At 72.6% G+C, this 113403-nt stretch carries 107 protein-coding genes and 1 pseudogene (2 of these 108 only partly in view); 64 read left to right on the top strand and 44 right to left on the bottom strand.

Going from position 1 to position 113403, the window contains the following annotated elements:
• Both radA and disA read left to right on the top strand, forming a co-directional pair.
• Positions 1 to 1115, top strand: partial view of a DNA repair protein RadA gene (gene radA / locus RZ50_RS17490; RefSeq protein WP_196946990.1) — the 3' portion only. 397 nt of this gene lie to the left of the window's left edge; 1115 of the gene's 1512 nt are visible here — the last part of the coding sequence; the start codon falls outside the window, past its left edge; its stop codon occupies positions 1113 to 1115.
• 201 nt (positions 1116 to 1316) lie between these two features.
• Entirely contained in the window at positions 1317 to 2375 is a 1059-nt protein-coding gene (gene disA / locus RZ50_RS17485; protein ID WP_196946991.1) for a DNA integrity scanning diadenylate cyclase DisA, read from the top strand.
• Between the two features lie 141 nt (positions 2376 to 2516).
• On the opposite strand, the gene RZ50_RS17480 is transcribed toward disA, so the two are convergent.
• Positions 2517 to 3326 (bottom strand): hypothetical protein, encoded by an 810-nt coding sequence (locus RZ50_RS17480; RefSeq protein WP_217680593.1) that lies wholly within the window; start codon positions 3324 to 3326, stop codon positions 2517 to 2519.
• A 191-nt stretch (positions 3327 to 3517) separates the two neighbouring features.
• Between RZ50_RS17480 and RZ50_RS17475 the strand changes: the two genes are divergently transcribed.
• Positions 3518 to 4435, top strand: a complete 918-nt coding sequence (locus RZ50_RS17475; protein WP_196946987.1) for an A/G-specific adenine glycosylase — start codon at positions 3518 to 3520, stop codon at positions 4433 to 4435.
• Between the two features lie 93 nt (positions 4436 to 4528).
• On the opposite strand, the gene RZ50_RS17470 is transcribed toward RZ50_RS17475, so the two are convergent.
• Complete coding sequence (locus tag RZ50_RS17470; protein ID WP_196946986.1) at positions 4529 to 6124, bottom strand: MDR family MFS transporter; 1596 nt, start codon at positions 6122 to 6124, stop codon at positions 4529 to 4531.
• A gap of 274 nt (positions 6125 to 6398) precedes the next feature.
• On the opposite strand from RZ50_RS17470, the gene RZ50_RS17465 reads away from it, so the two are divergent.
• Positions 6399 to 6986, top strand: a complete 588-nt coding sequence (locus tag RZ50_RS17465; protein ID WP_217680591.1) for a TetR/AcrR family transcriptional regulator — start codon at positions 6399 to 6401, stop codon at positions 6984 to 6986.
• Positions 6987 to 7029: 43 nt separating this feature from the next.
• On the opposite strand, the gene RZ50_RS17460 is transcribed toward RZ50_RS17465, so the two are convergent.
• The 9 genes from RZ50_RS17460 to RZ50_RS17420 all read right to left on the bottom strand — a co-directional run bounded on the left by RZ50_RS17460 (position 7030) and on the right by RZ50_RS17420 (position 20398).
• The gene (locus RZ50_RS17460) at positions 7030 to 7971 is read right to left on the bottom strand and encodes a M23 family metallopeptidase (RefSeq protein ID WP_196946984.1); all 942 of its coding nucleotides are present in this window, start codon (positions 7969 to 7971) and stop codon (positions 7030 to 7032) included.
• Between the two features lie 412 nt (positions 7972 to 8383).
• Positions 8384 to 10735 carry an immune inhibitor A domain-containing protein gene (locus RZ50_RS17455; RefSeq protein ID WP_196946983.1) on the bottom strand — a complete coding sequence of 784 codons (2352 nt, stop codon included), beginning with the start codon at positions 10733 to 10735 and terminating at the stop codon, positions 8384 to 8386.
• 343 nt (positions 10736 to 11078) lie between these two features.
• A complete protein-coding gene (locus RZ50_RS17450) occupies positions 11079 to 13598 on the bottom strand; it encodes an ATP-dependent Clp protease ATP-binding subunit (protein ID WP_196946982.1) in 2520 nt (839 codons plus the stop codon).
• A 651-nt stretch (positions 13599 to 14249) separates the two neighbouring features.
• Positions 14250 to 14600, bottom strand: coding sequence for an Lsr2 family protein (locus RZ50_RS17445; protein ID WP_196946981.1), 351 nt, complete (start codon positions 14598 to 14600; stop codon positions 14250 to 14252).
• Positions 14601 to 14691: 91 nt separating this feature from the next.
• Positions 14692 to 15228 carry an amino-acid N-acetyltransferase gene (locus RZ50_RS17440; protein WP_196946980.1) on the bottom strand — a complete coding sequence of 179 codons (537 nt, stop codon included), beginning with the start codon at positions 15226 to 15228 and terminating at the stop codon, positions 14692 to 14694.
• A gap of 10 nt (positions 15229 to 15238) precedes the next feature.
• Positions 15239 to 15676, bottom strand: coding sequence for a BlaI/MecI/CopY family transcriptional regulator (locus RZ50_RS17435; protein WP_196946979.1), 438 nt, complete (start codon positions 15674 to 15676; stop codon positions 15239 to 15241).
• 296 nt (positions 15677 to 15972) lie between these two features.
• Positions 15973 to 17529 (bottom strand): bifunctional lysylphosphatidylglycerol synthetase/lysine--tRNA ligase LysX, encoded by a 1557-nt coding sequence (gene lysX / locus RZ50_RS17430; protein WP_196946978.1) that lies wholly within the window; start codon positions 17527 to 17529, stop codon positions 15973 to 15975.
• Positions 17530 to 17615: 86 nt separating this feature from the next.
• On the bottom strand, positions 17616 to 19418 hold the full coding sequence (locus tag RZ50_RS17425; RefSeq protein WP_196946977.1) for a hypothetical protein: 1803 nt from the start codon (positions 19416 to 19418) through the stop codon (positions 17616 to 17618).
• A 239-nt stretch (positions 19419 to 19657) separates the two neighbouring features.
• Complete coding sequence (locus RZ50_RS17420; protein ID WP_196946976.1) at positions 19658 to 20398, bottom strand: hypothetical protein; 741 nt, start codon at positions 20396 to 20398, stop codon at positions 19658 to 19660.
• A gap of 162 nt (positions 20399 to 20560) precedes the next feature.
• Between RZ50_RS17420 and RZ50_RS17415 the strand changes: the two genes are divergently transcribed.
• Together RZ50_RS17415 and RZ50_RS17410 are read left to right on the top strand one after the other, a co-directional pair.
• On the top strand, positions 20561 to 21115 hold the full coding sequence (locus RZ50_RS17415) for a SigE family RNA polymerase sigma factor (protein WP_196946975.1): 555 nt from the start codon (positions 20561 to 20563) through the stop codon (positions 21113 to 21115).
• 61 nt (positions 21116 to 21176) lie between these two features.
• Positions 21177 to 22073 (top strand): hypothetical protein, encoded by an 897-nt coding sequence (locus RZ50_RS17410; RefSeq protein ID WP_217680589.1) that lies wholly within the window; start codon positions 21177 to 21179, stop codon positions 22071 to 22073.
• 7 nt (positions 22074 to 22080) lie between these two features.
• Here the strand turns inward: RZ50_RS17410 and RZ50_RS17405 are convergent, their stop codons facing one another.
• The 8 genes from RZ50_RS17405 to RZ50_RS17370 form a co-directional block, all read right to left on the bottom strand.
• A complete protein-coding gene (locus tag RZ50_RS17405) occupies positions 22081 to 22869 on the bottom strand; it encodes a type III pantothenate kinase (RefSeq protein ID WP_196947913.1) in 789 nt (262 codons plus the stop codon).
• Between the two features lie 47 nt (positions 22870 to 22916).
• A complete protein-coding gene (gene nadC / locus RZ50_RS17400; protein ID WP_196947914.1) occupies positions 22917 to 23879 on the bottom strand; it encodes a carboxylating nicotinate-nucleotide diphosphorylase in 963 nt (320 codons plus the stop codon).
• Between the two features lie 4 nt (positions 23880 to 23883).
• A complete protein-coding gene (locus RZ50_RS17395; RefSeq protein WP_196947915.1) occupies positions 23884 to 25557 on the bottom strand; it encodes an L-aspartate oxidase in 1674 nt (557 codons plus the stop codon).
• Between the two features lie 15 nt (positions 25558 to 25572).
• Positions 25573 to 26022, bottom strand: a complete 450-nt coding sequence (gene panD, locus RZ50_RS17390) for an aspartate 1-decarboxylase (protein ID WP_196947916.1) — start codon at positions 26020 to 26022, stop codon at positions 25573 to 25575.
• Between the two features lie 56 nt (positions 26023 to 26078).
• The gene (panC, locus tag RZ50_RS17385; protein ID WP_308271815.1) at positions 26079 to 26912 is read right to left on the bottom strand and encodes a pantoate--beta-alanine ligase; all 834 of its coding nucleotides are present in this window, start codon (positions 26910 to 26912) and stop codon (positions 26079 to 26081) included.
• Between the two features lie 71 nt (positions 26913 to 26983).
• Positions 26984 to 27970 carry a Rossmann-like and DUF2520 domain-containing protein gene (locus RZ50_RS17380; protein ID WP_196947918.1) on the bottom strand — a complete coding sequence of 329 codons (987 nt, stop codon included), beginning with the start codon at positions 27968 to 27970 and terminating at the stop codon, positions 26984 to 26986.
• Between the two features lie 100 nt (positions 27971 to 28070).
• Positions 28071 to 28760 (bottom strand): response regulator transcription factor, encoded by a 690-nt coding sequence (locus RZ50_RS17375; RefSeq protein ID WP_196947919.1) that lies wholly within the window; start codon positions 28758 to 28760, stop codon positions 28071 to 28073.
• 48 nt (positions 28761 to 28808) lie between these two features.
• Entirely contained in the window at positions 28809 to 30038 is a 1230-nt protein-coding gene (locus RZ50_RS17370; RefSeq protein ID WP_196947920.1) for a sensor histidine kinase, read from the bottom strand.
• A 129-nt stretch (positions 30039 to 30167) separates the two neighbouring features.
• On the opposite strand from RZ50_RS17370, the gene RZ50_RS17365 reads away from it, so the two are divergent.
• Together RZ50_RS17365 and RZ50_RS17360 are read left to right on the top strand one after the other, a co-directional pair.
• Complete coding sequence (locus tag RZ50_RS17365) at positions 30168 to 31202, top strand: SAM-dependent methyltransferase (protein WP_196947921.1); 1035 nt, start codon at positions 30168 to 30170, stop codon at positions 31200 to 31202.
• Entirely contained in the window at positions 31199 to 32368 is a 1170-nt protein-coding gene (locus RZ50_RS17360; RefSeq protein WP_196947922.1) for an NADH-quinone oxidoreductase subunit D, read from the top strand. Before RZ50_RS17365 ends, RZ50_RS17360 begins: the two co-directional genes overlap by 4 nt.
• A gap of 72 nt (positions 32369 to 32440) precedes the next feature.
• On the opposite strand, the gene RZ50_RS17355 is transcribed toward RZ50_RS17360, so the two are convergent.
• Complete coding sequence (locus RZ50_RS17355) at positions 32441 to 33331, bottom strand: hypothetical protein (protein ID WP_374199937.1); 891 nt, start codon at positions 33329 to 33331, stop codon at positions 32441 to 32443.
• Positions 33332 to 33550: 219 nt separating this feature from the next.
• Between RZ50_RS17355 and RZ50_RS17350 the strand changes: the two genes are divergently transcribed.
• The 9 genes from RZ50_RS17350 to RZ50_RS17310 all read left to right on the top strand — a co-directional run bounded on the left by RZ50_RS17350 (position 33551) and on the right by RZ50_RS17310 (position 45907).
• Complete coding sequence (locus tag RZ50_RS17350) at positions 33551 to 34039, top strand: hypothetical protein (RefSeq protein ID WP_196947923.1); 489 nt, start codon at positions 33551 to 33553, stop codon at positions 34037 to 34039.
• 28 nt (positions 34040 to 34067) lie between these two features.
• On the top strand, positions 34068 to 36782 hold the full coding sequence (locus RZ50_RS30150; RefSeq protein ID WP_196947924.1) for a toxin glutamine deamidase domain-containing protein: 2715 nt from the start codon (positions 34068 to 34070) through the stop codon (positions 36780 to 36782).
• Positions 36783 to 37798: 1016 nt separating this feature from the next.
• On the top strand, positions 37799 to 39091 hold the full coding sequence (locus RZ50_RS17340) for an SUKH-4 family immunity protein (RefSeq protein WP_217680587.1): 1293 nt from the start codon (positions 37799 to 37801) through the stop codon (positions 39089 to 39091).
• 96 nt (positions 39092 to 39187) lie between these two features.
• On the top strand, positions 39188 to 40072 hold the full coding sequence (locus tag RZ50_RS17335) for a glycerophosphodiester phosphodiesterase (RefSeq protein ID WP_196947792.1): 885 nt from the start codon (positions 39188 to 39190) through the stop codon (positions 40070 to 40072).
• A 51-nt stretch (positions 40073 to 40123) separates the two neighbouring features.
• Positions 40124 to 41086: a Ppx/GppA phosphatase family protein gene (locus RZ50_RS17330; RefSeq protein ID WP_196947791.1), complete on the top strand. Its 963-nt coding sequence runs from the start codon at positions 40124 to 40126 to the stop codon at positions 41084 to 41086.
• A 616-nt stretch (positions 41087 to 41702) separates the two neighbouring features.
• A complete protein-coding gene (locus RZ50_RS17325) occupies positions 41703 to 42506 on the top strand; it encodes a sugar phosphate isomerase/epimerase (RefSeq protein WP_196947795.1) in 804 nt (267 codons plus the stop codon).
• Between the two features lie 46 nt (positions 42507 to 42552).
• Entirely contained in the window at positions 42553 to 43323 is a 771-nt protein-coding gene (locus tag RZ50_RS17320) for a class I SAM-dependent methyltransferase (protein ID WP_196947790.1), read from the top strand.
• Between the two features lie 143 nt (positions 43324 to 43466).
• Positions 43467 to 45311, top strand: coding sequence for a dihydroxy-acid dehydratase (gene ilvD, locus RZ50_RS17315; protein WP_196947789.1), 1845 nt, complete (start codon positions 43467 to 43469; stop codon positions 45309 to 45311).
• Positions 45312 to 45394: 83 nt separating this feature from the next.
• Complete coding sequence (locus RZ50_RS17310) at positions 45395 to 45907, top strand: hypothetical protein (protein WP_196947788.1); 513 nt, start codon at positions 45395 to 45397, stop codon at positions 45905 to 45907.
• A 3-nt stretch (positions 45908 to 45910) separates the two neighbouring features.
• On the opposite strand, the gene RZ50_RS17305 is transcribed toward RZ50_RS17310, so the two are convergent.
• Together RZ50_RS17305 and RZ50_RS17300 are read right to left on the bottom strand one after the other, a co-directional pair.
• Positions 45911 to 47257, bottom strand: a complete 1347-nt coding sequence (locus RZ50_RS17305; protein ID WP_196947787.1) for a hypothetical protein — start codon at positions 47255 to 47257, stop codon at positions 45911 to 45913.
• A gap of 121 nt (positions 47258 to 47378) precedes the next feature.
• Entirely contained in the window at positions 47379 to 47828 is a 450-nt protein-coding gene (locus RZ50_RS17300) for a hypothetical protein (RefSeq protein WP_196947786.1), read from the bottom strand.
• Between the two features lie 168 nt (positions 47829 to 47996).
• On the opposite strand from RZ50_RS17300, the gene proC reads away from it, so the two are divergent.
• Both proC and RZ50_RS17290 read left to right on the top strand, forming a co-directional pair.
• The gene (proC, locus tag RZ50_RS17295) at positions 47997 to 48824 is read left to right on the top strand and encodes a pyrroline-5-carboxylate reductase (RefSeq protein WP_196947785.1); all 828 of its coding nucleotides are present in this window, start codon (positions 47997 to 47999) and stop codon (positions 48822 to 48824) included.
• 95 nt (positions 48825 to 48919) lie between these two features.
• A complete protein-coding gene (locus RZ50_RS17290; RefSeq protein ID WP_196947784.1) occupies positions 48920 to 50137 on the top strand; it encodes an MFS transporter in 1218 nt (405 codons plus the stop codon).
• Positions 50138 to 50164: 27 nt separating this feature from the next.
• Here RZ50_RS17290 and RZ50_RS17285 read toward each other — a convergent pair whose 3' ends face one another.
• The gene (locus tag RZ50_RS17285; protein WP_217680585.1) at positions 50165 to 50536 is read right to left on the bottom strand and encodes a hypothetical protein; all 372 of its coding nucleotides are present in this window, start codon (positions 50534 to 50536) and stop codon (positions 50165 to 50167) included.
• Positions 50537 to 50798: 262 nt separating this feature from the next.
• Between RZ50_RS17285 and RZ50_RS17280 the strand changes: the two genes are divergently transcribed.
• The 5 genes from RZ50_RS17280 to RZ50_RS17260 all read left to right on the top strand — a co-directional run bounded on the left by RZ50_RS17280 (position 50799) and on the right by RZ50_RS17260 (position 55022).
• The gene (locus RZ50_RS17280; RefSeq protein WP_196947782.1) at positions 50799 to 51995 is read left to right on the top strand and encodes an acetoin utilization protein AcuC; all 1197 of its coding nucleotides are present in this window, start codon (positions 50799 to 50801) and stop codon (positions 51993 to 51995) included.
• Between the two features lie 258 nt (positions 51996 to 52253).
• Positions 52254 to 52463, top strand: coding sequence for a helix-turn-helix domain-containing protein (locus tag RZ50_RS17275; protein WP_045699258.1), 210 nt, complete (start codon positions 52254 to 52256; stop codon positions 52461 to 52463).
• Positions 52464 to 52653: 190 nt separating this feature from the next.
• Positions 52654 to 52752 (top strand): 30S ribosomal protein bS22, encoded by a 99-nt coding sequence (locus tag RZ50_RS17270; RefSeq protein WP_003948845.1) that lies wholly within the window; start codon positions 52654 to 52656, stop codon positions 52750 to 52752.
• Between the two features lie 149 nt (positions 52753 to 52901).
• Entirely contained in the window at positions 52902 to 54008 is a 1107-nt protein-coding gene (locus RZ50_RS17265; RefSeq protein WP_196947781.1) for an NAD-dependent epimerase/dehydratase family protein, read from the top strand.
• Positions 54009 to 54014: 6 nt separating this feature from the next.
• Positions 54015 to 55022, top strand: coding sequence for a lysophospholipid acyltransferase family protein (locus tag RZ50_RS17260; protein WP_254802517.1), 1008 nt, complete (start codon positions 54015 to 54017; stop codon positions 55020 to 55022).
• 63 nt (positions 55023 to 55085) lie between these two features.
• Here the strand turns inward: RZ50_RS17260 and RZ50_RS17255 are convergent, their stop codons facing one another.
• The 3 genes from RZ50_RS17255 to RZ50_RS17245 form a co-directional block, all read right to left on the bottom strand.
• Positions 55086 to 56396 (bottom strand): DUF5667 domain-containing protein, encoded by a 1311-nt coding sequence (locus RZ50_RS17255; RefSeq protein ID WP_217680583.1) that lies wholly within the window; start codon positions 56394 to 56396, stop codon positions 55086 to 55088.
• A 261-nt stretch (positions 56397 to 56657) separates the two neighbouring features.
• Positions 56658 to 57479: an ECF subfamily RNA polymerase sigma factor, BldN family gene (locus RZ50_RS17250; RefSeq protein WP_374199956.1), complete on the bottom strand. Its 822-nt coding sequence runs from the start codon at positions 57477 to 57479 to the stop codon at positions 56658 to 56660.
• A 563-nt stretch (positions 57480 to 58042) separates the two neighbouring features.
• The gene (locus RZ50_RS17245) at positions 58043 to 59029 is read right to left on the bottom strand and encodes an HAD family phosphatase (RefSeq protein WP_196952044.1); all 987 of its coding nucleotides are present in this window, start codon (positions 59027 to 59029) and stop codon (positions 58043 to 58045) included.
• A 95-nt stretch (positions 59030 to 59124) separates the two neighbouring features.
• Between RZ50_RS17245 and RZ50_RS17240 the strand changes: the two genes are divergently transcribed.
• The 7 genes from RZ50_RS17240 to hemB all read left to right on the top strand — a co-directional run bounded on the left by RZ50_RS17240 (position 59125) and on the right by hemB (position 66489).
• Positions 59125 to 59400 (top strand): glutaredoxin family protein, encoded by a 276-nt coding sequence (locus tag RZ50_RS17240; RefSeq protein ID WP_196952045.1) that lies wholly within the window; start codon positions 59125 to 59127, stop codon positions 59398 to 59400.
• A 207-nt stretch (positions 59401 to 59607) separates the two neighbouring features.
• Positions 59608 to 60372 (top strand): 3'-5' exonuclease, encoded by a 765-nt coding sequence (locus tag RZ50_RS17235; protein ID WP_196952046.1) that lies wholly within the window; start codon positions 59608 to 59610, stop codon positions 60370 to 60372.
• A 107-nt stretch (positions 60373 to 60479) separates the two neighbouring features.
• Positions 60480 to 61373, top strand: a complete 894-nt coding sequence (locus RZ50_RS17230; protein ID WP_196952068.1) for a redox-sensing transcriptional repressor Rex — start codon at positions 60480 to 60482, stop codon at positions 61371 to 61373.
• A gap of 25 nt (positions 61374 to 61398) precedes the next feature.
• On the top strand, positions 61399 to 62739 hold the full coding sequence (locus RZ50_RS17225; protein WP_196952047.1) for a glutamyl-tRNA reductase: 1341 nt from the start codon (positions 61399 to 61401) through the stop codon (positions 62737 to 62739).
• 41 nt (positions 62740 to 62780) lie between these two features.
• Positions 62781 to 63788 carry a hydroxymethylbilane synthase gene (gene hemC, locus RZ50_RS17220; RefSeq protein WP_196952048.1) on the top strand — a complete coding sequence of 336 codons (1008 nt, stop codon included), beginning with the start codon at positions 62781 to 62783 and terminating at the stop codon, positions 63786 to 63788.
• On the top strand, positions 63785 to 65431 hold the full coding sequence (locus tag RZ50_RS17215) for a bifunctional uroporphyrinogen-III C-methyltransferase/uroporphyrinogen-III synthase (RefSeq protein WP_196952049.1): 1647 nt from the start codon (positions 63785 to 63787) through the stop codon (positions 65429 to 65431). Before hemC ends, RZ50_RS17215 begins: the two co-directional genes overlap by 4 nt.
• A 77-nt stretch (positions 65432 to 65508) precedes the next feature.
• Entirely contained in the window at positions 65509 to 66489 is a 981-nt protein-coding gene (gene hemB, locus RZ50_RS17210; RefSeq protein ID WP_196952050.1) for a porphobilinogen synthase, read from the top strand.
• Positions 66490 to 66557: 68 nt separating this feature from the next.
• Here the strand turns inward: hemB and RZ50_RS17205 are convergent, their stop codons facing one another.
• The 3 genes from RZ50_RS17205 to RZ50_RS17195 form a co-directional block, all read right to left on the bottom strand.
• Positions 66558 to 66818: a hypothetical protein gene (locus RZ50_RS17205; protein ID WP_196952051.1), complete on the bottom strand. Its 261-nt coding sequence runs from the start codon at positions 66816 to 66818 to the stop codon at positions 66558 to 66560.
• A gap of 204 nt (positions 66819 to 67022) precedes the next feature.
• Positions 67023 to 67367 carry a rodlet layer protein gene (locus RZ50_RS17200; RefSeq protein ID WP_196952052.1) on the bottom strand — a complete coding sequence of 115 codons (345 nt, stop codon included), beginning with the start codon at positions 67365 to 67367 and terminating at the stop codon, positions 67023 to 67025.
• Between the two features lie 86 nt (positions 67368 to 67453).
• Positions 67454 to 67798 carry a rodlet layer protein gene (locus RZ50_RS17195; protein ID WP_196952053.1) on the bottom strand — a complete coding sequence of 115 codons (345 nt, stop codon included), beginning with the start codon at positions 67796 to 67798 and terminating at the stop codon, positions 67454 to 67456.
• Between the two features lie 321 nt (positions 67799 to 68119).
• Here RZ50_RS17195 and RZ50_RS17190 point away from each other — a divergent pair, with 321 nt between their 5' ends.
• Entirely contained in the window at positions 68120 to 68848 is a 729-nt protein-coding gene (locus RZ50_RS17190; protein ID WP_196952054.1) for a hypothetical protein, read from the top strand.
• A gap of 78 nt (positions 68849 to 68926) precedes the next feature.
• Here RZ50_RS17190 and RZ50_RS17185 read toward each other — a convergent pair whose 3' ends face one another.
• From RZ50_RS17185 to RZ50_RS17175, 3 genes are all read right to left on the bottom strand, one after another.
• The gene (locus RZ50_RS17185) at positions 68927 to 69298 is read right to left on the bottom strand and encodes a hypothetical protein (RefSeq protein WP_196952055.1); all 372 of its coding nucleotides are present in this window, start codon (positions 69296 to 69298) and stop codon (positions 68927 to 68929) included.
• Between the two features lie 119 nt (positions 69299 to 69417).
• On the bottom strand, positions 69418 to 69687 hold the full coding sequence (locus tag RZ50_RS17180; protein WP_196952056.1) for a chaplin: 270 nt from the start codon (positions 69685 to 69687) through the stop codon (positions 69418 to 69420).
• Positions 69688 to 69789: 102 nt separating this feature from the next.
• Positions 69790 to 70035 (bottom strand): chaplin, encoded by a 246-nt coding sequence (locus RZ50_RS17175; protein ID WP_196952057.1) that lies wholly within the window; start codon positions 70033 to 70035, stop codon positions 69790 to 69792.
• 566 nt (positions 70036 to 70601) lie between these two features.
• Between RZ50_RS17175 and RZ50_RS17170 the strand changes: the two genes are divergently transcribed.
• The 5 genes from RZ50_RS17170 to RZ50_RS17150 all read left to right on the top strand — a co-directional run bounded on the left by RZ50_RS17170 (position 70602) and on the right by RZ50_RS17150 (position 76331).
• Positions 70602 to 70841 carry a chaplin gene (locus tag RZ50_RS17170; RefSeq protein WP_196952058.1) on the top strand — a complete coding sequence of 80 codons (240 nt, stop codon included), beginning with the start codon at positions 70602 to 70604 and terminating at the stop codon, positions 70839 to 70841.
• 258 nt (positions 70842 to 71099) lie between these two features.
• The gene (locus RZ50_RS17165) at positions 71100 to 72767 is read left to right on the top strand and encodes an RICIN domain-containing protein (protein WP_196952059.1); all 1668 of its coding nucleotides are present in this window, start codon (positions 71100 to 71102) and stop codon (positions 72765 to 72767) included.
• A gap of 201 nt (positions 72768 to 72968) precedes the next feature.
• Complete coding sequence (locus RZ50_RS17160; protein WP_196952060.1) at positions 72969 to 74240, top strand: glycosyltransferase family 39 protein; 1272 nt, start codon at positions 72969 to 72971, stop codon at positions 74238 to 74240.
• 63 nt (positions 74241 to 74303) lie between these two features.
• Positions 74304 to 74795, top strand: a complete 492-nt coding sequence (locus RZ50_RS17155; protein WP_196952061.1) for a MarR family winged helix-turn-helix transcriptional regulator — start codon at positions 74304 to 74306, stop codon at positions 74793 to 74795.
• Between the two features lie 93 nt (positions 74796 to 74888).
• Positions 74889 to 76331 carry an MFS transporter gene (locus tag RZ50_RS17150; protein ID WP_196952062.1) on the top strand — a complete coding sequence of 481 codons (1443 nt, stop codon included), beginning with the start codon at positions 74889 to 74891 and terminating at the stop codon, positions 76329 to 76331.
• A gap of 33 nt (positions 76332 to 76364) precedes the next feature.
• Here the strand turns inward: RZ50_RS17150 and RZ50_RS17145 are convergent, their stop codons facing one another.
• Entirely contained in the window at positions 76365 to 76847 is a 483-nt protein-coding gene (locus RZ50_RS17145) for a hypothetical protein (RefSeq protein ID WP_374199935.1), read from the bottom strand.
• Positions 76848 to 77298: 451 nt separating this feature from the next.
• Between RZ50_RS17145 and hemL the strand changes: the two genes are divergently transcribed.
• The 7 genes from hemL (at position 77299) to RZ50_RS17110 (ending at position 84301) form a co-directional block, all read left to right on the top strand.
• Positions 77299 to 78627 carry a glutamate-1-semialdehyde 2,1-aminomutase gene (gene hemL / locus RZ50_RS17140; RefSeq protein WP_196952064.1) on the top strand — a complete coding sequence of 443 codons (1329 nt, stop codon included), beginning with the start codon at positions 77299 to 77301 and terminating at the stop codon, positions 78625 to 78627.
• A 57-nt stretch (positions 78628 to 78684) separates the two neighbouring features.
• Complete coding sequence (locus tag RZ50_RS17135; RefSeq protein WP_196952069.1) at positions 78685 to 79332, top strand: histidine phosphatase family protein; 648 nt, start codon at positions 78685 to 78687, stop codon at positions 79330 to 79332.
• Positions 79333 to 79505: 173 nt separating this feature from the next.
• Complete coding sequence (locus RZ50_RS17130; protein ID WP_196952065.1) at positions 79506 to 80117, top strand: TlpA disulfide reductase family protein; 612 nt, start codon at positions 79506 to 79508, stop codon at positions 80115 to 80117.
• Entirely contained in the window at positions 80114 to 80887 is a 774-nt protein-coding gene (locus RZ50_RS17125; protein ID WP_308271681.1) for a cytochrome c biogenesis protein CcdA, read from the top strand. Before RZ50_RS17130 ends, RZ50_RS17125 begins: the two co-directional genes overlap by 4 nt.
• A 2-nt stretch (positions 80888 to 80889) precedes the next feature.
• Positions 80890 to 82638 (top strand): cytochrome c biogenesis protein ResB, encoded by a 1749-nt coding sequence (locus RZ50_RS17120; protein ID WP_308271679.1) that lies wholly within the window; start codon positions 80890 to 80892, stop codon positions 82636 to 82638.
• A gap of 3 nt (positions 82639 to 82641) precedes the next feature.
• Positions 82642 to 83775 carry a c-type cytochrome biogenesis protein CcsB gene (gene ccsB / locus RZ50_RS17115; RefSeq protein WP_196952066.1) on the top strand — a complete coding sequence of 378 codons (1134 nt, stop codon included), beginning with the start codon at positions 82642 to 82644 and terminating at the stop codon, positions 83773 to 83775.
• A gap of 139 nt (positions 83776 to 83914) precedes the next feature.
• Complete coding sequence (locus RZ50_RS17110; protein WP_196952067.1) at positions 83915 to 84301, top strand: hypothetical protein; 387 nt, start codon at positions 83915 to 83917, stop codon at positions 84299 to 84301.
• A gap of 6 nt (positions 84302 to 84307) precedes the next feature.
• On the opposite strand, the gene RZ50_RS17105 is transcribed toward RZ50_RS17110, so the two are convergent.
• The gene (locus RZ50_RS17105; RefSeq protein WP_217680581.1) at positions 84308 to 85348 is read right to left on the bottom strand and encodes a ScbA/BarX family gamma-butyrolactone biosynthesis protein; all 1041 of its coding nucleotides are present in this window, start codon (positions 85346 to 85348) and stop codon (positions 84308 to 84310) included.
• A 353-nt stretch (positions 85349 to 85701) separates the two neighbouring features.
• Here RZ50_RS17105 and RZ50_RS17100 point away from each other — a divergent pair, with 353 nt between their 5' ends.
• Positions 85702 to 86346 (top strand): ScbR family autoregulator-binding transcription factor, encoded by a 645-nt coding sequence (locus RZ50_RS17100; RefSeq protein WP_196947552.1) that lies wholly within the window; start codon positions 85702 to 85704, stop codon positions 86344 to 86346.
• Between the two features lie 54 nt (positions 86347 to 86400).
• Here the strand turns inward: RZ50_RS17100 and RZ50_RS17095 are convergent, their stop codons facing one another.
• The 4 genes from RZ50_RS17095 to RZ50_RS17080 form a co-directional block, all read right to left on the bottom strand.
• Complete coding sequence (locus RZ50_RS17095; RefSeq protein WP_196947553.1) at positions 86401 to 87018, bottom strand: ScbR family autoregulator-binding transcription factor; 618 nt, start codon at positions 87016 to 87018, stop codon at positions 86401 to 86403.
• Between the two features lie 239 nt (positions 87019 to 87257).
• A complete protein-coding gene (locus RZ50_RS17090) occupies positions 87258 to 87467 on the bottom strand; it encodes an acyl-CoA carboxylase epsilon subunit (RefSeq protein WP_196947554.1) in 210 nt (69 codons plus the stop codon).
• A 73-nt stretch (positions 87468 to 87540) separates the two neighbouring features.
• Positions 87541 to 89142, bottom strand: a complete 1602-nt coding sequence (locus tag RZ50_RS17085; RefSeq protein ID WP_196947555.1) for an acyl-CoA carboxylase subunit beta — start codon at positions 89140 to 89142, stop codon at positions 87541 to 87543.
• A 451-nt stretch (positions 89143 to 89593) separates the two neighbouring features.
• On the bottom strand, positions 89594 to 90019 hold the full coding sequence (locus tag RZ50_RS17080) for a PLD nuclease N-terminal domain-containing protein (protein ID WP_196947556.1): 426 nt from the start codon (positions 90017 to 90019) through the stop codon (positions 89594 to 89596).
• Positions 90020 to 90111: 92 nt separating this feature from the next.
• Between RZ50_RS17080 and RZ50_RS17075 the strand changes: the two genes are divergently transcribed.
• Together RZ50_RS17075 and mqnP are read left to right on the top strand one after the other, a co-directional pair.
• Positions 90112 to 91563 (top strand): menaquinone biosynthesis decarboxylase, encoded by a 1452-nt coding sequence (locus RZ50_RS17075; RefSeq protein ID WP_196947557.1) that lies wholly within the window; start codon positions 90112 to 90114, stop codon positions 91561 to 91563.
• The gene (gene mqnP / locus RZ50_RS17070) at positions 91560 to 92462 is read left to right on the top strand and encodes a menaquinone biosynthesis prenyltransferase MqnP (RefSeq protein ID WP_196947558.1); all 903 of its coding nucleotides are present in this window, start codon (positions 91560 to 91562) and stop codon (positions 92460 to 92462) included. Before RZ50_RS17075 ends, mqnP begins: the two co-directional genes overlap by 4 nt.
• A gap of 89 nt (positions 92463 to 92551) precedes the next feature.
• On the opposite strand, the gene RZ50_RS17065 is transcribed toward mqnP, so the two are convergent.
• The 3 genes from RZ50_RS17065 to RZ50_RS17055 all read right to left on the bottom strand — a co-directional run bounded on the left by RZ50_RS17065 (position 92552) and on the right by RZ50_RS17055 (position 94901).
• The gene (locus tag RZ50_RS17065) at positions 92552 to 93307 is read right to left on the bottom strand and encodes an alpha/beta fold hydrolase (protein ID WP_196947559.1); all 756 of its coding nucleotides are present in this window, start codon (positions 93305 to 93307) and stop codon (positions 92552 to 92554) included.
• A 67-nt stretch (positions 93308 to 93374) separates the two neighbouring features.
• Complete coding sequence (locus RZ50_RS17060) at positions 93375 to 94091, bottom strand: MOSC domain-containing protein (RefSeq protein WP_196947560.1); 717 nt, start codon at positions 94089 to 94091, stop codon at positions 93375 to 93377.
• 69 nt (positions 94092 to 94160) lie between these two features.
• Positions 94161 to 94901, bottom strand: a complete 741-nt coding sequence (locus RZ50_RS17055; protein WP_196947561.1) for a cyclase family protein — start codon at positions 94899 to 94901, stop codon at positions 94161 to 94163.
• Positions 94902 to 94977: 76 nt separating this feature from the next.
• On the opposite strand from RZ50_RS17055, the gene RZ50_RS17050 reads away from it, so the two are divergent.
• The 6 genes from RZ50_RS17050 to RZ50_RS17025 all read left to right on the top strand — a co-directional run bounded on the left by RZ50_RS17050 (position 94978) and on the right by RZ50_RS17025 (position 100819).
• Positions 94978 to 95652 carry a UbiX family flavin prenyltransferase gene (locus RZ50_RS17050; RefSeq protein ID WP_196947562.1) on the top strand — a complete coding sequence of 225 codons (675 nt, stop codon included), beginning with the start codon at positions 94978 to 94980 and terminating at the stop codon, positions 95650 to 95652.
• 119 nt (positions 95653 to 95771) lie between these two features.
• The gene (locus RZ50_RS17045; RefSeq protein WP_030055719.1) at positions 95772 to 96230 is read left to right on the top strand and encodes an Lrp/AsnC family transcriptional regulator; all 459 of its coding nucleotides are present in this window, start codon (positions 95772 to 95774) and stop codon (positions 96228 to 96230) included.
• A 5-nt stretch (positions 96231 to 96235) separates the two neighbouring features.
• Complete coding sequence (locus RZ50_RS17040; RefSeq protein ID WP_196947563.1) at positions 96236 to 97198, top strand: threonine/serine dehydratase; 963 nt, start codon at positions 96236 to 96238, stop codon at positions 97196 to 97198.
• Between the two features lie 52 nt (positions 97199 to 97250).
• The gene (mqnE, locus tag RZ50_RS17035; protein WP_196947564.1) at positions 97251 to 98414 is read left to right on the top strand and encodes an aminofutalosine synthase MqnE; all 1164 of its coding nucleotides are present in this window, start codon (positions 97251 to 97253) and stop codon (positions 98412 to 98414) included.
• Between the two features lie 126 nt (positions 98415 to 98540).
• Entirely contained in the window at positions 98541 to 99752 is a 1212-nt protein-coding gene (locus tag RZ50_RS17030; protein WP_308271672.1) for a L,D-transpeptidase family protein, read from the top strand.
• Between the two features lie 122 nt (positions 99753 to 99874).
• Entirely contained in the window at positions 99875 to 100819 is a 945-nt protein-coding gene (locus RZ50_RS17025) for a beta-ketoacyl-ACP synthase III (protein WP_196947565.1), read from the top strand.
• 252 nt (positions 100820 to 101071) lie between these two features.
• Here the strand turns inward: RZ50_RS17025 and RZ50_RS17020 are convergent, their stop codons facing one another.
• On the bottom strand, positions 101072 to 101719 hold the full coding sequence (locus RZ50_RS17020) for a TetR family transcriptional regulator (protein WP_031063307.1): 648 nt from the start codon (positions 101717 to 101719) through the stop codon (positions 101072 to 101074).
• A gap of 427 nt (positions 101720 to 102146) precedes the next feature.
• Here RZ50_RS17020 and RZ50_RS17015 point away from each other — a divergent pair, with 427 nt between their 5' ends.
• Positions 102147 to 104570: a PQQ-binding-like beta-propeller repeat protein gene (locus tag RZ50_RS17015; RefSeq protein ID WP_217680579.1), complete on the top strand. Its 2424-nt coding sequence runs from the start codon at positions 102147 to 102149 to the stop codon at positions 104568 to 104570.
• Between the two features lie 34 nt (positions 104571 to 104604).
• Here the strand turns inward: RZ50_RS17015 and galE are convergent, their stop codons facing one another.
• The gene (gene galE, locus RZ50_RS17010) at positions 104605 to 105591 is read right to left on the bottom strand and encodes a UDP-glucose 4-epimerase GalE (RefSeq protein ID WP_196949648.1); all 987 of its coding nucleotides are present in this window, start codon (positions 105589 to 105591) and stop codon (positions 104605 to 104607) included.
• A gap of 201 nt (positions 105592 to 105792) precedes the next feature.
• Here galE and RZ50_RS17005 point away from each other — a divergent pair, with 201 nt between their 5' ends.
• Positions 105793 to 106941 (top strand): S1C family serine protease, encoded by a 1149-nt coding sequence (locus tag RZ50_RS17005; RefSeq protein WP_374199934.1) that lies wholly within the window; start codon positions 105793 to 105795, stop codon positions 106939 to 106941.
• 73 nt (positions 106942 to 107014) lie between these two features.
• Here the strand turns inward: RZ50_RS17005 and RZ50_RS17000 are convergent, their stop codons facing one another.
• The gene (locus RZ50_RS17000) at positions 107015 to 108184 is read right to left on the bottom strand and encodes a sensor domain-containing protein (RefSeq protein WP_254802798.1); all 1170 of its coding nucleotides are present in this window, start codon (positions 108182 to 108184) and stop codon (positions 107015 to 107017) included.
• A gap of 479 nt (positions 108185 to 108663) precedes the next feature.
• Between RZ50_RS17000 and RZ50_RS16995 the strand changes: the two genes are divergently transcribed.
• The 9 genes and pseudogenes from RZ50_RS16995 to RZ50_RS16960 form a co-directional block, all read left to right on the top strand.
• Positions 108664 to 109005, top strand: coding sequence for an NADH-quinone oxidoreductase subunit A (locus RZ50_RS16995; RefSeq protein ID WP_374199955.1), 342 nt, complete (start codon positions 108664 to 108666; stop codon positions 109003 to 109005).
• Positions 108996 to 109634: an NADH-quinone oxidoreductase subunit B gene (locus RZ50_RS16990; protein ID WP_196949645.1), complete on the top strand. Its 639-nt coding sequence runs from the start codon at positions 108996 to 108998 to the stop codon at positions 109632 to 109634. Before RZ50_RS16995 ends, RZ50_RS16990 begins: the two co-directional genes overlap by 10 nt.
• A pseudogene (locus RZ50_RS30145) lies at positions 109631 to 110005 on the top strand (NADH-quinone oxidoreductase subunit C); the annotation flags it as partial. The gene RZ50_RS16990 and the pseudogene RZ50_RS30145, both read left to right, overlap by 4 nt.
• A gap of 350 nt (positions 110006 to 110355) precedes the next feature.
• A complete protein-coding gene (locus RZ50_RS30140) occupies positions 110356 to 110610 on the top strand; it encodes a hypothetical protein (RefSeq protein ID WP_308271670.1) in 255 nt (84 codons plus the stop codon).
• Entirely contained in the window at positions 110607 to 111566 is a 960-nt protein-coding gene (nuoH, locus tag RZ50_RS16980; RefSeq protein ID WP_374199933.1) for an NADH-quinone oxidoreductase subunit NuoH, read from the top strand. The genes RZ50_RS30140 and nuoH overlap by 4 nt, the downstream gene beginning before the upstream one ends.
• Positions 111563 to 112129, top strand: coding sequence for an NADH-quinone oxidoreductase subunit I (locus RZ50_RS16975; RefSeq protein ID WP_196951080.1), 567 nt, complete (start codon positions 111563 to 111565; stop codon positions 112127 to 112129). Before nuoH ends, RZ50_RS16975 begins: the two co-directional genes overlap by 4 nt.
• Complete coding sequence (locus RZ50_RS16970; protein ID WP_196951081.1) at positions 112126 to 112851, top strand: NADH-quinone oxidoreductase subunit J; 726 nt, start codon at positions 112126 to 112128, stop codon at positions 112849 to 112851. Before RZ50_RS16975 ends, RZ50_RS16970 begins: the two co-directional genes overlap by 4 nt.
• A complete protein-coding gene (gene nuoK / locus RZ50_RS16965; RefSeq protein WP_196951082.1) occupies positions 112851 to 113228 on the top strand; it encodes an NADH-quinone oxidoreductase subunit NuoK in 378 nt (125 codons plus the stop codon). Before RZ50_RS16970 ends, nuoK begins: the two co-directional genes overlap by 1 nt.
• Positions 113225 to 113403, top strand: partial view of an NADH-quinone oxidoreductase subunit L gene (locus tag RZ50_RS16960; RefSeq protein WP_196951083.1) — the 5' end (the start) only. The gene runs 1852 nt beyond the window's last position; the window shows 179 of its 2031 coding nt (coding positions 1-179); its start codon is at positions 113225 to 113227; the stop codon falls past the right edge of the window. Before nuoK ends, RZ50_RS16960 begins: the two co-directional genes overlap by 4 nt.

Here is a 113403-nt window from a genome sequence, read left to right as displayed (position 1 = left end):
GCCAGGTCCGGCTGCGCGCCGACCGGATCAACGCGCTCTCCGAGCACCTCTACCTCGCCGCCGAGTCCGACCTCGGCGCCGTGCTCGGGCACATCGAGGCGGTCAACCCCGGCCTGCTGATCCTGGACTCGGTGCAGACCATCGCCTCGGCCGAGCTGGACGGCGCCCCCGGCGGCCCGGCCCAGGTCCGCGAGGTGGCGAACGCGCTGATCCGGGCGTCCAAGGAGCGGGGCATGGCCACCCTGCTGGTCGGCCACGTGACCAAGGACGGCCAGATCGCCGGCCCGCGCCTGCTGGAGCACCTGGTGGACGTGGTGCTGAGCTTCGAGGGCGACCGGCACGCCCGGCTCCGGCTCATCCGCGGCGTCAAGAACCGCTACGGAGCCACCGACGAGGTGGGCTGCTTCGAGCTGCACGACGAGGGCATCGTCGGCCTGGCCGACCCGTCCGGCCTCTTCCTGACCAGGCGTGACAAGCCCGTTCCGGGCACCTGCCTCACCGTCACCCTGGAGGGCAAGCGCCCGCTGGTGGCCGAGGTGCAGGCGCTGATGGTGGATTCGCAGATCCCCTCCCCGCGCCGCACCACCTCGGGCCTGGAGTCGCCCCGGATCGCGATGATCCTGGCCGTGGTCGAGCGGCACGGCGGGGTGAAGCTCGGCAAGCAGGACATCTACACCGCGACGGTCGGCGGGGTGAAGCTGTCCGAGCCCTCCGCGGACCTCGCGGTCGCGCTCGCGGTGGCCAGTTCCTCCACCGACACCCCGCTGCCCAGCAACCTGGTGGCGATCGGCGAGGTCGGCCTCGCGGGCGAGGTGCGGCGGGTGACGGGTGTGCAGCGGCGGCTCGCCGAGGCGCACCGGCTGGGCTTCACCCACGCCCTGGTCCCGCCGGACCCGGGCAAGGTGCCGCCGGGCATGAAGGTGGTCGAGGTGGCCGACATCGGCGAGGCGCTGCGGGCCATCCCGGGCCGCCGCCGGGCCGCCGCCAAGCCGCGCGGCGAGGCGCGTGGTGAGGCCCCGTCGGCCCCGCCGGCACCCCGCGCGGCCCCGGTCCCGGCCTACCCGGAGGAGCTGATGGACGGCTGGGAGCCGCTCGACTCCGACGAACTGCGCTGACCCAAGCCCTGCCGAAGCCGCACGCAGTTAGACTTTCCCCAGTCTCATTGGCCAAAAGGCAGTACCGGAGCGGTACTGAGCGACAGAGCAACAGACCGCGGACCGGCGCAAGGCGTGAGGCGCGCGGCACGGGTCGACCGGAGGAGTCACGTGGCAGCCAGCGACCGGGGGGCGGACAAGGCCTCCCGTGAGGAGGCCCTGCTGCGGGCCTCCCTCACCGCCATCGCGCCCGGTACCGCGCTTCGTGACGGCCTGGAACGGGTCCTGCGGGCCAACACCGGTGGCCTGATCGTGCTGGGCTTCGACAAGACCGTCGAGTCCCTGTGCACCGGCGGGTTCGTCCTGGACGTCGAGTTCAGCGCGACCCGTCTGCGCGAGCTGTGCAAGCTCGACGGCGCGGTGGTCCTCGACAAGGACATCACCAAGATCGTCCGGGCCGGCGTCCACCTGATGCCGGACTCCACCATCCCCACCGACGAGACGGGCACCCGCCACCGCACCGCCGAGCGGGTCAACCGGCAGACCGGCTTCCCGGTGGTCGCGGTCTCGCACTCGATGCGGCTGATCGCCATGTACGTCAACGGCACCCGCCGGGTGCTGGAGGACTCCACCACGGTCCTCTCCCGCGCCAACCAGGCGCTGGCCACCCTGGAGCGCTACAAGCTGCGCCTGGACGAGGTGGCCGGCACGCTCTCCGCGCTGGAGATCGAGGACCTGGTGACGGTCCGGGACGTCACGGCGGTGGCCCAGCGCCTGGAGATGGTCCGGCTGATCGCCACCGAGATCGCCGGCTACGTGCTGGAGCTCGGCATCGACGGCCGGCTGCTCTCGCTCCAGCTGGACGAGCTGATCGCGGGCGTGGAGCCGGAGCGCGAACTGGTCGCCCGGGACTACTTCCCCGAGCGGGCCGCCAAGAAGGGCCGGACGGTCAACGAGGTGCTGGCCGACCTGGAGGCGCTCACCCACGCCGAACTGCTGGACCTCCAGACGGTCGCCAAGGCGCTCGGCTACTCGGGCTCGCCGGAGTCGCTGGACTCCGCCGTCTCCCCGCGCGGCTACCGCCTGCTGGCGAAGATCCCGCGCCTGCCCAACACGGTGATAGAGCGCCTGGTCGAGCACTTCGGCGGCCTGCAGAAGCTGCTCGCCGCCAGCATCGACGACCTCCAGACGGTCGAGGGCGTCGGCGAGACCCGCGCCCGCTCGGTCCGCGAGGGCCTGTCCCGCCTTGCCGAATCGTCCATCCTGGAGCGCTACGTCTGACCGGACGACCAGCCTGCGGACGGCCCCCGGAGAAACGCTTCCCCGGGGGCCGTCCGGCGTCTCGGGCCCGTCCCGGATCCAACGCCGGAGCCCCCGACCGCTCAGCGGCCGGGGGCTCCGTACGGGGTGGTTGACCGATCCTCAGCTGTCCAGCCGGATCGAGGTCCGCGCCGACACCTTGTCGCCCGAGAGCCCGGTGAGCTCCGCGAGCACCACGTAGGTCCCGTTCGCCGGCGGCGTCTGCTCGGCGGTCGCGCACTGCGGCTTGCTGCGGCTGCGGTCCCAGGTGAAGGTCTCGGTCTGGCTGCCGTTGGCCGGGAGCTGCACCCAGATGCTGCCCTTGTCGGACGGGCAGTCGCCGGAGGACCAGACCCGGTCGTTGCTGTTGCCGCTCACGGTGATCACCGAGGCGCTACGGCCCAGGTCCACCCGGCAGTTGGTGCCGGAGGAGTTCTTGACCGTCAGGGCCAGCCGCGGCTTGTCCTTGGGCTGGAACGAGTTCTGGGCGCCGGCGAGCTCCAGCGCCACCTGCGAGGAGGCGCAGACCGGCAGCGCCATCACCTCGGTGGTGTTCACCGCCGGAGCGCCGCCGCCCGAGCCGGACGCGCCGCCGCCGGTGCCGCCGTTGCTGAGGCTGACCTCGCTGCCGCCCCCGCCGGCCACCGGGCCGCCGCCGGGGTTGCCCCCGGCACCACCGCCGCCCGGAGGCGCCGCGGGGCCGCTCGGGGAGGCGCCCGGCGTGATCGCCTGCGCGGGTGTCTGGCTCTGGGACTGGGACGGGGACGGTACGGCCTGTGCGGCCTTGCTCTGTGAGCCGCCGTCACCTCCCTGATCGGTCATCAGCCAGGCGATCAGGGCGATCACCGCCGCGGCGGCGACGAGCACGACGATGCGCCGACGCCAGTAGATCGAGGCCGGCAGCGGTCCTACGGGTTGACGCAGAGAGGGCACGATCAAACTCTACGAGACTGTGTGTGGCTATTGACTCACCAACACCGCACAGTCGCCCCTTCCTTCACATGATCCGCCATTTGAGCCGTTCGAGGGAGCCTCCGAACCGGGTCCTCCCGGCGGTTTTCGGGCATTCGGAGCCTGATCCTCCACTTCGGTCGGGCCCGCGGTCATGGGAGGATCGAAGGGCCATGACTGCCATCACCGCCACCGAAGCCGTACCCGCCCCCCGGCTGCCCCTGCCCGTGCTGCACTCGACCGTCATCGACTGGTACGAGGCCAGCAAGCGCGACCTGCCCTGGCGGGCCCCGGACGCGACGCCCTGGGCGGTCATGGTGAGCGAGTTCATGCTCCAGCAGACCCCCGTGAAGCGGGTGCTGCCCGCCTGGGAGGCCTGGATGACCCGCTGGCCCACCCCGGCCGACCTCGCCGCCGAGGCGCCCGGCGAGGCGGTCCGGATGTGGGGCCGGCTGGGCTACCCGCGCCGCGCGCTGCGGCTGCACGCGGCCGCCGTGGCGATCACCGAGGAGCACGGCGGGGAGGTCCCGGACGACCACGCCACGCTGCTCTCGCTGCCCGGGGTGGGGGAGTACACCGCCGCCGCGGTCGCCTCCTTCGCCTACCGCCAGCGGCACGTGGTGCTGGACACCAACGTCCGCCGGGTCTTCGCCCGCGCGGTGACCGGTGTCGAGTACCCGGCCCAGGCCACCACCGCCGCCGAGCGCCGCACCGCGACCGCGCTGCTGCCCGACGACGCCGAGACCGCCGCCACCTGGGCGGTCGGCGTGATGGAGCTGGGCGCGCTGGTCTGCACCGCCCGCGGCCCGGAGTGCGGGGACTGCCCGCTGTTCACCTCCTGCGCCTGGCAGCGGGCCGGCCGCCCACCGTACGAGGGCCCGGCCCGGCGCGGCCAGACGTACGAGGGCACGGACCGCCAGGTGCGCGGCAAGCTGCTCGCGGTGCTGCGCGAGGCGCACGGCACGGTGCCGCAGGCCCGGCTGGACGCGGTCTGGCCGGACGCGGTGCAGCGGGCCAGGGCACTGGACGGGCTGGTCGCCGACGGCCTGGTCGAGCCCGTGGAGCAGGGCGTCTACCGGCTCCCGCAGTAGGGTCGGCCCGCCGGACAGGCCCTGGCCGACGCGACGACGGCGCCCCCGGGAGGTGTGAGCCTCCCGGGGGCGCCGTCGTGCGGTTCGCGGTCGTCAGATGGCCGCGGCCTCCAGCGAGGCCTCGGCCGGCTTCTCGTCCTTGCCGGTGCCGCGCAGCGGCACCTCGCGCAGGAACACCGCCGCGGCGATCGCGATCACGGCCACGCCGGCGCCCCAGAGGAAGACGGTGTGCATGCCGTTGGACACCGCGTGGTGGTAGGCGTCCTGCAGGAACTCGGGCTGCTGGCGCAGGTCGGCCGGGCTCATCTGCCCCGGGTCCTTCATGCCGCCCGGGGGCAGCTGCTTCCCGGCCAGCCGCTCCGTCATGGTGTCGGTCACCCGGTTGTTGAACAGCGCGCCGAACAGCGCGACACCGAAGGAACCGCCGATGGTGCGGAACAGGGTGGCGGTGGAGCTGGCCACGCCCATGTCCTTGAGCTCGACGCTGTTCTGCGCGACCAGCATGGTGATCTGCATCAGGAAGCCCATGCCGGCGCCGAGCACGATCATCCAGCAGGCCGAGGTGAAGCTGCTGGTGCCGGTGCCCATGGTGGACAGCAGGATCAGGCCGCCGGTCATCACGATGGTGCCGATGATCGGGAAGACCCGGTACTTGCCGGTCTTGGTGACGGCCTGGCCGACGACCAGCGAGACCACCAGCATGCCGAACATCATCGGCATCAGCAGCAGGCCGGAGTTGGTCGCCGAGGCGCCCTGGACGATCTGCTGGTAGAGCGGCAGGAAGACGGTCGAGCCGAACATCACGAAGCCGACGACGAAGCCGATGATCGAGACCAGGGTGAAGTTCAGGTTCCGGAACAGGCTCAGCGGCAGCATCGGCTCCTCGACCCGCTGCTCCACGTAGCAGAAGGCGATCAGCGAGGCCGCGGCGAGCGCGGTCAGGCCGAGGATCTGCTTGGAGCCCCACTCGTACTGCTGGCCGCCCCAGGTGGTGATCAGGACCAGCGAGGTGATGCCGACGGTGAGCAGGATCGCGCCCAGGTAGTCGATCCTGGCGTTGCTGCGGACCTTCGGCAGCTTCAGGGTGACGACGACCACGGCGAGCGCGATCACGCCGAGCGGCAGGTTGATGTAGAAGGTCCAGTGCCAGCTCAGGTGGTCGGTGATGAAGCCGCCGACCAGCGGGCCGCCGATGGTGGCGAGGGCCATCACCGCGGCGAACATGCCCTGGTACTTGCCGCGGTCACGCGGCGGGACGAGCGCACCCATGATCGACATGACGCCGACCATCAGACCGCCGGCGCCCAGGCCCTGCACGGCGCGGAAGCCGATCAGCTCGTTCATGTTCTGCGACAGGCCGGACAGCGCCGAGCCCACCAGGAAGATCACGATCGAGGTCAGGAAGGTGCCCTTGCGGCCGTACATGTCGCCGAGCTTGCCCCAGATCGGGGTGGAGGCGGCGGTGGCCAGGGTGTACGCGGTGACGACCCAGGACAGGTGCTCGGCGCCGCCCAGGTCGCCGACGATGGTCGGCATCGCGGTGCCGACGATCAGGTTGTCGAGCATGGCCAGCAGCATGGTGACGACCAGGCCGACCATGACGAGGCGGATCTCGCGGGGTGACCGCGGCTGCTCCTCCTCGGCCGTCTTGTCCTCCGGCACCGGGCCGGCGGTCTTGGACTGTGACATGAGGTGGGGTCTCCCGGAGGGTGGTTCGGACGAGCGTCGGGCCGTGCGGCGGCTCACTTACTTGTCGCCCGGCTAGTTTATCGATCGTCGGCACGGTAGGTTGTTTCCTAGCCGGTCGTCAAGCCAGTTTCCCGACCGGCCGCCTGGGCAGGGAGAATGAGCCCGGGGCGGACACCACCCCCGGGGTCCGCAGCAGTTCACCGACGCAGTCATGAGGCAGGCCATGGGCACTCCGCACAGCCCCCGCAGCGATACGCGGGCTCGCATCATCGAGGTGTCCCTGGAGCTCTTCTCGGAGCAGGGCTACGAGCAGACCTCGCTGCGTGAGATCGCCGACCGGCTGGGTGTCACCAAGGCCGCGCTCTACTACCACTTCAAGACCAAGGACGACATCGTCCTGGGCATCGTCGAGCGGATGGCCGCGCCGATCGACGAGAGCATCGAGTGGGGCCGGAAGCAGCCCTGGAGCCCGGAGATGCGCGACGAGCTGATCCGGCGCTTCGCGGACGGCATGACCGAGCGGACGCCGCTGCTGCGCTTCTTCCACGAGAACCAGCCCGCCCTGCGCGAGTCCCCGGCCGGGCTGGCCTTCCGGGACCGCATGATCACCATGATGCAGCTGGTGCACGGGCCGGGGGCGGACTTCCACGACCGGCTGCGGGCCGCGATGGCGCTGTTCACCGTGCACTCGGCGATGTTCCTGCTCAAGCAGGACGACGCGGCCTGCGGCCACGTCGCCGAGAACGTCTGGGGCGAGCCGCTGGAGCCGGCGCCCACCGTGGAGGCGGCGATCGGGGCGGCCCGGGACGTCGCGTTGGACATCGGCTCCCGGATCAGCCCCCCCGACCGGTCCGCCGACTGAGAGCCCGCCGGCCGGGAGCCCGCCGACCGGGGCCGCCGTTCCGTCAGAACGCGGTGACGCCGTGCCCGGAGAGGTACGCGATCGGGTTGATCACCGCGCCGTAGCGGTTGCTGGTGCGGATCTCGAAGTGCAGGTGCGGCCCGGTCGAGTTGCCGGTGCTCCCGGACAGCCCGACCCGCTGACCCGCCGACACCCGGTCGCCCGCCGAGACCGAGAGCGCGGACAGATGCGCGTACTGCGCGAAGCGCCCGTCGTCCAGCCGCAGCACGACCTCCTTGCCGTACGCGCCGTCCCAGCGGGCCGACTCCACGGTCGCGTTGCCGACCGCCAGCACCGGCGTGCCCGGGCCGACCGCGAAGTCCACCCCGGTGTGGTACCCGGCGGCGTACTCGGAGTTGGCCACCCCGTACGGATTGCTGGTCGGTGCGTCCGGCACCGGCGCCGACCACTCCGGGGCGGGCGCGGGGGCCGGCTCGGGCTCCGGCTCCGCCTCCGGGGCGGGCGCGGACCCTGCTTCCGGGGCCGGCGCGGGGTCCGCGGCCGGGGGTTCGAGCGCCAGCAGGTTGGGCGCCACCGCCACGAACTGCTGGGCCGACTCGCCGTCATCGGGCAGCTTGTACGGGCTGGGCCCGGCCACCTGGACCAGCCCCGGGTCGGGCACCGCCGCCTGCGGGGCGGTGAAGGCCGAGCTGCCCGGTGTGGTCGGCAGCACGGTCTGGGCCGAGGCGCTGCCCGGCGCGGCCACCAGCAGCGCGCCGGCCAGCAGCACCGCGGCCGCTCCGGCGGCGGCCACCGCGTGGTCCCGCTCGGCCCGCTGACGGCTGCCCGGCAGGGTGGCGTGCCGGGGGGTGGCGAGCGCGCGCAGCGGCGGCGCGGCGTGGGTGCGGACGGCCTGGTCGACGCGGGGCCGCCAGGCGGCCGTCCGGGCCGACGTGCGAGCGGCGAGCCGGCGTACGGCCGGCCCCACGGGCGGGACGGTGATCATCGCCGGGCCTACCTCACGGTCGTACGGGGACAGCACGAAGCGCCCGATCGGGCGCGTGCTGAGCGGGGGACCACTCAGGTTTAACGGTCACCGAGCGGAGTCCCAAACGCCGTGACGTACTACGGCGTGTAGTCAACGTGGCGCCGGAGATTCAAGCCGACGGAGCAATGATCATGAGATCCGATAGTCCTCGACCGGCCCGACCCGACCGAGGGCCCCATACCGGGCGGCTACTAGCGCCGGTCGTACCGCTCCGGGCGGCTGTGACCAGCGACACCCGCCCGCGGGGTTTGACGCGGCGCAAAAGCGTCCGGCCCGCCCCCGCGCGATGGCGGGGGCGGGCCGGACGTGGAGGGACCGAGCGGTCAGGTCACCGTTCGACCACCGGGGCGGTCAACCGGCGATCAGCCGATCAGTTGTCGACCGGGCGAACCCGGATCCAGGTCTCCAGGTAGTTCGCGGACTCGTTCTCGACCTCGATGCTGGTGCCGGTCTTCGGGACCTTCACGCTGCTGTACTGGTTGTCCTTGGACCAGTACTCCTTCAGGTCCGAGAACTCGTCGACTCCCTTGGCCTTCGGGATGACCGTCTCGACGCCGTTCTTGTGCAGCGTCATGCCCGGGGTGCGACGCGAGCCGAAGGTCGAGTCGTAGCCCTGCATGCGCGGACGCAGCAGGGTGCCGTCCGACCACTTCAGCGGGGCCGGGTGCGAGTCGATCGGGAGGACCAGACCCTCGCCCGGGTGGTTGCTGACGTTGTTGTCGGTCTGCGAAGCGTCCCAGTACCAGATCAGCAGACCGGGCTGGTACGGGTAGTGCTCGACCCAGTTCGGCTTGGTGGTGCTCCAGCCGAAGTTGTACGGGCCGGTCTTCAGGGTCTGGTCGAAGGAGACGTACTGCCGGTTCTCCGCGATGTAGTACTGCGCGTAGTCCTTGGTGTACGTGCCGGTGAAGCGGGTGAAGCCGTCGGCCACCCAGCCGTTGTCACCGTTCTCGACGTCGTCGCTGAAGACCGTGGCGCCGTCGGCGGTCACGTTGATGTCGTCCAGCGCCAGACCGCGGTAGTGCAGGCCCGGGTCGGTGGTGTTGTGGAAGCGGACCTTGATCTGCTTGCCGGCGTAGGCGTCCAGCGGGAAGGACAGGTCGCCCCAGGTCGCGGCGAGGCCGGACAGGGCCGGGCGGCCGTTGTCCTTGGGCAGCGGCTGGCCGTTCCAGGTGCCGTCCAGGACGGTCCAGTTCTTGCCACCGTCGGTGGAGACCTCGCCGAAGGCGAAGTCGAAGTCCTGCTCCAGCTCGTACCAGGCCTTGGCGTTCAGGCTGGCCTTGGTCTTGCCGGTCAGGTCGACGTCGTGGGTGAGCGTGACGTTCAGGTTGTCGGCGCTGCCGCTCCACCACTCGTACTTGCCGCTGAACGGCTTGTTGATGTCGGTGGTGATGCTCTTCTTCGGCAGGTCGACGATCAGGCCCTGCGGGAGGTTGGTGTTGTACTCCGCCGGGCCGATGTGGTGGGTCGACTCCTTGCCGGCCTTGGCGCGGTCGGCCTTCAGCCAGCCGAGCTGGTACTTGCTCCAGGCGTCGAGGTCGTTCGGCATGTCGCCGATGCTGTCCTTGCCCTCGCCGAGCCAGGAGCCGGAGGACATCAGCGACCAGAAGCCGACCGAGTTGTCGATGCCCTTGCCCGCGGTGTCGTAGAGGTCCGGCAGACCGAGGTCGTGGCCGTACTCGTGGGCGAAGACGCCGAGGCCGCCGTTCTCCGGCTGCATCGTGTAGTCGCCGATCCAGAAGCCGGAGTCACCGACCTGGACGCCGCCGAGCTTGTTGTTGTCGGGGCCGGCCTGGCCCTGCAGGTTGCCGTAGACGTACGAGCGGTGGGCCCACAGGGCCTTGCTGCCCTGCTTGCCGCCACCGGCCGACTTGTCCTCGCCGGCGTGCACGATCTGGAAGTGGTCGATGTACCCGTCGGGCTGGTTGAAGTTCCCGTCGTGGTGCGAGCCGTAGCGGTCCCACTGGTCGTACTGGGCCAGGGTCGCCTGGATCTGCTCCTTGGTCTGACCCTTCGCCAGCTGGTCCTTGTACCAGATGTCGACGGCGTCGCGGATCAGGTCCTGGGCGCTGCCGCAGACGTTGGAGCCGCAGTAGTCCGAACCGTACCGGGCCTCGTTCCACGGCACCCGGACCCAGTCCGAGACCACGCCGTCGACCGAGTAGCGGCCCGAGGACTGCTTCTCGTAGAAGGTCTTCAGCGAGGGCTTGTCCTTGGAGAAGTACAGGTCCTGGTAGTGCTGCTGGTTGTAGTCGGCCTGCCAGGCGGTCGAGTTGTTGGTGGCCGCGTCCGGCTTCTCGATCTCGTTGTGCTTCGGGCCGGGCTCACCACCGAACTTGATCTTGCCGTCGGGCGTCTTGGTGGTGTTGTCCACCTGGTCGCCGAAGTCGACCAGGATGGTGAAGATCTTGTCCGTGCGCTCGCGGGCGAGCTCCACGTACTTGTCCTTGCCCAGCTTCACGCTGGTGCTGCCGTTGTGCTGCTCGACCTTGGCGGTGCCGTTGAGCAGCTGCTCGGTGGCGGCCTTCTGCTCGGCGTCCACCTTGGCGGTCAGCGGACCCGGGATGTTGTGCTCAGTGCTGGACTGAACGGCGTCGGCAGGGTCCCGAGGGACCGGCGCCGAGCCGGCCGCCACGGCGGTGCTCGGGAACAGGCCCGCGCCGAGCGTGACTATGACCGCTGCGGCCGTCGCGGCCGCAGCGGTTCTCCTGGTGTTCTTCAACGTTGTGACGTCCTCCCCGACCGGGGCCAGCTCTTGGCCAAAGCCCGGCAAACCAAAATGAAAGACAGGTGGACGTCATTTGATACAAGCGTGCACAGAAAAGATAGACCTTGACCAGGACATGGTCACGGCGCTATCCTCCCCGACTCCCCATCAGCTGACAAAGTGTCAACCGTATGCTGGTTAAACCTTACTGAGAAATTGGACGCACCCGCACCAAGCGGCCGGGAGACCGACCACCCCGGACAATGCCGGGGGAGGAGCCGTCCGGCCGCAACGCACCGAGCCCCCGGCGCGAACGCCGGGGGCTCGGTGGCTGTGAAGTTGTCTGTTAAATGTTGCTCTACTTCGTGAGGTCCGGACCGGACGAGGCGACCTCGGCCGGGGTGTCGGCGACGGCCGACTTCTCCTCGCCGCGGAAGGTGAACTTGGCTTCCTTGCCCTCGCCGTCCACGTCGACGACCACGATGTGGCCGGCCCGCAGCTCGCCGAAGAGGATCTTCTCGGAGAGGTGGTCCTCGATCTCGCGCTGGATGGTGCGGCGCAGCGGACGGGCACCCAGGATCGGGTCGTAGCCGCGCTTGGCCAGCAGCTTCTTGGCCTCGACGCTGAGCTCCAGGCCCATGTCCTTGTCCTTGAGCCGCTCGTCCACCTTGGCGATCATCAGGTCGACGATCTGGATGATGTCGTCCTCGGACAGCTGGTGGAACACCACGATGTCGTCGACACGGTTCAGGAACTCGGGGCGGAAGTGCTGCTTGAGCTCCTCGCCGACCTTCGCCTTCATCCGCTCGTACCCGGTCTGGGTGTCACCCGTGGCCGCGAAGCCCAGGTTGAAGCCCTTGGAGATGTCCCGGGTGCCGAGGTTGGTCGTCATGATGATGACGGTGTTCTTGAAGTCGACCACGCGGCCCTGGGAGTCGGTCAGGCGACCGTCCTCCAGGATCTGCAGCAGCGAGTTGAAGATGTCCGGGTGGGCCTTCTCGACCTCGTCGAAGAGGACGACCGAGAACGGCTTGCGGCGGACCTTCTCGGTCAGCTGGCCGCCCTCCTCGTAGCCCACGTACCCGGGCGGGGAGCCGAACAGCCGGGAGACGGTGTGCTTCTCGGAGAACTCGGACATGTCGAGCGCGATCAGCGCGTCCTCGTCGCCGAAGAGGAACTCGGCGAGCGTCTTGGACAGCTCGGTCTTACCGACGCCGGACGGGCCGGCGAAGATGAACGAACCGCCGGGGCGCTTCGGGTCCTTGAGGCCCGCACGGGTGCGCCGGATGGCCTGGGAGAGCGCCTTGATGGCGTCCTTCTGGCCGATGACGCGCTTGTGCAGCTCGTCCTCCATGCGGAGCAGACGGGACGTCTCCTCCTCGGTCAGCTTGAAGACCGGGATGCCGGTGGCGGTGGCCAGGACCTCGGCGATGAGCTCCTCGTTGACCTCCGCGACGACGTCCATGTCGCCGGCCTTCCACTCCTTCTCGCGCTTGGCCTTGGCCTGCAGGAGCTGCTTCTCGTCGTCGCGCAGGGACGCGGCCTTCTCGAAGTCCTGCGCGTCGATCGCGCTCTCCTTCTCGCGGCGCACGTCGGCGATCTTCTCGTCGAACTCGCGCAGGTCCGGCGGCGCGGTCATCCGGCGGATGCGCATCCGGGAGCCGGCCTCGTCGATCAGGTCGATCGCCTTGTCCGGCAGGAAGCGGTCCGAGATGTACCGGTCGGCCAGGGTGGCGGCGGCGACCAGGGCGGCGTCCGTGATGGAGACCCGGTGGTGGGCTTCGTAGCGGTCGCGCAGACCCTTGAGGATCTCGATGGTGTGCGGCAGCGAGGGCTCCGCGACCTGGATCGGCTGGAAGCGGCGCTCCAGCGCGGCGTCCTTCTCCAGGTGCTTGCGGTACTCGTCCAGGGTGGTGGCACCGATGGTCTGCAGCTCGCCGCGGGCCAGCATCGGCTTGAGGATGCTGGCGGCGTCGATGGCGCCCTCGGCGGCGCCCGCGCCGACCAGGGTGTGCAGCTCGTCGATGAACAGGATGATGTCGCCGCGGGTGCGGATCTCCTTGAGCACCTTCTTCAGGCGCTCCTCGAAGTCACCGCGGTAGCGCGAGCCGGCCACCAGGGCGCCCAGGTCCAGCGTGTAGAGCTGCTTGTCCTTGAGCGTCTCCGGGACCTCGCCCTTGACGATCGCCTGGGCCAGGCCCTCGACGACGGCGGTCTTGCCGACGCCGGGCTCACCGATCAGGACCGGGTTGTTCTTGGTGCGGCGGGACAGCACCTGCATGACCCGCTCGATCTCCTTCTCGCGCCCGATGACCGGGTCGAGCTTGGCCTCGCGGGCGGCCTGGGTGAGGTTGCGGCCGAACTGGTCCAGGACCAGCGAGGTCGACGGGGTGCCCTCGGCGGGCCCGCCGGCCGTGGCCGACTCCTTGCTGCCACCGGTCTGGTAGCCGGACAGCAGCTGGATGACCTGCTGGCGCACCCGGTTGAGGTCGGCACCCAGCTTCACGAGGACCTGGGCGGCGACGCCCTCGCCCTCGCGGATCAGACCGAGCAGGATGTGCTCGGTGCCGATGTAGTTGTGGCCGAGCTGCAGGGCCTCCCGGAGCGACAGCTCCAGGACCTTCTTCGCCCGGGGGGTGAAGGGAATGTGACCGGACGGGGCCTGCTGGCCCTGGCCGATGATCTCCTCGACCTGCTGGCGAACGGCCTCAAGAGAAATCCCGAGGCTCTCCAGGGCCTTGGCGGCGACGCCCTCGCCCTCGTGGATCAGACCCAGGAGGATGTGCTCGGTGCCGATGTAGTTGTGGTTGAGCATCCGGGCTTCTTCCTGAGCCAGGACGACAACCCGCCGCGCGCGGTCGGTGAACCTCTCGAACATCGTTTATCGCTCCTCAGAGCGGTCGGGCAGTTCGGGGTCCGTCCCCGCCCTGTCCTTCCGCATGCTAGTCCCGCTCAGCGGCGCGGCCCACGGATTCACTCCCCGGTACGGGAGCGAGATGCTGCGCGACCAGCCGACACCAATCCCAACCTGATGCTGGGAATCGGTGTTCCCACAGGTGGGCCGGATGCACCGGAATCCGCTACGCCATCGGCGAACAAGAGCCGCCGGGGCGGAGCCGGACCCTCTCCGGCCGGTCGTACATACTGCCCCTGGACGGGCCCAAGGACCCGTCCACCTGCATTCATACCCGGTATCGGGGCCGTTCTCGCGCAGTTTCCGCGGTGGCGGTGTTCGCCTGGCGAGAAGTCGGGCCGCGGTGGCGGTGGTTCAACGGCGGTCGGGACGGTCGGTACGCCACCCCGGTGGTGTCCGCGTCACTGCTTCGCCCCTACAGCGTTGCACAGCTGGTGATTGTTCCGCCGCCCGAGCCGGCGGCCCCGGAGGGCCGGACACGGGCGGTGCCGGAGGCGTTCGGACGCGCGCCGCGGGGCGCGGAGGAGGCTCCTCCGCGCCCCGCGCGTGTGTCGTCGGCGCCCTGTGCGACCGCCGGGGCCCCGCACCCGCCCCGGCGGGCCGGCAGTGCCGGGGTCAGGACGCGTTGGCGTCCTCGTAGGCCTGGCGGACGCCGCTGGGCACCCGGCCGCGGTCGTTGACCTCCATGCCCTGCTCCTTGGCCCACGCGCGGATCTTCGCGGTGTCCGGCGAGCTGCTGGACGGACGCGCCGCCGCACCGCGGCCCGGACGCCGGGAGCCGGCGAGCCGGCCGCTCTGCTTGCGGCCCTTCTCCACGTACGGCGCCAGCAGACCGCGCAGCTTGTCCGCGTTGGCGCTCTTCAGGTCGATCTCGTAGGCAACGCCGTCGAGCGCGAACGTGACCGTCTCGTCCGCCGAACCGCCATCGAGATCGTCTTCAAGAATGACCTGCACCCTCTGTGCCACGGGCTTCCCTTTCCGCTAAACGACCCATTGCCTAAGGAAAGGAAAGCGCCTTTCTCCGGAAAACACAAACCCTTGACCGCTACGGAGCCGCTCAGAGGTGCAGCAGCATGCGCGAGTTGCCCAGTGTGTTGGGCTTCACCCGCTCCAGGTCGAGGAACTCCGCGACACCTTCATCGTACGAGCGGAGAAGTTCTTCATAGACATCCGTAGCGATCGCCGCCGGGTCTGTCGTACCATCATCGGTTTCCTGAAGCTCCCCGATCTCGACGAAACCGTGTTTCGCGAAGAACGGAACCTCGAACGTCAAGCAGAAAATCCGACGGACGCCGAGCCAGCGGGCGGTCTGGAGCAGCTTCTCCAGCAGCACATGCCCGATCCCGAAGCCGCGGCAGGACGGATCCACCGCGAGCGTGCGGACCTCGGCCAGGTCCTCCCACATCACGTGCAGGGCGCCGCAGGCCACCACCACGCCGTTGTCGTCGCGTTCCGCGACCCAGAACTCCTGGACGGATTCGAACAGTGTGACCGTGGGCTTGTCCAGCAGAATGCCGTCGCGCGAGTAGGCGTCGATGAGCCCGCGTACGGCCCGTACGTCCGTGGTCCGCGCCCGGCGGATGGTGACCTCCATGACCGGGACGTTATCGCGTCGCCCCCGGCGGGGTCTCCCCGGTATCCGGTCCGGCCTCCGGGGAATCCGCGGGGGGCGGATCGGACGGGAACAGAGCGGCGACCCGCAAGGCGTCCCGGAGAGCCTCGCGTTGCTCCGGGGACATCAGGCCGAAGAAGTGCACCAGGGCCGCCGCCGGATTGTCGCTGGTGGCCCATGCGTCGTTCATCAGCGCTGCCGTGTACGCCTCACGCGAGGAGACCGGTTCATATCGATAGGCCCGGCCGGCCCGCTCACGGCGCAACCAGCCCTTTCTGTGCAGCTTGTCCAGGACGGTCATCACCGTGGTGTACGCGATTTCGCGTTCCGACTGCAGATCCAGGAGAACCTCGCGAACCGTCACCGGTCGGTTCCACCGCCACACCCGGGTCATGATGGCGTTCTCAAGTTCGCCGAGTTGCCGGACCATAGTGCGGCCAGGATAGGGAGTGAATGGGGCAAATCTTGTGAAGTGCGCCAAACCGGCGCGCCGCCACCCCCGGGAATCGGGAATGGCGGCGCGCCGGTCGTTCGGGGGCGGCTGACGGCGTCAGTCGCGGGTCCGCTCGCGGTCCCCGGGAGGGCTCCCGGGGATCAGGGGATCAGTCGACGTCTTCCTTGGCCTTCTGGGCCCCGCCCTGGCTGCGGACGATGGCCCGCACCAGGAATCCGAAGCCGATCGCCATGACCAGCGGCGGCACGATCGCGCTGACGTAGTCCATCAGGTCACTCCTCCTCGGTCTTCTCCGCCGTCGCGGCGGAAGCCTTCGGCTCCGGCTTCACCAGCGGGAAGAGCACGGTCTCCCGGATGTTCTTGCCGGTCAGCAGCATGATCAGGCGGTCCACACCGAGGCCGAGGCCACCGGTCGGGGGCATCGCGTACTCCAGGGCGCGCAGGAAGTCCTCGTCCACCTGCATCGCCTCGACGTCGCCGCCGGCCGCCAGCAGGGACTGCGCGGTCAGCCGGGCGCGCTGCTCGACCGGGTCGACCAGCTCGGAGTAGGCGGTGCCGATCTCGGTGCCGAAGATCACCAGGTCCCACTTCTCGGCCACGCCCGGGATCGAGCGGTGCTGGCGGGTCAGCGGGGAGACCTCGGTCGGGTAGTCCTTGAGGAAGGTCGGCCGGACGGCGTTCTCCTCCAGCAGGCGCTCGACCATCTCCAGCACGATCTGGCCGTGGCCCCACTCCTTCTCGAAGGGGATGCCGTGCTCGGTGGCCAGCTTGCGCAGCTCCTCGACGCTGGTCTCCGGGGTGACCTCGGCGCCCAGGCGGGCGGAGATGCCCGGGTAGACGCTGATCTCCTCCCACGGCTCGGCCAGGTCGATCTCGTGCTCCACGCCGTGCGCGTCCACGCCCTTGATCACCGTGGTGCCCAGGGCGTCCCGGGCCGCGTTGACGATCGTCTCGCGGATCAGCTCGGCCTGGGTGTCGTAGTCGCCGTAGGCCTCGTACGACTCCAGCGAGGTGAACTCCGGGTTGTGGGTGGAGTCCGCGCCCTCGTTGCGGAAGTTGCGGTTGATCTCGAAGACCTTCTCGGCGCCGCCGACCACCAGCCGCTTGAGGTACAGCTCGGGGGCGATGCGCATGTAGAGGTCGATGTCGTACGCGTTGATGTGCGTCTTGAACGGACGCGCGTTGGCACCGCCGTGCACCGGCTGCAGCATCGGGGTCTCGACCTCGATGTAGCCGCGGTCCTCGTAGGTGCGCCGGATCGAGCGGACGACCTTGCTGCGCAGCTGGAGGATCTCGCGGGCCTCGGGGTTCACGATCAGGTCGACGTAGCGCTGGCGGACCCGGGCCTCCGGGTCGGTCAGGCCCTTGTGCTTGTCCGGCAGCGGGCGCAGGCACTTGGCGGTGAGCTCCCAGCGGTCCACCATCACCGACAGCTCGCCGCGCTTGGAGGTGATCACCTCGCCCTCGACGCCGACCTGGTCGCCGAGGTCGATGTCGGACTTCCAGGCGGCCAGCCGCTCGGCGCCCAGCTTGTCCAGGGAGAGCATCACCTGGAGGTCGCCGGTGCCGTCGCGCAGGGTGGCGAAGCAGAGCTTGCCGCCGGTGCGGGAGAGGATCACCCGGCCGGTGATGCCGGCCCGCTCACCGGTCGCGGTGTCGGGCTCCAGGTCCGGGTGCTTGGCACGCAGGTCCGCGATGGTGCTGGTGCGGGGGAATCCGACCGGGTACGGGTCGACGCCGGCCGCCCGGAGCCGGTCCAGCTTCTCGCGCCGGACGCGCATCTGCTCGGGAAGGTCGTCGGTCGCGGGAACAAGGCTCTGATCGCTCACCCCACAAGGGTAGCCAGCCACACAGGGTGCTCCGCGACGGGATTACCGAGGGGGGAGACCGCAGCGGTGGTCTCCCCCCGTACGGGTCAGCGGTCGCGGCGGGTCAGGGACCGGCGGGCGGTGACCAGCCCGGCGGCGCCGAGCACGATGGCGGCGGCACCCGTCGCCGCCATCGGCAGGGTGTTGGAGCCGCCGGTGCTGGCCAGCGAGCCGTCGGTGGCCTGGACGGCGGCGGAACCGCCGGTGCCCGTGCCGGATCCGGTGCCCGGGGCGCCGGCACCGGGGAGGTTGGCCGGGACGAGCGCGCCGGTCGGCTCGGTGGTGGGTGCGGTCGTGGGCGCGGTGGTGGGCGCGGTGGTGGGCGCCTCGGTGGGAGTGGTGGTGGGCGTTCCGGTGGGAGCGGTGGTGGGGCTCCCGGTGGGGTCGGGGGTGGGCGTGCCGCCGGGAGCGGCCCGCAGGGTGACCTTCAGCAGGTCGTTGGCGGGGTTGTGGTCCCAGCTCATGACGGCGCTGGGGTGGCCGGGCTCCAGGTTGCTCTGCTCGTTCTGCAGCGAGACCGTCGCGGTCAGCTCCCCGGTGCCCTCGGGCAGCGACAGGCCCAGCTTGTGGGAGACGGTGGCGCCGTTGGGGGTGAAGAAGTCGCCCATCCCGTCGCAGGAGAACTTGTTCAGCGGCTTGTCGGACTTCTGGCCGAGGACGTAGTCGTCCGCCCGGCAGGTCGAGGGGAGGCCGGTGACCTTGACGCCCTCCGGGAACTGCACGCTGAGGTTGGGGGTGGCCTCGCCGCCGCTGCGGTCCATGATCGAGGCCGGGCCGTTGTTGGCGGCGCCGAGCGTGAAGGTGCCGGCGGTGCCGGAGGCGTCCGGCGCCCAGGAGCCGTTCACGGCGAAGTCGGCGGTGTTGTCGGCGATGATGTCCTGCTCGGTGGAGAAGGCGTTCACGTCGAGGTCGGCCGGGATCCCGTTGCCGGAGGTCCTGACCAGGGTGGCGGGCGCGCCGGTCCCGCGCTGGAACGAGAGCCGCCGGCGCAGGTCCGCGGAGCTGCTGCCGTGCGCGTCCTCGGAGGGGACGACCGCGTATCCGGCGAAGTCGTGGTACGCGGTCGTGCCCACGGCGAAGTCGAGACCGTTGAGCTTGACGGCCTGGCCGGGGGCGATCTCCCCCTCGATGGTGCAGATGCCGTGCACGGTGGGCACCGGCCCGCTGATGCCCTTGCCCGCCGTGCCCGGGTCGGTGGCGTACTCGCAGTTGGAGGGCCAGGTGGCCACGTTGAGACCGGGCGTCAGGTAGACCTCGACGATCGTCCGCTCGGCCGCGGACTCGCCGCGGTTGGCGAACTCCAGGTCGGACGCGAGCCTGCTGCCGACCTGGACGCCGCTCTGCTCCGAGGGGGACTTGGTGCGGAACGCGGCCGTGCCGATGTTCACCCGGATGTCGGCCTCGCCGGTCTCGGCGCCGGGGGCGCTGAGGGTGGCGTGGACGGTTCCGGTGGAGCCCGGGCGGACGCCGGCGACGGCACTCAGCCACAGGTTGTTGGAGATGTTGATGTTGTCGGTGTCCAGGTAGCGGACGTCGCAGGTGATCACCTTGCCGGTGGCGGTGCAGCCCGGCGCGGTGAGCGTGGCCAGGCCGTCGAGGCCGGTGGTGTCGAGCGCGAGCCTGGCGCCCGTGACGGGGCCGGTGCCGGTTCGGCCGACCCGCAGGAAGACGTTCTCGCCCCACTGGGGCTGGGGGGTCGGGTGGGTCGAGATCTGGAGCGTGCCGGCCGTGTAGATCTTGAGCTGGTGGTCGGCGGCGTGGGCCGGGACGGCCGCGGTGCCGACGGCCAGGGCGGCGACGAGCGAGGCCGCACCGGCGCCGAGGGCCCGGCGCGTGCGAGTCGAGTGCATGGGAATCCCCCGTGAATCGAGTGGTGAGGATCCGCACCCTAAAGATCGTTTACCGGTCGTCAACCGGGTTGATCCGGTATCAATTCGCACAGGCTGGTATCGAACGGCCCGGCCCGTGCGGTGAAGGTTACGAAGATGTGACTGATGGTCGGTGAGGGAATCGCGGGATTGTCGACACATGGATGGAGGGGAGACCGCGACTGCGGTCTCCCCTCGCGCTTCAGGGGGTTTGGGGCGGCTCAGCCGGTGCCGGTGGCGAGCTCGATCTCCTCGGGCGCCTCGTCGGCCGGCGGGGCGGGGTGGGCCGGCGGCTTGGGCCGGCGGCCGAAGAGCTCGGCCGGGGTGGGCATCCGGTGCGGGCGGGGCGGGTTCTTCTCAGCGGCGGGCTGCTCGGGGCGGGAGTCGGTGCTGCTCATCGGGATCCGTCCTCCTACAGGGGTGGGGAGACTGCTCGGGGGTGCGGCGGGGCTCGGTACGGCGACGAGGTGGCGGGGCTGTCCGGCGGTGAGGGCGAGCCGTTCGCGGACGGCGGCCTCGGCCAGTGCGTGGCAGCGTCCGGCCAGCCGGGAGCGGCGGGCCCGCTCGCCGTGACCGCAGGGCTGGCGGGACAGCCCGCGCAGCGCGGTGAGGTCCTCGGGGCCGGGGAGGTAGCCGTCGGACACGGCCTCCTCCAACCGCTCCAGGTAGCCGGCCGCGCTGCCGGGCAGGGCGGCCCGGTAGCGGGCGAGGTCGGCGAGCAGGAAGGCGCGCAGTCGGCCGCCCTCCTGGACGGCCTCGTCGATGGCCTCGGTCAGTCGCAGTGCGTCCTGGACGTCCTCCGCCCACAGTTCGACGCCCGGCCCGGCGAACGCCGTGCGGTCGGGCCCCTGGAGATGGACGGGGATGGCGGGGTGCAGGGCTTGGGCGAGGGCTCGGCGCAGCACGCGGACTTCGTCGGCGCTGAAGGCCATGCCGCCCCGCGATCCGTGTGGCGTAGGCATGGGTTGACACTACGTGAGGAATATCCGATTTGTCGGTAACGTCACGCGGAGTTCCGCATGATCGGTCCGCCTGAAAAAACCTTTCACCGTGCCTGTAACGCTGCCCGGCACACACCTGGTCATCCAAGTGGCAGGGGATCGAAGGAGCAGGGGGCGGACAGGATGGAACCGGACGGTCGGCGGACGGCGACGCGGGGTCAGCGGCGGGACGAGGACTTCCAGGCCTTCGCGGCCGCCCGGGCGCGCCCGCTCTACCGGTCCGCCTGCCTGCTCACCGGTGGGGACACCCACCTCGCCGAGGACCTGGTGCAGGAGGCGCTCGGGCGGATCTACGCCCAGTGGCACCGCACCGCGTGGTTCAGTTCCAAACCCCGGATCGACAACCCGGCCGGGTACGCGCACACCGTGCTGGTGCGGGCCTTCCTCTCGCACCGCGGCCGCCGCTCCAGCAGCGAGCGGCCGGTGGACGCGGTGCCGGACGCCGCCGCCCCGCAGAGCGACCCGGAGCTGCGGCTGGCCCTGGTGGACGCGCTCGGACGGCTCGCGCCGCGCGACCGGGCGGTGCTGGTCCTGCGCTACTGGGAGGACCGCAGCGTCGAGGAGACCGCGACGATCCTGCACAGCACCCCGGGCGCCGTCCGGACCCAGTCCTTCCGGGCGCTCGGCCGGATCCGCGCCGTGCTCGGCAGCAGCCTCGAAGAGTCGGCCGAGCGCTGAGCCGGGCGCCGCGCCCACCCGTTAGTCACGTCAACTCACCTGGTAGAGAGGTTGGTTCAGCATGTCCGCAGAGCACGACGGGCCCGACGAGCGGTTCGAGCGGGCCTTCAGCGAGGCCCTCGGCCGGGCCGGCGACGCCTTCGACACCGAGCCCGGCCCGCTGGCCGACACCGGCTGGTCGTACGGCCGCCGGCTGCGCCGCAGGCGGCGGGCCGGCACCGCGGCGGGCGCCGCCGCACTGGCCCTGGCCGGGGTGGGCGGTGCCGCGCTCGGCGGCCTGCTGCCCGGGCAGGGCGCGGCGGTGGCCGGTCCGGCGGCGGCCTCGCCCGCCGGGCCGGTCTCCGGGCCGGAGTTCCAGCGGATGCTCACCGAACTCCTGCCGCCGGGAACGGTGCAGGAGGGCGAGGGCAGGGGGACGGAGAGCGGCACCCCGCAGGTGCGGCTGACCCTGGACGACGGCCACGGCCCGGCGCAGTACCTGTTCTGGATCACCCGCTTCGGGGTGGGCGACGTCGGCTGCCCGGCCCGGCAGACGCAGGACGACGCCTGCACCGAGGCGACCCTTCCGGACGGCGACCACCTGCGCCTCTACCAGGCGGCCACCCGCGGCGGGGAGCCGGCCGGCTCGAAGACCTGGTCCGCGGTGCTGACCGGGAAGGGCTATCAGCTGGCGCTCCAGGAGTGGAACCGCAAGCCGCTGGAGCAGGGCACCCCGATCACCCGGACCGACCCGCCGCTGACCATGGACCAGCTCTCCAAGGTGGTCACGGACCCGCGCTGGAAGGAGGTCGCGGAGGCGCTGCCGAAGGACCCGGTGATGGGGAAGCTCGTCACGTCCGCCCCGACCCCGGGCCCCGGATTCACACCGCCCGGCGACACGGCCGCCGTGCAGGTCGATCCGGCCACCCCGCAGACCGGTCCGGTCACCCTCCCGGCCTTCCCGGCGCCCGCTCGCTGAGCGCCGCTCAGCTCGCCGGGCGGTTGCGCTCGTACACCAGGCGCAGGCCGATCAGGGTCAGCCAGGGCTCGTACACGTCGATGGTGGTGGCCTCGCCGAGGACCAGGGAGGCCAGGCCGCCGGTGGCGATCACCTGGACCTCGTCCGGGTCCTTGTCCAGCTCCCTGGCCATCCGGGTGACCAGGCCGTCCACCTGCCCGGCGAAGCCGTAGAGGATGCCCGACTGCATGCCCTCGACGGTGTTCTTGCCGATCACGTTGCGCGGGCGGGCCAGCTCGATCTTGCGCAGCTGGGCACCCCGGACACCGAGCGCCTCGACCGAGATCTCGATGCCGGGGGCGATCGCGCCGCCGACGTAGTCGCCGCGGGCGTTGACGGCGTCGAAGGTGGTCGCGGTGCCGAAGTCGACCACGATGCACGGGCCGCCGTACAGGTGGTTGGCGGCCAGCGCGTTGACGATCCGGTCCGCGCCGACCTCCTTGGGGTTGTCCATCAGGACGTGCACCCCGGTCTTCACGCCGGGCTCCACGATCACCGCGGGGACGTCGCCGTAGTAACGGCGGGTCACCTCGCGGAGCTCGTGGAGCACGGCGGGAACGGAGGAGCAGATCGCCAGGCCCTCCACCGTGGCCTCCCGGACCGCGGTGTGGTTGCCCATCAAGCCCTGCAGCAGCACCGCCAGTTCATCGGCCGTGCGGCGCGAATCGGTGGAGATCCGCCAGTGTTCCACCACGTCCTCGCCGTCGAACAGGCCGAGCGTGGTCTGGGTGTTGCCGACGTCGATGGTGAGGAGCACGGGGACGCTTTCTGCGAGTCGGGACAGGTCTGCTCTCGACCTGACGGTCAGGCGCGCAGGTCCAGGCCGATGTCGAGGATCGGCGAGGAGTGGGTCAGCGCGCCCACGGCCAGGTAGTCGACACCAGTCTGGGCGACCTCGCGCGCGCTGGCCAGGGTGAGTCCGCCGGAGGCCTCCAGCTTCGCCCGGCCGGCCACCAGCGCGACGGCCTCCTTCAGCTGGTCGACGGTGAAGTTGTCCAGCAGGATCAGGTCCGCCCCGGCCTCCAGCACCGGTGGGATCTGCTCCACGGTGTCCACCTCGACCTCGACCGGCAGGTCCGGGTAGGCGGCCCGGACGGCCCGGAAGGCCTCGGCCACGCCGCCGGCCGCGACCACGTGGTTGTCCTTCACCAGGGCGGCGTCCGAGAGCGCCATCCGGTGGTTGGCGCCGCCGCCGCAGCGCACCGCGAACTTCTCCAGCGCGCGCAGGCCCGGGGTGGTCTTGCGGGTGTCCCGGACCACCGCGCCGGTGCCCTCCAGGGCGTCCGCCCAGGCCCGGGTCGCGGTGGCGATGCCGGACAGGTGGCAGAGCAGGTTGAGCGCGCTGCGCTCGGCGGTCAGCAGGTCGCGGGTGCGCGAGCGGACCGACAGCAGCACCTGGCCGGCCTCGACCCGGTCGCCGTCCTGGACGTGCCGGTCGACCTCGAACTCCTCCTCGCAGATCAGCGAGACGACCGCCTCGGCGACCCGCAGACCGGCCACCACGCCGGCCTGGCGGGCGGTGAAGTCGGCGGTCGCGACGGCCTCGGCGGGCACGGTGGCCACCGAGGTGACGTCCTCGCCGCCGGCCAGGTCCTCGGCCAGCGCCAGCGTGGCGACGTCCTCGACCTCGATCGGGTCCAGCCCGGCCTGCTCCAGCAGCTCGGCCAGCTGCGGGTCCAGGCCGGTCTCGTAGCCCTCGCCGTCCCCGCAGGCGCAGCCGTCGCCGCAGCCGCCGGCCATCGGGAGTTCCTCGTGGGAGTGAGTCATGGTCTTACTGCTCCTCAGGGGTGCTGACGGGGTCGCCGGAGGCGGCGAGGGTGGTGATCAGGTGGCGTCGCCAGTGGGCGTCGTCGCGCTCGGGGAAGTCCTCGCGCCAGTGGCAGCCGCGGGTCTCCTCGCGCTTCGCGGCCGCCGCCACCAGAGCGGTGGCGACCAGCAGCAGGTTGGCGGCCTCCCAGGTCTCCACCCGGGGGTCGTCCGGCTTCTCCTCGGCCACGTGCGCGTAGGCCTGCTCGGCGAGCAGGGCGAGCCCGGCCGCGGTGTCCGCCATCGAGGCGGCCGAGCGCAGCACGCCCGCGCCGCGCGACATCAGCCGCTGGATCTCGGCCCGGGCCTCGGACGGGGGCAGCGGCACCGGCCGCGCGGCCTGTGCGGCGGCGACGTCCACGGTGCGCTCGGGCAGTTCGTCGGCCAGGTGGCGCGCGGTCAGGTCGGCGGCGATCCGCTCGGCGAAGACCAGGCCCTCCAACAGCGAGTTGGAGGCCAGCCGGTTGGCGCCGTGCACCCCGGTGCAGGCCACCTCGCCGCAGGCGTACAGGCCGGGGACGGAGGTGCGGCCGTGCCGGTCGGTCCGGATGCCGCCGGAGGCGTAGTGCGCGGCCGGGGCGATCGGGATCGGCTCGGTGACCGGGTCGATGCCGTGCGCGCGGCAGGAGGCGAAGATGGTCGGGAAGCGGTGCTCCCACATCTCGGCGCCGAAGTGCCGCCCGTCCAGGTACATGTGCTCGGCGCCCTGCTCCTGAATGCGCCGGGTGATCGCCTTGGCGACGATGTCGCGCGGGGCCAGCTCGGCCAGCTCGTGCTGCCCGACCATGAAGCGGACGCCGTCCGCGTCCACCAGGTGGGCGCCCTCGCCGCGCACGGCCTCGGAGACCAGCGGCTGCTGGCCCTCGGCGTCCGGGCCGAGCCAGAGCACGGTCGGGTGGAACTGGACGAACTCCAGGTCGGTGACGTCGGCGCCGGCCCGCAGGGCGAGCGCCACGCCGTCGCCGGTGGAGACCGCCGGGTTGGTGGTGGCGGAGAACACCTGGCCCATGCCGCCGGTGGCGAGCACCACCGCGCGGGCCCGGACGGCGCCGACGCCGTCGCGCTGCCCCTCGCCCATCACGTGCAGGGTCAGCCCGGCGGCGTGGCCCTCGGCGTCGGTCAGCAGGTCGAGCACGAGGGCGTGCTCGATCAGTTCCAGGTCGGGATCGTTGCGGACGGCGGAGACCAGGGCGCGGGATATCTCGGCGCCGGTCGCGTCCCCGCCCGCGTGGGCGATCCGGCGGCGGTGGTGGCCGCCCTCGCGGGTCAGCAGGATCTCGCCGTCCTCGCCCCGGTCGAACAGGGCGCCGGTGGCGATCAGCCGGCGGACGGCGTCCGGGCCCTCGGTGACGAGGGTGCGCACGGCCTCCTCGTCGCACAGCCCGGCGCCGGCCACCAGGGTGTCGTCCAGGTGCTGCTCGGGGGAGTCCCCCTCGCCCAGGGCGGCCGCGATGCCGCCCTGGGCCCAGCGGGTCGAGCCCTCGTCCAGCATCGCCTTGGTGACCACCATGGCCCGCAGGCCGGCCTTGCGGACGTTGAGGGCGACGGTGAGCCCGGCCACCCCGGAGCCGACCACGACCACGTCGGTGGCGGCGGTCCAGCCGGGGGCCGGGGCGGTCAGGCGGTGCGTAGCGGACATGGCTCAGTGGCTCCTTCAGCGAGTGGCCGTGGTGGCCGCGCCGTCGGCGCCACCGTACGCCTTGTCACCTCGGAGCAGCCCGCTGCCCTCCGGGACCTCCGCCGGGTCCCCGCCCAGGCCGGTGATCCGGTTCTGCCCGTCCACGAAGACGATCTTCGGCTCGTAGCCCTTGGCCTCGGCCGTGTCCATCTGCCCGTAGGCGATGAGTATGACCAGGTCGCCGGGGTGGACCAGCCGGGCGGCGGCGCCGTTGATGCCGATCACGCCGGTGCCGCGCGGGCCGGCGATGGTGTACGTCTCCAGCCGGGCGCCGTTGTCGATGTCGACGATGTGGACCAGCTCACCGGGGAGCAGGTCGGCGGCGTCGAGCAGGTCCTCGTCCACCGTGACGGAACCGACGTAGTGCAGGTCGGCCTGGGTCACGGTGGCCCGGTGGATCTTGGACTTGAGCATGGTGCGGAGCATTGCGGGTCACGCCTCCTGTGAGTGCATGCCTGGGAAAGGGGGTCTTGCCGCCGGTACTACCGGACGATCATGCGGGCGTTGTCGATCAGGCGGGTGGAGCCCACCTTCGCGGCGACGGCCAGCACCGCCTCGCCCTGGAAGTCGTCCGCCGCCTCGGTGAAGTCGTGCGGGTCGATCAGGGCGAGGTAGTCGAGGGTGACGCCCTCGGCGCCGTCCAGGACGGCCGCGGCCGCCTCGCGGACGGCCTTCGGGCCCTGCGCGGCGGCGTCCCGGCCGGCGAACAGCGCCTTGGAGAGGGCGAGGGCGTGGGCGCGCTCCTCCTCCGAGAGGTAGCGGTTGCGCGAGGACAGCGCCAGGCCGTCCTCCTCGCGGACGGTCGGTACGCCGACGATCTCGACGTCGAAGTCCAGGTCGGCCACCATCCGCTGGATGATCGCCAGCTGCTGGGCGTCCTTCTCGCCGAAGAAGGCGAAGTCCGGGTCGGTGATGTGCAGCAGCTTGGCGACCACGGTCAGCACGCCGTCGAAGTGGCCGGGCCGGGTGGCGCCCTCGAAGCGCCCGCCCATCGGGCCGGCCGTCAGGCGCACCTGCGGCTCGCCGTTCGGGTACACCTCGTCGACGGAGGGCGCGAAGACCACGTCGGCGCCGTTCTCCTCGGCCAGCCGCACATCGGCGTCGAGGGCGCGCGGGTAGCGCTCCAGGTCCTCGGACGGGCCGAACTGCAGCGGGTTCACGAAGACCGTCACCGCGACCCGGCCCTCCTGGCCGACCTGCTTGCGGGCGGCCCGGATCAGCGCGGCGTGGCCCTCGTGCAGCGCGCCCATGGTCATCACGACGGCGTTGTCCACCGGCCGCTCGTCCGGCCAGAACGCGGCCTCGAAGTCGTCCACGGTGTGCGTGACGACGGCCCGGTGGACCTTCGGCGCCCGCTGGGTCTTGTTCGGCTGCTTACCGCGTGCCACTAGCGCTTCTCCTCGTTCAGTACGTCCAGCAGCGCCGCCGCGGACGTTTCGTCGATCGTCCCGTTGGCGAGCGCCCGCTGCGCGGTGGCGCGGGCCATCGCTCGGTACGCCGCCGGGATGTCCGGGGACACCGTACTGAGCTGCGCCAGGTGGCGCCGTACGGTGCCCGCGTCGCCCCGGGCGACCGGGCCGGTGAGGGCCGCGTCGCCGGAGCGCAGGCTGTTGTCCAGGGCGGCGCCGAGCAGCGGGCCGAGCATCCGGCCGGGCTCGGCGACACCGGCCCTCCGCAGCAGGTCCATCGCCTGCGCGACCAGGGTGACCAGGTGGTTCGCGCCGTGCGCGAGGGCGGTGTGGTAGAGCGGGCGGACCTCCTCGGGCACCCACTCGGGCTCGCCGCCCATCTCCACCACCAGGGCCTCGGCGACCGGCCGCAGCTCCTCGGGGGCGGTCACGCCGAACGGGCAGCCGGCCAGCCGGGCGAGGTCGACCGAGGTGCCGGTGAAGGTCATCGCCGGGTGCAGCGCCAGCGGCAGCGCCCCGGCCCGGGTGGCGGGCTCCAGGATGCCGACGCCGTGCGCGCCCGAGGTGTGCACGAGCAGCTGGCCGGGGCGGACGGAGCCGGTGGCGACCAGGCCGGCCACCAGGTCGGCCAGCGCGTCGTCCGGGACGGTCAGCAGGACGAGGTCGGCGGCGGCCATCACCTGCTGCGGGGCGACGATCCGCACGCCCGGCAGCAGCGACTCGGCCCGGCGGCGGGAGGCGGCGGACACCCCGGAGGCGGCGACCACGGTGTGCCCGGCGAGCTGCAGCGCGGCGCCCAGCGCGGGGCCGACCCGGCCGGTGCCGACCACGCCGACGGCCAGCCGGGCCGGGCGGTTGCCGGGGTCGCTGGGATCGCCGAAAGCGGGATCGCCGAAGGCCTGGTCGCCGAGGCCGTCGGCGCGCGGGGCGAACTCGCCGTAGCCGGAGTTCTCGGACGGATTCACGCGTCCACCCTTGTCCTGAATGACCGTTCCGGTCCACTCGACGGGTACCGGACGTACCGCCCCAGTGTACGGGCGGGCCGGTTCGCGGCCCCGGCCCGGATCAGTCCGCGGCCCCGGCCCGGATCAGCCCGGCCTCGTACGCCAGCACCACGGCCTGGACCCGGTCGCGCAGCCCGAGCTTGGCCAGGATGCGGCCGACGTGGGTCTTCACGGTGGCCTCGGAGAGCACCAGCCGGGCCGCGATCTCGCCGTTCGACAGCCCCTGGGCGACCAGCAGGAACACCTCCCGCTCGCGCTCGGTCAGCGGGCCGAGGACGTCCGAGCCGGGAGCGCTGTGCGGGGTGGGCAGCACCTCGGCGAAGCGGTCGATCATCCGGCGGGTGGTGGTCGGGGCGACCACGGCGTCCCCGCCGTGCACCGCGCGGATCGCGGCCACCAGCTCGGTCGGCGGGACGTCCTTGAGCAGGAAGCCGCTGGCCCCGGCCTTGAGCGCGGCGAAGGCGTACTCGTCCAGGTCGAAGGTGGTGAGGATGAGCACGTGAGGGGCGTCCGGCAGCGGGCTGCCGTCCTCGGCCAGGCAGATCCGGCGGGTGGCCTGCACGCCGTCCAGGCGCGGCATCCGGACGTCCATCAGGATCACGTCCACCTGCGTGTGCCGCAGTTTCTCCAGGGCCTGCGCGCCGTCGCCCGCCTCGGCGGCGATCTCGATGTCGCCCTGCGACTGGAGGATCATCCGGAAGCCGGTGCGCAGCAGCTCCTGGTCGTCGACGAGCATCACGCGGATGGTCAAGGCGGGCTCCTAAAGGGGGGTCGGAGGGCGCGGAGGGTCAGCGGAGGGTCAGTGGGCGGTCTTGAGCGGGAGGACGGCGCGGATCCGGAAGCCGCCGCCGGGGCGCGGGCCCACGTCGAGGCTGCCGCTGACCATGCCGACCCGCTCGCGCATGCCGATCAGGCCGTGGCCCAGACCGTCCGCGCCGCCGGCGGCGAGCTGTTCGTCGGTGCTGCCGCGGCCGTCGTCCTCCACCAGGACGGCCAGCTCGCGCTCGCCGAAGTCCACCGCGACCCGGGCGTGCACATCGGGGCCGCCGTGCTTGCGGACGTTGGTCAGCGCCTCCTGGACGATCCGGTACACGGTCAGCTCGACGCCGCGCGGCAGTTCGCGCGGGTGCCCGGAGGTCGCGTAGTCCACCTGGAGCCCGGCCGTGCGGACCTGCTCCAGCAGCTCCGGCAGCTCCTCGACGCCCGGCTGCGGGACGTACTCCTCGGCGGTGTCGGCGGTGCGCAGCACGCCCAGCAGGCGGCGCATCTCGACCAGCGCCTGGCGCCCGGTGGAGGCGATCGTGCCGAGCGCCTCCTTCGCCTGCTGCGGGGAGTTGTCGAGCACGTACGCGGCGCCGTCGGCCTGGACGATCATCACCGAGACGTTGTGGGCGACCACGTCGTGCAGCTCGCGGGCGATCCGGGCCCGCTCGGCCGCGACCGCCACCTGGGCCTGGGCGTCCCGCTCGCGCTCCAGCCTGGCCGCGCGGTCCTCCAGCTCGGTCAGGTAGGCGCGGCGCACCCGGGTCAGCCGGCCCCAGGCCCAGCAGAGGATGAACGGGGTGCTCATCAGCAGGGTGATCAGCGCCGCCTCGGCGATGCCGTACGGGCGGGAGACGTAGTGGTCGGAGCTCTCGCGGACCGTCTTCACCGGCTGCATCCGCCAGAACACCAGAGGGCCGGCGGAGAGCCCGGCGACCAGCGCCAGCCGGGAGGTCCACTTCTGGCCGAAGGCGGCGCCGGTGTACGCGAAGACCAGGTAGGCGATCGAGGAGATGCCCGGTTCGACGTCGGCGAGCACCTGGCCGACGCCGATGCCGGTGGCCGCGGCGACGGTGACGTCGGGGAAGCGCCGTCGGAGGACCATCAGCGCGGGCAGCAGCACCGCGACCAGGACCTCGGCGTCGAAGCGCCAGCCGGAGTCGGGGAAGTTGTTGTTCGGCAGCAGGCCGAGGAAGAGCACGATCGACGCCCAGGCGGCGTCGACCACCATGGGGTGACGGCGGAGCCAGGCGTTGAGTCGATGCACATCTCAAGCCTAGGCAGTCGCGCGAGGTGCCCAGGTCCCCCGGTAGGGCGATCCGCCCTACTCCGTAGGTCGGAGACGCCCCCGCTCCGGTTGGGAGGGGTCCCCCGGTGCCGGGTAGCGTCCCGCCCCATGACTTGGATGCGGTGGGCGCCCGCCATGGAACAGGCCCTGTACGACCCGGACCGCGGCTTCTACCGCAGGCCGGAGGGCCCGGCCGGGCACTTCCGCACCTCGGTGCACGCCTCTCCGAGATTCGCCCGTGCGGTGGCCCGGCTGCTGCTGGAGGTTGACGCGGCCCTCGGCCGTCCGGAGGAGCTGACCCTGGTCGACATGGGGGCCGGACGGGGGGAACTGCTGACCGGCGTGCTGGCCGAGCTGCCCGGCGAGGTGCTCGCGCGGCTGCGCCCGTACGGCGTGGAGCTCGCCGGGCGGCCCGCGGGACTTCCGTCCACAGCCCTGTGGACGGACCGGCCGCCGTGCGGCGTCACCGGGCTGCTGTTCGCCAACGAGTGGCTGGACAACGTGCCGCTGGACGCCGGGGAGGTGGACGAGGACGGGGTGCTGCGCTACGTCGAGGTGGACACCGCGACCGGGGCGGAGCGCCTCGGCGGCCCGGTCTCGGCGGCGGACGCGGCCTGGGCCGGGCGCTGGTGGCCCGTCGGGGAGCCCGGGGACCGGGTGGAGTTCGGCGGCCCCCGGGACGCCGCCTGGGCGGGGGCGGTGGCCGGGCTGGAGCGCGGCCTGGCCGTCGCGGTGGACTACGGGCACACGGCGGCGCGGCGGCCGCGGTTCGGGACGTACGCCGGTTTCCGGGGCGGCCGGGAGGTGGCCCCGGTGCCGGACGGCTCCTGCGACGTCACCGCGCACGTCGCCCTGGACGCCGTCGCGGCGCCCGCCCTCCACAGCCTGTGGACAACCCAGCGCGAGGCCCTGCGCGCGCTCGGGGTGAGCGGCGAGCGCCCGCCGCTCGCGCTCGCCTCCACCGACCCGGCGGGCTACCTGCGGGCGCTCGGCGGCGCGGGGGAGGGGGCCGAACTCACCGACCCGAGCGGACTGGGCGGCTTCGGATGGCTGGTCCAGTCGGTCCGCATGCCGCCCCTGGGGATCCTGGAGAGGGCGGCGGACTTGGAGTCCCTGCCGGGATGGCAGACTCTGGGTCCATGAGGGAGACCACGGTCGGCATCGGGGCGGGAGCCGAGAACTTCACCGGCGAGGCGGGCACCACCGACATGGTGCTCAACATCGGCCCGCAGCACCCGGCCACGCACGGTGTGCTGCGGCTGCGCCTGCTGCTCGACGGCGAGCGGATCGTCACGGCCGAGCCGGTGATCGGCTACATGCACCGGGGCGCGGAGAAACTGTTCGAGGCCCGTGACTACCGGCAGATCATCATGCTGGCGAACCGGCACGACTGGCTCTCCGCCTTCTCCAACGAACTCGGCGTCGTGCTCGGCGTCGAGCGGATGCTCGGCATGGAGGTCCCCGAGCGGGCGGTGTGGATCCGCACCCTGCTCGCCGAGCTCAACCGGGTGCTCAACCACCTGATGTTCCTCGGCTCCTACCCGCTGGAACTCGGCGGGATCACCCCGATCTTCCACGCCTTCACCGGTCGCGAGGACCTCCAGCACGTGCTGGAGGAGGCCTCCGGCGGCCGGATGCACTACATGTTCAACCGCGTCGGCGGCCTCAAGGAGGACCTGCCGGCCGGCTGGCTCGGCCGGGTCCGCACCGCCGTCGCGACCGTGCGCTCGCAGCTGCCGGTCTTCGAGGAACTCGTCCTCGGCAACGAGATCTTCCGCGCCCGCACCGCCGGCGTCGGCGTCCTCACCAGGGCGCAGGCCGAGGCGTACGGGGTCAGCGGCCCGATCGCCCGGGCCAGCGGCCTCGACCTCGACCTGCGCCGCGACGAGCCCTACCTCGCGTACGGCTCCGAGGAGCTGCGGCAGGTGCTCACCGTCGTCACCCGTGAGGAGGGCGACTGCCTGGCCCGCTTCGAGTGCCTGCTGGAGCAGACCCTCAACTCGCTGGACCTCGCCGACGCCTGCCTCGACAAGCTCGCCACCCTGGCGCCCGGGCCCGTCAACCAGCGGCTGCCCAAGGTGCTCAAGGCACCCGAGGGCAGCACCTACGCGTGGACCGAGAACCCGCTCGGGATCAACGGCTACTACCTGGTCTCGCGCGGCGACAAGACGCCGTGGCGGCTCAAGCTGCGCTCGGCGTCCTTCAACAACATCCAGGCGCTGACCGAGCTGCTGCCCGGGACACTGGTCGCGGACATGGTGGCGATCCTCGGGTCGATGTTCTTCGTGGTCGGGGACATCGACAAGTAGGCCGGCGGATCGTTGATCCGTTGATCTGTTGACCCGCTGGTCCGTTGGTCCGCTGGTCCGTGAGCGGGGCCGCTACTTCTTCTTCCTGATGGGGTCGGCCGGGTGCGGGGCCACCTTGCGGTCGCCCTTGGTGGCGATCCGCTCCTCGCACAGCCGGGCCAGCACCTCGTAGCCGGCCTTGCCCATCAGCTCGGTGAGCTCCGGGCGGTAGCTGACGTACACCGGCTCCGCGCCCTGGTGCGCGGCCGGGGCCCCGGTGCACCACCAGTGCAGGTCGTGGCCGCCCGGGCCCCAGCCGCGGCGGTCGTACTCGCCGATCGACACCTGGAGGTAGCGGGTGTCGTCGGGGCGGTCGATCCAGTCGTAGGTGCGGCGGATCGGCAGCTGCCAGCAGACGTCCGGCTTGGTCTCCAGCGGCTCGCGGCCCTCCTTGAGGGCGAGCGCGTGCAGGGCGCAGCCGGCGCCACCCGCGAAACCGGGGCTGTTCACGAAGATGCAGGCGCCGTTGACCCGGCGGGTCTGGCGGTCGCCGTCCTCGTCCAGCATGGTGATGCCGCCGTCGGACCTGAGCCGGCCCTTGGCGTCGGTGCCCTCGGCGAAGTTCTCCCACAGCTCGGGGGTCAGCCGGGCCGCGTGCTTCAGGACCCGCTTCTCGTCGTCCTCGTCCGAGTAGTGCGCGCCCAGCGTGCAGCAGCCGTCCGACTCACCGCGACCCTCGCGGATGCCGTGGCAGCCCTGGCCGAAGACGCAGGACCAGCGGGAGGTCAGCCAGGTGAGGTCGCAGCGGAAGACCTGCTCCTCGTCGGCGGGGTCGGCGAACTCGACCCAGGCGCGCGGGAAGTCGAGCGGGACCTCGTCGCGCGGGATCTCGCGGCGCAGGGTCGGCATCGCGAGGTCGACGGGGGCGGGGGAGGCCTTGGGCTTCGCCTTGGCCTTCTTCTTGGACGTTTCTGCTGGTGCCACCCGGCAAGGGTAGAGCTTCGCGGGGGCGTACGGGCTCCCGGCCGGGCCTGCGGTCGGGTTTGTGGTCGGACGTGCGGTCGGACGCGAGGTCGGACGTGCGATCCGGCCCGGGCGGGGTGAAGGCGGGGTGAAGAGGTCCGCTCGGCGGTGCGGGCCGGGGTGGGGGCGTGCCTAGGATGGCGGCCGGTCCGCGACAGGACGTACGGGGGAGGTACGGGGATGGCAGGCGGCAGCACCGGGACATCCGACGGCGGCAGCGGCGCGTTCGTCATCAAGCCGTGGGAACTGCACGGCGAGGGGCGGGAGTTCGAGAAGATCGGGCGCGAGCTGGGCAAGGCCGTGGGTGCCCTGGAGAAGGGCCTCGCCGCGCTCGGCACGCCCTGGGGCGCCGACCAGCCGGGCAGCGCCTTCGCCGCCGTGTACGGTCCGTCGCACGGTGAACTCGTCGGCGGGCTCAGGGGGTTGGCCGGCCAGGTGGGGCAGGTCGGGGCCGGGCTGCACGCGATGGCGGAGCGGACGACGGACACCGACACCTCGGCGGCGAGCGGCTTCGGCGGCTTCGCCGGGACAACCGGGCCGGGGGCCTCGCCAACCGGGCCGGGAGCCTCGCCGATCGCCTCGCCGGCCGCCTCCCCGGCGGTCCACACGCAGGATGCCGGGGCAACCCCGGAGGTGGCGCCGGTCGTCCCCAAGGACATGTCGGTCTGACGGGCCCGGCTCGAAGGGGGAGATGCGCGTGTCCCGGAAACTGCCCGAGGAACTGGTCCCGCTGCTGGCCAGGACCGGCCACCAGTGGCCGCAGGCCGACGAGGAGGGCCTGCGCAGGGCGGCCGCGCTCTGGCGGGAGTTCGGCACCGACGCCGACCGGCTCACCCGCCGCGCCGGGGAGTCCGTCCGGCGCGTGACCGCCGACAACTCCGGGCACGCCGTGGACTCCTTCGGCGCGTACTGGCTGACCTTCAGCGGAGGCGGAAAGGGCCACCTGGACGACGCGCACACCGCGGTCGGGCTGCTCGCCGGGGCCTTCGACACCGCCGCCCGGGCCGTCGACGGTTGCAAGGGCGAGATCATCGCCACCCTTCAGAACCTGGCCGCCGAGCTCAAGCAGGCCCGGGAACAGGCCGCCGCCGCCCAGCAGGCCGCCGCCGAGGTCGCCACCGCGGCGAAGAACGACACCGGCCAGGGGCACACCGGGCTGGTCGTCGGGATGGAGAAGGCCGTCGGCGACGCCGCGAACGCGGTGCGGAACGCCACGGCCGGCCAGGTCGCCGCCGGGCTGGAGGCCGCCGCCGTCGAGACGGCCGCGCTGAAGATCGGCGGACTGCTCACCGAACTCGGCCGCGGCATGAAGGACGCCCTGGGCACCGCGCTCAAGGAACCGGCCGTCGTCGCCCTGCTGAGGCTCGGCGCCGCGTCCGGGACGGGGGTCACCGCCGCCTCGTACCGCACCAAGGGCGGCTTCGACCCGCTCGCCGCCGGACTGCCCACCGCGCTCGGAGAACCGGGCGTGCTCGGCGCGGACGGCACCGGACTGGTCCTGCTCTCCGGGCGGGACGGCAAACCGGTGGTCGGCGTGCCCGGGCTCAGCGTCGCGCTCGACGAACACGGGCAGCCCGTCCTCGGCGCGGACGGCAAACCGGTCATCCTGCGCTCCGACGGCACCCCGGTCACCGACGCCGCCGGGCTGCTGGTGGTCACCGGGCCGGACGGCAAACCGGTGGTCGGGGTCGCGGACCTGGCCGTTCGGCTGGACGCGCAGGGGCGGCCGGTGCTCACCGACCCGGAGGGCAAGGAACTCCACGGGCTGGCGCTGGCGGACCTGACCGGGCCGCAGGACGCGCGGGGGGAAGCCAAGGGGGGTCCGAAGGGCGACCTGAGCGGTGGCCCGAGCGGTGGTCCGAAGGCGCCGGGGGCGGTTTCGTCGGCTGTTCCGGCTGTTCCGGCTGTTCCGGCTGTTCCGGTCGTTACGGCGGCGGCTGCCGTGACGGATCCGGCGGCCGCACCGGTGGCCGCTGCCGCTCCGGCCGCAGCGGGGCCCTCGTACCAGGGGCCGCACCGGTCCGCCGTGGCCGCCGCCGACTGGTCGCCGCCCGCTCGGGACGACGGGCCGGCGGTGGTGGTGCGGGCCGCGCCGACGCACCAGAGCGGTGCGGCGGTGACGGCGGGCTGGACGGACGGGGACTATCCGCTCCAGGCGCCCGCGCACAGCGGTGGCGGAGGGGGTGCCGCGCCGGTGACCGTACGGACGGACTCGGTGAGTGCGCCGCCCGCGCCCGTCGCTTCGGCGTCCCCCGTCCCGACGTCCCCGGCCTCGCCCTCGTACGGCCCTGCGCCCGACGTGCCCCCGGTCGTCCGGTCGTTCGGGACACCGGCGTACGCGGGCGGCTACCCGGTGGCCGGAACGGTCGGCGCCGTCGGGACCGTCGGACCCGGCCCGCTCGCGGCCGGTGGCGGCGGGTACCCCGTGCACGTCGCGGCGCCGTTCGGCAGTGGCGTCGGGGCGGGGGCGCCGGGCGGCGTCGTGGGTGGTGGTGCGGGTGGCGGCGTGGGCGGCGGCGCGGGCGTTGCGGGCGGGCCCGCACCCCGCACCCCGGTGGGTGCGGCGCCGCAACCGGTCACCGCGCCGCCACCCCCGGCGGAGCCCCCGATCGTCGGCACCGCCCCCGTCATCGGCCGGCCCGAACCGCACCACACCGACGGCCGCCGCCGGGACACCGCCGCGACCGTCGCCGACCCGACCCTCGCCTGGGGCGCCGTCCCCGTCGCCACCGCCCACGCGATGGCACTCCAACTCGCCCTACGGGCACGGCGCGGCCCGCTCCCCGACGACCCGGAACCCCGGCTGCGCACCATCGCCGACAGCCGCCCGTCCGGACTGCCCGGCGGGCTCGGACCGGTCGACCCCGAGCACCAGGCCGAACTCGAACGCCGCGTGCCCAAGGACGAGGACGGCCTGCCCGTCCGCCGGCCCGACCCGGCCGCAGGCGGCTGGACCGAAGCCGTCAACGCCGGGGGCTACCGCGAACCCGGCCGGGCCAACAACAGCCTGGAGATCGCCCTCTCCGCCGTCGACACCTACACCGGCCGCCCCACCTGCGCCGCCCCGCGCATCCCCACCGAGGGCGACGCCGGCGAACGCGGCGGCCGCGACCGCGCCGAACGCGAACTCGGCGCCCCCTTCCGCGACCTCGGCGACGGCGGCCAGGCCTTCGACCGCCTCGCCGACGAACTCCGCCGCGCAGGTCACGGTGCCCAGGCGGTCCTCCTCACCCTCGACACCTACGGCCGCCCCCACGCCTGGAACGCCGTCAACCACCAGGACAACGTCACCTACCTCGACCACCAACTCGCCCGCCACAGCCCCACCCCCCTCCACCCCGCCACCCACGGCCTCTGGGCCATCGCCCTCACCCCCGAAGGCCGCCCCCTCCCCCCGCCCACCGCCCGATGAGGCACCGGGGCCAGCCGACGACAGCGGCTGCTCACCATCGCCCTGCGCCCCGCGCCGGCGGCGATGGCTGGTAGGCCGCCGCCTAGGAGCATCCACCCCGCCTGCCCGCCCCGGTGGCGTTTCCGCCACCGGGGAAGCCGCCCTGTCGGTCTGGTCTCAAGGCCGGTGCCGGTGGTGGCCGGTCGGCTCTCGTCCAGGGGCATCCACCCCGCCTGCCCGGCCTCGGTGGCGTTTCCGCCACCCGGGAAGTCGTTCTGTCGGTCTGGTCTCAAGGCCGGTGCCGATGGTGGCCGGTCGGCCGTCGCCCAGGAGGTTGCGCCCGGTGCAGCGTCGGGGGACTAGTCGGCGATAGCGGCTTGCTCGCCGTTGCCTTGCCCCTCCGGCCTTCCCTTCCGGGCCTGGGCCGGCCGCCACTCTTGCGCCGGTCCCCGAGACCAGGGGCGCCTGGCCAGTGGCCGCGCCCCTCTTCCAGCTCATCAGCGGCCGTAGGGGCGGTCCTTTTCGTCGCCACGCAGGAGGCTCGGCCTCCTGCGTGGCGGTTCGGGGGGTAGCTGGACATCCGGTCGGATCGCCCCGCCTGGTGGCCCCACCCCCTGGTCCTAGCGATCGGAGCCCACCCGCCGCCGCACCTCGCGTAGGAGGTCGGCCGGTCCGACTTCTGGTGTGTTCTGGGTGTGGGTTCTGGTGGGTGGGGGCGGTGGGTCGGCTGCGGGGCTTGTGGGCGGGTGGGGTTGCGTAGGAAGTCGGCCGGTCCGACTTCTGGTGCGTTCTGGGTGTGGGTTCTGGTGGGCAGGGGCGGCAGGTCGGCTGCCGGGCTTGTGAGCGGGTGGGGTTGCGCAGGAAGTCGGCTGGTTCGACTTTTGGTGCGTCCCGGGCGTCGGTTCTGGTCGGTGGGGGTGGGGTCGCGTAGGAAGTCGGCCGGTCCGACTTCCTGCGCAGCCGGGTAGGGGGTTCCGGGGTGGGGCGGGGCGTAGGGTCGCCGGGGTGGGGGACGGGGATGGGGACGGGGTGGCTGGGTGATCTCGCGGGCGCAGGCGGTGGAGGCCGGGCAGCGGTGGATCAACGGGGATCTGCCGCAGGGGGCCGGTGCGGTGCGGCGGGTGTGTGTGCACGAGTTCGAGCTGGGGTGGGTGGTGTGGGCGGAGCCGCCGCGGGTGGGGGTGGATCCGCGGAGCGGGGAGCGGCGGGCGCCCGGGGAGGTGGGGGCGGCGTGTGCCGTGGTGGACCGGGAGAGCGGGCGGTTCACGGTGTGGCCCTCGGTGCCGGTGGACGAAGTGGTCGGGCTCTACCGGGACTTCGTCGGTGCGGGCGGGTACGACCCGACCCGCCCGCCGGCCATCGGCCGGGGCGCCCGGGCCGAGCTGAGGTACCGGGACGACACCGGTGAGACCCGTTCGCTGGCGCTGCGTTCGGCGGCCGGTCTGCCGCACCCGGCGCTGCGCGGCTGGTGGTGGCTGCGGGAGCAGGGGGTGGCGGCCGAGGACGTGCTGGCGGTCCGCACCGACCTGCGGTTGAGCGCGCTGCCCGGCGGCTACTGGGCGTACGCGCTGGCGGCGGAGCTGCCCCACGTCCGGCTGGACTTCGAGCTGTCGTACGGGCCGCGCTTCGACCACCGGGCCGCCGCCGTACGGCAGCTGCCTGCGCCGCCGGAGGGGCCGGCCCGCAACCGGGTGCCGTTCCCGCGCGCCGTGCCGCCGCTGCCGGACGTGCCGGACGCGGTGCTGGCGCGGCGGCTCGCCGAGCGGTTCGGCCCGGCGGGCGTGCAGCGTTTCGACCCGGCGGACGTGGCGCGGGCGGAGCTGCCCGGGGAGGCGGCGGCGCTGCTGCTGGCGGTGGGCGTGCCGGTGGCCGTCGACGGCTTCTTCGCGCTGCACCACCCGGGGGTGGAGGCGATCGCGGACGGGTCCCGGCCGCTCCCGGTCCTCCCGCCGCTCGGCGCGCACCTGGCGGCGCTGGGTCGGGGCACCCGGGTGGCCGAGCGCGAGCGGTCGGCGCTCGCCGGGCAGCTGGTGCTGGGCACGGACGGCTGGGCGGCGATCACCCTGGACACCGCCGACGGCGCCGTCCGGGCGGTGGACCCGGACTACGCGACCGCCCGCCACTGCAACGCCGACCTGCGCTCGTTCGTCCGCTGCCTGGAGCTGTTCGCCGGCTGGTGGCCCGCTCTGCGCGGGCTCGACCCGGCGGCCGCGGGCGGGGCGGTGGGGGCCCTGCAGCGCGGCTTGGCGGAGCTGGACGGCACGGTCTTCGGCGATCCGGAGAGCTGGTGGGCGGTCGTCGTGGAACAGTTGTGGGACGGCCTGCTCTGACGGTTGGCCGGTCCGTGGGGCCGCGCACCGTACGGCCACCCGGCGAAGCGACCACAGCAACCACAGCGACCGAAGCAGCAGCTGGAGCACCGAGCCGTGACCTCCTCGCCCCGCGCCGCCCAGACGTCCGTCCTCGCCGTCCTCGCGGTCCTGGCCGCCAGCTGTGCCTCCACCGGCCCTGCGCCGCGGGCCGGTGCGGCCGCCGGGTCGTCGGTGTGCGACTCCCCGGTGGTGATCGGGCACCGGGGCGCGCCGCGCAACGCGCCCGAGAACACCATGGCCTCCTTCGAGGCCGCCCTCGGCGAGGGCGCCGACTGGCTGGAGACCGACGTGCAGACCACCCGGGACGGCGTCCCGGTGCTGATGCACGACCCCACCGTGGATCGCACCACCGACGGCAGGGGCGCGGTCGCCGACCTGACCGCCGCCCAGGTCGCCGCCCTGCGGGTGACCGTCGGCCCCGGCCCCGCGGAGCCCGTGCCCACCCTGGAGCAGTTGCTCGATCGCCTCTCCGGCAGCAGCGCCACGCTGCTGATGGAGATCAAGTGGCAGCGTCCCGAGGACGTGGCCCGGATCGCCAGGATCGCCGCCAGCAGCAGTGCGCACGTGGTGCTCTACTCCTTCTCGGCCGAGCACCTGCGCCAGGCCCACGCCGTCGCGCCCGCCCTGCCGGTGGTGCTGATCCAGAGCGGTGCGATCGCCGACAGCCCGGGGGACCTCAAGCTGAGCGGCATCGCCCTGGCGGCCGACCTGGCCAGCGCCGCCCGGATCGCCGCCGAGCGGAGGGCCGGTCGCGAGGTGTACGTGTGGACGCTGGACGACGAGGAGTCCTGGCAGCTGATGTCCGCCCGGGGCGCCGACGGCCTGATCACCGACACTCCGGGACCGGCCCGCCGCTGGGTGGACACCAACTGCCACACCGAGGGCAGGACCGGACCGCTCGCGCACGGAAGGTCTCCGAACGACCAGGACCAGCACTAGTACCGTCACAACCGATCTCCGCCTTGCCCGGATCGCGTAGCGTGGAGAGTTATGCGACTCGGTGTGCTCGACGTAGGTTCCAACACGGTCCACTTCCTCGTGGTGGACGCCCACCCGGGTGCCGCCCCGCTGCCCGCCTACTCGCACAAGGCCGAGTTGCGCCTGGCCGAGCTGCTGGACGCGTCCGGCGCGATAAGCGAGACCGGCGTCGAGCGGCTGGTCGGCCATGTGTCCTCCTCGCTGCGGGTCGCCGAGGACAAGGGCGTGGTCGACATCCTGCCCTTCGCCACCTCCGCCATCCGCGAGGCCGTCAACGGCGAGGAGGTGCTGCGCCGGGTGGCCGCCGAGACCGGCGTCGAGCTGCGGGTGCTCTCCGGGCAGGACGAGGCCCGGCTGACCTTCCTGGCCGTCCGCCGCTGGTTCGGCTGGTCCTCGGGCCGGCTGCTCAACCTGGACATCGGCGGCGGCTCGCTGGAGATCGCCTGCGGCCTGGACGAGCAGCCCGACGTCGCCTGTTCGCTGCCGCTGGGCGCCGGCCGGCTGACCGCCCGCTGGCTGCCCGGGGACGTCGCCGACGCGGACGGGCTGCGCGAGCTGAGACGGCACATCCGGGCCCAGATCGCCAACGTGGTCGGCGAGATCTCCCGGCTCGGGCCGCCGCAGCACGCCGTCGCCACCTCCAAGACCTTCAAGCAGCTGGCCCGGATGACCGGCGCCGCCCCCGCCGACTCCGGCCCGTACGCCGATCGCCGGCTCACCCGCAGCGGGCTGTCCGCCTGGCTGCCGCGGCTGTCCTCGATGACCGTCGCCGAGCGCGCTCAGATCCCCGGCGTCTCCGAGGGGCGGGCCAAGCAGCTGCTGGCCGGGGCGCTGGTCGCCGACGCCGCGATGGACCTGTTCGGCCTTGAGGAGCTGGACGTCTGCCCGTGGGCGCTGCGCGAGGGCATCATCCTGCGCCAGCTGGACTCGATGGACAGCCCCGCCGACCGCCTCCGGCCCGCGCTCACCCCCTGAGCCACCGGACCCTGAGCCACCGGGCCGTGAGCCACCGGGCCGGACCGGCGCGGGAGTGCCGGTCGTCACTCCGCCGGGCATCCGGTCCCGTTCGCGGCGTGCTCCGCTTACGCTGTCTCCCGTGGTGCAACCAGCGGGCGAGGACGGGACGCGGGAGGACCGCGCCCCCGGAGAAGACGGGCAGTCGCGGTCGGGCAGCCCGCGCCGCCGGCTCGGCAAGGCGGTGAAGGGCGCCACCGCGGCGCAGGCCGCCAGGGCCGTCAAGGCGGCCCAGCGCACCGCGAAGAAGGCCACCCCGAAGGCCGCGTCGAAGGCCGTCTCGAAGGTCACCCCGAAGGCCGTCGCGAAGAAGGCCGCGGCGAAGAAGGCCGCCACCAGGCAGACGGCCACCACCGGGCAGACGGCGGCCCCGAAGCAGACGGCGGCCACCGGGCAGCCCGCCCCGAAGCGGACCCCCGCCAAGGAGCAGCCCCGCGAGACCCGCACCGCCCGGGCCGCCGGCGCCGCCAAGGCCGCCGTCCAGTCGGTGCGCTCCGTCAAGGCCGCCAAGCGCGAGGCCGCCCGCCCGCCGCTGCTGCGCACCACCGACCGGCTGGTGCTGCCCCGGCACCCGGCCCTGCACATCCCCGACACCAAGGTCGTCCTGTCCACCGCCTCGGTGTACCCGGCGAGCACCGCCGTCGCCTTCGAGCTGGCCGCCAAGCTCGGCTACGACGGGGTCGAGGTGATGGTCTGGAACGACCCGGTCAGCCAGGACATCGACGCCCTGCGCCGGCTGTCGGACGCCCACCAGATGCCGATCCTGGCCGTGCACGCGCCCTGTCTGCTGATCACCCAGCGGGTGTGGACCACCGATCCGTGGACCAAGCTGGTCCGGGCCCGGGCGGCGGCCGAGAAGCTCGGTGCGAGCGCCGTCGTCGTCCATCCGCCGTTCCGGTGGCAGCGGCAGTACGCCCGCGAGTTCGTCGAGGGCGTCAACCGGATGGCGGGCGAGACCGACGTCCGCTTCGCCATCGAGAACATGTACCCGTGGCGCTACCGCGACCGCGAGGTGCTCGCGTACGCGCCCGGCTGGGACGTCACCGACGAGGAGTACCGGCACTTCACCATCGACCTCTCGCACGCCGCCACCTCCCGGATCGACACCTTCGAGATGGTCGAGCGGATGGGCGACCGGCTCGGCCACGTCCACCTGGCCGACGGCAGCGGCTCCGGCAAGGACGAGCACCTGATCCCCGGCCGGGGCAACCAGCCCTGCGCCGAGCTGCTCGAACACCTGGCCCGCACCGGCTTCGACGGCCACGTGGTGCTGGAGGTCAACACCCGCCGTTCCGCGTCCCCCGCCGAACGCGAGGCCGACCTGGCCGAGGCCCTGGCCTTCACCCGCGTGCACCTGGCCACCCCCTCGCGCGTACGCTGAGCCCTCGCGCCCGTGCGGGCGCGAACTGCCCTGCGGAAGGGGAGAGATGACGGAGGGTCGGAACTGCCGGGAGGCCGCGCAGAGCTTCGGCGGGGTCGCCGAGGAGTACGAGCGGGGCCGCCCCGGCTACCCGGACGAGCTGTTCGACGCCCTGGAGCGGCTCTGGGGCCGCAGCCTCAAGGGCGCCCGGGTCCTGGACGTCGGCGCGGGCACCGGCATCGGGACCAGGCTGCTGGCCGCCCGGGGCGCGGAGGTCGTCGCCGTCGAGCCCAGCGCGGGCATGGCCGCCCGGTTCCTGGCCTCCTCGCCCACGCTGCCGCTGGTCCGCGGCACCGGCGACGACCTGCCCTTCCACGACCACTCGGCGGACCTGATCACCTACGCCCAGGCCTTCCACTGGACGTACCCGGAGCGGTCCGTCCCCGAGGCGATCCGGGTGCTGCGGCCAGGCGGCGCCGTCGCCGCCTGGTGGAACGTGCACGACGGGACCGTGCCGTGGATCCGGGCCCGGGACGGGCGGATGGCCGCCGTCCTGCCCGAGCGCTACCACGGCTACCGCGGGATCGACCGGCACACCAGCCACTTCGCTCCGGCCGGCCTCGCGGTCGAACGGGCGAAGCTGCACTGGGAGCGGAGGGTCACCGTCGAGCACGTGCTCACCGACCTCAGCTCCCGCTCGTACCTGGCCTCGCTCACCCCGGAGGAGCGCGCGCCGGTGCTGGCCGCCGAACGGGAGGCCATGCGGGCCGAGTTCCCGGACGGCGTCGTGGTCGAGCCGTTCGTCGTGGACCTCACCGTGGCCGTCAAGCGGCCCTGACCCCGCCCGGCCCGTCTGCCCGCATCGCGGACGGGCCGTCCGCCGGCCGGACGGCGGGCGTAGGCTCGGTAGCCACAGCCCGGCCCCCGCACCGAACCCTCCTCCCGCGGGGCGTCGGCGAGAGCCCGAAGGAGTCGAGCACAGTGCCCGAGCTGAGGTCCCGTACGGTCACCCACGGTCGCAACATGGCAGGCGCCCGGGCGCTTCTCCGGGCCGCCGGCGTAGCCCGCGAGGACTTCGGCAAGCCGATCATCGCGGTCGCCAACTCCTTCACCGAGTTCGTCCCCGGCCACACCCACCTCCAGCCGGTCGGCCGGATCGTCTCCGAGGCGATCAAGCAGGCGGGCGGCATCCCGCGCGAGTTCAACACCATCGCCGTGGACGACGGCATCGCGATGGGCCACGGCGGCATGCTCTACTCGCTGCCCTCGCGCGACCTGATCGCCGACTCGGTCGAGTACATGGTCAACGCGCACTGCGCCGACGCGCTGATCTGCATCTCCAACTGCGACAAGATCACCCCGGGCATGCTGATGGCCGCGCTGCGCCTCGACATCCCGACCGTCTTCGTCTCCGGCGGCCCGATGGAGGCCGGCAAGGCGACCCTGGTCGACGGCACCGTGCGCAAGCTCGACCTGGTCGACGCGATCTCCCAGGCGGTCAACGAGAACGTCTCCGACGAGGACATCGCGATCATCGAGGAGAACGCCTGCCCGACCTGCGGCTCGTGCTCCGGGATGTTCACCGCCAACTCGATGAACTGCCTCACCGAGGCGATCGGCCTCTCGCTGCCCGGCAACGGCTCGGTGCTCGCCACCCACACCGCCCGCCGCGCGCTCTACGAGCGGGCCGGGCGGACGGTCGTCGAGATCGCCAACCGCCACTACGGCCAGGACGACGCCTCGGTGCTGCCCCGCGCGATCGCCACCCGCGCCGCCTTCGAGAACGCCATGGCCCTGGACATCGCCATGGGCGGCTCGACCAACACCATCCTGCACCTGCTGGCCGCCGCCCAGGAGGCCGAGCTGGACTTCGACATGCGGGCCATCGACGCGATCTCCCGCAAGGTGCCCTGCCTGTCCAAGGTCGCGCCGAACGGCTCGTACTACATGGAGGACGTGCACCGGGCCGGAGGCATCCCGGCGATCCTCGGCGAGCTGTACCGGGCCGGGCTGCTCAACGAGGACGTCCACACCGTGCACGCCGACTCGCTCGCCGAGTGGCTCAAGACCTGGGACGTGCGCGGCGGTTCGCCCTCCGCCGAGGCCGTCGAGCTGTGGCACGCGGCGCCCGGCTGCAAGCGCTCCGCCGAGGCCTTCTCGCAGTCCGAGCGCTGGGAGTCGCTGGACACCGACGCCGCCAGGGGCTGCATCCGCAGCGCCGAGCACGCCTACTCCGTCGAGGGCGGCCTCGCCGTGCTGTACGGCAACCTCGCCGAGGACGGCTGCATCGTGAAGACGGCCGGCGTGGACGAGTCGATCTGGACCTTCAGCGGCCCGGCCGTCGTGGTCGAGTCGCAGGAGGACGCCGTCGAGGCGATCCTCGCCAAGCGGGTCAAGGAGGGCGACGTCGTCGTCATCCGCTACGAGGGTCCCAAGGGCGGCCCGGGCATGCAGGAGATGCTCTACCCGACGTCCTTCCTCAAGGGCCGCGGCCTCGGCAAGGCCTGCGCGCTGGTCACCGACGGCCGCTTCTCCGGCGGCACCTCGGGCCTGTCCATCGGCCACGCCTCCCCGGAGGCGGCCTCCGGCGGCACGATCGCCCTGGTCGAGGACGGCGACACCATCGCCATCGACATCCCGGGCCGGCGGATCTCCCTGGAGGTGCCGGAGGAGGTCCTGGCCGAGCGCCGCCGCGCGCTGGAGGCCGCGGGCGGCTACCGGCCGAAGAACCGCGAGCGCCAGGTCAGCCAGGCCCTGCGCGCCTACGCGGCGATGGCCACCTCGGCCGACAAGGGCGCCGTCCGGGACGTCAGCAAGCTGGGCTGAGTCCGCACGGAACGAGGAGGAGCCGTCCCGCAGGCCGGGACGGCTCCTCCGCCGCATGTGGCGGTCGGGTGATAATCGACGGCGTGAGCGAGCAGCCCCCCACCCCCGCCCCCAAGCCCGTCGGCGCCCCCGAGCCGGAGCCGATCCGCTTCTTCGGCACGAGTTGGCTGAACCGGGACGGCGGCTACTGGCTGCGCCGGGTCGGCGTCTCGGTCGGTGCCCTGGTCGCGACCGCCGCCGCCGTCCTGGTGCTGCGCTTCGGCGTCGAGGGCGTGGCCCTCTCCGACAGCGGCGGTTTCGTGAACGGGCTGCTGACCGCCGCCATCGCGGTCTGCTCGATGATGGCCGTCCGGCGCACCTGGAAGGTGCTCACCGAGGGCAAGGACCAGCTGACCGGCTGGATGGCCGAGGACAAGTCGCTCGGCGCGGTCTGGCTGATCGGCGGGGCCGGCAGCCTGGCCGCCTACTTCGCCCGCAGCCTGGTTGAGGCCCCCGGCGAGTCGGTCAAGCGTGCCGCCCACCAGCGGGCCGTCGAGCAGTACGAAAAGCGCCAGTCCGGTCGCAGCGGCCGGCCCGGCGGGAAGCGCAAGCGCTGACCGTCACTCGCGGCTGAGCTGCTGGCAGCCGGCGGCGCCGTCCAGGTCCTTGCTGTGGTCGTACGGGTCGGCGGTCGGCCCGCTCTGCTCCGGGTGGGAGCGGGTGAACTGGGCGAAATGCGGGTGGAAGAACCCGTCGTGGCGGGTGCAGGAGCTATTTCCCGCGAGGCTGTTGGTCTTGCTGATGTTGATCTTCTGCGGGTCGGCCCGGTACTTGGCCGGGTCGTAGAACCGGAAGTCCGCCGTCCGGCGGATGATGGAGCGGGTCGTCCAGGTGTCGCCCCCGATGCCGCCGGTCGCGGTGACCGTCCAGCCCACCGGCTTCGCCGTAGCACCGTCGGCGGACTGGGACTCGCTCGGACGCGGAGCCTCGGTCGGTTCCTCCGCCTCGACCTTCGCGGCGTCCGGGCCGGGGCGCAGCGCGTACACGAAGGTGTAGTCGGTGTGCACCAGGACGCCTCCGTTGCCGTCGCCGTCCAGCGTCATCCAGCCCTGGACCTTGACCGTGTCGTCGACCGGAATCGCGTCGCGGGCGTCGAAACGGGAGAACCACCGGGTCGGATTGGCCTGCGCGGAGGGGGCGTCGAGGCTCTGGGTGGGCTTCTCCTGGGCCTTGGCGTCCATCATCGCGAGCGCCGCGTCCGGCCGTCCGCCGTTGGTCACCCGGGGGTCGAGGTTCGAGGCCACCAGGAAGTCCTTGACCAGCTTCAACTGGGTGGCGACCTGGTCCTCGTCGAAGACCCCGACGGCTTTCGCCCGAGGCACTTCGATGCCCGCAGCGCCGGACGGCCAGCCCTCGGCCGGTGAGCCCACCCACGGGTGCGCGACCGTGGGCTGCTTCGGATCGACCGCCGACGGCGCGGCGGTCGGCTTCGCCGTCTCCGGGGCGACGGTCGGCACCGGGGCGTACGCCTCCGGCGAGGAGCCGCCGGCGTCCCCGTGGAGCCAGTCGCGCAGCCCGTCGACGTTGAGCGCGGCCAGCAGCACAGCGACGGTCAGCACGATGAACAGCGGCGTGCGCCACTCCAGCCCGCGCCTGCGCCGGGCCGGGCGCGGGTTGCCCCAGGGGTCGACCACCTGGAGCTTCGGCTTGCGCCCGAAGCGGCGCTTCGGCGCCGGGCCGTCGTTGACCGAGCGTCGGCCGCCCGGGTCGACCGGCGGGGTGTGCTTCCAGCGGGCGCTCAGCATCCGGGTGCGCCCGGACTGCTCCTTCACGCTGGCGGCCTTGATGAACTCCTCGTCCAGGACGAGGTCGGCGAACGGGTCCTTCCCGCCCGCTCCGGACGGGTCGGACCCGCCCGGCTCACTGCCCTCGGAGGGGCGTGGTTCCGGATCTTCGGCAATCGGCATCGCGCCAGTATGCCGACGTGGTGTGACGATTCGTTGATCGGGGCCACACCATGTGGTGAACCCGTGCGCGGCGCCCGGGAGTTCACCACACTTTGTCCGGAAACAGCCCTTCGGACAGGCCCTACCCCTTGCCGCGGGCCTGTTTCACCGAGCCCACCACCCCGGCGATCACCAGCAGCAGGCCGGCCGGCAGGAGCGAGATGAAGAAGGCCCCGAACAGACCGGGGTCGCCGAGGAACACCTGCGCCAGGGTGTTCAGCACCAGCAGCGCGCCGGCCGCCGGGAGGGCCGCCTGCCACGGGTGGGCGTCCGCCCAGCGGCGCAGCCGTCGGTCGGCGGTGTCGCGGCGCAGCTGCCCGCCGACGCTGCCGACCAGGAAGAAGAAGAACAGGGCCCAGCCGGCCGGTCCGGCCAGCATGCTCAGCGACCAGTTGCCGGAGATCGCCTCGACCCCCAGAGCGGTCGCCCCCACCACCGCACCGACTCCCGTGGCCGTCCGCCACGGGCCCACGGTCGCCGAGGCGACGGCGAGTTGCCGGTTCTCACGTCGGGACATTTCGTCGTGTGCCATGACTCCACGGTGCGCCCGTGCGAGAGCGGAAGCCATAGGGGAAACCCCCGAGTTTTCTCCCTAGGGGCGGGGTTTTCCACAAGCACGGTCGACCACGGACCGGACGGTCCCGACGGGCGCCGCCGCGCGGTGCGAGGATGGCCGCAGTACCGAGGCAAGGAGCGGACCATGGGCAGCAGCGCAGCACACGGACAGAAGATCGCCTTCCTGGGCACCGGCAAGATCGGCGAGGCCCTGCTCTCCGGTCTGCTGCGGGCGGGCAAGGCCCCGACGGACGTCCTGGTGACCGCCCGCCGCCCGGAGCGCGCCGCCGAACTCGCCGCCCGCTACGGCGTGGTGGCCGTCTCCAACGCCGAGGCCGCCAAGCTGGCCGACACCCTGATCCTCGCGGTCAAGCCGCAGGACATGGGCACCCTGCTGGAGGAGCTGGCCCCGTACGTCAGCCCGGACCGGCTGGTGATCTCGGCCGCGGCCGGCGTTCCGACCGCCTGGTTCGAGGAGCGGCTGGCGGCCGGCACCCCGGTGGTCCGGGTGATGCCCAACACCCCGGTGCTGGTGGACGAGGGGATGAGCGTCATCTCCGGTGGCTCGCACGCGACCGAGGAGCACCTGGCGCGGGCCGAGGAGATCTTCAGCTCGGTCGGCAAGGCGCTGCGGCTGCCCGAGTCCCAGCAGGACGCGGCCACCGCGCTGTCCGGCTCCGGCCCGGCCTACTTCTACTTCCTGGTCGAGGCGATGACGGACGCGGGCATCCTGCTCGGCCTGCCCCGGCAGGTGGCGCACGACCTGATCGTCCAGTCCGCGATCGGCGCCTCGGTGATGCTGCGCGACTCCGGCGAGCACCCGGTGAAGCTGCGCGAGGCGGTCACCTCCCCGGCCGGCACCACCATCGCGGCCATCCGCGAGCTGGAGAACCACGGGGTGCGGGCCGCGCTGCTCGGCGCCCTGGAGGCGGCCCGGGACCGCTCCCGGGAGCTGGCCTCCGGCGGGAAATGACCGCTGCGCGACCCCTCCCGCAATCGCGGCGCACCGCCTACGCTCTCGGCCAACATCGTCCTACCGGGCGGTAGCCAGGTCGTCTGGAGGTCCGCATGAGCGCCGCGCCGCCCGTTCAGCCCGTTTCGTCCACCAGGGCGCCCGGCCTGCGGGCCGGGCGGGCCGCGCTCGCCGTCAGCTTCCTGCTCCAGGGCACCGTCTTCGCCCTGCTGGTCACCTGCATCCCGGAGATCCAGCACCGGTACGGGCTGAGCGACGCGCTGCTGCCGGCCTTCCTGGCCGCGGTGCCGGTCCTGGCCGGGGTGGGCTCGATCCTCTCCGAGCAGCTGGTGAAGCGCACCGGCGCCCGGGCCGTGCTGCGGGTGGTCCAGCCGGCCGTCTGCCTCAGCCTCGCGGGCGCCGGGCTGGGCGACACGCTGTGGCAACTCGCCCTCGCGCTGGGCGCGTTCGGGCTGCTGGTGGGCGCGCTGGACGCCAGTATGAACATGCTCGGGGTGGGCCTGCAGCACCGCTACGGCCGCTCGATCATGATCGGCTTCCACGCCGCGTTCAGCCTCGGCGGCATCCTCGGCGCGGCGGTCGCCGGCCTCGGCTCGCACTACGACCTCGGGCTGCCGGTGCTGTTCGGCACGGCCGCGGCGGTGGTCGCCCCGCTCGCGGTGCTGACCGGCACCAGGTTCGCCGGCCCGGCCGAACTCGGCGACGCCGTACGGGAGGCCGCCGAGGCCGCCGCCCGCTCCATCCCCTGGCGGCCGCTGCTGCCGCTGTGCCTGGCGATGGCCTTCGCGTACATCGCGGACGCCTCGGTCTCCAACTACAGCGTCAAGTACCTGACCGACGGTCTGGGTAGCCCCGAGGACCTCGCCAAGCTGTCCTACCTCGGCTACATGGTCGCGATGCTGCTCGGCCGGATCCTCGGCGACCGCGCGGTGCAGCGCTTCGGCGCCGTCGCGGTGGTGCGCACCGGTGCCGCGCTGGCCGCGCTCGGCTTCGGGCTGGCCGCCGTCGCGCCCGCCGCCTGGGCGGGCATCGCCGGGTTCACCGTGCTCGGCTTCGGCATCTGCGCGATCATCCCGCAGGTGTTCGCGGCCGGCGGCAGGCTCTTTCCGGGGGAGTCGGACGCCGCGGTGGCCCGGCTCAACCTCTTCAACTACGTGGGCTTCCTGATCGGTTCGCCGCTGGTCGGGGCGATCGCGGACGCGAGCTCGTACCGCTGGGCGCTGCTCGCCCCGATGCTGCTGGTGCTCGCCGTCCTGCCGCTGGCCGAACGCTTCGCCCCGGCTCCGGTCCAGGGCCTGGCCCCCGCCGCGTGACGGCGGGGGCGGTCGACGGGACGGGGGTCAGCTGATCACGGTCTGGAGCTCGGGCACTCCGTAGGTCCAGGTCTGGTCCTTGGCCGTGGTCGTGCCGCCCACCTGGCCGAACTCGTAGTAGACGTACGGCGCCCAGTTCAGCGTGTACGGCGCGGTGCCCCAGGCCGGGGTGTCGGTGATCTTGACGGTGAGCGTGACGCTCTTCGTCGCGCCCGGTGCGATCGGCGCGTTGAAGTGGAAGCTGGCGCTGTTCCCGTTGACCGCGCAGTCGGAGGTGTCGCCGGTGCAGCCGACGACGGTGAACGCTCCGGCCTGCTGGTTGGCCGGCCAGGTCGGCTGGACGGACTCGTAGGCGAAGTAGATGGCGCTGTTCTCGGTGTTGGTGAGGGACAGCGTCAAGGTCAGCTGGTCTCCCGCCTTGGCCGTCGACCTGTCGACGGCGAAGGTGGTGCCGCTGACCGCGGCGGAGGCCGGCTGGGCGGCAAAGAACAGACCAAGTCCCAGTATTGCAGCGAGAATTACCCCAAGGCGTTGCACGCTGAATGGCTTCATGGCGGAGAGGATATGGAGTCGTAAAGCTTTTGTCTGCACCGCCTCCACACGACCCCCTCAGCGCGCCCTGACGACCGCTCGGCCGCCCTCACCCGCTACGGTGGAGGCCATGCCCGAAGCCGAGCGTGACACCCCCTGCGGCCTGCACCTCTTCTGGGACGAGGCCGTCACCGCCTACGACTTCGGCCCCGGCCACCCGATGGACCCGACCCGGCTGGCGCTCACCATGCGGCTGGTCGAGGCCCTCGGGCTCGGCACCGGGCCGGGGGTGACCGTACGGTCCGCGCCGCCCGCCGGGGAGTCCACCCTCGGACTGGTGCACACCCGGGAGTACATCGAGGCGGTCAAGCGCGCCGCCGCCCACCCCGAGCAGCCGGACCCCCGGCACGGGCTCGGCACCGACGACAACTGGTCCTTCCCGGCGGTGCACTCGGCCTCCGCGCTGATCGCCGGCCAGTCGGTGGCCGCCGCCGAGGCGGTCTGGCGCGGCGAGACCCCGCACGCCGTGAACTTCACCGGCGGACTGCACCACGCGATGCCCGACAAGGCCTCCGGCTTCTGCATCTACAACGACCCGGCCCTCGCCATCGCCCGGCTGCTCGAACTCGGCGCCGAGCGCGTCGCCTACGTCGACGTGGACGTCCACCACGGCGACGGCGTCCAGCAGGCCTTCTGGAACGACCCCCGGGTGCTGACCGTCTCGCTGCACGAGAACCCCGCCACGCTCTTCCCGCAGACCGGCTGGCCCACCGAGACCGGCGGCCCGGACGCCCCCGGCTCCGCCGCCAACCTGTCGCTGCCGGCCGGCACCGGCGACTCCGGCTGGCTGCGCGCCTTCCACGCCCTGGTGCCCGAGCTGCTCACCGCCTTCCGGCCGCAGGTCCTCGTCACCCAGCACGGCGCGGACACCCACCTGGAGGACCCGCTCGCCCACCTCGCCGTCACCGTGGACGCCCAGCGGCTGATCGCCGAGGAGCTCCACGAGCTGGCCCACCGGCTGACCGGCGGCCGCTGGGTCGCCACCGGCGGGGGCGGCTACGCCGTGGTGGACGTCGTCCCGCGGACCTGGACCCACCTGGTCGCCACCGCCGCCGGCCGGCCCGTCGACCCGGCCACCGAGACCCCCGAGGCCTGGCGCGCCGAGGTCTACCGCCGTACCCGCCGCCCGGCCCCGCTGCGGATGACCGACGGCGCCCGCCCGGCCTGGCGCGACTTCGACGCGGGTTACGATCCGGCCGACCGGCTCGATCAGGCCATCCTCGCGAGCCGCCGCGCGGTGTACCCGCTGCACGGCCTGCTGGCCTGATCCCACCGCCCGCCCGTGCTCAGGCCGCCCCCGGGCGCGCCCCCGGACGTTCCCCGGCCGGGCGGTGCGTACGCCACCTGGTGCGATCCGCCGAGCGGCTACGTACTGCAACAGTCCTATCTCTCACCGTACGAGGACTGCACTTCCCCTCTTCCCACTGGTACCACCCATAACTACTCTGGGGATACACGTGTGCCGGTGGAGTCACCGGAGGGGAAGCCGGTGCCTTGCACACGGGTTAAGGGACGGGTGATGGTCATGAGTTCCGTCGAGCGCCCCCTGCAGGAAGTCGTCTTCCTGACCGTGGCCGAGGTCGCCGCGGTCATGCGGGTGTCCAAGATGACGGTGTACCGGTTGGTGCACAGCGGAGAGCTGCCGGCCATCCGGGTCGGACGGTCCTTCCGGGTGCCCCAGCAGGCTGTGCACGAGTACCTCAAGGAGTCCTACGTGCGGCTTGAGAGCGCGTAGCCACCGGCCGGGCGGGGGCTGGTCCGCAGCCGTGGACACGCCCCCGTTCGCCCCGGATTTCCCACGAGTTTCCCGGTAGCGGGGAGCGCGATTACGGCCCCAGCCGCGCGGACGGTAGGCTAGGCCCTCACGTCAGTCGTATGGACTCCGTCTCTCACGGGCGAGAGTCTCAGTGAGCGAGGGTTGTTCCGTGGGCTCTGTCATCAAGAAGCGTCGCAAGCGTATGGCCAAGAAGAAGCACCGCAAGCTTCTGAAGAGGACTCGCGTTCAGCGTCGCAACAAGAAGTAAGCGCCCCCGGCCGCGCCCAGCGCGCCCAGCGCTTCCACCGCCCGCCCCGGCCCCTGTGGCCCGGGCGGGCGGTGTCGTTTCACGGCCCGGTGGGGCGGCGCGGTACGGTGCACGCAGGCCGCTCGGTCGAGGGAATGGGGTGCAGCACCGTGGGTGTCGTCGTGCTGGTCACCGGCGTGGCACGCCATCTCGGTGCCCGCTTCGCCGCCGAGGTCCGACGCCGGCCGGGGGTGGACCGGGTCGTCGGAGTGGACGTGCAGCCGCCCGGCCTGCCGGTCGAGGAGCCGGACGGCCCCGCCGCGCCGTACACCTTCCACCAGCTCGACCTGCGCCGCCCGGTGCTCTCCCGGGTGCTCGCCGAGTACCAGGTCGACACCGTCGTCCACCTCAGCGTCAGCGCCACCGGCCTGGGCTCCACCAACCGCTCCGCGGTGAAGGAGTCCAACGTCATCGGCACCATGCAGTTGCTCGGCGCCTGCCAGAAGGCGCCCGGGGTGCGCCGGCTCGTCGTGAAGTCCACCACCGGCGTGTACGGCTCCGCACCCCGCGACCCGGCGGTCTTCAGCGAGCGGATCCAGCCGAAGGACCCGCCCGGCGGCGGCTTCGCCAAGGACGCGGCGGAGGTCGAGGGCTATGTGCGCGGCTTCGCCCGGCGCCGCCCGGACGTCGCGGTGACGGTGCTCCGCTTCGCCAACATCCTCGGCCCCAGTGCCGACACCCCGCTCGGCGAGTACTTCTCGCTACCGGTGCTGCCGACCGTGCTCGGCTACGACCCCCGGCTCCAGTTCGTGCACGAGGACGACGCCGTCGCGGTCCTCTGCCGGGCCGCCGACGAGCCCCTGCCGGGCACCGTCAACACCGGGACCTTCAACGTCGCGGGGGAGGGCGTGCTGCTGCTCTCCCAGTGCGCCCGCCGGCTCGGCCGCCCCACCCTGCCGGTGCTGCTGCCCGCGGTCAGCTGGATGGCGGTGCTGGCCCGGCAGACCCGGCTGGTGGACGTCTCCCCGGAGCAGCTGCGGCTGCTCACCCACGGCCGGGTCGTGGACACCACCCGGCTGCGCGAGACCTTCGGCTACCGTCCGGCGTTCAGCACCCCGGAGGCCTTCGCCGACTTCGCCGCCTCCCGGGGCCCCGGACTGCTGCCGCCCGAGCGGCTGGCCGCCGTCACCGACCGGCTGTCCGCCCTGCTCGGCCCGGACGGGCCCGCCGCCGTACCGGACGCCGTACCGAACCGCCCCCGCCGACCGAGGAGCTGAACCGCGATGAGTGCCGCCGCCGAGAACGTGCCGGGCGAGGCCAAGGTCATCCCGATCGAGTCCGCCCCCAGCTGGAACTCGCCGGACGGCCCGGGGCTGGCCGACCGGCTCGCCGGGGCCGTCGGCGGGGCGCTGTCCGGGCAGCTCGGCCCGGCGGCCACCCGGATGTTCGGCAAGGGCTGGGAGGGCCGGGCCACCGAGCGGCTGGCCTTCCTGCGCCGCCGGCTCACCGGCGACTACGAGGTGGACGAGTTCGGCTTCGACCGGGAGCTCACCGAGGAGGTCGTGCTCTCGCTGCTGCGCCCGCTGGCCGAGAAGTACTTCCGGATCGACGTCCAGGGGATCGAGCACATCCCGGCCGAGGGCGGCGCGCTGATCGTCGCCAACCACTCCGGGACGCTCCCGCTGGACGCGCTGATGACCCAGGTGGTCGTCCACGACCACCACCCGCACCGCCGGCACCTGCGGATGCTGGCCGCCGACCTGGTCTTCGTGCTGCCGGGCGTCAACGAGCTGGCCCGCAAGTCCGGCCACACCCTGGCCTGCAACGAGGACGCCCAGGCGCTGCTGGAGCGGGGCGAGGTCGTGGGCGTCTGGCCGGAGGGCTTCAAGGGCATCGGCAAGCCGTTCTCCGAGCGCTACAAGCTCCAGCGCTTCGGCCGCGGCGGCTTCGTCGCCTCGGCGCTGCGGGCGAAGGTGCCGATCGTGCCGTGCTCGATCGTCGGGGCGGAGGAGACCTACCCGATGATCGGCAACGTGAAGACGCTGGCCCGGCTGCTGGGCCTGCCCTACGTGCCGGTCACGCCGACCTTCCCCTGGCTGGGGCCGCTGGGGATGCTGCCGCTGCCGACCAAGTGGACGATCCGCTTCGGCGAGCCGATCGCCACCGACGGCTACCCGGCGGAGGCGGCGGACGACCCGATGCTGGTCTTCGACCTCGCCGACGAGGTGCGCGAGACCATCCAGCACACGCTCTACCACCTGCTGGTGCAGCGGCGGTCGGTGTTCTTCTGATCCGGACGCGCCCGAGGGCCCCGGTGGAGCGCACTGCTCCACCGGGGCCCTCGTGGTTCCGGATCAGCTGCCCCCGAGGATCCGCAGCCCGGGCAGCAGGCCCGGGATCAGCGGGGGCACGTCCACGCCCGGCTGGGCGTCGGCCGCCGGGCTGGGAGCTCCGGACGGCGGCTGCGGGGCCTGCGGCGGGGCCGCGTCGGCGCTCGGCGAGGGCTTGGCCGCGCCGGTGAGCCCGTTGGTGAGGTCGCCGACCAGCCCGTTGACCGCGTCCGGGGCGCCGCTGGGCAGGGTGTCCGTCAGGCTGTTGCCCTTGGCCCCGCCGCCGGCGGTGCTGCCGCTGCCGGGGTTGGCCGAGGAGTGCTCGGTGCCGCCGGGTCGGCCGCCGTTCGCCCCGGTGGAGCCCCGGGACTGCTCGGAGCCGGGTGCGGTGCCGGAGCCGCCGGCGGGGGTGCCGGACGGGGATCCGCCGGTCGAGGAGGTCGAGGCGTCGCCCGCTCCGGTGCCGGTCGGGCCGCCGCTCTTGGCGGGCGGCTGGACCAGACGCAGGGGCGCGACGTCCTCGCTTATGTCGTCGAAGAGCCGGCTCACCAGGTTGGCCTGCTCGGTCAGTTGGACCGGCAGCCGCCCCTGGAGCGAGCTCCAGCGGCCGTCCTCGTCGTGGGCGAAGCCGGCCAGCGCGCGCATCGGGTCGAGCGAGCCGTTGCTGCGGTAGACCGAGCGCAGCAGCTCGCGGCCCTTGAGGGCGTCGGCGTGCATGTCGCCCAGTGCGCGGCGGACCCGCTCGACGGTGGCCGGGCTGAGCGCACCGACCTGCCCGTCGTGGCCGACCAGGGCGTTGGCCTCGCCGAGCCGGGTGGCGGCGTTGTCGAGCAGGAGCTCGCCGCGTTCCGAGTCGGAGTCCGCGAGGTCGAGCCGCAGCCCTTCGAGGCCGCGCTTCATGCCGTACAGCGCGTCCCCGGGGAGGGCGTTGCCGCTGGCGGCGGCGGCCCCGGCCAGGCTGCCGACGGCGAGCCCGGCGACGAGCCCGCCGATCGCGAAGCGCCGGCTCCACCGGCCGCGCGGCGCCGTCCGGATCGCCCGGTGCCGGCGCTGGCGGGGCACCGCGGCGCCCGGCCCGCCGGCGAAGGCCTGCTCGAACGCGGCCATCAGCTGGGCGCGTTGGACCGTACGGGCCTCCTGGGCCAGCGCCGGTCCGGGCAGTGCCCCCAGTGCGTCGGCCAGGCCGACCAGTTCGGCCATCGCGGCCGAACCGGCTTCGGTGGCAGCGGTGTTGGCCGAGTCGGCGTTGGCCGCGCGGAGTTGTTCCGCCTGGTGGGCCTCCAGCGCCTCGGCGAAGGCCTTCGCCCGTCGGTGCTCAAGCACGTTTGCCGTCACGGGCCACACCTCCCTTCGTCGTTGTCGACACCCCGACCTGCCGGACGGTTGCCTCGGCGGGCCAAAGCCACTCCATCGGGTGATAGGTCGCAAATCGGCTTGACCGTACGCCTGGTGGAGGCTTGCACGCTGGCCAACGAGTGGTGCGGGCGGTCGGTTACGCGCGGCTGATCATCGGACCGACCGTTCACCCGGACGTGTCGACCGGGTCCCCGCGGTGACGGTCGGCCCGGGACCCTCCCCCCGCCGGTCACCGCCGCCTCACCGCGCGTCGGGCGGGAGGAGCCTGGCCAGGGTGCGGACGGCGCGGTACTGGAGGGTCTTGATCGCGCCTTCGTTCTTGCCCATGATCCGGGCGGTCTCGGCCACCGAGAGCCCCTGTAGGAAGCGCAGCGTCACGCACTCCTGCTGCTGCGGGTTGAGCCGGCGCACCGCGTCCAGCAGGGCGGCGTTGGAGAGCGACTCCAGCACCGACTCCTCCGGGCTGCGCTCACACTCGTTGGAGTCGAGCATCTCGCCGGTGGTGACCTCCAGCCGGAACCGGCTGGACTTGAAGTGGTCGGCGACCAGGTTGCGGGCGATGGTGACCAGCCAGGCGCCGAAGTCCCGTCCCTGCCAGGTGAAGGTGCCGATCCGGCGCAGCGCGCGCAGAAACGTCTCACTGGTGAGGTCCTCGGCGGTGGCCCGGCTGCCGACCCGGTAGTAGATGTAGCGGTAGACGGTGTCCGCGTAGTGGTCGTAGAGCCGGCCGAAGGCCTCGCTCTCGCCGGCCTGCGCCCGTTCGACCAGCTCCATGATCGGGTTGTGCTCGGTCTCGTAGCCGGGGCTGGGCGCGGTGCGGGTGCGACTGCGGCCGATGCCGGAGGTGCCGGTGCGGCCGCGTGAACCGGTGCCGGCCGAACCGGCGGCGGTGGTGCGCAGTGCCAGGCCAGGGCCGTGCTGGTGGCCGAACGACGCACCGGCGGGCACGAGTTGGGGGGAGGCGGCGAGCTGACTGCGGAGCAGGCTGCGCAGCAGGTCCAGGCCGGTGGAGATCTGCCGCTCGACGGTCGGCCGGCCGCGGAGGCCGGTGCGGGGGCGCAGGGGCGCGGACGACGGGCGGGAGGGTGCAGGCGCGTCGTTCCGGACGGGTGGGTACACGGGACTCCCAGAGGCAGAACTGTGGACGGATCACCTCCGCCTGCGCGGAGAGCACGCCCCCGGCGTCCGTTCGGACGGACACGTGGGTGACGTGCATCCAGGAGAGAATAACGCTTTGTGCAATGACAGCTACACCGTGTGGTCGAAGTGGTCGTTTGGGATCCATTTGCTGCGCATATTCGGCCGACAATGACCGGAGGTGTCGGCGTTCATCCGGCTCAACGTGACCATTCAAGTGCTCAGGGTGACCAATTCGGGGGTTTCGCGGGCGGTTTCCCGGCTCTGGGGCCCGGCAACCCCCGACTTTCCCGGTCTGACGAACGATCAGAACCGGTCACCGCGTGGCAGGTTCGCGCATCGCGTGCCGACCACCGGGCGGGGGAGGGGAGTTCGCCCGTACGAGGGGGCAGGTCAGGGGCCTGGTTGACGTCCGCTCACCCGCCCGTGGGAGTGCTGGGAACGGCCCCGGCGACGGCCGTCCGGAGTGTCGTCCGGACGCCGCCGGTTCAGCCGTCGCGGTGACGGCGCCGCAGCGCCACCCCGGCGGCCGCCGCCCCCGCCAGCACCCCGACCGCGGCCGCCGCCGGCAGCCCCACCCGGGCCGCCTTGCGCCCGGTCCGGAAGTCCCGCACCCGCCAGCCCTGCGCCCGGGCGTGCCGCCGCAGCGCGCCGTCCGGGTTCACCACGTACGGGTGGCCGACCAGCGAGAGCATCGGGATGTCGTTGGCCGAGTCGCTGTACGCGGCGCAGCGGTCGAGGTCCAGCCGCTCGCGCCGGGCCAGTGCCCGCACCGCGGCCGCCTTGGCCGGGCCGTGCAGCAGCTCGCCGACCAGCCGGCCGGTGTACAGGCCGTCCCGGGCCTCGGCGACGGTGCCGAGCGCGCCGGTCATGCCGAGCCGCCGGGCGATGATCCGGGCGACCTCCAGCGGGGCGGCGGTGACCAGCCAGACCCGCTGCCCGGCGTCCAGGTGCATCTGGACCAGGGCGCGGGTGCCGGGCCAGATCTTGTCAGCGACGACCTGCTCGAAGACCTCCTCGCAGATCGCCTCCAGGTCGGCGGTGGGCTTCCCGGCGACGATGCCGAGCGCGGTGTGCTGGGCGTCCGAGATGTGGTCCGGGTCCTCGGCGCCGTGGAGCCGGAACCAGGCCTGCTGCCAGGCGAAGCGGGCGATGTCTCGGCGGGTGAGGAAGCCGTGGCGGTAGAGGCCGACGCCGAGGTAGAAGATCGCGGCGCCGCGCAGGATGGTGTTGTCGCAGTCGAAGAAGGCGGCGGCGCGGGGGTCGTCCGGGTCGGGGGTGTGGTTCCCGGCCGGGGCCTTGGGGGCCTTCCCGGGCTTGGTCGGGGTGTCCGCGGCCTGGCCGTCCGCCGGGGCGCCGGGCCACGGCTCGGCGCGCAGCGCGGCCTCGGCCGCCTCGGCCGCGGCCTCGCCCGCCAGGGCGCTCCCCTCGGTGGTGGAGCGTCTCGCCTGAAGGAGCCTTCGGAGCACGGCCATGGCATCGAGCATAGCCAGCCGGGTACGGAGCGGCCGTGACGGAGCCGTGCCCGCGCGGTGAACGGTTCCCCGCGCCCGGGCGCCACAATGGGCTGGTGAGCCCTCTGCTGCGACGTAAGAGCCCCAAGCCCGCGGACCGTACCGTGACCCTGCTCGGCAAGCCCGGCTGCCACCTGTGCGACGAGGCCCGGGAGGTGATCGTCCGGGTGGCGGGCGAGCTGGGCGCGGCCTTCGAGGAGAAGGACATCACCCAGGACGAGGAGCTGTACCGCCGCTACTGGGAGCAGATTCCGGTCACCCTGATCGACGGCCGCCAGCACGACTTCTGGCGGGTCGACGAGCGCCGCCTGCGCACCGCGCTCGGCGGCTGAGGGGCGCCCGGGCAGCGCGGGGGCAGCGCCCGGGCGGGGCCTGACCGCCCGTCCGTCCGTATACCACCGCCCCCGCCACTCGGCGGGGGCGGTTCGCCGAATCGTTGCCAAAGACACTCCGTTCCGGCTTGGGGCGGGGCGGCATGGTCGGCTTACGATCGAACGCGTTTGCGCCCGTGGGGGGCTGAGCACGCGAGGAGTGCCGCCATGCTTCCCGGCCCGACCCCTGGGACGCCCACAGCCCCGGAGGGTGCCACGGGCTCCACGGGCCCCACGGGCTTCGCCGTGGTGGACGTGGAGGCGACCGGCCGCAGTCCGTGGCGGCACCGGGTGGTCGAGGTCGCGGTGGTGCTGCTGGACGCCCGGTTGCGCCCCGAGGGGGAGTTCGCCACCCTGCTGGACCCGCTGGGCCCGGTCGGCCCGACCCACGTGCACCGGATACACCAGGCCGACGTCGAGGGCGCCCCGCGCTTCCGGGAGATCGCCCCCCGGCTGCTGGAGCTGCTGGCCGGCCGGGTGCTGGTCGGTCATCACGTCAGCTGCGACCACGCCTTCCTGGGTCGCGAGTTCGCCCGGATCGGGGTGCCGCTGCCGCCCGTCCCGCTGCTGTGCACGATGCGGCTGGCCCGCGCCCACCTGCCGGAGGCCCGCAGCCACGGCCTGGCGGCCTGCGTGGAGGCGGCCGGCCTGGGCTGGTACCCGGCGCACACCGCGCTGGGCGACGCCCGGGTGACGGCCGAGCTGCTGCGGTACTGCCTGGGCGCCCCGTCCTGCCCGCGGGACGACTGGGCCGCCCCGCTGCGCGAGGCCGCCCGGGTGCCCTGGCCGCGGCTGGGCCGGGCCCGTTCCCGCCCGTCCGGGGCGGCCGTTCCGCTGCGGCGCCGGGAGGCGCCGTACGGCCCCTGGCTGCCCGGCCCCCAGGCCCCGGAGGTGGTCCAGACCCATGCCGGTGCTATGGGGTCAATGGCGTGATGCGCATCACTGTGCGGGGACAAAACGGACACCATCTTTGTGCACACGTTCACAAACGCTTAGCCTGGCTGCCAAAGCCCAGCTTCACCCACAGGAGCACCGTGGCAATCGGCCGATCACCACAGAGCAGTTCGCAGACGCCCGACCAGGGCGCCGCGCGCCGACCCTCGCGTGCCCGGGGCATCCCGGAGGCGACCGTCGCCCGGCTGCCCCTCTACCTGCGCGCGCTCACCGCGCTCTCCGAGCGCTCGGTGCCGACCGTCTCCTCCGAGGAGCTGGCCGCCGCGGCCGGCGTGAACTCGGCCAAGCTGCGCAAGGACTTCTCCTACCTCGGCTCCTACGGCACCCGCGGCGTCGGCTACGACGTCGAGTACCTCGTCTACCAGATCTCCCGCGAGCTCGGCCTGACGCAGGACTGGCCGGTCGTCATCGTGGGCATCGGGAACCTGGGCCACGCGCTCGCCAACTACGGCGGTTTCGCCTCCCGCGGTTTCCGGGTCGCCGCACTGTTGGACGCCGATCCCAACGTGGTCGGTTCCACCGCGGCCGGACTTCCGGTGCGGCACATGGACGAGCTGGAGTCGATCGTCGAGAGCCAGCACGTCTCCATCGGCGTGATCACCACCCCGCCCGGCGCCGCCCAGCTGGTCTGCGACCGCCTGGTCGAGGCCGGTGTCACCAGCATCCTCAACTTCGCCCCGACCGTGCTGACCGTCCCGGACGGCGTGGACGTGCGCAAGGTGGACCTCTCCATCGAGCTGCAGATCCTGGCCTTCCACGAGCAGCGCAAGGCCGGCGAGGAGCCGGACCACAGCGAGTCGGTGCTGGACCGCGCCCCCGGCCCGGTCCGGGCGGCGGCCGCCAAGCTGCGCCGCGCGGCGGGCGGCAACGGCAAGGGCCGCGCCGCCGGCGAGCCGGCGGCGAAGGACCAGGCCGAGCAGGCCAAGGGAAAGGCCGCCAAGGGCGGCGAGGGCGAGCTGTCCGCGGTGATGCCCGCATGAACACGAAGAGCTGTGGGGGACGGGCATGAGCCTTCTCGTCGTCGGACTGAGCCACCGGACGGCGCCGGTGGGCGTGCTGGAGCGCGCCGCGCTGACCGGCGAGGTCCCGACCCGGCTGCTGCACGACGCGGCCGCGTCCTCGACCGTCGCCGAGGCCGCGCTGGTCAACACCTGCAACCGGATCGAGCTGTACGCGGACGTGGACAAGTTCCACGCCGGCGTCGCCGAGCTGTCGCTGCTGCTGGCCCACCACAGCGGGGTGGACCTGGAGGAGCTGACCTCCCACCTGTACGTCCACTACGAGGACCGCGCCGTCCACCACCTCTTCTCGGTGGCCTGCGGCCTGGACTCGATGGTGGTCGGCGAGGGCCAGATCCTCGGCCAGCTGCGCGACGCGCTGGCCAAGGCCCAGGACGAGCACACCGCCGGGCGCGACCTGAACGAGCTGTTCCAGCAGGCGCTGCGGGTCGGCAAGCGGGCGCACAGCGAGACCGGCATCGACAAGGCCGGCCAGTCGCTGGTCACCTTCGGCCTGGAGCAGGTCGCGGCGGGCGCGGGCGAGATCGCCGGCAAGCGCGCGCTGGTGGTCGGCGCCGGCTCGATGAGCTCGCTGGCCGCCGCCACCCTGGTCCGCTCCGGCGTCACCGACCTGCTGATCGCCAACCGGACGCCGGCCCGCGCCGAGCGCCTGGTCGAGATCCTCGGCCCGGACGTGGCCCGCACCCTGGACCTCGCCAAGGTGCCGCAGGCGCTGGCCGACGTCGACCTGGTGATCTCCTGCACCGGCGCGGCCGGCGTGGTGATCAAGGCCGAGGACGTGGCCACCGCGATCGCCTCCCGCCCGGCGGGGCAGCCGCTCGCGCTGCTCGACCTCGCCATGCCGCGGGACGTCGACCAGGAGGTGCACGGGATCGACGGCGCCCTGCTGGTCGACCTGGAGAGCCTCTCCCACGCGCACGCCGCCACCCCCGGCGCCGGCGACGTCGACCAGGTCACCCGGATCGTCGCCGACGAGGTGACGGCCTTCGGCGCCGCCCAGCGGGCCGCCCGGATCGCGCCGACCGTGGTCGCGCTGCGGGCGATGGCCTCCGAGGTGGTCACCGCCGAGCTGGGCCGGCTGGACTCCCGGCTGCCCGACCTGGACGAGCGCTCCCGCGCCGAGATCACCCAGACCGTCCGCCGCGTCGTCGACAAGCTGCTGCACGCCCCGACCGTCCGGGTGAAGCAGTTGGCCGCCGAGCCCGGCGGAGCGTCCTACGCGGACGCCCTGCGCGAGCTGTTCGACCTCGACCCGGCGGCCGTGCACGCCGTGTCGGGCACGCCCGTCGGCGGCCGGCCCCAGCCTTCGGGCGGGGGCGCCAGATGAACCGTCAGCCATCCCACGAGTACCACCGGGACGATCACCTCATGAATGGTCAACCGCTCACCGAGCAGCCCCTGGGAACCCCCGCCCTGCGGCTCGGCACCCGGCGCAGCGCGCTCGCCATGGCCCAGTCGGGCATGATCGCCCGCGAGGTGACCAGGCTCACCGGGCGCCCCGTCGAGCTGGTCGAGATCACCACCTACGGCGACACCTCCCGGGAGTCGCTCGCGCAGATCGGCGGCACCGGCGTGTTCGTCTCCGCCCTGCGGGACGCGCTGCTGGAGGGCCGGATCGACTTCGCCGTGCACTCGCTCAAGGACCTGCCCACCGCGGCCCCCGAGGGCCTGGTGCTGGCCGCCGTCCCCGAGCGCGAGGACGTCCGGGACGCCCTGGTCGCCACCGAGGGCCTGGGCCTGGAGGAGCTGGTGGAGAAGCTGGCCGGATCGGGCCGCCCGGCCCGGATCGGCACCGGCTCGCCGCGCCGGATGGCGCAGCTGAACGCCTGGGCCCGCGCCCGCGGCGCCCAGCTGGAGACCGTCGCGATCCGCGGCAACGTGGACACCCGGATCGGCTTCGTGACCAACGGCGAGCTGGACGCGGTCGTGCTGGCCACGGCCGGCCTCAACCGGCTCGGCCGCAGTGCCGAGATCTCCCAGCACCTCGACACCGAGCTGATGATCCCGGCCCCCGGCCAGGGCGCGCTCGCCGTCGAGTGCACCGCCGAGAACACTGCGCTGACCGCCGCGCTCGCCGCGCTGGACCACGCCCCCACCCGGGTCGCCGTGGCCGCCGAGCGCGCCCTGCTGGCCACCCTGGAGGCCGGCTGCTCGGCTCCGGTGGCCGCGCTGGCCACCTGGGGCCGGGAGAACGAACTGCGGCTGGAGGGTGTGGTCGGCGACCCCGACGGCACCGCCCTGCTGAAGATGTCCGCCAACGGTCCGATCGTCCTCGACGAGACCGCCGAGCAGCAGGCGCGGGCCCTCGGCCACGCGCTGGCCGCGCGGCTGCTCGACGCGGGCGCGGCCACCCTGATGGGGGAGCGAGCCCGATGAGCCCCACCGCCGCCACCGACGCCCTGTTCCCGGCAGGCCAGCCCACCGGACGGTGCACCTTCCTGGGCGCGGGCCCCGGGGACCCGGGCCTGCTGACCCTGCGCGCGGTCGAGGTGCTGTCCTCGGCCGACGTCCTGGTCGCCGACCCGCTGACCGCGGCGGCCGTGCGCAGCCACTGTCCGGCCGGTGTGCAGGTGCACACCCCCGCCGCCGAGGGCACCGACTTCGACCTGGCCAAGCTGGTCGCCGAGGCCGTGCGGTCCGGCAAGCACGTGGTCCGCACCGTCGACGGCGACCCGGGCCTGGACGGCTGCGCCGCCGAGGAGATGCTCAGCTGCGCGGGCGACGGGATCCCCTTCGAGGTGGTCCCGGGCGTCGCCCAGTCGGTCGGCGTCCCGGCGTACGCGGGCGTCCCGCTGCGCGGCACGGCCGGCACCGACGTCCGTTTCGTGGACGGCGCCCAGCTGCTGTCCGGCGCCCCGGTCGACCTGGGCGCGCCGGAGACCACCCTGGTGGTCCGCACCACCCTGGGCCAGCTGCCGGCCACCGCGAGCGCGCTGGTCTCCAACGGCCGCAAGCCGGACTCGGCGCTGAGCGCCACCCTCTCCGGCACCACCACCCGCCAGCGCACCTTCACCTCCACGCTGTCCGCCATCGCGGCCGACCTGAAGGCCGCCCGGGTGCTGCCCTCGCCGGTCTCCGCCCCGGTGGACCCGGCCACCTCGGTGATAGCCGTGGTGGGCGAGCAGGTCGCCCACCGCGCCTCGCACTCGTGGTTCGAGACCAAGCCGCTGTTCGGCTGGAACGTCCTCGTGCCGCGCACCAAGGAGCAGGCCCACGGCCTGTCCGAGCAGCTGCGCTCGTACGGCGCGGTGCCGCAGGAGGTGCCGACCATCGCGGTCGAGCCGCCGCGCACCCCGCAGCAGATGGAGCGGGCCATCAAGGGCCTGGTCACCGGCCGGTACGAGTGGATCGCCTTCACCTCGGTGAACGCCGTCCGCGCCGTCCGGGAGAAGTTCGAGGAGTACGGCCTGGACGCCCGGGCGTTCGCCGGGATCAAGGTCGCGGCGGTCGGCGAGACCACCGCGCAGGCCCTGGTGGACTTCGGCGTGAAGCCGGACCTGGTGCCCTCGGGCGAGCAGTCCGCGGCCGGTCTGCTGGAGGACTGGCCGCCGTACGACCCGGTCTTCGACCCGATCGACCGGGTGCTGCTGCCGCGCGCCGACATCGCCACCGAGACCCTGGTGGCCGGCCTGGTCGAGCTCGGCTGGGAGGTCGACGACGTGACGGCGTACCGGACGGTGCGCGCCTCGCCGCCGCCGGCCGAGACCCGTGAGGCGATCAAGGGTGGCGGCTTCGACGCGGTGCTGTTCACCTCGTCCTCGACCGTCCGGAACCTGGTCGGCATCGCCGGCAAGCCGCACAACGTCACGGTCATCGCCTGCATCGGCCCGGCCACCGCCAAGACCGCCGAGGAGCACGGCCTGCGGGTCGACGTGATGGCCCCGGCCCCGTCGGCGGCCGCGCTGGCCCAGGCGCTGGCAGACTTCGGGGCCAAGCGCCGCGACACCGCGACGGCCGCGGGGGAGCCGGTCTACCGGCCCAGCGAGCGCCGTCCCGGCTCGCGCCGCAAGGCCCGCTGAGGGCCTTTCACCACCAAGGCGCCGGGGGCGGCAGTCGGTCGCCCCCGGCCGTGCACAACCGTTCGGAGAGAGAAGCCGTGTCCGCTGAATTCCCGTACGTTCGCCCCCGCCGGCTGCGCCAGAGCCCGGCGATGCGACGCCTGGTCGCCGAGACCAGGCTGCACCCGGCGGAGCTGGTCCTGCCGCTGTTCGTCCGGGAGGGCGTCAGCGAGCCGGTGCCGGTCACCTCGATGCCGGGTGTGGTCCAGCACACCCGCGACACCCTGCGCAAGGCCGCGGTGGAGGCGGCCGAGGCGGGCCTGGGCGGCGTCATGCTGTTCGGCGTCCCCGAGGTGCAGGACGCGACCGGCACCGAGGGCACCAACCCGGACGGCATCCTCCAGCGGGCGATCCGGGACGTGGTCTCCGAGGTCGGCGACTCCCTGGTGGTCATGTCCGACCTCTGCCTGGACGAGTACACCGACCACGGCCACTGCGGCGTGCTGGCCGCCGACGGCAGCGTGGACAACGACGCCACCCTGGAGCGCTACGCCGAGATGGCCCGGGTGCAGGCCGACGCCGGCGTCCACCTGGTCGGCCCGTCCGGCATGATGGACGGCCAGATCGCCGTGATCCGTCGGGCGCTGGACGAGGCCGGGCACCAGGACGTGGGCATCCTCGCCTACACGGCCAAGTACGCCTCGGCCTTCTACGGCCCGTTCCGCGAGGCCGTCGGCTCCTCGCTCAAGGGCGACCGCAAGACCTACCAGCAGGACCCGGCCAACGCCCGCGAGTCGCTGCGCGAGCTGGAGCAGGACCTCGCCGAGGGCGCGGACATGGTGATGGTCAAGCCGGCCATGGCCTACCTGGACATCCTGCGCCAGATCGCCGACGCCTCCCCGGTGCCGGTCTCCGCGTACCAGGTCTCGGGCGAGTACGCGATGGTCGAGGCGGCCGCCGCGAACGGCTGGATCGACCGGGAGCGGATGATCATGGAGACGCTCACCTCGATCCGCCGGGCCGGCGCCGAGCAGATCCTCACCTACTGGGCCGTCGAGGCCGCCCGGATGCTCAAGTAGCGGATGCGCTACGGCGGAAGGCCGGGCCGCTCCCCGTGGGAGCGGCCCGGCCTTCCGGGTTCCCGCCGTCAGTCGCCGACGTGCGCGAAGCCCGCACCGCCGCCGACCACACCGGTGGAGGTGGCGGCGCCGCCACCGAAGCCTCCGACGACGACGTCGCCGGCGTGGGCGACGCCGAACTCCTCACCGGCCGCGAACGGGGGGTTGGCGGTGGCGATGCCGTGGCCGCCGCCCGCCACGCCGACGTGCGCGAACGCCGGGGTGGCGGCACCCGTGAGCGCCAGCGCGACGGTGGCGGTCAGGGCGGCCTTGGCCAGCATGCTCTTCATGGATCTGCCCTCTCTCTCGGAGCGCCCCCGCGGGCGCTCGTGACACGTCATCACTTCCGGCCGTCGGCCCGACGCCCCACGCGCCCGGTCCGACGTACCGTCACCCGGACGGCCGCCGAGGTGCGACGGCCCTCCGGACGCCAAGCCCGGAGGGCCCGGGGAGACCTTCCTCCCCGGGCCCTCCGTCCGTGCCATGCCCCTTGATCAGCCGATCAGGTGCGAGACACCCGCGTCGCCCGTGGACTGGGTGTTCTGGCCCACGTCGCAGATCTGCTTCGGCTGGTTGTTCAGGACCGGCACCTCGACCGGAACCGCGATGCCGATGACGGCGACGGCGATGTTGTGGATCTCCGGCAGGCAGATGTTCGGGTTGTCCAGAACGTGGCTGTTCGGGCTGCCGTTGCCGGTGGTGCCGGTGTGGTTGGTGCCGCCGTTGCCCTGGACGGAGGTGGCGGCGCCGTCCGAGTCGACGATGGCGGAGGCCGAGCCGGCCGACATCGCGATGGCGGCGGCGGCCAGGCCGGCCGCAGCGAGGGACTTCTTGATCATTTCCGGTTTTCCTCTCGGGGGTGAATCGGGGAGCGATTCGAAGGTGGATCGGGGAGTGGTGCAGGGGGGAGCAGCGCGGGGAGCGATCAGCCGACCAGGTGGGAGATGCCGCCGTCGCCCTGGCTCTGGGTGCCCTGGCCGATGGTGCAGAACTGCTTGCCGCCGCTGTTGGCGATCGGCACCTCGACCGGGACGGCGACGCCGAGCACGCCGACGGCGATGTTGTGGATCTCCGGCAGGCAGATGTTCGGGTTGTCCAGGAAGTGGAAGTTCGGGCTGTTGTTCCCGACCGTCCCGGTGAAGTTGGTGCCGCCGTTGCCCTCGATCGAGGCTGCGGCGCCGTCCGCGTCACCGATGGCCGAGGCGGGCGCGGCGGCACCGGCCAGCGCGGCGACGGCCAGGCCGGCGGCGGCGAAGGACTTCTGGATCATGGGAGATCCCTCTCTGAAATGCTTTCGGTTTCCGTGCGTCGCAAACACCCAGAACGCTCAGACCCGGTCTGCAGTCACTGACGTCCAGATCAAAGAATGACGGCACGGAAGGTTACGGGGATTCCCGAAAAGAGTCCGGGAGGCGCGTCGGGCGGTGACTCCCGGTCGGATTATTAACCCGAACCGGTTAACGGCCGCATTCCGGGCTCACGCTCGCTCGTTGCGCAGTTTGCTTTCCGGCTGCGCCCCCGCAGCCCTCCCCCCAGAGATCCCCAGTACGTCCAGATACGTCCAGTACGGACAGGCAGAACGGTGAAAAGCATGAAGTTCTCCAAGCGGGCCGGCGCGATGCTGCTGGCGGTCGGTGCGGGCGTGCTCGCCTCCCAGGGAGCGGCCTCCGCCGCCCCGGTCGGCCTCGACCAGGTCGGGGCGCTGGAGGACACGCTGTCCACCCAGCAGGTCCCGGCGGACGTACCGCTCGCCCCGCTGGGCAGCCGCCTCACGGCCGGCATCCCGACCTCGCTGCTCATGCCGCCGGCGCCGGGCCGGACCACCGGCGGCGAGCTGATCCCGGAGCACCTCGTGCCCCAGCTGGCCACCGGCAAGGTCGGCCCGAGCGCCAAGGCCCAGCTGCCGCTCCCGCTGGTCGACCAGGGCGCCGACCTCGGCCAGGTGCTGCTGGACGCCCCGGCCGCGCCGCTGAACGCCAGGACCCCCGGCCTCGACGTGGGCAAGCCGCTCACGCTGGTCCAGGACGGCACCGGCCAGCTCGCCGACGGCCGGCTGCGGGTGGACGAGGTGGACCCGCACCTGGTCACCGGCGCCGTCCAGACCATCCCCGGGGCCACCGCCAGCCTGGGCGGCGACGACGAGCGGATCTCCGTCACCGACACGGTGAACGGCCTGGCCGGCGCCGGGACCATGACCGCCACCGGCGTGCTGCGGCAGTCGAACCTGACGGACAACGCCACCGCGGCCACCACCTCGGCCACCACCGGCCTGGTCCAGGGGACGGGGCTGGCCGGCCTGACCAGTCTCACCGGGCTCTGAGCCCACCGGCGCCGCACGCACCGGAGCCCGGCACCCCTTCGTACGGAAGGGGTGCCGGGCTCCGACGCGTCCGGGCGCTCAGCCCGGCAGCAGGCCGGTCAGCCCCCCGACCAGCGGGAGGTCCTTGACCCCGCCGCCCGCGCTCAGCGGGCCGGTCAGCGTGGTGGTGCCGACCGGGGCCAGGCCCTGGTCCGGCTGGACGACCGCCCCGTTGTTGAGGAAGTCGGCCCCGGAGTTGGCCCACGGGTCCAGGCGCAGGCTCTTGATCGGCGCGACACCGTAGCCGAGGCCGCTCGTCGTCCCGTTCAGCGCCTGGCCGACGTCCGTTTTGGTCAGCGTGGCCGGGAGCGCCGGGCCGGACGCGGGGGCGGCCTGCGCCGAGCCGGTGCCGAGCAGCACCACGGCACCCACGGCGGCGGCCAGGCCGGCTCCGCTCTTCTTCGAAACCATGCGGATCACCCTTCGATGGGTCGTGGTCCCGGACGGTCAGGAGTGGTCCGGGAACGCCGAACCGCCCCCCGGCCGGCTGGTCGGGGGGCAGTACGGCCGGAATGCGTGCCGATCGGGGATCAGCAGTCGTCCGCGGGGTGCGGGTGCGGCTCGTTGTTGACGCAGGTGTTGCCGAACGCCGGGTTCAGCAGGCCGACGATGTTGATGGAGTTGCCGCACAGGTTGATCGGGACGTCCAGCGGGACCTGGATCAGGTTGCCGGAGAGCACGCCGGGGGAGCCGGCGGCCACGCCCTGGGCGCCCGAGTTGGCGGCGGCGGAGCCCGCCGCGCCCAGCACCAGGCCGACGGCGGCGGCGGAGAGGACGGCGGCCTTCTTCACGTTCTGCATGGGGTTGATCTCCTCGATCACACGCGGGTGGAGCGTGCCGGGCCCCGGCACTGCGGGGCGCGGCACGGTGAATCAGCTGTCGCCGGTGCGGCGACCGCCGGTTCAGCCGTTGTTGACGCAGGTGTTGCCGAACGCCGGGTTCAGGGCGGCGATCAGGACGTTGATGGTGTTGCCGCACACGTTGACCGGCAGGTGGACCGGGATCTGGATGTTGTTGCCCGAGGCGACACCGGGGGAGTTCGCGGCGACGCCCTCGGCGCCCGCGCTGGCGAACGCGCCGCCGGAGGCACCGAGTACGAGACCGGTGGTGGCCAGCGACAGGACGGCGGCCTTCTTCAAGTTGCGCATGTCTTTCCTCCGATTTCTGCCCGACGGAAGGGAAATGTCGGGAAGCCGGGTGAGCACGAATACCCACCCGTTGGCTTAGGGGATTGCCGTGGTTTTCACTCCGACGGCGCACACCGGCGTGTTCCGCCCATGGCTCGGGCGTGGACGCGGCCGTCGTTCTTCGGGCGCCCCGCGAACAATTCCCGCACGGCCGGGAACGTTCGGACGGAGGCGCACCGGGAAATCCCGGTCAGGCGTTCGGGGAATGGCTCCCGAACGCCGGGTTCAGGGGGTCCGCCGCACCGGTCGAGTGGCCGGTGGCCGCGGTGCCGACGTGGCCGTGGGCGGGCTTGCGCATGGGCGGTACTCGATTCGTGTGCGGGGGGCCGGTGGACCGGGTTCCGTGAGGGAGAACGAGGCGCGGCGCGAGGGGAAACGGTCCGGTTCGGTGATCACCCGAATGCCGGTCCACGGCCGCGTTGCGCCGGATGGGTGACGCTACGGGCGTCGTCGCAACCGCACCGGAGGGGTCTCGTTCTAGATGTCGCACTCCCCGTGCATCTCTGTTGAACAGTCAGGAGGCTCGTATGAGCATCAAGAAGACCGCCGCCGTCGGCGCGGCCGTGGTGGGCATCGTGGCCGCCGGCACCGGCACCGCGATGGCCAGCGCCGGCGCTGAGGGTGTCGCCGCCGGCTCCCCCGGTGTCCTCTCCGGAAACCTGCTCCAGGTCCCGGTCCACCTGCCGATCAACCTGTGCGGCAACACCATCGACATCGTCGGTCTGCTGAACCCGGCGTTCGGCAACAAGTGCGCCAACGTGGGCTGAGCCCACTTCCGGTTCGGCCGGTGAGAGCCGCCGTTCCGCGCTTCCCTCCTGGGGCGCGGAGCGGCGGCTCTCCGGCGTTTCCCGTCACCGCGTCAAGTCTGCCCGATGTCACAAGCCTTGTTGCGTTACTTGTCAGTACCTAGAATGTGAGACCTGCTCATCTTTACTGCTCCTCCCTTGCTGCTCCGCGCCGCTCGGCGCCCCCGGCCGGGCGGTTCCCCCACCCCCTGCAAGGAGTCGCGTGTGATCAGGTTCCGCATGTCAGCGGCACGGCGAAGGGGGCCGGCCCGGCGCCGCTCCCGGGCCGGCGCGCTGTTCGCCACCGGCGCGCTCGTCGCCACCCTCGGCCTGACCGGCGCCCCGGCCGCACTGGCCGACAGCGCCCCGGCCCCGGCACCCGGTGCCACCCGCCCGGCCGCGATCGTCGCCCTCGGCGACAGCGCCATCTCCGGTGAGGGCGCCGGCACCGACACCGGCGACGGCTACTTCCCGGAGACCGACAGCCCCACCAACTACTGCCACCGGCACCCCAAGTCGGAGATCTTCGTCACCGACATCCCCGGGGTCACCCCGATCGACCTCGCCTGCTCCGGCGCCCAGACCGGCGACCTGGTCAGCGACCCCGAGCTGGCGAAGATCACCGGCGCGGGCAGCGGCGACTTCGGCGAGCCCAAGCAGGACGTCAAACTCGCCGACGTGGCGGGCAAGTACGACGTGAAGATGGTCGTGGTCACCATCGGCGCCAACGACGACTTCGACTTCACCGGCATCATGATGCACTGCCTCTCGCAGTACTTCCCCGTCCCCAAGGCCCAGGGCTGCCGGGACACCATCGGCAGCGACGAGATCCGCAGGCGGGCCCAGCGGATCCAGCCCAAGGTGGTCGCCGCGCTGCAGAACGTCCGGCAGACCATGCGCAGGGCCGGCTACGCCGACTCCTCGTACCAGCTGGTCTACCAGTCGTACTTCAACCCGATCACCCCGGACATCCGGCGCAACGACTACGTCGGCAAGGTCGCCGACGGCTGCCCGGCCTTCCCCGAGGACCTCGCCTGGGGCCACAACTGGGTGGTGCCGACCTTCAGCGACGCGCTCCGCTCCGCGGCCGAACAGGTGCCCGGCGTGCGGTACCTGGACCAGCGGCGGGTCTCCTTCGGGCACGAGGTCTGCGCGGAGTGGACGACCTCCCCGTACGAGTACACCAACGGGGACGTCATCAACCTCTCGGAGTGGGTGCGCAACGGCTGCGACTCGCAGATCGGCATCCCCGGGCTGTGCATGAACATGGTCCGCCAGTCGTACCACCTGCGGGTGGCGGGCTACCGCGGTGAGGGCGTCTGCCTCGGCCAGTTCTTCGCCCGCTCCGACCTCAGCCAGGCGTACTGCACGCTCAACCAGCAGAACACCACCTCGATCCAGCCGCTCACGCCCGGCAAACCCTTCGGCGACGTCCCCGAGGACGGCTCCTGGTACCAGCTGACCAACGCCGCCACCGGCAACGCGCTCGACCTCAGCGGCGGCGGCACCTACGGCGACTCCACCAACGGCCGGGCCGCGATCAGCTACCCGGCCACCGGCGGGCTGAACCAGTCCTTCGTCCTGGAGGCCAAGGCCGGCGGCAGCTACGAGGTCGACTTCAGCGGCAACCGCGACATGTGCCTGGACGCCAACGGCGCCTCGACCGCCCCCGGCACCCGGATCCAGCAGTGGGGCTGCAACGGCGGCGGCAACCAGCACTGGGTGTTCAAGCCGGCCGCCCCCGGCACCTACAAGATCGTCGACTCCCAGGACCAGGGCAAGGTGCTCTCCGCCGGCAGCACCCTCGACGCCAAGGGCAACCCCTACGTCGAGCTCGCCGCCGACACCGGCGTGGCCGGCCAGCTCTGGCAGCTGACCAAGCTCGGCATCGTGTACGTCCACGGCTGACGTTCACGGAGGCGACCGGCGCCCGTCACGGGGCCGTCGCCCACCCCCGACCGGGTGGGCGACGGCCCCGCCCACGTGGTGCGGCGTCCGAGGGGCGGGACGGGGGAGGGTGCGGCCGCGGGGGCGTGCCGTAGGCTCACGGGAAAATCGTTGCGCCGGAGCCGCGCGCACCTTGAGCGGGGCGGGGAGTACCCAGAGCAGATGAGCACGGCATCGAGCACCGAGTCGTCCAGTACCGAGCCCGTGACACCGACGGGGGAGGGGGCCGGGGAGCGGGCGGGCCTGGCGCCCGGACGGTTCGGGGCGCTGGTGGACCGCTTCGCGCCCGCGCTCGGCGCGTACGCGGTGGTCAAGGCCATCGGCCTGACCGTCTTCCTGACGCTGCTGTCGCACACCGGGGACTACCTGAAGAAGGAGCCCGGCCGCGGCGGCGGTGCCAACCCGTGGGACGTGCTGGGCACCTGGGACGGCGTCTGGTACCAGCGGATCGCCGAGAACGGCTACAACCCGCAGCTGATCCCGCTGCACGGCTTCCCGCTGGCCACCTACTACGAGAACTCCGCCGCCTTCTTCCCGCTCTACCCCTGGCTGATGCGGCTGGTCGGCGCCGTCACCGGGCTCGGCCCGTACGGCTCCGGGATCGTGGTCTCGGTGCTCGCCTCGCTGGTCGCCGCGGCCGGGATCTTCGCGATCGCCGAGCGGCTCGGCGGCTTCCGGGCGGGCGTGATCGCCGCGGTGATCTGGGGCCTGTTCCCGGGTTCGGGCGTGGAGTGGGCGGTCTACTCGGACTCGCTGTTCGTCGCGCTCTCCGCCTGGGCCTGCTACTGCGTGATGACCCGCCGCTGGCTGACCGCCGGGGTGCTGGCGCTGGTGGCGGGCCTCAACCGGCCGACCGCCGCCGCGCTGATCGCCGCCGTGTCGATCGCCGCGCTGGTCGCACTGGTGCGCCGCACCGACGGGGTGGCCCGCCCGCTGACCGCGATGCTGATCACCCCGTGGGGCCTGCTCGGCTACGTCGCCTGGGTCGGCTGGCGGATGGGCGACTGGGGCGGCTACTTCAAGCTCCAGCGCGGCGCCTGGAACCGCTACTTCGACGGCGGCGCCTCCACCCTGCGCACGATCATGGACGTGATCACCGGCCACTGGACGTTCTGGCAGTCCAACCCCGTCCCGGACCTGATCGCGATCGCCCTGCTGATCGCCCTGCCCGGTCTGCTGGTGCTGCTCTGGCGGACCCGCCCGCCGCTGGTCCTGTGGGTGTACACCGCGCTCACCGTCATCACCGCGCTGAGCAGCAACCAGATCTTCGGCAACATCTCGCGCTACCTGCTGCCGGCCTTCCCGCTGTTCATCGGCCTGGCGGTGGCGCTGCGCCGGGTGCGGACCTCCTCGCTGGTCGGGCTGTTCGCGATGCCGGTGCTCGCGGCGGGCTGGTACGCGGGGTATGCGCTGTTCGAGTTGGGTATCCCGTAACCCCGGTGTTGGTTGGCTACGGGATCATCCGGGAGCAGACGGGCCGTTGCTAACCTCGGACGTATGACGACGACCCCGCCACCCGTGCGCCAGATCCGCGACATCTCCGGCCTGCTGGACCACGCGAGCCACGTGCTGGCGACCCGGATGGCGGCCGCCTTCACGGAGCTCGGGATCACCCCCCGCGCCTACTGCGTGCTGTTCCACGCCTGGGAGGCCGAGCGCACCCAGATCCAGCTGGCCGAGCTGGCGGACCTGGACAAGACCACCATGGTGGTCACCGTCGACGAGCTGGAGAAGGCGGGCCTGGCCGAGCGCCGCCCGTCCGCGACCGACCGCCGGGCCCGGATCATCTCGGTCACCGAGGCGGGGGAGCAGGCCGTGGTGAAGGGCACCGAGATCGCCGACCGGGTGCACCGCGAGCTGCTGGACTCGCTGCCGCAGCCCGAGCAGCAGTCGTTCGTCTCGGCCCTGACCCGCCTGGTGGACGGCCACCTGGCGGAGCCGGTGGAGAGTGAACGGACGGTCCGCCGGGCCCGCCGCGCCCGGGGCTGAGCCATGGCCGCATCCTGCTCCCGAGATAGATAGTCCCGAACAAAACAATCTGATAGCGTCCTTCCCGGTACTCGACGAACCGGGAGACCCGCCATGACCACGCACGCCCAGGCCGCGCCCGACGCGGCCTCCGCAGCCCCCACCCGCTCGCGCATGCTCGCCCTCACGGTGCTCTGCGCGGGAATGCTGATGATCGTCCTGGACGGCTCGATCGTCACCGTGGCGCTGCCCGCCATCCAGGACGACCTGGGCTTCTCGCCCGCCGACCTCACCTGGACGCTCAACGCCTACCTGATCGCCTTCGGCGGGCTGCTCCTGCTGGCCGGCCGGCTCGGCGACCTCATCGGCCGCAGGCGGGTCTTCATCGCCGGACTCGCCGTCTTCACCGTGGCCTCGCTGCTCTGCGCCGTCGCCACCGGGCAGGCCGTGCTGATCGCCGCCCGCTTCCTCCAGGGCGTCGGCGGCGCGATGGCCTCCGCCGTCAGCCTCGGCATGATCGTCACGCTCTTCCCCGAGCCGCGCGAACGCGGCCGCGCGATCGGCGCGTTCAGCTTCGTCGGCGCGGCCGGCGCCTCGATCGGCCAGGTCCTCGGCGGGGTGCTCACCCAGGCCCTCAACTGGCACTGGATCTTCCTGATCAACCTGCCGCTCGGCCTCGCCGCCGCCCTGCTGGCCCTCCGGGTGCTGGAGCCCGACCGCGGCCCGGGCCTGCGGGCCGGCGCCGACGCCCTGGGCGCCGTGCTGATCACCGCCGCGCTGATGCTCGGCATCTCCACCATCGTCGGCGCCGGCGCGAACGGCTGGACCTCCGCCCGCACCCTCGGCCTCGGCGCGCTCTCGCTCGCCCTGCTGGCCGCCTTCCTGCTCCGCCAGGCCCGGGCCGCCGAGCCGCTGCTCCCGCTGCGGATGTTCCGCTCGCGCGACGTCTCCGGCGCCAACCTGGTGCAGGTGCTGACCATCTCCGGGATGTTCGGCTTCCAGATCATGGTCGCCCTCTACATGCAGCGGGTCCTCGGCTACGGCGCGGCCGCCACGGGCCTGGCGATGCTGCCGGCGGCGGCCGCCATCGGCGCGGTGTCACTGCTGCTCTCCGCCCGGCTGAGCGCGAGGTTCGGCGAGCGCGCCGTCCTGCTCACCGGCCTGGCCATGCTGCTCGCCGCGCTCGCCCTGCTGGTCCGGCTGCCGTCCGACGCCGACTACGTCGTCGACCTGCTGCCGACCATGCTGCTGATCTCCGGTGGCGGCCTGGTGCTGTCCACGCTCGCCGTGCTCGGCATGTCCGGCGCCGGCCCGGCCGACGCGGGCACCGCCTCCGGGCTGTTCAACACCACCCAGCAGATCGGCGGGGCGCTCGGTGTCGCCGTGCTCACCACCCTCGCCGACGGCCGCACCGGAGCCCTGGCCGCCTCCGGGCACCCCGCGGGCGAGGCGCTCGCGGGCGGCTTCCGGCTCGCCTTCGCGGTGGCCGCCGGACTGCTCGCGGCGGCGCTGCTGCTGGCGGCGGTGCTGCTCCGACCGGCCGTCAGCAAGAGCTGACGATCCGCCAACTCGGGACGGTGTACGGGTGTTCTACGGCCAGACCAGGCAGTACAGCTGGTGCCCGGCGTCGTGCAGCCGGTTGGCGAAGTCCTGCCACTCGTGCAGCATGCTGTAGATCACGAAGGCGTCGCGCGGCCCGCGCCGGTCCTGGACGGTGGACCAGATGAAGGCGGCCGCGCCGAGCTCGGTGATGTCGGCCTTGCGGAGCGGTTCGACCACGTTGTGCGGGAGCTGGACGACGGCGTAGTCGGGGTGCAGCACGACGAGTTCCAGCGGCGGCACCTGGTGCAGGGGGACGCCCTGGATGCCGGTGAGCACCATGGCGCTCATGGTCTCCGGCTTGATCTTGGTGGAGAGGTGGCCGGTGGGGGAGCCGCTGGTCTCCATCAGGTCGCCGAGCCGCCCCAGCGCGCCGAGTTCGCCGGCGTCCAGGCCGAGACCGCCCGGGCCGAGGGCGGTGGGGACCCTGGCGGCGGTCGCGCGGTCCGGTGCGCCGAAGTACTTGTACGTCACCCCCACGCGTCCCTCACCCCGCCTCTCGCCGCCGCGACGACCACGACCCGTACCCGCTCCCGTACCCCCGCGTGCGGCCTCGGCGGGCCGGCGGGAGCCCCCCGCGGCCTCGTCGTAGCCGTCCTGCGCCTCGGACACTCGGACCATCCTCACCGGAATTCGCCGGAATCGACAGACCCCCGCACGTCCGGCGTCCCGCCGGGCGTGCTCCTTACCCGTCATGCGCCGCCGTACCCACTCGCGGTACGCGGCAGTCCTCTCCACACCCCTGCACACAACCGGAGCGCTCGCGCACCCTGTGTACACAGTCTGACTGGTCCGTGCTCCGGAGCGGCCAGCGGCCCCGTCCGTACGGACAACCGTCAGGACAACCGTACAGACAACGGTGCCCGGATCATCGTTCCAGATGATCGGGCCGGACATGCAGAGCTGAAGGACACGATTTGAGACCATGTCTCCTGTGAGCTACCCCTACGAAGCCCCCCAGTCCCAGTCGCTGTTCGAACGCGCCTCCGTGGTCACGCCCGGCGGCGTCAACTCCCCGGTGCGCGCCTTCCGCGCGGTCGGCGGCACGCCGCGCTTCATGGTGTCCGGCACCGGCCCCTACCTCACCGACGCCGACGGCCGTGAGTACGTCGACCTGGTGTGCTCGTGGGGTCCGATGATCCTGGGCCACGCGCACCCCGCGGTGATCGACGCCGTCCAGCAGGCCGTCTCCCGCGGCACCTCCTTCGGCACCCCCGGCCAGGGCGAGGTCGAGCTGGCCGAGGAGATCGTCTCCCGGATCGCCCCGGTCGAGCAGGTCCGCCTGGTCTCCTCCGGCACCGAGGCCACCATGTCCGCGATCCGGCTGGCCCGCGGCTTCACCGGCCGGGCGAAGGTGGTGAAGTTCGCCGGCTGCTACCACGGTCACGTGGACGCGCTGCTGGCCGCCGCCGGTTCCGGTGTGGCCACTTTCGGCCTGCCGGATACCCCGGGCGTCACCGGCGCCCAGGCCGGCGACACCATCGTGCTGCCGTACAACGACCTGGCCGCCGTCGAACGGGCCTTCGCCGCCCACCCGGGCGAGATCGCCTGCGTGATCACCGAGGCCTCGCCCGGCAACATGGGCGTCGTCCCGCCGCTGCCCGGCTTCAACGGGGGCCTGGCCCGGCTCTGCCGGGAGAACGGCGCGCTGTTCATCTCCGACGAGGTGATGACCGGCTTCCGCGTCTCCAAGGCCGGCTGGTACGGCCTGGAGGCCGCGAACGAGGGCTGGGCGCCGGACCTGCTGACCTTCGGCAAGGTCATGGGCGGCGGCTTCCCGGCCGCGGCCTTCGGCGGCCGCGCCGACGTGATGGCGCACCTCGCCCCGGCCGGCCCGGTCTACCAGGCCGGCACGCTGTCCGGGAACCCGGTCGCCACCGCGGCCGGCCTGGCCCAGCTGCGCGGCTGCACCGACGAGGTGTACGCGACGGTGGACAAGGTCGCCGCCGAGGTCTCCGGCCTGGTCTCCGACGCGCTCACCAAGGAGGGCGTGGCGCACCGGCTGCAGACCGCCGGGAACATGTTCTCGGTGTTCTTCACCGAGGCCCCGGTGACCGACTACGACCAGGCCAGGGCGCAGGAGGCGTACCGTTTCACCGCCTTCTTCCACGCGATGCTGGCCGAGGGCGTCTACCTGCCGCCGTCCGCCTTCGAGTCCTGGTTCGTCTCGGCGGCCCACGACGCGCGGGCGATCGAGCGGATCGCCGCCGCCCTGCCGGCCGCCGCCCGGGCCGCCGCCGCGGCCACGGCCTAACCCAAGCCTCAGGAGTACCGAGAAGTGAGCGCCAAAGAGATCACCGTCGTCCACCTGATGCGCCACGGCGAGGTGCACAACCCGGAGGGCGTCCTGTACGGGCGGCTGCCCGACTACCACCTGTCCGAGCTGGGCCGGGAGATGGCCGACCGGGTGGCCGAGGACCTGTCGGGCCGGGACATCACCCACGTGGTGGCCTCCCCGCTGGAGCGGGCCCAGGAGACCGCGGCGCCGATCGCCAAGGCGCACGGCCTGGACGTCGCCGAGGACGCGCGGCTGATCGAGGCGGAGAACGTCTTCGAGGGCAAGACCTTCGGCGTCGGCGACGGCTCGCTGCGGAACCCGGGCTACTGGAAGTACCTCACCAACCCGTTCAAGCCGTCCTGGGGCGAGCCGTACCTCGACCAGGTGGTGCGGATGATGGGCGCGCTCGGCGCGGCCCGGGACGCCGCCCGCGGGCACGAGGCGGTCTGCGTCAGCCACCAGCTGCCGATCTGGATCGTCCGCTCCTTCGTCGAGCGCCGCCGGCTCTGGCACGACCCGCGCCGCCGGCAGTGCTCGCTGGCCTCGCTGACCAGCTTCACCTTCGAGGGCGACCGGATCGTCTCGGTCGGCTACCGCGAGCCGGCCCGCGACCTGCTGCCCGCGCACCTGGTGGGCAAGGGCGGCAAGGGCAAGCCGGTGGGCAAGAGCTTCGGCGCCTAGCCCTCGGTTAGCCCCCGTACGGGCCGCGCGCAAGGGGTAAGCCCCGCGTAAGTATGGGACCGGGCCACCTGGCGACTGCCAGGTGGCCCGGTTCCGTTGCAGGTCAGAGGCGGTGCGACGCGCAAGGGCGGACCCCGGCGAACCCGCCCGGAACTCCATGCGAAACTTTTCACATGTCTGCCATGGCGCGCCCCCGTCCCCGTGTCGCCGCAGCCGCCGCCACTGCCGCCGCCGCTGCGCTCGTCCTCACCGGCTGTTCGTCCTCGGGCTCGTCGAGCAGCGAGGGCCAGGTCGGCTTCGTCACCGTCAAGGGGACCAACCTGTCGAAGGCGGACATCGGCAAGCGCGGGGACGCGCCGGACATCTCCGGGGTGACCCTGGACGGCAACCCGGTCAAGCTCTCCGACTACCGCGGCAAGGTCGTGGTGCTGAACGTCTGGGGCTCCTGGTGCGGGCCGTGCCGGGGGGAGGCGAAGAGCCTCCAGGCCGTCTCGGAGAAGTACAAGGACCAGGGCGTCCAGTTCCTCGGCATCAACACCCGGGACCCCGACAAGAACAACGCGGTCCGCTTCGAGGAGGAGCAGGGCGTCACCTTCCCGAGCCTCTACGATCCGGCCGGCACCCAGCTGCTCAAGTTCTCCAAGGGAAGCCTCAACCCGCAGTCCATCCCGACCACCCTGATCGTCGACCGGGACGGCAAGCTGGCCGCCCGCGCCCTCGGCGGCACCACCGACGACGCGCTGGAGTCGATCCTCCAGCCGGTGGTCGCGGAGCAGAAGCAGTGAGTCTGCCCCTCCAACTCGCCGACACCACCTCGACCGTGCAGAGCGGGACGTTGCTGGTCGCGGCCCCGATCGCGCTGGCGGCGGGGCTGCTGTCGTTCTTCTCGCCCTGCGTGCTGCCGCTGGTTCCCGGCTACCTGTCGTACGTGACCGGCTTCTCCGCCGCGGACCTCGCGGACGCCCGCGGCACGCGGCGCGGCCGGATGCTGCTCGGCGTGGTGCTGTTCATCCTCGGCTTCACCGCCGTCTTCGTCTCCACCGGCGCCCTGTTCGGCTTCTTCGGTCAGGAGCTCCAGGACTACAAGCGGCCGATCAGCATCGTGCTGGGCTCGCTCACCGTCGTGATGGGCCTGGCCTTCATGGGCCTGATCCCCGGGCTGAACATGCTGGAGGTGCGCTCGCACCGCCGCCCGGCCGTCGGCCTGCTGGGCGCCCCGATGCTGGGCGTGGTCTTCGGCGTCGGCTGGACGCCCTGCATGGGGCCGACCCTGACCGCCGTGCAGAACCTGGCCCTCAACCAGGCCGACGCCCAGCGTGGCGCACTGCTGACCACCTTCTACTGCCTTGGCCTGGGCGTACCGTTCATCCTGGCCGCGGTGGCCTTCCGCCGGGCGCTGGGCGCCTTCGGCTGGGTCAAGCGGCACTACCCGCTCGTCATGAGGATCGGCGGCGGCATGCTCGTCGCGGTCGGTCTGCTGCTCGTCACCGGGATCTGGGACTCGATGATGAACGAGCTCCAGTCCTGGACCGCCGACTTCCAGATCGGAATCTGACCGTGAGCAACACCACGACCGAGACCGAGCTGCCCCCGGCGCCGGACGACAACGCGGCCGAGCGGCTCAGCACCGCTCCGGTCGAGTCGGACGGCCCGGTCGGCATAGGGATGTTCGGCTGGGCGCGCTGGATGTGGCGCCAGCTGACCTCGATGCGGGTCGCCCTGATCCTGCTGTTCCTGCTCTCGCTGGCCGCCATCCCGGGCTCGCTGATCCCGCAGAACGGCCAGAACCAGTTCAAGGTGCAGACCTGGAAGGCGCAGCACACCGCGGTCGCGCCGATCTACGAGAAGCTCCAGCTGTTCGACGTCTACAGCTCGGTCTGGTTCTCCGCGATCTACATCCTGCTGTTCATCTCGCTGGCCGGCTGCATCATCCCGCGCACCTGGCAGTTCGTCGGCGTGCTGCGCTCCCAGCCGCCGGCCGCCCCGCGCAACCTGACCCGGATGCCGGTGCACGCGGCCTGGCGCACCTCGGCGGACGCCGACGCGGTGAACGCCGCCGCGCACCGGCTGCTGCGCAAGCGCGGCTTCCGCGCCCACCTGTCCGGCGGCGCGGTGTCCGCCGAGAAGGGCTACCTGCGCGAGGTCGGCAACCTGGTGTTCCACCTGTCGCTGTTCGCGCTGCTCGGCGGCTTCGCCTGGGCCAGCCTGGCCTCCGGCACCGGCGGCAAGCTGATGGTCGAGGGCGAGGGCTACTCCAACACCATCACCCAGCTCGACGACTTCACCGGCACGCGGTTCTACACCAGCGACAACCTCGACCCCTTCTACGTGAAGCTCGACAGCTTCAAGGCGCGGTTCCAGTCCAGCGGCTCCCAGATCGGTGCCGCCCGGGAGTTCACCGCGAACGTCCAGTACGCCGAGGGCAGCGACACGTCGAAGCTGAAGCAGGGCAAGATCGAGGTCAACCACCCGCTGGAGATCGGCGGCAGCAAGGTCTACCTCGGCGGCCACGGCTTCGCGCCGATCATCACCGTCCGCAACGGCAAGGGCGACATCGTCTACCGCGGCGCCACACCGTTCCTGCCGCAGGACGCCAACGAGACCTCCACCGGTGTCGTGAAGGTCTCCGACTACGGCGTGGGGCCCGACGGCAACAAGACCCAGCTGGGCCTGTCCGGCTTCTTCCTCCCGACCGCCCCGGCGAGCTTCGAGAACACCGGTCCGATCTCGCTGTTCCCCGACGACGCCGCGCCGATGCTGGTGCTGAACGCCTACGCGGGCGACCTCGGCACCGACTCCGGTCTGCCGCAGAACATCTACCAGCTCAACATGCGGAAGATGACCCAGCTGACCCAGGACGGCAAGCCCGCCATCGTCAGGCTCAAGCCCGGCGAGGGCTGGACCCTCCCGGACAACTACGGCACCGTCACCTTCGAGGGCTACAAGCGGTGGGTGAGCCTCAACATCTCGCACCGCCCCGGCAACGAGATCGCCCTGGCCGGTGGCGTGCTGGCGATCCTCGGCCTGATCGGCTCGCTGTTCATCCAGCGCCGCCGGATCTGGGTGCGCGCGGTCGCCCTGCCGGGCGGCGGCACCCAGGTGGAGCTGGCCGGCCTGGCCCGCAGCGAGTCGGCGAAGATCGCCGAGGAGCTGGCCGAACTCGCGGTGGACCTCCAGGACGACGCCCCGGCGGCGGAGGACGAGGAGGACCCCGGAACGGACGTACCCGAGGAGGCCGGGGCCCCCACAGCCCCGGAGGCGTCCTCGGATCCCGCAGTCCCTGCTGACCAGAACTCCAAGGAGTAGACGGTGCAACTCGCCGCGACGGTCGACCCCCAGCTGGCCGACCTCTCGAACAAGCTGATCTATTCGGCGATGGTGGTCTACACGCTCGCCATGTTCGCCCACATGATCGAGTGGACCTTCGGCAGCAAGGGTGCCGTCGCCGTCCGCTCGACGGAGCAGGCCGGCAGCCTGGCCGACACCGTCGCCACGGCCGACAGGAAGGCCGTGAAGAAGCAGGTCACCGTCACCGTGGCGGCGGCCGGCGGCGGCACCACCACGCTCACCCGCACCGCGGTGGCGGGCGAGGGCGCGACGGTGGTCACCAGCGGGCGGGGCGCGGAGGAGGAGGACGGCCCGGGCGTGGCCGGCACCAACCTGCGGGCCGACCTGGCCGGCCGGATCGCGGTCTCGCTCAGCGTCCTCGGACTGCTGCTGCACGGCGGCGGCATCATCACCCGAGGCCTGTCGGTGTCCCGCTGGCCGTGGGGCAACATGTACGAGTTCTCCTGCGCCTTCGCCTTCGCGATGATCGCGGCCTACCTGGTGCTGCTGGCGGCGAAGAAGAACGTGCGCTGGCTCGGCCTGCCGGTCGTGGTCGCGGCGCTGCTGACCCTGGGCATCGCCACCACGGTGCTGTACACCGACTCCGAGCAGCTCGTCCCGGCACTGCACTCGCCGTGGCTGGCGATCCACGTCGCCACCGCGATCTTCTGCGGCGGCGCCTTCTACGCGGCGTTCATCGCCACGCTGCTGTACCTGGGCAAGGACTCCTTCGAGAAGCGGATGGAGGCCGGCCTGACCACCGGCCCGCTGGGCACCTCGGCCTCGATCTGGCGCCGGCTGCCCGCCGCGTCCACCTTCGACAAGCTGTCCTACCGGGTCAACGCCCTGGTCTTCCCGCTGTGGACCTTCACCATCATCGCGGGCGCGATCTGGGCCGAGTCCGCCTGGGGCAGGTACTGGGAGTGGGACCCGAAGGAGACGTGGTCCTTCATCACCTGGGTCGCCTACGCCTGCTACCTGCACGCCCGCGCGACGGCCGGCTGGAAGGGCCGCAAGGCCGCGTACCTGGCGCTGGCGGCCTTCGCCTGCTGGATCTTCAACTACTACGGCGTGAACATCTTCGTCACCGGCAAGCACTCGTACGCGGGGATTTGACCGGGGGCACACACCAATCGGCCCGGCTTTCCTCAGGAGGTGGCCGGGCCGAGGTGCAACAGGGGTAGTTCGTGCCGGCCGCCCGCGCCGGTACGGGGAGGAACGAGGAGGAAATCGCGCAATGGAGTGCGACGAGGTCATGCTGACCGTCCGAATCACCGCCGCCGAGCGCATGCTGCTCCGCCGGCTCGCCCAGGGGCACCGGAGCGACGTGTCCGAGGTGGTGGCCGACGCTCTGCTGGACATCATTCCCGCGCTCAGCGCACCGGGGGACGCCTACCGGCTGCTGAGCGCCATCGCCACGCCCGCGCCGTGCGCCCTGACGGTCTGGCTGCCGACCGCGCTGGCCGACCTGCTGGTGCCCGGCGCGGCCCGGATCGCCCAGCTCACCGACGTCCGGGTCGAGTCGGCCAGCGGGGCGCTGGGCGCGGCCCTGCGGCTGTGGCTGGCCCAGGACCCGGTCCGGCTGGCGGCCAACCTCAGCGTGATGCACGCCGGGCGGCCGGCCACGCTGGTGGCCGCCTGAGGGGTTTCAGCTCGCCAGCGGCAGGAGGCCGGGCGCGGCGGGGCGGCCGTCGAAGGCGTCCCTGGGCACCGGCAGCCGCGGACCGTCGACCGGCTCGGTGAGCAGCCGGCACTCGGCCGCCGTCCGCCCGTCCTGGACCAGCCGGACCAGGACGGGCGGACGGCAGCCGTCCGGTGTCCGCTCGCGGACGGCCCGGACGAAGCAGGGCCGGTCCAGCTCGATGTAGTGGTCGAAGGAGGTCACCAGCTCGACCGGCACCACCGGTTCGGGGTGGTGCAGCCGCTGGGCGGCCTGCCGGGCGGCCTCCAGGACCAGCATCCCGGGCACGTGGTCCAGCTCGGGGTCGAACAGCACCGGGTGCTCGGCGTCGGTGCGCAGCAGCCAGGTGTCCGGTCGCAGGGTCGGGCTGAGCACCACGTCCGCGGGCTGGGCGCGGCCGACGAGCCCGGGGTCGTCGGGCGCCGGCGGCCGCGGCGGGGCGGCGGTGTGCCGCCCGGGGCCGCGCAGCCGTTCGTACGAGGCGGGGGTGGCCACCCGCAGCTGGCCGGAGGCGTGGCCGATCCGCAGGCCGTCCCGGGTGACCTCGGCGTGCACCCGCAGTGAGGCCAGCCGGCCGTGCCGCATCCGGACGTCCTCGCAGCCGACGGTGAGCATCAGCGAGGCCGGGCCCGCGGTGACGGCGAGGCCGGGCAGGCCCGCCTCGCCGAGCGCGTAGCCGAGTTCCTCCATGACGAAGTGGTGGTCGCGGGGCACCCCGAAGCCGGCGTGGCCGATCAGCAGTCCGGCCTGCCGGACGGTCTCGGCCATCAGCACCGGGTCGTGGTAGCGGTCCCCGGGCAGCCGGTAGAAGCCGTGCAGCCGGGGCCACTGGGCGCCGAGCAGGAAGTCGTACGGGCCGGTGGCCTGCCAGCCGGTGAGGAAGACCTCGGACACCGAGGCGCGGTGCACCAGGTGCCGGGAGACGGTCCGGTCGTGGAAGTCGTAGCCGTGGCCGGTGCCGGGGTGGGCGTACGGGCCGTGGGCGTCCGGCTCTACGATCGATGGCATGACTGGCCCCCGCTCCAGGGTGTCGGTCGAGCGGCCGATACGGACGCCCCACAGCAAAACATACATACCACCCGGTTTGTCTTCCGTGGCCGGGGTCACCCCCCGCCGTACCGCCCGCCCGACCACGCTACCTGCCCTCTGGGCTGCGGGAATGCCGTAATCGGGGGAGACCGGACCTCCAGCGGGGGCCCGTCCCCGCTGGACGGCGGGGTCGACAGGGGCGCTAGATTAGATACCAACCATGCGGTTTCGGTTGTTACCGCCCGCAGGTGAGGCGCCACTATCCAACGGGGGGCGCGCCGAGAGCAGCCGGGCGGGGCGGGGGCCGCGTCCGGCCGAGTCCGGAGGGGTCAGTGGTCAAGCAGGAACGCGCGGGGCGGACCAGACAGGCCGTGCTGCTCGCCGCCGCCGACACCTTCGCGCGGGTCGGCTTCGAGGCCGCCAGCCTGGTGGACATCAGCCGCCGGGCCGGGGTCAGCAAGGGCGCCCTCTACTTCCACTTCGTCTCCAAGCAGGCGCTGGCCGAGGGGGTGCGGGCCGCCGCCGGGCGGGAGATCGGCTCGGCCGCGCTGCGAGCCCTGCGCGCCGAGGGGCCGGCCCTCCAGGGCCTGATCGACTTCTCCCACGAACTCGCCCGGCTGCTGCGCGAGGACGTGGTGGTCCGGGCCGGCGTCCGGCTGAGCCACCGGGGCCCGCGCCGGGGCGGGACCGGGGACGGTTCGGGCACCCCGGACGCCCCGCCCGCCGTCGGGGCCACCTGGCGCAGCTTCGCCGCGGTCGTCCGGCGACTGCTGGACCGCGCCGCCGAGGCCGGCGAGCTGGGCCCGGGAGTGGACCGGCGGGCCTGCGCCGAACTGCTCACCGCGGCGGCGGCCGGTCAGGTGATGCTGGCCGCCGAGGACGGTGGGCGACCGGCCCCGGAGGCCGTCCGGCGGCTCTGGACGGCCGCGCTGCCGGCCCTGGTGGAGCGGGAGCGGCTGGCCGGCTACCGGGTCTGAGCGGCGTCCGGGCAGGGTGCGAACGGCTCGGGGCGGGAGCCCGGGCGGACCGGCTCAGGAGTCGGCGCGCTCGGCGACGCTCAGCCGGGCCAGTGCGTGCGGCTGCACCAGCCCGGGCAGCAGCAGCGTCCACAGGTCGGCCATCCGCTTGATCAGGTCCCGCCGCTCGGCCAGCACCTGGGAGCTCAGCTGGATCCCGGTGATCGCCCCGGTGATCACCGCGGCGGCGGCGGCCAGGTCGATCCCCGGGTGGAGGTCCCCCGCGTCCCGGGCGCGCTCCAGCAGCGTGTGGACCAGGTCCGTCCAGCCCTGGTAGGCCGCGATCTGCGGCTGGGTGAAGCTGCCGTGCTCGATCGTCAGCCGGATGCTGCCGCGCAGCATCGGGTCGTCCAGGAGCGCGTGCGCGAAGGCGTACCCGAGGTCGATCAGGGTCTGCACCGGGCTGTCCGAGGACGGCGCCCAGGTGGCGATCCAGGCGCCCTGCCCCTCGATCACGGCGAGCGCCAGCTCCTCCTTGGAGCGGAAGTGGAAGTAGAGCGCTCCCTTGGTGACGCCGGCCCGGTCCAGGATCTCGGACATCGTGGCGGCGGCGTAGCCCCGCTCGTCGAACACCTCGGCCGCCGCGAGGAGCACCGCCTGGCGGGTCGCCAGCGCGCGGGCCTGCCTGGCCATCGCAGCCTCCCTGGAAAGTTCTGTACCTCGGCAGCGGCCGATCCTATGGGGGCCGACGGGGCGACGGGCGCATACCGTCCAGTAGGTATCCTACCGAGCCGTCGCACGCCCGACCTGACGGGCGCGAACGGTGCGTGCGCGCCCCCGAACGCTCCGAACGCTCCGACGGCCGGCCACCCGGGTGGGTGGCCGGCCGTCGGGAGGGGCTCAGGCTCGTGGGCCCGTCCGCCGGACAGGCCTCAGGCGGCCTGCTGCCAGCTGACCGGCGAGTAGTACGCCGGGCGGCGCTCCAGCCGGTGCCAGTTGGCGATCGGCTCGACCTGCGCGATGGCGGAGGCCTGCTGTCCGGCGGCGGCGCGGGCCAGCAGGACGGCGGTCAGGGCGGCGAGTTCCTCGTCGGAGAGGCTGCCGCGGACGATGCGGACGAGGGGTTCGGCGGAAGCGGTCATGTCCTGTGTTTCTCCCCCGGTTGCTGTGGTGTGTGGTGTCGCTCGGTACGGCCCGCGCTGGTGGACCGCCGTACTACATCGGCGGGTTGCCGTGCTTTCGGCTGGGCAGGTCGGCGTGCTTGGTGCGGAGCATCGCGAGGGCCGAGGCGATCACCTGACGGGTCTCGGCCGGGTCGATGACGTCGTCCACGAGGCCGCGCTCGGCCGCGTAGTACGGGTGCATCAGCTCGCTCTTGTATTCCTTGATCTTCTGGGCGCGCATGGCGTCCGGGTCCTCGGCGGCGTTGATCTCGCGGCGGAAGATGACGTTGGCGGCGCCCTCGGCACCCATCACCGCGATCTCGTTGGTCGGCCAGGCGTAGGACAGGTCCGCACCGATGGAGCGGGAGTCCATCACGATGTAGGCGCCGCCGTAGGCCTTGCGCAGGATCAGCGAGATGCGCGGCACGGTGGCGTTGCAGTACGCGTACAGCAGCTTGGCACCGTGCCGGATGATGCCGCCGTGCTCCTGGTCGACGCCGGGCAGGAAGCCGGGGACGTCGAGCAGGGTGACCAGCGGGATGTTGAAGGCGTCGCACATCTGGACGAAGCGCGCGGCCTTCTCACTGGCGTTGATGTCCAGCACGCCGGCCAGCGACTGCGGTTGGTTGGCGATGATGCCGGTCACGTGGCCGTCGATCCGGGCCAGCACGCAGAGCACGTTGGTCGCCCAGCGCTCGTGGACTTCGAGGTACTCGCCGTGGTCGACGATCTCCTCGATCACCTTGCGCATGTCGTACGGGCGGTTGCCGTCGGCGGGCACCAGGTCGAGCAGGCTGTCGTTGCGCCGCTCGATCGGGTCCTCGCTGAGGACGGACGGCGGCATCTCGCGGTTGTTCTGCGGCAGCAGCGACAGGAGGTAGCGGACCTCCTCGATGCAGGACTGCTCGTCGTCGTAGACGAAGTGCGAGACGCCCGAGACACCGGCGTGCACGTCGGCGCCGCCCAGGCCGTTCTGGGTGATCTTCTCGCCGGTCACGGCCTGGACCACGTCCGGGCCGGTGATGAACATCTGCGAGGTCTCGCGGACCATGAAGACGAAGTCGGTCAGCGCGGGGGAGTACGCGGCGCCACCGGCGCACGGGCCGAGCATCACCGAGATCTGCGGGATGACGCCGGAGGCCTTGGTGTTGCGCTGGAAGATGCCGCCGTAGCCGGCCAGGGCGGTGACGCCCTCCTGGATGCGGGCGCCGGCGCCGTCGTTCAGCGAGACCAGCGGCGCACCGGCCGCGATGGCCATGTCCATGATCTTGTGGATCTTCTGCGCGTGGGCCTCGCCCAGCGCGCCGCCGAAGATCCGGAAGTCGTGTGCGTAGGTGAACACGGTGCGTCCGTGCACGGTGCCCCAGCCGACGATCACGCCGTCGGTGTGCGGCTTCTTGGCCTCCAGGCCGAAGCCCTGGGCGCGGTGCCGGCGCAGCGGCTCGACCTCGTGGAAGGAGCCCTCGTCCAGCAGGAGCTCGATGCGCTCCCGGGCGGTGAGCTTGCCCTTCGCGTGTTGGGCCTCGGTCGCCTTGTCGCTGGGGCCGCGGCGCACCTTCTCGCGCAGCTCATGCAGCTCGGCTACCCGTCCCCGGGCGTCGGCCGGGACCTCGGGGACCTCGTCGCCTACCGGCGCCTCATGCACAACCGTCATCTCGAACCACTCCAAGGGTGAGGGAACTGTCCGACAGCCAACGTCTGCTGTGCCCCCAGCTGCGAATCAATTTCTTCACTTATGACTGTACGAGGGGCCGTGCGCTGGTTTCGGCGTCGATTCCGTACAAGGTCGGGTTCGTTTAGCTGTCAGGCCTGTACAGAACCGGCCCGGCCGAAGGTTGAGCGCTCGGTGTCTGTTCGAATACTGGGGGTTGTCGGCCAGATGATGGTCTGATGATCTGAGCATGAAGAAACATGCAGGTCAGAGCCGTCGTGGACCAGCGCGGGGCGGGCTTCCTGTGGTCCGTTCCAGGGTCGGCCAAGCCGGCCTCCGGGGCGGGCCGTGATCGTGCCGACAGGTCCGCAATCGTAGAGAAGCGCCAAAAACGCGACAGCCCACCCGTGAGCGCCCGGGTGGGCTGTCCGAGGTAGCGGCGCGGCCGCTCCGATCAGCTCTTTCGGTCGTCCTCGGGCTCGTCACGCCCGCGCAGCTCCTCTTCCCGGCGGCGCAGATCGGCCTCCCACTGCCTGAGCATGGACTCGTGGTCCTTGTCGTCCTTCTTCAAGGACTCCTTGTTCAGGGAGGCGAGGAACTCCGGGTCGTCGTCCGGCGCGGTCGGGCGTCCGCCGCGCGGAGCCCCGGCCGGGTGCCCGGTGCGACCGTCGGCCGCGCCGGCGCCCGCCCGCAGGAAGCCGCGCTGCTTGCCGGCCACCAGCCAGGCGATCGGGCCCAGGGGCGGGAAGAGCAGCACGATGATCAGCCAGATCGGCTTCGGCAGGTACCGGACCTCGTTCTCGGGCGTGATCAGGCAGTCGATGAACGCCCAGACCCACAGCGCGAGCGGAAGGACGATGGTCAGAAGAATCCTCAGCACGGCTGCGATCTCCCCGGCGTCGGCGGTAGCGGCGGGCGCCTTCCCGGGGCCCTTGACCCGGCCAGGCTATCGGGTGGCGGATACTGACAGGCATGGCATACGACGATCTCCGCTCGTTTCTCCGGGCCCTCGACCGCGAGGGCGACCTCAAGCGCATCAAGGCGGAGGTGGACCCGCACCTGGAGGTCGGCGAGATCGTCGATCGCGTGCAGAAGGCCAAGGGCCCGGCGCTGCTGTTCGAGAACGTCAAGGGCTCGTCGATGCCGCTCGCGATGAACGTCTTCGGCACCGAGCGGCGCCTGGCCAAGGCGCTCGGACTCAAGGGCCCGGACGACATCTCGGAGAAGATCGCCGGACTGCTCAAGCCGGAACTGCCGCACGGCTTCACCGGCTTCCGGGACGCCTTCGGCAAGCTCGCCTCGATCGCGCACGTGCCGCCCCGGAACGTGAAGGACGCGCCCGTCCAGGAGGTCGTGCTCACCGGGGACGACGTCAACCTGGACGAACTGCCCGCGCTCTTCACCTGGCCGCTGGACGGCGGCTCCTTCTTCAACCTGGGCCTGACCCACACCAAGGACCCGGACACCGGCGTCCGCAACCTGGGCCTCTACCGGCTCCAGCGGCACGACCGCCGCACCATCGGGATGCACTGGCAGATCCACAAGGACAGCCGCAACCACTACGCCGTGGCGGCCAGGCGCGGGGAGCGGCTGCCGGTCGCGATCGCCTTCGGCTGCCCGCCGGCCGTCACCTACGCGGCCACCGCGCCGCTGCCCGGGGACATCGACGAGTACCTCTTCGCCGGCTTCGTCGCGGGGGAGCGGGTGCGGATGGTCGACTGCAAGACCGTCCCGCTGCAGGTCCCGGCCGACGCCGAGGTGGTGCTGGAGGGCTGGCTGGAGCCCGGCGAGATGCTGCCGGAGGGCCCGTTCGGCGACCACACCGGCTTCTACACCCCGCAGGAGCCGTTCCCGGCGCTGAAGATCGACTGCGTGACGATGCGCCGCCGTCCGATCCTCCAGTCCATCGTGGTCGGCCGCCCGCCGACGGAGGACGGCCCGCTGGGCAAGTTCACCGAGCGGTTCTTCCTGCCGCTGCTGAAGATCATCATCCCGGACATCGTCGACTACGACCTGCCCGAGGCGGGCGGCTTCCACAACTGCGTGATCGTCTCGATCGACAAGAAGTACCCGAAGCACGCCCAGAAGACGATGCACGCGATCTGGGGCGCGCACATGATGTCGCTGACCAAGCTGATCATCGTGGTGGACTCCGACTGCGACGTGCACGACTACCAGGAGGTCGCCTGGCGGGCCTTCGGCAACGTCGACTACAGCCGCGACCTCACGGTCGTCGAGGGCCCGGTCGACCACCTCGACCACGCCTCCTACCAGCAGTTCTGGGGCGGCAAGGCGGGCATCGACGCGACCCGCAAGCTGCCGGAGGAGGGCTACACCCGGGACGGCGGCTGGCCGGAGATGGTCTCCTCGGACCCGGCGACGGCCGCGCTGGTCTCGCGTCGCTGGAAGGAATACGGACTGTGAGCAGCAGCAGTGCTGTCGTCGAAACCCCGGGGCGCACCAAGGCCTTCCTGCGCCTGGTGATGATCGAGCACTCGGTCTTCGCCCTGCCCTTCGCCTACACCGCCGCGCTGACGGCCATGTTCCTCGCCGACAGGCGGGTGCACTGGGGCGAGCTGTTCGTCGTCACGGTGTGCATGGTCGGCCTGCGGACCTTCGCCATGGCGGCGAACCGGATCATCGACCGCGAGATCGACGCCCGCAACCCGCGCACGGCCACCCGCGAACTGGTCACCGGGGCCGTGTCGCTGCGGACGGCGTACGTCGGTTCGGCGATCGCGCTGGTGGTCTTCCTCGGCGCGGCGGCGATGCTCAACCCGCTGTGCCTGGCGCTCGCGCCGGTGGCCGTGGTGCCGATGGTGGTCTACCCGTACGGCAAGCGGTTCACGAACTTCCCGCAGGCGATCCTGGGCATCGCGCAGGCGATGGGCCCGGTGGGCGCCTGGCTCGCGGTGACGGGCAGCTGGTCCTGGGAGGCCGTCGTCCTCGGGGTGGCGGTCGGCGTCTGGATCGGCGGCTTCGACCTCATCTACGCCTGCCAGGACGTCGAGTCGGACCGGGAGAACGGCGTGCGCTCGGTGCCGGCCCGGTTCGGCGTGCCGGCGGCCATCCGGGGCGCCCGGGCCTGCCACCTGCTGACCACCCTCCTGCTGGGCTGGTTCGCGGTGCTCACCGACGCCGGGGTGGCGTTCTGGATCGGTCTCGCGGTCGTCGCGGGCGCGTTCGTGTACGAGCACACCATCGTGAAGCCGAACGACCTGTCGAAGCTCAACCGGGCGTTCTTCCAGACGAACAGCTTCGTGGGCATCTCGCTGTTCTTCTTCGCACTGCTGGACCTGGTCGTCCGCGGGCTCGGCATCTGATCCCACCCGACCGTCCGACCGTCCGGCCCTCCTCGCCCGAGGAGGGCCGGACGCGCTCGCGGGCCCGCTCCCGGCAGGGGGGGCGGGCCTCAGTTGTGCAGGAAGCCCTCCAGCGAGGCCGCCAGGGCCACCGGGGCCTCGTACATGGGGTAGTGCCCGCTGCCGTCGAGCTCCTCCAGGACGGCGTTGGGGTAGTGGGCGAGCCAGGTGCCGCGCATCAGCTCGGCGGTCAGGGCGAGGTCGTGTCCGCCCACGATGACCTTGACCGGGACGGGGTTGCCGCTGATCCGCGCCTCCAGGTCGGCCGTCGTCCAGTCCCGGACGTACCCGTCGAAGGCCTCGGGGGTGGAGTCCCGCAGGGACTGGTCGACCATGCGGTCGAGCCAGACCCGCCCGGCGCGCAGGCCGGTGACCAGGTCGAGGATCGCGAACCGCTTCTCCCGGTCCCCGGCGGCGCCGTGGAACAGCGCCGCGCCGGCCTCGTCCAGGGGGTACGGCCCGGCTGGCACCGGCGCCAGGCCGACCAGCTTGCGCACCCGCAGCGGAGCCTCGGCGAGCACCTGCTGGACCGCCTTGCCGCCCATCGAGTGGCCGACCAGGGAGAAGCGGTCCCAGCCGAGCTGGTCGGCGAGGGCGAGCGCGTCCGAGGCGATCTCGGCGAGCGTGTACGTGCCGGAGACGCCCTTGCGCTCCCCGTAGCCGCGGAAGTCCAGGAAGGCGTAGCTGAAGGCCCCGCCGTCGAGGTAGTCGAGGAAGGGGCCCCAGCCCGCGCTGGTGCCGAACCAGTCGTGCAGGACCAGGACGTGGTGGTCGCCGGTGCCGATCAGGCGGTGAGGGATCGTCATGCCCCCGCTCCTTCCCCGGAAGGGGCCCGTCCGAACGGCCGGTCAGCGCGGCTGGCCTGATGGAACGTCAGTCCAGGACCAGGCGGTCGCCGAGGCGCAGCCGGCCCGGGGCGGCGACCTCGGCGAGGGCGTCGAGGCGGCCCTCGTGGGCGTGCACGATGGCCTTGAGGATCTCGGGGGCGTGCGGCAGGCCGGGCTGCGGGGCGGAGGTCATCGCGCAGCGCTCGCTGGAGTCGACGAAGGCGAGCCGGGCGCTGTCCGGGGCCTCGCCGCGGGCCTGGCGGCCGAGCCAGGCGTCCTCGACGAAGGGCGGGGTGCCGGGCGGGGTGCGCAGCACGATGTTGGGGCGGAAGCGGCGTTCGTCCACCGCGGCGAAGGGGACGGCCTCACGGACCCAGTCCAGGGTGGCGGTGGTGAGCACGCTGACCGGCAGCCGGTCGAAGTGCGAGACGGCGTCCTCGCGGGCGAGCTCGACGTCCTCGCGCTGGAGGTAGGCGCGCAGGAAGGCGGTCGGGTGGTCGACCGGGCGGCCGAGCGGGTCGAACAGCTCGGGGCCGTCGATCCGGCGGCCGAGGCGGGCGGAGAGCCTGAGCAGGCCGTCCATCCGGCGGAAGCGGCGGGTGTTCTTGCCCGAGCCGAGTTTGCCGGAGGCGTCGCGGACGGCGTAGAGGCGGTCGCCGGCCAGGCCGCGTTCGTCCACCTCGACGGAGTTGAGCCGTTCGCCGCCGGTGGACTTCACGGGGTAGCGCCAGAGTCGCTCGACCACTCCGATGATCTCAGCCATGGCCGAACAGCGTAGTGGCGCTACCGAGGATGGTCTAGACCAAGTGTCGTGCGCCGCTCGGCGACGGGTTCAGCCCAGCCGGGCCACCGCCCGTACCGGGGCGCCGTCCGCCGCCACCAGCCGCAGCGGGAACAGCGAGACCTCGACCGGGCGGCCGGCCTCCTGAGCCTCCAGCAGGGGCCGCAGATCGGTCAGGTTCTCGGCGATCACCCCGCCGCCGGAGGCCCCCAGCAGCACCCGGTGCGCGGCCAGGGTCGGCTCCTCGGCGGGCTGGTCGTGCTCGTCGGTGAGGTCGGCGAGCAGCGCGGCCACCGCCGGGTCGCCCGGGCCGGGGTCGGGGGTGGGGTCGACGCTCAGCGCGTCCACGCCGATCGTCCGCACCCCGGCGGCGACGATCGCCTCGGCGGCGGCCGGGGTCAGCGCCGGGTGGGCGAGGTAGGCCTCCGTGCCCCAGTGCCGGACCCAGCCGGTGGTCAGCAGCAGGACGGAACCCTCGCCGCAGCGCTCCAGCGCGGGCGCCAGCAGCTCGGGGGTGACGGCCGCCCGGGGCTCCAGCCCGCGCAGGTCGGCCACCACGGCCGGGCCGGTGAACCGCTCCAGCGGCAGCCCGTCCAGGGTGGGCCAGGTGACGTCCACGTGGTACGGCGCGTCCACGTGCGTCCCGGACTGCGAGCCGAGGTGCAGGGCCAGCACGTTCACCCCCGCGGTGGCGGTGGTGAGCGCGGGCTCCAGCAGGACGGCCGGATCGCCGGGGTAGACCGGCATCGCGGTGGTCACCTGATGGGTGAGGTCGACGAGGGTCGCTGCCATGCCCCCATCCTCCCAGGGACGGCCGGGCCGGTGGGCGCGTGTGAACGAACGGGACGAAGCCGGATAGAAATGCCCCATGGGAACTGCGAAGCGTCAGCCGTGGGTGGTCGGGGTCTCGGGAGCGTCGGGGACGCCGTACGCGGCCTCGGTGATCCGGGCGCTGCTCGCCGCCGGTGAGGCGGTGGACCTGATCGTCAGCCGGGCCGCCCGGCTCACCATCCTGGACGAGACCGGCATCTCCTTCCGGGACGCCCACTGGCGCACCGACCTGGCCGCCTGGCTCGGCACCGACGAGGGCCTGGACGACGTCCGCTACTGGCCCGCCGGGGACTTCGCGGCCGGCCCGTCCAGCGGCTCGTACCCCGCCAAGGGCATGCTGGTCGTCCCCGCGACCACCGGCGCGGTGGCCGGGATCGCGCTCGGCCTGAGCAAGGACCTGCTGCAGCGGGTGGCCAGCGTCACCCTCAAGGAGCGCCGCCCGTTGGTCGTGTGCGTGCGCGAGACACCACTCAACGGGGTGACGTTGAAGCACTTGGTGGAGCTCGACGCGCAGGGCGCGATCGTGCTGCCCGCCTCACCCGGTTTCTACGCCGGCGGCTCCACCGTGCGCGAACTCGTGGATTTCGTGGCCGGAAGGGTGCTGGACGCGGTCGGTGTGCCGCATTCCCTGTACCTGCGCTGGGAAGGGGAGTTGGGGGCGGCCGCCCGCAAGGGAGGGAGCGACGGCGCCGTACCGGCTGAGGGGGAGTAAGGAGACCTCGGGCAGGAGAGTATCTTCTCTGCGATATCCGGGTCGGTCAGCGCATGGCGCCTTTGAATCCGGATAATGATCTGTGGGTCTGGTGAGGTTCGGAAGGACGCGGACGGTATATGGACACGGTGGACAGACAGCTCATCCAGGCGCTCCGGGAGAACGGCCGCGCGTCCTACGCCGAGCTGGGCCGGCTGGTCGGACTCTCCGGCCCGAGCGTCACGGACCGGATCAACCGCCTGGAGCAGGCGGGGGTGATCACCGGCTACCGGGCGACGGTCAACCCGGCCTCGCTCGGTTTCGGCGTCACGGCCCTGATCGGCCTCCAACTCACCGACGCGGCCGACCACGAGGACGTCGCGTTCCGGCTGAAGGACCTCAACGAGGTCGAGGACTGCTGGTTCATCGCGGGCGACGACTCCTACATGCTCAAGGTCAGGGTGGCCGATGTGGCCGGCCTGGAGTCGGTGGTCAAACGGATCTCGGGCACGAAGGGCGTGGCCCGGACCCGCACCACCGTCGTACTCTCCACGAAGTGGGAGAACCGGGTGAGCGAACTTCCCCCCGTAGGAGAGTGATCGGAATGGCACTGGTCGGTCTGGAGGAGCTGCGCGCCGCTCGGCAGCGGATCGCCGGGGTCGCCGTGCGCACCCCGCTGGTCCCCGCCCCGTGGGCGGCCGAGGGTGAGCGGCGGCTCTGGCTGAAGCCCGAGAACCTCCAGCCGACCGGGGCCTTCAAGACGCGCGGCGCGTACAACCGGCTGGCCGCGCTCACCGAGGACGAGCGTTCCCGCGGCGTGGTCGCCCAGTCCAGCGGCAACCACGCGCAGGCGGTGGCGTACGCGGCGCAGCTGCTCGGCATCAAGGCCGTGATCGTGATGCCGGACACCTCGCCCGCGGTGAAGGTCGAGGCCACCCGCTCCTACGGCGCCGAGGTGATGCTGGTCGCACCGGGGGAGCGGGACACCCTGCCCGGCGAGCTGGCCGAGCAGCACGGCTACGTCTGGGTGCCGCCGTACGACGATCCGTACATCATCGCGGGCCAGGGCACGGTCGGCCTGGAGATCGCCGAGGACGCCCCCGCCGAGCTGGACACCGTCCTGGTGCCGGTCAGCGGCGGCGGCCTGATCGGCGGGACGGCGGCCGCGCTCAAGCTCACCCGCCCGGGCGTCCGGGTGATCGGCGTGGAGCCCGAGCTCGCCGCCGACGCGCAGGCCAGCCTGCGCTCCGGCCGCCGGGTGGAGTGGCCGGTGGCGGACACCTACCGCACCATCGCGGACGGGCTGCGCACCCCCTCGCTCGGCGTGCTGCCGTACGAGCACGTCACCACGTACGTGGACGACATCGTCACCGTCACCGAGGACGAGATCCGCGCCACCGTCGCGCTGCTCGCCCGCCGCGGCCGGCTGGTCGCCGAGCCCTCGGGCGCGGTCGCCCCCGCCGCCTACTTCCACCGCGCCGCCGAGACCGGGGGCCAGACGGTGGCGGCCGTGGTCAGCGGTGGCAACATCGAACCCGCACTGCTCGCGGAGCTGCTGTCGGCATAGGCGTACGCTCGTTCCGGCAACGAATCGAATGTCGGAGGAGGCGGGTCACCGCATGGACGCAGGGCTCAAGCGCGAGCTGGAGGCGAAGGTCTACGCGGGTGAGCGGCTGACCCGCGAGGACGGGATCGCGCTCTACGAGAGCGACGACCTGGCCTGGCTGGGCGGGCTGGCCCACCACGTGCGGACGCGGAAGAACGGTGACGTCGTCCACTTCAACGTCAACCGTCACCTCAACATGACCAACGTGTGCAGCGCGTCCTGCGCCTACTGCTCGTTCCAGCGCAAGCCGGGCGAGAAGGACGCCTACACGATGCGCATCGAGGAGGCCGTCCGCCTCGCCAAGGCGATGGAGAGCGAGTCCCTCACCGAGCTGCACATCGTCAACGGCCTGCACCCGACGCTGCCCTGGCGCTACTACCCGCGCTCGCTGCGGGAGCTCAAGGCGGCCCTGCCGAACGTCTCGCTGAAGGCCTTCACCGCCACCGAGATCCACTGGTTCGAGAAGATCAGCGGCCTGTCCGCCGACGAGATCCTGGACGAGCTGATCGACGCAGGCCTGGAGTCGCTGACCGGCGGCGGCGCGGAGATCTTCGACTGGGAGGTCCGCCAGCACATCGTCGACCACGACACCCACTGGGAGGACTGGTCGCGGATCCACCGCCTCGCCCACAGCAAGGGCCTCAAGACGCCCTGCACCATGCTGTACGGCCACATCGAGGAGCCCCGCCACCGGGTGGACCACGTGCTGCGGCTGCGTGAGCTGCAGGACGAGACCGGCGGCTTCCAGGTCTTCATCCCGCTGCGCTACCAGCACGACTTCCACGACTCCAAGGACGGCGTCGTGCGCAACAAGCTGATGGCCCGCACGGAGATGGCCACCGGCGCCGAGGCGCTGAAGACCTTCGCGGTCTCCCGGCTGCTCTTCGACAACGTCCCGCACGTCAAGGTCTTCTGGGTGATGCACGGCGTCACCACCGCCCAGCTGGCGCTCAGCCACGGCGCGGACGACATGGACGGCTCGGTGGTCGAGTACAAGATCACCCACGACGCGGACAACTTCGGCACCCCGAACAAGCTCGGCCGCGACGACCTGCTCGGCCTGATCCGGGACGCCGGCTTCCGGCCGGTCGAGCGCAACACCCGCTACGAGGTCATCCGCGAGTACGAGGGCCCGGACCTGACGCGCCGCGAGACCCCGCAGGCGATGCGCCTCTGACTCCGTCGGCTCCCCGTCGACTCCCGCCGCCCGGGCCGCTCCGCGGTCCGGGCGGCGGTGTCTTCACGGCCTCCGCACACCGACCCGGGTTTACCAACGGGTACGGCGTTTGGCAGGATCGACGGCATGTCCGGTTCTCATCGCGCCACCGACTACCCGCCGTACGAGCCGATGCCCGAGCCGGGCTCCCTGACGCCGCAGCAGTACTGCTACGGCGAGCAGCAGCAGTCGTACGAGTCCTACGCGCAGACCCCTGACGGGTACTTCGAGGTGTACGACCAGCCGTTCCAATCCTACGGGTCCTACGTGCCCGAGCCCGTGGACGAGCCCGTCCACCAGGCCGAGCCCGCTTATCAGGCCGAGCCCGTCCACCAGGCCGAGCCCGCTTATCAGGCCGAGCCCGTCCACGAGGCGGAGCCCGCGCCCCTCGCCCCCGTCGTGCCCGCCGCGGCGCCGGTGGTGGGCGCCCGGACCGCCGCCCGGGTCAACCGGCGCAAGGCGAAGAAGAAACGTCACGGCAAGGCCGTGATGGCCGGCACGGCGCTGCTGGTCGCGGCCACCGCCGGCTGGTACGCCGTCGGCCAGGACGGCGCCAAGCCCGGCCTCGCCGCCGCCGACGGCCCCGGCCCGGAGGGCGTCAGCAAGCCCGACCAGCCCGCACCCGCCCAGGGCGCCGTCCAGGCCGCCGCCGACCGGCAGTCCGCGGCCCCGGCCGCCGAGCGCAGCCAGACCCGCGCGGACGGCTCGCTCGCCGCGATACCCGGCCTCGGCGCGGCCTTCACCGCGAAGATCCCCGCCGAGACCACCCAGGTCGTCGTCGCCACCGGCCAGGGCAAGGACACCGACCGGAACGCCGTCGTCCTCTGGACCCGCACCCCCGAGGGCCGCTGGCTGGCCGGGGAGACCTGGCAGGGCCACAACGGCAAGAACGGCTGGACGACCGACCACAACGAGGGCGACCTGCGCAGCCCGATCGGCGTCTTCTCCCTCACCGACGCCGGCGGCCGCAACAGCGACCCGGGCAGCAGGCTCCCGTACGACAAGGACGCGAGCTTCGTGGTCTCCGGCACGGGCTTCTTCGGCGACCAGCTGGCGGGCTCCTTCGACTACGTGGTCGCGATCAACTACAACCGCGTCTCCGGCAGCTCCCCGCTCGACCCGCGCCGCCCGATGGGCTCGAAGAAGGGCGGCGGCATCTGGCTCCACGTCGACCACGACGGCCCCACCCACGGCTGCGTGTCGATCCCCGAGGACAAGATGGCCCAGCTGATCCGTACCCTGGACCCGGCCGCCCATCCGGTGATCGTGATGGGCGACGCGACCTCGCTGGCGGCCTGACCTCGCAGGACGTGCGGCCCAGGCGCCCCAAGCGCCCTTGTCGATCTCCTACAGATCACCGCTGCGGATCCTGTAGCCGGTCGTGCCCTGCTGACCAGGGGGTAACCCGGTTCCATGGCAGTATGAGCGGTTCGCGCATTGTGGCACTCGGCCACTACCAGCCCCCCAAGGTCCTCACCAACGACGACCTGGCGGCGATCGTCGACACCGATGACGAGTGGATCCGCAGTCGGGTGGGCATCCGCACCCGGCACATCGCGGAGGGCGAGACCCTGGTCGACCTCGCCACCGAGGCCGCCCAGAAGGCGCTCGCCAGGAGCGGCCGGACGGCGGCGGAGATCGACCTGGTCGTGGTCGCCACCTGCACCGCGATCGAGCGCAGCCCCAACACCGCCGCGGCCGTCGCGGCCCGGCTCGGGGTGCGCTCGCCCGCCGCGTACGACATCAACACCGTCTGCTCCGGCTTCTCGTACGCCCTGGCCACCGCCGACCACGCGATCCGGGCCGGGGCGGCGCGGCGCGCGCTGGTGATCGGCGCCGAGCGGATGTCCGACACGCTCGACTGGACCGACCGCTCCACCTGTGTGATCTTCGGCGACGGCGCGGGTGCCGCGGTGGTCGAGGCCCAGGAGGAGGGCGCCGAGCCCGGGATCGGGCCGGTGGTCTGGGGCTCCGAGCCGGAGAAGGGCGACGCCGTGGTGATCACCGGCTGGGACCCGGTGATCAGCCAGCAGGGCCAGTCCGTCTTCCGCTGGGCCACCACCCAGCTCGCCCCGCTCGCCCGGGAGGCCTGCGAGCGGGCCGGGATCGACCCCGCCGAGCTCAAGGGCTTCGTCCCGCACCAGGCCAACCTGCGGATCATCGACGCGATCGCGCGCAAGCTCGGCCTCGCCGACGCGGTGGTGGCCCGGGACGTGGTCGACTCCGGCAACACCTCGGCCGCCTCGATCCCGCTGGCCTTCTCCAAGCTGGTCGAGCGCGGGGAGCTCTCCCCGGGCGACCCGGTCCTGCTCTTCGGCTTCGGCGGCGGCCTGGCCTACGCCGGGCAGGTCGTGCGCTGCCCGTAGGGCCTGCGGACGGCTCCGGGAAAAGGTTTCACCGCGAAAGGTTTCACCGCGAAAGGTCTCACCGCGAAGGGTTCACCGAAGACGACATGCCGGTGGGCGGGCACCCCCTGTGAGGGGTGACCGCCCACCGGCATGTCTGGCGCGCGTGCGGTACGCCGGCGGACCTCCCCCGAGGACACGGCCGTCGTCCGCCGTCCCCGGACAGGAGGCCGGGGTTGCGCGCGGAGCGGATGGTGGATGGAACGGATGGTCCTACTTGGGCGCCTTCTTGCCGGTGACGCCCAGGTACACCAGGGGAGCGAGATTGGGCTTGAGGTCCTTGACCTTGACGCCCCAGGAGGTGAAGGCCTTCTGGTGCTCGGCCGCCGATGCGAGCAGCGAGACCAGGGCCCCGGCGACGGCGTTCGGGTCGAGCGACTTGTCGGCCTGGCCCTTCGCCTGGAGTTCCTTGACGGCTTCGGCGAGTGGCTTGGCGACCGCGTTGAGGACCGTCATGCGGATCTTGAAGAACCGCTTGTCCCCTTCGGCGGCACCGAGCGTGACCACTCGGAGAATGGCGTCGTTCTTGCGCCAGAAGGCGAGGAATCCGTCGACCAGTTCTTCCGAAGTGGTCGGTCCGGACTTCCCTGCCCAGGACTTTCCGGCCACCAGCTCTTTGAGGGTGTCGGCGTCCTTGGCCATTTCCTCGGCGATTTCGAGGACTGCGCCCTCGACATCCGGGAAGTACTGGTAGAAGGTCGCGGGGGAGGTACCCGCCATACGGGCGACGTCGATGACCTTGACGTCCCGATAGGGCGACGTGCTGAGCATCTCGCGGAGGCAATCGAGCAGCTTCTGCCGCGTCTCCTGTCCGCGTCGCCCGGCGACGCGACCGTCGACGGTGCGAACTTGTCCTGTCATGCCGTCAGCTTACCGTGGCACGATCTTGGCGCGATTCGGTGATGCGACTATTACTCCGCACGGGGGGTTGCTATAGCGGCATGAACCGCTTCGGACGGATATTCACCGGGCCTCGAAGCCCCCGTTTGAAGCCCCCCCGTGTGCTTTTGACCCCATAGCGTGACGGCGGGTCCGCTGAGGGGTGATCGGATCACGGAGAGTGACGTTCTGTGATGGCCGGAGACCGCCCAGGAAATGGACGGTCCGTCCCATCCCGGGCAAGTCGCAGCCGGAACGGGCGTCAGAATCCGGCCGATCCGTCATGGCTGACCAGCGGCTGTGCGGGAGCCGCCTCAGGATGGGGGAGGTTGGAGATGCGCCGGGCGGCATTGGAGAATCGGGACCGGCACCACGCGGCGGGTGCGGACAACGGGGAGGTGGCAGCGGAGTGGACCAGCTGACGGCGCACGATCCGAGGCGGATCGGGCCCTTCGAGGTGCTGGGGCGGCTCGGCGCGGGCGGGATGGGGCTCGTCTACCTGGCGCGGTCCGCGGCCGGCCGGCGGGTGGCCATCAAGACCGTCCGGGGGGAGCTGGCCGAGGACGAGCTGTTCAGGGTCCGCTTCGCCCGGGAGATCGCGGCCGCCAAGACGGTCGGCGGCTTCTACACCGCGGCCGTGGTGGACGCCGATGCGGACGCCCGGGTGCCCTGGCTGGCCACCGCGTACATCCCGGCGCCGTCGCTGGAGGACCTGGTCGAGGACTGCGGCCCGCTGCCGGTGGACGCCACCCGCTGGCTGGTCGCCGGCATCGCCGAGGCCCTCCAGTCCATCCACGCGGCCGGGCTGGTCCACCGCGACCTCAAGCCCTCCAACGTCCTGGTGGTCGAGGACGGCCCGAAGGTGATCGACTTCGGCATCGCGGCCGGCGTCTCCAGCACCCGGCTGACCATGACCAACGTCGCGGTCGGCACCCCCGCCTACATGTCCCCGGAGCAGGCCCGGGACAGCCGTGCCGTCCGGGGCGCCAGCGACGTCTTCTCGCTCGGCTCGCTGATGATCTTCTGTGCCACCGGGCACCCGCCCTACCGGGGCTCCAACCCGGTCGAGACGGTGTTCCAGCTGCTGCGTGAGGAGCCGGACCTCACCGGCATGCCGCACGAGCTGATGGACCTGGCCCGCGCCTGCATGCAGCAGGCGCCCGAGCGGCGGCCCACCCCCGCGCAGATCCAGGCCGAGCTGGCCCCGCACCTGTTCTCCCGGGACGACGCCTCCGGGGAGGCCGGCGACTGGCTGCCCGCCAACGCGCTGGAGCTGATCGAGCGCAAGCGCGGCCGCCGGCCGAGCGCGCCGCCGCCCCGCCCGTACCCCGGGCAGGCCGAGGCGCAGCAGCCGTCCCACCCGCAGGCGCCGCCGCACCCGCAGGCGCCGCCGCACCCGGTGCCGGACGACCCGCGCACCCACCCCGGCGCGCGGCACGCGCCGCCGCCGGCCGGGCCGGTGCACACCGGGCCGCACCCGGGCCAGGCCCCGGACGGCGAGATCCCGACCGCGAAGATCCCCTCCAAGAACAAGCACCGGGCGCCCTCCGGCGGCGGCTCCGTCGAGGTGCAGCTGTCCGGCGCCTCGGTGCGGATAGGCCCGGGGCCGCGGGCCGAGCACGAGCAGCCCGGCCCGAGCACCGCCCCGGCCGAGACCGACTGGGTCCGCCGGGCCGTCCCGACCCCGACCCCGATTCCGATTCCGGCCCCGGCCCAGGCCCCGCCGCCCCCGGCCAGGGCCGCCCACTGGCGCCCCTGGCGGTTCCGGATGTCCAACGACGTCTGGGGCACCCCGGTGGTCGCCGACGGCACGCTCTTCGTCTCCAGCTTCGAGGTGCACGCGCTGGACATCGCCTCCGGCGAGCGCCGCTACAAGACCCGGGACGTCGCCTGGGCGCTCGCGGTGGACGCCGGCCGGGTGCACGCCGCCGACGGCCCGCACCTGTTCACGGTGGACGTCGCGGACGGCACCGAGCGCTGGCGCACCTCGCTGGACGGCTGGGTCTACTCGCTCTCCGCCGTCGACGGCGTGCTCTGCTGCGGTGTCCGCGGCGGCGGCGTCCAGCTGCGTTCGGCCGTCACCGGCGCCGAGCTGTGGCGCGCCGACGACGCCCAGCAGGACTACGAGAACCCGCAGTCCGGGCCGGTCCTGGTCGCCGGCGCCGCCTACTACTACGGCGCCGGGCGGCTGCGCTGCATCGACCCGCACGGCGCGGGCCTGCGCTGGTCCTTCCCGGTCGGCGAGGACGTGCCCTCGCACCCGGTCGAGCGCGGCGGCGTGCTGTACGTGACGGCCGGCACCCGGGTGTACGCGCTGGACGCGGCCAGCGGGGTCGAGCGCTGGCGCTTCGAGGCCCCCGTGGTGCTGTTCACCCCGCCCGCCCTGGACGCCGACGCGGTCTACGTGGCCGACTACCTGGGCACCGTCTACGCGCTGGACGCGGCCACCGGCCTGGACCGCTGGCGCGGGGTCACCGGCAGCCGCCAGGGCGCCGAGCCGGTGGTGGTCTCGGACGGCATGGCGCTGGTCGGCAGCGGCGAGGTGCTGTACGCCTTCGAGACCGCGACCGGCCGGGAGCGCTGGCGCTACACCGCGCGCGGCGAGATCGTCGGCTCCCCGGCGGTGGCCGACGGACTGGTGCACCTGGGCAGCCGGGACCACTCGCTGCACACCCTGGACCTGGCGAGCGGTCAGCTGCGCTGGGAACTCGGCACCAAGGGCGAGCTCACCGGCTCCCCGGTGGCGGTCGGCGGGCGGGTCTTCGTCGGCTCCAAGGACCGCTGCGTGTACGCGCTGGACGCCTTCTACGGCACGGCGGTGCCCGCCCGCTGAGCGGGGCGGACACCGCCGTGCCGGTGGCGCCGGATCAGGCCCTGCGGGCCCCGGGGTGGCGGGCGCACCAGCCCTCCCACGCGGAGGAGACCATCTCCTTGACGCCGTGGCGGGCGCTCCAGTCCAGCTCGCGGTGGATCAGCTCGGCGGAGGCCACCACCCGGGCCGGGTCGCCGGGGCGGCGCGGGGTCACCTCGGCGGCGGTGTCGTAGCCGGTGACCTCGCCGATCACCGCCAGCATCTCCTTGACGCTGACGCCCTCGCCGCGGCCGATGTTGAGCACCAGCGCGGTTTGGCCGGCCGGGTCGGCAGCCAGCCGCTTGGCGGCCGCCACGTGGGCCGAGGCGATGTCGGAGACATGGATGAAGTCGCGGACGCAGGTGCCGTCGGGGGTCGGGTAGTCGTCGCCGAAGATCCGCGGCGCCTGGCCGGCGGTCAGCCGCTCGAAGACCATCGGGATCAGGTTGAACACCCCGGCGTCGGACAGCTCGGGGGAGGCGGCGCCGGCCACGTTGAAGTAGCGCAGGGCCACGGTCGACATCCCGTGGGCCTTCCCGGCCGCGGCGACCAGCCACTCGCCGGCCAGCTTGGTCTCGCCGTACGGGCTCATCGGGGCGCACGGGGTGGACTCGGTGACCAGGTCGACGTCCGGCATGCCGTAGACGGCGGCGGAGGAGGAGAACAGGAAGCGCTTGACGCCCCCCTCGGCGGCGGCCTCCAGCACGGTCTGCAGGCCGATCATGTTCTCGCGGTAGTACAGGAAGGGCTGTTCGACCGACTCGCCGACCTGCTTCTTGGCGGCGAAGTGCAGGATGCCCTCGATGCCGTGCTCGCGGATCGCGGCGTCCAGGGCGGCGCGGTCCAGGGTGGAGCCCTCGACCAGCGGGACGCCGGCCGGCAGCCGGGAGGCGTCGCCGGTGCTGAGGTCGTCCAGGACGACAACACGCTCTCCGGCATCGAGGAGCTGGCGGACGACGTGCCCGCCGATGTATCCGGCACCGCCGGTGATCAACCAAGTCATGCACCGCATCCTAGGGCGCCTCTTGTGGATCTTCGCCGGGCCCGTGGCGAGACCCACAAGGCGTGCCCTGGGCGTTCGATTCCGTTCACCCATTGGGTGCGAGCCGACTCGGCAATACGGACAAACCGGTGAAATGCTGACAAGGATTTCCGTGCTCTCATGTCCGCGCCCTCGGCGTGGTGACGAATCGGAGGCAGCCAGGTGAGTCGAACGAAGGAACGCAACCGTCCGGTGCCGAGCGGGCCCCGGCCGACCGGACCCAGGGCGGTGCGGCTGCTCGCGCCGGGCGTGGTCGCGGTGCTGACGGCACTGGCGCTGGCCGGGTGCAGCAGCTCCCCCTCGTCCTCGTCCGCCGCCTCGCAGACCGCCGGCAAAGCCCCGCAGGCCTCCCCGGCCCCCTCCCAGCCGGGCGGCGGGAACCAGCTGCAGGACGCGTACCAGAGGGTGATCGCCGACGTGCTGCCCTCCGTGGTGCAGATCACCACCGGCGACAGCCTCGGCTCCGGGATCGTCTACGACGACAAGGGCGACATCGTCACCAACGCCCACGTGGTCGGCACCGCCACCAGCTTCACCGTCACCCTCGCCAACAGCAGCAAGACCCTGGACGCCAGCCTGGTCGGCAGCTACCCGGACAGCGACCTCGCGGTGATCAGGCTCAACAGTGCGCCGAGCGGCCTCAAGCCCGCCGTCTTCGGCGATTCGAGCAAGGTCGAGCTCGGCCAGATCACCCTCGCCATGGGCAGCCCGCTGGGCCTCTCCAGCAGCGTCACCCAGGGCATCGTCTCGGCCACCGCGCGGACCGTCTCCGAGCCCAAGGGCGTCGGCTCGCCGGGCGCCACCATCGGCAACATGGTGCAGACCTCGGCCGCGATCAACCCGGGCAACAGCGGCGGCGCGCTGGTCAACCTGGACAGCCAGGTGATCGGCATCAACACCCTCGCCGCGACCGAGCCGCAGACCAACGGCGCGGCCGCCCCCGGCATCGGCTTCGCGATCCCGGCCTCGACCATCACCAACATTACCGACCAGCTGATCAAGCAGGGCAAGGTCACCAACTCCGGCCGGGCCGCGCTCGGCATCACCGCCCGGACCAGCTTCAACCAGCAGTTCCAGCCGTCCGGCGCGGTCATCGTGGCGGTCAGCCCGGGCGGCGCCGCCGCCTCGGCGGGGCTGCAGCCCGGCGACGTCATCACCAAGATCGGCGACACCCCGGTCGACTCCCTGAACGCGCTCACCACCGCGCTCGCCTCGCTCACCCCGGGCAGCAAGGTCTCCGTCGGCTACGTCCGGGACGGCAACGCCCAGACCGCCGAGGTCACCCTCGGCACGCTGGAGACCGGCTCGTAGTCCCGGTGCGGCGCGCCGGGACCTCGTCCACCGCCTCGGCGGGGTTCCGGCGCCCTGGGGCCTGCCCGGGGGCTCAGCGGCGGGTGGTGCGGGTGCGCCAGGGCAGCTCGACGGTGACGGTGGTCGGGCCGCCCTCAGGGCTTTCCACCAGGAACACCCCGTCCACCGCCCGGATCCGCTCGGCCAGCCCGGCCAGGCCGCTGCCCGGGTACGGGGCCGCGCCGCCCTTCCCGTCGTCCTGGACCAGCACCATCAGCTGGTCGTCCGAGCGCCAGACCTCGACCGAGGCGGTGCGGGCGCCCGCGTGCTTGGAGACGTTGGTCAGCAGCTCGCTGACGGTGAAGTAGGCGATGCCCTCGACCGCCGAGTCCGGGCGCTCGGGCTCGCCGTCCGCCCCGGTCAGGTCGACGTTCACCTTCACCCCGCCCGGGACGGTGCAGCGGGCCGCGACCGCGGACAGCGCCGCGTCCAGGCCGCGGTCGGTCAGCACCGCCGGGTGGATGCCGCGGGCCAGGTCGCGCAGCTCCTGCAGGGCCAGCTTCACCTCGCCGTGCGCGTTGTCGACCATGCGGGTGGCGGCCGCCACGTCGTCCTCCGACTCCACCTCGCGCAGCCGCTCCTTGGCCATGCCGAGGTCCATCGCCAGCGCGACCAGCCGGGCCTGGGCGCCGTCGTGCAGGTCGCGCTCGATCCGGCGCAGGTCGGCGGCGGCGGTGTCGACCACGGTGCCGCGGTCGTCCTCCAGCTCGCGCACCCGCTCGGCCAGGGCGCCCGGGAAGAGCAGCGACTCGACCAGGATCCGGTCGACCGCCGCCAGCCCGCGCACCACCCAGGGCAGCACCGGCCACAGCACGATCACCGAGACCAGCGACAGCGCGAAGCTCAGGATGCCCCAGGGCAGCATCAGCACGTTGTAGAGCGCCGAGCGCCAGTTCAGCAGGTCGGTGAGGTGGGCGATGGTGAAGCCGACCACCCCCGGCCGACGAGGCTTCACCGGCTCCGGCTCGTCGATCGCGGAGCCGTACGCCGAGCGGGCGCGGCGGCGGCCCAGCCCGCCCAGGGCGCGGGAGCCGGCCAGCCCGGCGGCCAGAAGCGGCAGGCCGATCACCGTGACCGACAGGCCCAGGCCGACCGAGAGGGTGGTGATCGCGAGGACGAAGCCGGCGATGCCGAGCGGCAGGTTGAGCATCAGCCGCCCGATCTGGTGCCACATCCGCGCGCCGTACAGCGGCGGGCGCTCCATCCGAGCGTCCTGCTCCTTGATGGCGTCCACGGCGCGGAGGTGCAGCGGCTTCATCGGATCATCCGTCCCTCTTGGTCGAGCTGGCCCACCAAGCTTCCCGAACCGGGGGCGGGGGGTGCCATGGGGGTGATACATCTTCCGGACCGGGGGTTATCCCCACCCCCGGTCCGGCCTCCGGCCCCACCCCCGTTCCGGGCCCCGCTCCGCCCCGTGGACGCCCGCACCGGCGTCCACGGGGCGTCCCGCGGAGCGGGCGGGGTTCGGGCGGAGCGGAGCCGTCCCCTTAGACTCACGCATTGGCCGGGTAAAGGGTCAGGATTAAGACCGTGCGAGGAAAGTCGTAGAACTGACCTGAGGGGAACTTTTCCCGAGGGCGGGCTCGCGGACGAGGTGGAGGCGAAGGCATGGAGGGGCAGCACACGGCTGCCGTCGTGGCCGACCCGGCGGTCGGCGGCGGCTACTTCAACGCGTACGCCGCGATGGGCCTGCTGGCCGTCGTCGGGGTGCTCTTCGTGGCCGTGGCGTTCACCGCCAACCGGCTGCTGCGGCCGGTGGTGTACTCGCCCGAGAAACTCCTCGCCTACGAGTGCGGAGTGGACCCGGTGGGCGAGGACTGGGCGCACACCCAGATCCGCTACTACGTGTACGCCTTCCTGTACGTGATCTTCGCGGTCGACGCGATCTACCTGTTCCCGTGGGCGACGGTCTTCGCCACCGCCGGGTACGGCGCCGGAACGCTGGTCGAGATGTTCCTCTTCATCGGCTTCCTCGCGGTCGGGCTGCTCTACGCCTGGAAGAAGGGCGTTCTGGAATGGACGTGACACACACCCACTCGCACGGCGCGCAGGGCGGCCCCGTCCCGCTCGGCCTGCCCGACCCGGCCCGCCCCGGCGCCGTCGAGCGCCGCGGCATAGGCCCGCTGGCCCGGCTCGCGCCCGATCCGGTCAAGGTCGTGCTCAACTGGGGCCGCCGCTACAGCCTCTGGTGCTTCAACTTCGGCCTGGCCTGCTGCGCGATCGAGTTCATCGCCGCGTCCATGGCCAAGCACGACTTCATCCGGATGGGTGTCATCCCGTTCGCGCCGGGACCCCGTCAGGCGGATCTGATGATCGTCTCCGGGACGGTCACCGACAAGATGGCGCCCGCCGTCAAGCGCCTCTACGAGCAGATGCCGGAGCCGAAGTACGTCATCTCCTTCGGCGCCTGCTCCAACTCGGGCGGCCCGTACTGGGACTCGTACTCGGTGACCAAGGGCGTGGACCAGATCATCCCGGTCGACGTCTACGTGCCCGGCTGCCCGCCCCGGCCCGAGGCGCTGCTCCAGGGCATCCTCAAGCTCCAGGAGAAGATCGCCGCCGAGTCCCTGCCCGGCCGCTACACCGCGCCCGCGGCGGCGCTGCGCCGCCCGCTGGTGGCGGGGCCGGACGCTCCGGAAGGGGGAGCCTCGTGACGTCCGCCGAGCAGTACGCGGCGTCGGTCGGGGAGTGGGCGACCGGCGCCGAGGCGTACGGGCTGATCACCGTCGACGTCCCCGCCGAGCGCTGGATCGAGGCGCTCACCAACGCCCGCGACGTGCTGGGCCTGGGCTTCTTCGACTGGCTGAGCGCCGTCGACGAGCTCGCCGAGGGCTTCTCCGTGGTCGCGCACCTGGCCGCCGCCGAGGCGCCGGGCGTGCGGCACCTCGCGCTGCGCACCCGGGTGCCGCGCGAGGGGGCCGCGCTGCCGACCGCCGTGGCCGTGTACGCGGGGGCGGCCTGGCACGAGCGCGAGACGCACGAGATGTTCGGCATCGACTTCCCCGGGCACCCGTACCTGGCCACCCTGCTGCTGCCGGACGGCTTCGAGGGGCACCCGCTGCGCAAGGAGTTCGTGCTCGCGGCCCGGGTCGCCAAGGCCTGGCCCGGCGCCAAGGAGCCGGGCGAGTCGGACCACGGCGACGGGCCGGCCCGTCGCAAGATGCAGCCGGCCGGTGTGCCGGACCCGAACGAGTGGGGGCCGCTCAAGGGCACCCTGCCGCCGGTCGCCGAGCGGCCCGCGCGCGGTGCGCGGGGTCGGTGTCGGAGGGGTCGGCGAGCCAGGCGGGTGCCGAGGCTCCTGCGGCCGCTCCCGCCGCTCCCGCCGCCGAGGGTGCTCCGCCGGTGCGGGCGGACCGGCCGCGGCGGACGCGGTCGGTGTCCGAGGGCTCGGTCAGCCAGACGGCCGACGAACCCGCGGCCAAGCCCGCCGACGAACCCGCTGCCGAGCCCGCCCCCGAGCCCGCCGCCCCCGCGCGGCCCCGGCCCGCCGACGCGCCCCGGTCCGCCGACGCTCCCTGGCACAACCCGGTGCCCGCCCACGAGGAGGAGCCGCCGTCGGGCGGCGAACCGGGGGAGAAGAAGGACGAGACCTCGGCCGGAGCGGCCGACCAGGACGGAGACGGCACGTGAACCTGCTCGACACGGTGCTCCGCTGCGTCGCCACCCTCGTCGTCTTCCTGGTCTTCCCGCTGGTCATCGGCCAGACCGAGCACAAGGTCATGGCGCACATGCAGGGCCGGCTCGGCCCGATGTACGCGGGCGGCTTCCACGGCTGGGCACAGCTCGTCGCGGACGGCGTGAAGTTCGCGCAGAAGGAGGACATCGTCCCCGCCGGGGCGGACCGCCGGATCTTCCAGCTGGCGCCCGCCGTCTCGCTGCTGCCGTACCTGTTCGTGCTGCTGGCGATCCCGGTCGGCCCGGACGGCTTCGTCGGCCAGGCGATCGACGCCGGGCTGTTCTTCGTGCTGGCCGTGATGGGCGTCGGCGTGATCGGCAAGCTGATGGCCGGCTGGGCCTCGGCGAACAAGTTCTCGCTGCTCGGCGCCCTGCGCACGGCCGCGCAGCTGATGTCGTACGAGCTGCCGATGGTGCTGGCGGCGGCCTCGGTGGCGATGGCCGCCGGGACGCTGTCGCTGCCCGCGATCGTGGACTCCTGGCAGTGGTACTGGCTGCCGTGGCAGCTCATCGGCGCGTTCGTGTTCTTCACGGCCGGTCTCGCCGAGCTCCAGCGGCCGCCGTTCGACATGCCGGTCGCCGACTCGGAGATCATCTTCGGCGCGTACACCGAGTACACCGGGCTGCGCTTCGCGTTCTTCCTGCTGTCCGAGTACGCGGGCATCCTGGTGGTGTCGGCGCTGACCGCGGTGCTCTTCCTGGGCGGCTGGCACGGACCGATGTCGGACCAGCTCGGCTGGCTCTGGATGATCCTCAAGACCTTCGCGCTGGCCTTCGTGGTCATCTGGCTGCGGGTCACCTACCCGCGCCTGCGCGAGGACCAGCTGATGCGCTTCGCGTGGACGGGGCTGATTCCGCTCGCGCTGGTCCAGCTGGCCCTCACCGGCATCATCAAGGTGGCGATCGCATGAGTTTTCCCGGTGTCGGCCTGGCCAAGGGGCTGGCCGTGACGCTGCGGACGATGACGAGGAAGAGCGTCACCGCGCAGTACCCCGACGTGCAGCCGGTGCTGCCGCCGCGTTCGCGCGGCGTCATCGCGCTGCTGGAGGAGAACTGCACGGTGTGCATGCTCTGCGCGCGCGAGTGCCCGGACTGGTGCATCTACATCGACTCCCACAAGGAGACGCTGCCGGCCGCCGAGCCGAACGCGCGGGCCCGTACCCGCAACGTGCTGGACCGGTTCGCCATCGACTTCTCGCTCTGCATGTACTGCGGGATCTGCATCGAGGTGTGCCCCTTCGACGCGCTGTTCTGGTCGCCGGAGTTCGAGTACGCGGAGACGGACATCCACGAGCTGACCCACGAGCGGGAGAAGCTCCGCGAGTGGATGTGGACCGTCCCGGCGCCGCCGGCGCTGGACCCGGCGGCCGAGGAGCCCAAGGAGATCGCCACCGCGCGCAAGGCGGCGGACAAGCTGGCCGCGGCGGCCGCCGCTGCCGCTGCCGCCTCCGAGGAGAAGGGCGACGACGCATGAGTTCCGCTGCCACGCTTCTCGCGGCGACCGGTTCGTTGGAGCCGGCCGCCCGTTCGTTCCTGTCCCCGACCGGGCAGGAGATCGTCTTCCTGCTGGTCGGCATCGCGGTGCTCGGCTCGGCCGTGGTCTCGGTGACCACCAGGCAGCTGGTGCACGCCGCGCTCTGGCTGGTGGTCGCGCTCGGTGGGCTGGCGGTGGAGTTCCTGCTGCTCACGGCCGAGTTCATCGCCTGGGTGCAGGTGCTGATCTACCTCGGTTCGGTGGTCGTCCTGGTCCTGTTCGGGCTGATGCTCACCAAGGCGCCGATCGGGCGCTCGCCGGACGCCGACTCCAAGAACCGCTGGGTCGCCGTGGTCGTGGCGCTGGCCTCGGCCGGGACGCTGGTGACGCTGGTGGTCGACGCCTTCCGGACGTCCTGGATCGACCTCGGCGCGGGCGGCGGCTCGGCCTCCGTCACCGGGGCCAGCCTGTTCCGGCACTGGGTGCTGCCCTTCGAGGCGCTGTCCGTGCTGCTGCTGGCGGCGCTGGTCGGCGCGATCGTGCTGTCGCGTGGGTCCAAGGGGCGGGTGCCCGCGCCCCGGGCGGGCAAGCTTCGCGCCGGTAAGCCGGTCGGTTCGAACGGGACCGTCGCCGCGACCGCGCCGAAGCCCGCTGCCCCTGCTACGCCCGCTGCCCCTGCTACGCCCGCTGCCCCCGCTGCTTCCGCGCCGGAGGAGAGCTGATGCACCTCGCCTACCCCGTCGTCCTCGCCGCGCTGCTGTTCAGCGTCGGCGTGTACGGCGTGCTCGCCCGGCGCAACGCCGTCCTGGTGCTGATGTCCGTCGAGCTGATGCTCAACGCCGTCAACCTCAACCTGGTCGCCTTCGACGCCTGGCTGCGCGACTCGCTGCACGCCGGGCAGGCGCTCACCCTGTTCACCATCACCGTCGCCGCCGCCGAGGTCGGGCTGGGCCTCGCCATCGTCCTGCTGCTGTTCCGGGCCCGGGGCACCGCGGACATCGACCGGGCCACCGCGCTCGGCGACCCGGCCGAGGCGCTCGCCACCGTCGAGGAGGCGCCGGCCGGAGCCGACGCGCTGAAGGGTCAGGACGCCGCATGAACCTCGCCCTGCCCGCCCTCGTCCCCGCGCTTCCCGCGCTCGGCGCCGCCGCGACCCTGGCCGTCGGCAGGAAGTCGCCGGGTCTGGCCCGGCCGCTGGCGATCGTTCCGGTCGCCGCCGCGGCCGTGCTCGCCCTGGTGGTCGCCCTCCAGCTCGGCACCGGCCAGACCCTGGA

Origin of the sequence: Kitasatospora sp. SUK 42, assembly GCF_015776785.2 — a bacterium.
Taxonomy (GTDB): domain Bacteria; phylum Actinomycetota; class Actinomycetes; order Streptomycetales; family Streptomycetaceae; genus Kitasatospora.
The sequence above is the reverse complement of the archived record's forward strand: the minus strand, read 5'-3'. Positions and strand labels throughout refer to the sequence as shown.

Coding starts and splice junctions, on each gene's coding strand:
- RZ50_RS17475 (WP_196946987.1), top strand. CDS start 3,518: ATGACTGCCATCACCGCCACCGAAGCCGTACCCGCCCCCCGGCTGCCC.
- RZ50_RS17470 (WP_196946986.1), bottom strand. CDS start 6,124: ATGTCACAGTCCAAGACCGCCGGCCCGGTGCCGGAGGACAAGACGGCC.
- RZ50_RS17460 (WP_196946984.1), bottom strand. CDS start 7,971: ATGATCACCGTCCCGCCCGTGGGGCCGGCCGTACGCCGGCTCGCCGCT.
- RZ50_RS17450 (WP_196946982.1), bottom strand. CDS start 13,598: ATGTTCGAGAGGTTCACCGACCGCGCGCGGCGGGTTGTCGTCCTGGCT.
- RZ50_RS17440 (WP_196946980.1), bottom strand. CDS start 15,228: ATGGAGGTCACCATCCGCCGGGCGCGGACCACGGACGTACGGGCCGTA.
- RZ50_RS17435 (WP_196946979.1), bottom strand. CDS start 15,676: ATGGTCCGGCAACTCGGCGAACTTGAGAACGCCATCATGACCCGGGTG.
- RZ50_RS17425 (WP_196946977.1), bottom strand. CDS start 19,418: ATGCACTCGACTCGCACGCGCCGGGCCCTCGGCGCCGGTGCGGCCTCG.
- RZ50_RS17420 (WP_196946976.1), bottom strand. CDS start 20,398: ATGCCTACGCCACACGGATCGCGGGGCGGCATGGCCTTCAGCGCCGAC.
- RZ50_RS17415 (WP_196946975.1), top strand. CDS start 20,561: ATGGAACCGGACGGTCGGCGGACGGCGACGCGGGGTCAGCGGCGGGAC.
- RZ50_RS17410 (WP_217680589.1), top strand. CDS start 21,177: ATGTCCGCAGAGCACGACGGGCCCGACGAGCGGTTCGAGCGGGCCTTC.
- nadC (WP_196947914.1), bottom strand. CDS start 23,879: ATGACTCACTCCCACGAGGAACTCCCGATGGCCGGCGGCTGCGGCGAC.
- RZ50_RS17395 (WP_196947915.1), bottom strand. CDS start 25,557: ATGTCCGCTACGCACCGCCTGACCGCCCCGGCCCCCGGCTGGACCGCC.
- panD (WP_196947916.1), bottom strand. CDS start 26,022: ATGCTCCGCACCATGCTCAAGTCCAAGATCCACCGGGCCACCGTGACC.
- RZ50_RS17365 (WP_196947921.1), top strand. CDS start 30,168: ATGACTTGGATGCGGTGGGCGCCCGCCATGGAACAGGCCCTGTACGAC.
- RZ50_RS17360 (WP_196947922.1), top strand. CDS start 31,199: ATGAGGGAGACCACGGTCGGCATCGGGGCGGGAGCCGAGAACTTCACC.
- RZ50_RS17350 (WP_196947923.1), top strand. CDS start 33,551: ATGGCAGGCGGCAGCACCGGGACATCCGACGGCGGCAGCGGCGCGTTC.
- RZ50_RS17330 (WP_196947791.1), top strand. CDS start 40,124: ATGCGACTCGGTGTGCTCGACGTAGGTTCCAACACGGTCCACTTCCTC.
- RZ50_RS17320 (WP_196947790.1), top strand. CDS start 42,553: ATGACGGAGGGTCGGAACTGCCGGGAGGCCGCGCAGAGCTTCGGCGGG.
- RZ50_RS17305 (WP_196947787.1), bottom strand. CDS start 47,257: ATGCCGATTGCCGAAGATCCGGAACCACGCCCCTCCGAGGGCAGTGAG.
- RZ50_RS17300 (WP_196947786.1), bottom strand. CDS start 47,828: ATGGCACACGACGAAATGTCCCGACGTGAGAACCGGCAACTCGCCGTC.
- proC (WP_196947785.1), top strand. CDS start 47,997: ATGGGCAGCAGCGCAGCACACGGACAGAAGATCGCCTTCCTGGGCACC.
- RZ50_RS17290 (WP_196947784.1), top strand. CDS start 48,920: ATGAGCGCCGCGCCGCCCGTTCAGCCCGTTTCGTCCACCAGGGCGCCC.
- RZ50_RS17280 (WP_196947782.1), top strand. CDS start 50,799: ATGCCCGAAGCCGAGCGTGACACCCCCTGCGGCCTGCACCTCTTCTGG.
- RZ50_RS17275 (WP_045699258.1), top strand. CDS start 52,254: ATGAGTTCCGTCGAGCGCCCCCTGCAGGAAGTCGTCTTCCTGACCGTG.
- RZ50_RS17260 (WP_254802517.1), top strand. CDS start 54,015: ATGAGTGCCGCCGCCGAGAACGTGCCGGGCGAGGCCAAGGTCATCCCG.
- RZ50_RS17245 (WP_196952044.1), bottom strand. CDS start 59,029: ATGGCCGTGCTCCGAAGGCTCCTTCAGGCGAGACGCTCCACCACCGAG.
- RZ50_RS17235 (WP_196952046.1), top strand. CDS start 59,608: ATGCTTCCCGGCCCGACCCCTGGGACGCCCACAGCCCCGGAGGGTGCC.
- RZ50_RS17225 (WP_196952047.1), top strand. CDS start 61,399: ATGAGCCTTCTCGTCGTCGGACTGAGCCACCGGACGGCGCCGGTGGGC.
- hemC (WP_196952048.1), top strand. CDS start 62,781: ATGAATGGTCAACCGCTCACCGAGCAGCCCCTGGGAACCCCCGCCCTG.
- RZ50_RS17215 (WP_196952049.1), top strand. CDS start 63,785: ATGAGCCCCACCGCCGCCACCGACGCCCTGTTCCCGGCAGGCCAGCCC.
- RZ50_RS17205 (WP_196952051.1), bottom strand. CDS start 66,818: ATGAAGAGCATGCTGGCCAAGGCCGCCCTGACCGCCACCGTCGCGCTG.
- RZ50_RS17200 (WP_196952052.1), bottom strand. CDS start 67,367: ATGATCAAGAAGTCCCTCGCTGCGGCCGGCCTGGCCGCCGCCGCCATC.
- RZ50_RS17195 (WP_196952053.1), bottom strand. CDS start 67,798: ATGATCCAGAAGTCCTTCGCCGCCGCCGGCCTGGCCGTCGCCGCGCTG.
- RZ50_RS17190 (WP_196952054.1), top strand. CDS start 68,120: ATGAAGTTCTCCAAGCGGGCCGGCGCGATGCTGCTGGCGGTCGGTGCG.
- RZ50_RS17185 (WP_196952055.1), bottom strand. CDS start 69,298: ATGGTTTCGAAGAAGAGCGGAGCCGGCCTGGCCGCCGCCGTGGGTGCC.
- RZ50_RS17180 (WP_196952056.1), bottom strand. CDS start 69,687: ATGCAGAACGTGAAGAAGGCCGCCGTCCTCTCCGCCGCCGCCGTCGGC.
- RZ50_RS17175 (WP_196952057.1), bottom strand. CDS start 70,035: ATGCGCAACTTGAAGAAGGCCGCCGTCCTGTCGCTGGCCACCACCGGT.
- RZ50_RS17170 (WP_196952058.1), top strand. CDS start 70,602: ATGAGCATCAAGAAGACCGCCGCCGTCGGCGCGGCCGTGGTGGGCATC.
- RZ50_RS17165 (WP_196952059.1), top strand. CDS start 71,100: ATGTCAGCGGCACGGCGAAGGGGGCCGGCCCGGCGCCGCTCCCGGGCC.
- RZ50_RS17160 (WP_196952060.1), top strand. CDS start 72,969: ATGAGCACGGCATCGAGCACCGAGTCGTCCAGTACCGAGCCCGTGACA.
- RZ50_RS17155 (WP_196952061.1), top strand. CDS start 74,304: ATGACGACGACCCCGCCACCCGTGCGCCAGATCCGCGACATCTCCGGC.
- RZ50_RS17150 (WP_196952062.1), top strand. CDS start 74,889: ATGACCACGCACGCCCAGGCCGCGCCCGACGCGGCCTCCGCAGCCCCC.
- hemL (WP_196952064.1), top strand. CDS start 77,299: ATGTCTCCTGTGAGCTACCCCTACGAAGCCCCCCAGTCCCAGTCGCTG.
- RZ50_RS17135 (WP_196952069.1), top strand. CDS start 78,685: ATGCGCCACGGCGAGGTGCACAACCCGGAGGGCGTCCTGTACGGGCGG.
- RZ50_RS17130 (WP_196952065.1), top strand. CDS start 79,506: ATGTCTGCCATGGCGCGCCCCCGTCCCCGTGTCGCCGCAGCCGCCGCC.
- RZ50_RS17110 (WP_196952067.1), top strand. CDS start 83,915: ATGCTGACCGTCCGAATCACCGCCGCCGAGCGCATGCTGCTCCGCCGG.
- RZ50_RS17105 (WP_217680581.1), bottom strand. CDS start 85,348: ATGCCATCGATCGTAGAGCCGGACGCCCACGGCCCGTACGCCCACCCC.
- RZ50_RS17095 (WP_196947553.1), bottom strand. CDS start 87,018: ATGGCCAGGCAGGCCCGCGCGCTGGCGACCCGCCAGGCGGTGCTCCTC.
- RZ50_RS17090 (WP_196947554.1), bottom strand. CDS start 87,467: ATGACCGCTTCCGCCGAACCCCTCGTCCGCATCGTCCGCGGCAGCCTC.
- RZ50_RS17085 (WP_196947555.1), bottom strand. CDS start 89,142: ATGACGGTTGTGCATGAGGCGCCGGTAGGCGACGAGGTCCCCGAGGTC.
- RZ50_RS17075 (WP_196947557.1), top strand. CDS start 90,112: ATGGCATACGACGATCTCCGCTCGTTTCTCCGGGCCCTCGACCGCGAG.
- RZ50_RS17065 (WP_196947559.1), bottom strand. CDS start 93,307: ATGACGATCCCTCACCGCCTGATCGGCACCGGCGACCACCACGTCCTG.
- RZ50_RS17060 (WP_196947560.1), bottom strand. CDS start 94,091: ATGGCTGAGATCATCGGAGTGGTCGAGCGACTCTGGCGCTACCCCGTG.
- RZ50_RS17055 (WP_196947561.1), bottom strand. CDS start 94,901: ATGGCAGCGACCCTCGTCGACCTCACCCATCAGGTGACCACCGCGATG.
- RZ50_RS17050 (WP_196947562.1), top strand. CDS start 94,978: ATGGGAACTGCGAAGCGTCAGCCGTGGGTGGTCGGGGTCTCGGGAGCG.
- RZ50_RS17045 (WP_030055719.1), top strand. CDS start 95,772: ATGGACACGGTGGACAGACAGCTCATCCAGGCGCTCCGGGAGAACGGC.
- RZ50_RS17040 (WP_196947563.1), top strand. CDS start 96,236: ATGGCACTGGTCGGTCTGGAGGAGCTGCGCGCCGCTCGGCAGCGGATC.
- mqnE (WP_196947564.1), top strand. CDS start 97,251: ATGGACGCAGGGCTCAAGCGCGAGCTGGAGGCGAAGGTCTACGCGGGT.
- RZ50_RS17030 (WP_308271672.1), top strand. CDS start 98,541: ATGTCCGGTTCTCATCGCGCCACCGACTACCCGCCGTACGAGCCGATG.
- RZ50_RS17025 (WP_196947565.1), top strand. CDS start 99,875: ATGAGCGGTTCGCGCATTGTGGCACTCGGCCACTACCAGCCCCCCAAG.
- RZ50_RS17020 (WP_031063307.1), bottom strand. CDS start 101,719: ATGACAGGACAAGTTCGCACCGTCGACGGTCGCGTCGCCGGGCGACGC.
- galE (WP_196949648.1), bottom strand. CDS start 105,591: ATGACTTGGTTGATCACCGGCGGTGCCGGATACATCGGCGGGCACGTC.
- RZ50_RS17000 (WP_254802798.1), bottom strand. CDS start 108,184: ATGGAGCGCCCGCCGCTGTACGGCGCGCGGATGTGGCACCAGATCGGG.
- RZ50_RS16995 (WP_374199955.1), top strand. CDS start 108,664: ATGGGCCTGCTGGCCGTCGTCGGGGTGCTCTTCGTGGCCGTGGCGTTC.
- RZ50_RS16990 (WP_196949645.1), top strand. CDS start 108,996: ATGGACGTGACACACACCCACTCGCACGGCGCGCAGGGCGGCCCCGTC.
- RZ50_RS16975 (WP_196951080.1), top strand. CDS start 111,563: ATGAGTTTTCCCGGTGTCGGCCTGGCCAAGGGGCTGGCCGTGACGCTG.
- RZ50_RS16970 (WP_196951081.1), top strand. CDS start 112,126: ATGAGTTCCGCTGCCACGCTTCTCGCGGCGACCGGTTCGTTGGAGCCG.
- nuoK (WP_196951082.1), top strand. CDS start 112,851: ATGCACCTCGCCTACCCCGTCGTCCTCGCCGCGCTGCTGTTCAGCGTC.